The 115343-nt window shown below is 56.1% G+C and carries 100 protein-coding genes (1 of these 100 running past the window's edge); 18 read left to right on the forward strand and 82 right to left on the reverse strand.

What is annotated here, in order from left to right; translation table 11 throughout:
- Positions 1-137 precede the first annotated feature (137 nt).
- The gene (locus tag HNR64_RS06610; protein ID WP_204995751.1) at positions 138-422 is read left to right on the forward strand and encodes a YebG family protein; all 285 of its coding nucleotides are present in this window, start codon (positions 138-140) and stop codon (positions 420-422) included.
- 54 nt (positions 423-476) lie between these two features.
- On the opposite strand, the gene HNR64_RS06615 is transcribed toward HNR64_RS06610, so the two are convergent.
- Both HNR64_RS06615 and HNR64_RS06620 read right to left on the reverse strand, forming a co-directional pair.
- The gene (locus HNR64_RS06615) at positions 477-3572 is read right to left on the reverse strand and encodes an efflux RND transporter permease subunit (RefSeq protein WP_204995752.1); all 3096 of its coding nucleotides are present in this window, start codon (positions 3570-3572) and stop codon (positions 477-479) included.
- On the reverse strand, positions 3562-4671 hold the full coding sequence (locus HNR64_RS06620) for an efflux RND transporter periplasmic adaptor subunit (protein ID WP_204995753.1): 1110 nt from the start codon (positions 4669-4671) through the stop codon (positions 3562-3564). Before HNR64_RS06620 ends, HNR64_RS06615 begins: the two co-directional genes overlap by 11 nt.
- A gap of 110 nt (positions 4672-4781) precedes the next feature.
- Here HNR64_RS06620 and HNR64_RS17455 point away from each other — a divergent pair, with 110 nt between their 5' ends.
- On the forward strand, positions 4782-5399 hold the full coding sequence (locus HNR64_RS17455; RefSeq protein WP_204995754.1) for a TetR/AcrR family transcriptional regulator: 618 nt from the start codon (positions 4782-4784) through the stop codon (positions 5397-5399).
- On the opposite strand, the gene HNR64_RS06630 is transcribed toward HNR64_RS17455, so the two are convergent.
- The 20 genes from HNR64_RS06630 to leuC form a co-directional block, all read right to left on the reverse strand.
- Positions 5387-5917 carry a mechanosensitive ion channel domain-containing protein gene (locus tag HNR64_RS06630; protein ID WP_204995755.1) on the reverse strand — a complete coding sequence of 177 codons (531 nt, stop codon included), beginning with the start codon at positions 5915-5917 and terminating at the stop codon, positions 5387-5389. The two genes, HNR64_RS17455 and HNR64_RS06630, sit on opposite strands and share 13 nt — an antisense overlap.
- 14 nt (positions 5918-5931) lie before the next feature.
- Positions 5932-7881 carry a transglutaminaseTgpA domain-containing protein gene (locus HNR64_RS06635; RefSeq protein WP_204995756.1) on the reverse strand — a complete coding sequence of 650 codons (1950 nt, stop codon included), beginning with the start codon at positions 7879-7881 and terminating at the stop codon, positions 5932-5934.
- A complete protein-coding gene (locus HNR64_RS06640; RefSeq protein ID WP_204995757.1) occupies positions 7878-8846 on the reverse strand; it encodes a DUF58 domain-containing protein in 969 nt (322 codons plus the stop codon). Before HNR64_RS06640 ends, HNR64_RS06635 begins: the two co-directional genes overlap by 4 nt.
- Before the next feature lie 2 nt (positions 8847-8848).
- Positions 8849-9775, reverse strand: a complete 927-nt coding sequence (locus tag HNR64_RS06645; protein WP_204995758.1) for an AAA family ATPase — start codon at positions 9773-9775, stop codon at positions 8849-8851.
- Positions 9765-10976, reverse strand: coding sequence for an O-succinylhomoserine sulfhydrylase (locus HNR64_RS06650; protein WP_204995759.1), 1212 nt, complete (start codon positions 10974-10976; stop codon positions 9765-9767). The genes HNR64_RS06645 and HNR64_RS06650 overlap by 11 nt, the downstream gene beginning before the upstream one ends.
- A gap of 12 nt (positions 10977-10988) precedes the next feature.
- The gene (purF, locus tag HNR64_RS06655; protein ID WP_204995760.1) at positions 10989-12509 is read right to left on the reverse strand and encodes an amidophosphoribosyltransferase; all 1521 of its coding nucleotides are present in this window, start codon (positions 12507-12509) and stop codon (positions 10989-10991) included.
- A 33-nt stretch (positions 12510-12542) separates the two neighbouring features.
- Entirely contained in the window at positions 12543-13064 is a 522-nt protein-coding gene (locus HNR64_RS06660) for a CvpA family protein (protein WP_051171142.1), read from the reverse strand.
- Between the two features lie 66 nt (positions 13065-13130).
- The gene (locus tag HNR64_RS06665) at positions 13131-13700 is read right to left on the reverse strand and encodes an SPOR domain-containing protein (RefSeq protein ID WP_204995761.1); all 570 of its coding nucleotides are present in this window, start codon (positions 13698-13700) and stop codon (positions 13131-13133) included.
- A gap of 92 nt (positions 13701-13792) precedes the next feature.
- The gene (folC, locus tag HNR64_RS06670) at positions 13793-15085 is read right to left on the reverse strand and encodes a bifunctional tetrahydrofolate synthase/dihydrofolate synthase (protein WP_204995762.1); all 1293 of its coding nucleotides are present in this window, start codon (positions 15083-15085) and stop codon (positions 13793-13795) included.
- 15 nt (positions 15086-15100) lie between these two features.
- Complete coding sequence (accD, locus tag HNR64_RS06675) at positions 15101-15973, reverse strand: acetyl-CoA carboxylase, carboxyltransferase subunit beta (protein ID WP_027873910.1); 873 nt, start codon at positions 15971-15973, stop codon at positions 15101-15103.
- A 50-nt stretch (positions 15974-16023) separates the two neighbouring features.
- A complete protein-coding gene (trpA, locus tag HNR64_RS06680) occupies positions 16024-16845 on the reverse strand; it encodes a tryptophan synthase subunit alpha (RefSeq protein WP_204995763.1) in 822 nt (273 codons plus the stop codon).
- Positions 16846-16857: 12 nt separating this feature from the next.
- Entirely contained in the window at positions 16858-18081 is a 1224-nt protein-coding gene (gene trpB, locus HNR64_RS06685) for a tryptophan synthase subunit beta (RefSeq protein ID WP_204995764.1), read from the reverse strand.
- Positions 18082-18717 carry a phosphoribosylanthranilate isomerase gene (locus HNR64_RS06690; protein ID WP_204995765.1) on the reverse strand — a complete coding sequence of 212 codons (636 nt, stop codon included), beginning with the start codon at positions 18715-18717 and terminating at the stop codon, positions 18082-18084.
- Between the two features lie 43 nt (positions 18718-18760).
- Complete coding sequence (truA, locus tag HNR64_RS06695) at positions 18761-19648, reverse strand: tRNA pseudouridine(38-40) synthase TruA (RefSeq protein WP_239547683.1); 888 nt, start codon at positions 19646-19648, stop codon at positions 18761-18763.
- Positions 19649-19650: 2 nt separating this feature from the next.
- A complete protein-coding gene (locus tag HNR64_RS06700; protein ID WP_204995766.1) occupies positions 19651-22776 on the reverse strand; it encodes a FimV/HubP family polar landmark protein in 3126 nt (1041 codons plus the stop codon).
- A 148-nt stretch (positions 22777-22924) separates the two neighbouring features.
- Positions 22925-23890, reverse strand: coding sequence for an Asd/ArgC dimerization domain-containing protein (locus tag HNR64_RS06705; RefSeq protein WP_204995767.1), 966 nt, complete (start codon positions 23888-23890; stop codon positions 22925-22927).
- Positions 23890-25005, reverse strand: a complete 1116-nt coding sequence (gene asd / locus HNR64_RS06710; RefSeq protein ID WP_204995768.1) for an aspartate-semialdehyde dehydrogenase — start codon at positions 25003-25005, stop codon at positions 23890-23892. Before asd ends, HNR64_RS06705 begins: the two co-directional genes overlap by 1 nt.
- Positions 25006-25091: 86 nt before the next feature.
- The gene (gene leuB, locus HNR64_RS06715; RefSeq protein ID WP_204996041.1) at positions 25092-26159 is read right to left on the reverse strand and encodes a 3-isopropylmalate dehydrogenase; all 1068 of its coding nucleotides are present in this window, start codon (positions 26157-26159) and stop codon (positions 25092-25094) included.
- A gap of 63 nt (positions 26160-26222) precedes the next feature.
- Positions 26223-26873: a 3-isopropylmalate dehydratase small subunit gene (gene leuD / locus HNR64_RS06720; protein ID WP_204995769.1), complete on the reverse strand. Its 651-nt coding sequence runs from the start codon at positions 26871-26873 to the stop codon at positions 26223-26225.
- A gap of 10 nt (positions 26874-26883) precedes the next feature.
- A complete protein-coding gene (gene leuC, locus HNR64_RS06725; RefSeq protein ID WP_204995770.1) occupies positions 26884-28305 on the reverse strand; it encodes a 3-isopropylmalate dehydratase large subunit in 1422 nt (473 codons plus the stop codon).
- A 115-nt stretch (positions 28306-28420) separates the two neighbouring features.
- Between leuC and HNR64_RS06730 the strand changes: the two genes are divergently transcribed.
- Positions 28421-29305: a LysR family transcriptional regulator gene (locus HNR64_RS06730; RefSeq protein ID WP_204996042.1), complete on the forward strand. Its 885-nt coding sequence runs from the start codon at positions 28421-28423 to the stop codon at positions 29303-29305.
- Here HNR64_RS06730 and HNR64_RS06735 read toward each other — a convergent pair.
- From HNR64_RS06735 to HNR64_RS06755, 5 genes are all read right to left on the reverse strand, one after another.
- On the reverse strand, positions 29287-29931 hold the full coding sequence (locus HNR64_RS06735; protein WP_204995771.1) for a nucleotidyltransferase family protein: 645 nt from the start codon (positions 29929-29931) through the stop codon (positions 29287-29289). The genes HNR64_RS06730 and HNR64_RS06735 overlap by 19 nt on opposite strands.
- Positions 29931-30887 (reverse strand): XdhC family protein, encoded by a 957-nt coding sequence (locus HNR64_RS06740; protein ID WP_239547684.1) that lies wholly within the window; start codon positions 30885-30887, stop codon positions 29931-29933. Before HNR64_RS06740 ends, HNR64_RS06735 begins: the two co-directional genes overlap by 1 nt.
- Positions 30888-31002: 115 nt before the next feature.
- The gene (locus HNR64_RS06745) at positions 31003-33603 is read right to left on the reverse strand and encodes a TonB-dependent receptor (RefSeq protein WP_204995772.1); all 2601 of its coding nucleotides are present in this window, start codon (positions 33601-33603) and stop codon (positions 31003-31005) included.
- Positions 33604-33843: 240 nt separating this feature from the next.
- Positions 33844-36216: a TonB-dependent receptor gene (locus HNR64_RS06750; protein ID WP_204995773.1), complete on the reverse strand. Its 2373-nt coding sequence runs from the start codon at positions 36214-36216 to the stop codon at positions 33844-33846.
- A gap of 152 nt (positions 36217-36368) precedes the next feature.
- Positions 36369-36827 (reverse strand): NAD(P)H-dependent oxidoreductase, encoded by a 459-nt coding sequence (locus HNR64_RS06755; protein ID WP_239547685.1) that lies wholly within the window; start codon positions 36825-36827, stop codon positions 36369-36371.
- Positions 36828-36942: 115 nt separating this feature from the next.
- On the opposite strand from HNR64_RS06755, the gene HNR64_RS06760 reads away from it, so the two are divergent.
- A complete protein-coding gene (locus tag HNR64_RS06760; RefSeq protein WP_204995775.1) occupies positions 36943-37383 on the forward strand; it encodes a VOC family protein in 441 nt (146 codons plus the stop codon).
- Between the two features lie 3 nt (positions 37384-37386).
- Here the strand turns inward: HNR64_RS06760 and HNR64_RS06765 are convergent, their stop codons facing one another.
- From HNR64_RS06765 to ttcA, 22 genes are all read right to left on the reverse strand, one after another.
- Positions 37387-37992: a transglycosylase SLT domain-containing protein gene (locus HNR64_RS06765; protein ID WP_027873927.1), complete on the reverse strand. Its 606-nt coding sequence runs from the start codon at positions 37990-37992 to the stop codon at positions 37387-37389.
- Positions 37992-40013, reverse strand: a complete 2022-nt coding sequence (ligA, locus tag HNR64_RS06770; protein WP_204995776.1) for an NAD-dependent DNA ligase LigA — start codon at positions 40011-40013, stop codon at positions 37992-37994. The genes HNR64_RS06765 and ligA overlap by 1 nt, the downstream gene beginning before the upstream one ends.
- A 22-nt stretch (positions 40014-40035) precedes the next feature.
- A complete protein-coding gene (gene zipA / locus HNR64_RS06775) occupies positions 40036-40947 on the reverse strand; it encodes a cell division protein ZipA (RefSeq protein ID WP_204995777.1) in 912 nt (303 codons plus the stop codon).
- A gap of 109 nt (positions 40948-41056) precedes the next feature.
- Positions 41057-44557 (reverse strand): chromosome segregation protein SMC, encoded by a 3501-nt coding sequence (gene smc / locus HNR64_RS06780; protein ID WP_204995778.1) that lies wholly within the window; start codon positions 44555-44557, stop codon positions 41057-41059.
- A gap of 125 nt (positions 44558-44682) precedes the next feature.
- Entirely contained in the window at positions 44683-45900 is a 1218-nt protein-coding gene (ccmI, locus tag HNR64_RS06785; RefSeq protein ID WP_204995779.1) for a c-type cytochrome biogenesis protein CcmI, read from the reverse strand.
- Positions 45897-46385, reverse strand: a complete 489-nt coding sequence (locus tag HNR64_RS06790; RefSeq protein WP_204995780.1) for a cytochrome c-type biogenesis protein — start codon at positions 46383-46385, stop codon at positions 45897-45899. Before HNR64_RS06790 ends, ccmI begins: the two co-directional genes overlap by 4 nt.
- Positions 46382-46930: a DsbE family thiol:disulfide interchange protein gene (locus HNR64_RS06795; RefSeq protein WP_204995781.1), complete on the reverse strand. Its 549-nt coding sequence runs from the start codon at positions 46928-46930 to the stop codon at positions 46382-46384. The genes HNR64_RS06790 and HNR64_RS06795 overlap by 4 nt, the downstream gene beginning before the upstream one ends.
- Positions 46927-48891 (reverse strand): heme lyase CcmF/NrfE family subunit, encoded by a 1965-nt coding sequence (locus HNR64_RS06800; protein WP_204995782.1) that lies wholly within the window; start codon positions 48889-48891, stop codon positions 46927-46929. The genes HNR64_RS06795 and HNR64_RS06800 overlap by 4 nt, the downstream gene beginning before the upstream one ends.
- Positions 48888-49361: a cytochrome c maturation protein CcmE gene (ccmE, locus tag HNR64_RS06805; RefSeq protein WP_204996043.1), complete on the reverse strand. Its 474-nt coding sequence runs from the start codon at positions 49359-49361 to the stop codon at positions 48888-48890. Before ccmE ends, HNR64_RS06800 begins: the two co-directional genes overlap by 4 nt.
- 27 nt (positions 49362-49388) lie before the next feature.
- Positions 49389-49574, reverse strand: a complete 186-nt coding sequence (gene ccmD, locus HNR64_RS06810) for a heme exporter protein CcmD (protein WP_204995783.1) — start codon at positions 49572-49574, stop codon at positions 49389-49391.
- A 12-nt stretch (positions 49575-49586) separates the two neighbouring features.
- The gene (locus tag HNR64_RS06815) at positions 49587-50330 is read right to left on the reverse strand and encodes a heme ABC transporter permease (protein ID WP_204995784.1); all 744 of its coding nucleotides are present in this window, start codon (positions 50328-50330) and stop codon (positions 49587-49589) included.
- A 30-nt stretch (positions 50331-50360) separates the two neighbouring features.
- Positions 50361-51038: a heme exporter protein CcmB gene (gene ccmB, locus HNR64_RS06820; protein WP_204996045.1), complete on the reverse strand. Its 678-nt coding sequence runs from the start codon at positions 51036-51038 to the stop codon at positions 50361-50363.
- Between the two features lie 5 nt (positions 51039-51043).
- A complete protein-coding gene (gene ccmA / locus HNR64_RS06825) occupies positions 51044-51682 on the reverse strand; it encodes a cytochrome c biogenesis heme-transporting ATPase CcmA (protein WP_338061825.1) in 639 nt (212 codons plus the stop codon).
- A 164-nt stretch (positions 51683-51846) separates the two neighbouring features.
- Positions 51847-52653 carry an Hpt domain-containing protein gene (locus tag HNR64_RS06830; RefSeq protein ID WP_204995785.1) on the reverse strand — a complete coding sequence of 269 codons (807 nt, stop codon included), beginning with the start codon at positions 52651-52653 and terminating at the stop codon, positions 51847-51849.
- 137 nt (positions 52654-52790) lie between these two features.
- Positions 52791-53171, reverse strand: a complete 381-nt coding sequence (locus HNR64_RS06835; protein ID WP_204996046.1) for a response regulator — start codon at positions 53169-53171, stop codon at positions 52791-52793.
- 79 nt (positions 53172-53250) lie between these two features.
- A complete protein-coding gene (locus HNR64_RS06840) occupies positions 53251-54078 on the reverse strand; it encodes a MinD/ParA family ATP-binding protein (RefSeq protein WP_204995786.1) in 828 nt (275 codons plus the stop codon).
- Positions 54075-54632, reverse strand: coding sequence for a hypothetical protein (locus tag HNR64_RS06845; RefSeq protein WP_204995787.1), 558 nt, complete (start codon positions 54630-54632; stop codon positions 54075-54077). The genes HNR64_RS06840 and HNR64_RS06845 overlap by 4 nt, the downstream gene beginning before the upstream one ends.
- 3 nt (positions 54633-54635) lie before the next feature.
- A complete protein-coding gene (gene fliN / locus HNR64_RS17345; RefSeq protein ID WP_204995788.1) occupies positions 54636-55025 on the reverse strand; it encodes a flagellar motor switch protein FliN in 390 nt (129 codons plus the stop codon).
- A gap of 18 nt (positions 55026-55043) precedes the next feature.
- Positions 55044-55997, reverse strand: a complete 954-nt coding sequence (gene fliM, locus HNR64_RS06855) for a flagellar motor switch protein FliM (protein WP_204995789.1) — start codon at positions 55995-55997, stop codon at positions 55044-55046.
- A gap of 59 nt (positions 55998-56056) precedes the next feature.
- The gene (locus tag HNR64_RS06860) at positions 56057-56389 is read right to left on the reverse strand and encodes an Hpt domain-containing protein (RefSeq protein ID WP_204995790.1); all 333 of its coding nucleotides are present in this window, start codon (positions 56387-56389) and stop codon (positions 56057-56059) included.
- A 29-nt stretch (positions 56390-56418) separates the two neighbouring features.
- On the reverse strand, positions 56419-57699 hold the full coding sequence (locus HNR64_RS06865) for a FliG C-terminal domain-containing protein (RefSeq protein WP_204995791.1): 1281 nt from the start codon (positions 57697-57699) through the stop codon (positions 56419-56421).
- 176 nt (positions 57700-57875) lie between these two features.
- On the reverse strand, positions 57876-58748 hold the full coding sequence (gene ttcA / locus HNR64_RS06870) for a tRNA 2-thiocytidine(32) synthetase TtcA (protein WP_204996047.1): 873 nt from the start codon (positions 58746-58748) through the stop codon (positions 57876-57878).
- Between the two features lie 336 nt (positions 58749-59084).
- On the opposite strand from ttcA, the gene HNR64_RS06875 reads away from it, so the two are divergent.
- On the forward strand, positions 59085-60065 hold the full coding sequence (locus HNR64_RS06875) for a malate dehydrogenase (RefSeq protein WP_204995792.1): 981 nt from the start codon (positions 59085-59087) through the stop codon (positions 60063-60065).
- A 93-nt stretch (positions 60066-60158) separates the two neighbouring features.
- Positions 60159-60812, forward strand: coding sequence for an NAD(P)H-binding protein (locus tag HNR64_RS06880; protein ID WP_204995793.1), 654 nt, complete (start codon positions 60159-60161; stop codon positions 60810-60812).
- 5 nt (positions 60813-60817) lie between these two features.
- Here HNR64_RS06880 and rpoS read toward each other — a convergent pair whose 3' ends face one another.
- The 11 genes from rpoS to HNR64_RS06935 form a co-directional block, all read right to left on the reverse strand.
- Positions 60818-61795, reverse strand: a complete 978-nt coding sequence (gene rpoS, locus HNR64_RS06885; protein ID WP_204995794.1) for an RNA polymerase sigma factor RpoS — start codon at positions 61793-61795, stop codon at positions 60818-60820.
- A gap of 65 nt (positions 61796-61860) precedes the next feature.
- Positions 61861-62631, reverse strand: a complete 771-nt coding sequence (locus tag HNR64_RS06890; protein WP_338061826.1) for a peptidoglycan DD-metalloendopeptidase family protein — start codon at positions 62629-62631, stop codon at positions 61861-61863.
- Positions 62632-62803: 172 nt separating this feature from the next.
- Complete coding sequence (locus HNR64_RS06895) at positions 62804-63709, reverse strand: DUF368 domain-containing protein (RefSeq protein ID WP_204995796.1); 906 nt, start codon at positions 63707-63709, stop codon at positions 62804-62806.
- Between the two features lie 31 nt (positions 63710-63740).
- On the reverse strand, positions 63741-64379 hold the full coding sequence (locus HNR64_RS06900; protein WP_204996048.1) for a protein-L-isoaspartate(D-aspartate) O-methyltransferase: 639 nt from the start codon (positions 64377-64379) through the stop codon (positions 63741-63743).
- A 56-nt stretch (positions 64380-64435) separates the two neighbouring features.
- On the reverse strand, positions 64436-65458 hold the full coding sequence (truD, locus tag HNR64_RS06905; RefSeq protein ID WP_204995797.1) for a tRNA pseudouridine(13) synthase TruD: 1023 nt from the start codon (positions 65456-65458) through the stop codon (positions 64436-64438).
- Entirely contained in the window at positions 65448-65942 is a 495-nt protein-coding gene (gene ispF, locus HNR64_RS06910; RefSeq protein WP_239547686.1) for a 2-C-methyl-D-erythritol 2,4-cyclodiphosphate synthase, read from the reverse strand. Before ispF ends, truD begins: the two co-directional genes overlap by 11 nt.
- A complete protein-coding gene (ispD, locus tag HNR64_RS06915) occupies positions 65942-66652 on the reverse strand; it encodes a 2-C-methyl-D-erythritol 4-phosphate cytidylyltransferase (protein WP_204995798.1) in 711 nt (236 codons plus the stop codon). The genes ispF and ispD overlap by 1 nt, the downstream gene beginning before the upstream one ends.
- Entirely contained in the window at positions 66649-66933 is a 285-nt protein-coding gene (gene ftsB / locus HNR64_RS06920) for a cell division protein FtsB (protein WP_027875024.1), read from the reverse strand. The genes ispD and ftsB overlap by 4 nt, the downstream gene beginning before the upstream one ends.
- Before the next feature lie 62 nt (positions 66934-66995).
- The gene (eno, locus tag HNR64_RS06925) at positions 66996-68279 is read right to left on the reverse strand and encodes a phosphopyruvate hydratase (RefSeq protein WP_204995799.1); all 1284 of its coding nucleotides are present in this window, start codon (positions 68277-68279) and stop codon (positions 66996-66998) included.
- A gap of 71 nt (positions 68280-68350) precedes the next feature.
- Positions 68351-69202, reverse strand: coding sequence for a 3-deoxy-8-phosphooctulonate synthase (gene kdsA, locus HNR64_RS06930; RefSeq protein WP_204995800.1), 852 nt, complete (start codon positions 69200-69202; stop codon positions 68351-68353).
- Between the two features lie 72 nt (positions 69203-69274).
- Positions 69275-70900, reverse strand: a complete 1626-nt coding sequence (locus HNR64_RS06935; RefSeq protein ID WP_204995801.1) for a CTP synthase — start codon at positions 70898-70900, stop codon at positions 69275-69277.
- A gap of 188 nt (positions 70901-71088) precedes the next feature.
- Between HNR64_RS06935 and suhB the strand changes: the two genes are divergently transcribed.
- Positions 71089-71892, forward strand: coding sequence for an inositol-1-monophosphatase (suhB, locus tag HNR64_RS06940; protein WP_204995802.1), 804 nt, complete (start codon positions 71089-71091; stop codon positions 71890-71892).
- A 76-nt stretch (positions 71893-71968) separates the two neighbouring features.
- On the opposite strand, the gene secF is transcribed toward suhB, so the two are convergent.
- Genes secF through purL form a run of 3 tightly spaced genes read right to left on the reverse strand, consistent with a single transcriptional unit; the run spans position 71969 to position 78723 of the window.
- Positions 71969-72892 carry a protein translocase subunit SecF gene (gene secF / locus HNR64_RS06945; protein WP_204995803.1) on the reverse strand — a complete coding sequence of 308 codons (924 nt, stop codon included), beginning with the start codon at positions 72890-72892 and terminating at the stop codon, positions 71969-71971.
- 10 nt (positions 72893-72902) lie between these two features.
- The gene (gene secD, locus HNR64_RS06950) at positions 72903-74777 is read right to left on the reverse strand and encodes a protein translocase subunit SecD (protein WP_204995804.1); all 1875 of its coding nucleotides are present in this window, start codon (positions 74775-74777) and stop codon (positions 72903-72905) included.
- 58 nt (positions 74778-74835) lie between these two features.
- Positions 74836-78723: a phosphoribosylformylglycinamidine synthase gene (gene purL / locus HNR64_RS06955; RefSeq protein ID WP_204995805.1), complete on the reverse strand. Its 3888-nt coding sequence runs from the start codon at positions 78721-78723 to the stop codon at positions 74836-74838.
- 131 nt (positions 78724-78854) lie between these two features.
- Here purL and mltF point away from each other — a divergent pair, with 131 nt between their 5' ends.
- Entirely contained in the window at positions 78855-80306 is a 1452-nt protein-coding gene (gene mltF / locus HNR64_RS06960) for a membrane-bound lytic murein transglycosylase MltF (RefSeq protein ID WP_204995806.1), read from the forward strand.
- A gap of 3 nt (positions 80307-80309) precedes the next feature.
- Here mltF and HNR64_RS06965 read toward each other — a convergent pair whose 3' ends face one another.
- The 7 genes from HNR64_RS06965 to HNR64_RS06995 form a co-directional block, all read right to left on the reverse strand.
- Positions 80310-81344: a hypothetical protein gene (locus HNR64_RS06965; protein WP_204995807.1), complete on the reverse strand. Its 1035-nt coding sequence runs from the start codon at positions 81342-81344 to the stop codon at positions 80310-80312.
- Positions 81345-81358: 14 nt separating this feature from the next.
- Entirely contained in the window at positions 81359-82474 is a 1116-nt protein-coding gene (locus HNR64_RS06970) for an esterase/lipase family protein (RefSeq protein ID WP_204995808.1), read from the reverse strand.
- A gap of 282 nt (positions 82475-82756) precedes the next feature.
- Entirely contained in the window at positions 82757-83521 is a 765-nt protein-coding gene (locus tag HNR64_RS06975; protein WP_204995809.1) for a crotonase/enoyl-CoA hydratase family protein, read from the reverse strand.
- A 47-nt stretch (positions 83522-83568) separates the two neighbouring features.
- The gene (locus tag HNR64_RS06980; protein ID WP_204995810.1) at positions 83569-84351 is read right to left on the reverse strand and encodes an enoyl-CoA hydratase/isomerase family protein; all 783 of its coding nucleotides are present in this window, start codon (positions 84349-84351) and stop codon (positions 83569-83571) included.
- A gap of 49 nt (positions 84352-84400) precedes the next feature.
- Positions 84401-85426, reverse strand: a complete 1026-nt coding sequence (locus tag HNR64_RS06985) for a phosphotransferase family protein (protein WP_204995811.1) — start codon at positions 85424-85426, stop codon at positions 84401-84403.
- Between the two features lie 12 nt (positions 85427-85438).
- A complete protein-coding gene (locus tag HNR64_RS06990; RefSeq protein WP_204995812.1) occupies positions 85439-86668 on the reverse strand; it encodes an acyl-CoA dehydrogenase family protein in 1230 nt (409 codons plus the stop codon).
- A 45-nt stretch (positions 86669-86713) separates the two neighbouring features.
- Entirely contained in the window at positions 86714-87373 is a 660-nt protein-coding gene (locus HNR64_RS06995; RefSeq protein WP_204995813.1) for a histidine phosphatase family protein, read from the reverse strand.
- A 106-nt stretch (positions 87374-87479) separates the two neighbouring features.
- Between HNR64_RS06995 and HNR64_RS07000 the strand changes: the two genes are divergently transcribed.
- A complete protein-coding gene (locus HNR64_RS07000) occupies positions 87480-88415 on the forward strand; it encodes a LysR family transcriptional regulator (protein ID WP_204995814.1) in 936 nt (311 codons plus the stop codon).
- On the opposite strand, the gene HNR64_RS07005 is transcribed toward HNR64_RS07000, so the two are convergent.
- Positions 88412-90559 carry a 3-hydroxyacyl-CoA dehydrogenase NAD-binding domain-containing protein gene (locus HNR64_RS07005; protein ID WP_204995815.1) on the reverse strand — a complete coding sequence of 716 codons (2148 nt, stop codon included), beginning with the start codon at positions 90557-90559 and terminating at the stop codon, positions 88412-88414. The two genes, HNR64_RS07000 and HNR64_RS07005, sit on opposite strands and share 4 nt — an antisense overlap.
- 46 nt (positions 90560-90605) lie before the next feature.
- Positions 90606-91814, reverse strand: a complete 1209-nt coding sequence (locus HNR64_RS07010; protein WP_027875006.1) for an acetyl-CoA C-acetyltransferase — start codon at positions 91812-91814, stop codon at positions 90606-90608.
- Between the two features lie 154 nt (positions 91815-91968).
- Between HNR64_RS07010 and HNR64_RS07015 the strand changes: the two genes are divergently transcribed.
- Entirely contained in the window at positions 91969-93012 is a 1044-nt protein-coding gene (locus HNR64_RS07015; protein WP_204995816.1) for an AraC family transcriptional regulator ligand-binding domain-containing protein, read from the forward strand.
- An 83-nt stretch (positions 93013-93095) separates the two neighbouring features.
- Positions 93096-94646 (forward strand): long-chain-fatty-acid--CoA ligase, encoded by a 1551-nt coding sequence (locus HNR64_RS07020; protein ID WP_204995817.1) that lies wholly within the window; start codon positions 93096-93098, stop codon positions 94644-94646.
- A gap of 80 nt (positions 94647-94726) precedes the next feature.
- Here the strand turns inward: HNR64_RS07020 and HNR64_RS07025 are convergent, their stop codons facing one another.
- The 6 genes from HNR64_RS07025 to HNR64_RS07050 form a co-directional block, all read right to left on the reverse strand.
- On the reverse strand, positions 94727-95164 hold the full coding sequence (locus tag HNR64_RS07025) for a YtoQ family protein (RefSeq protein WP_027875003.1): 438 nt from the start codon (positions 95162-95164) through the stop codon (positions 94727-94729).
- A 119-nt stretch (positions 95165-95283) separates the two neighbouring features.
- Positions 95284-95859 carry a YdeI/OmpD-associated family protein gene (locus tag HNR64_RS07030; RefSeq protein WP_204995818.1) on the reverse strand — a complete coding sequence of 192 codons (576 nt, stop codon included), beginning with the start codon at positions 95857-95859 and terminating at the stop codon, positions 95284-95286.
- A gap of 1290 nt (positions 95860-97149) precedes the next feature.
- The gene (locus tag HNR64_RS07035; protein WP_204995819.1) at positions 97150-97335 is read right to left on the reverse strand and encodes a hypothetical protein; all 186 of its coding nucleotides are present in this window, start codon (positions 97333-97335) and stop codon (positions 97150-97152) included.
- A gap of 63 nt (positions 97336-97398) precedes the next feature.
- Positions 97399-97803 carry a nuclear transport factor 2 family protein gene (locus HNR64_RS07040; protein WP_204995820.1) on the reverse strand — a complete coding sequence of 135 codons (405 nt, stop codon included), beginning with the start codon at positions 97801-97803 and terminating at the stop codon, positions 97399-97401.
- 55 nt (positions 97804-97858) lie between these two features.
- Positions 97859-100102, reverse strand: coding sequence for a TonB-dependent receptor (locus tag HNR64_RS07045; protein WP_204995821.1), 2244 nt, complete (start codon positions 100100-100102; stop codon positions 97859-97861).
- 60 nt (positions 100103-100162) lie between these two features.
- The gene (locus HNR64_RS07050; RefSeq protein WP_204995822.1) at positions 100163-102334 is read right to left on the reverse strand and encodes a TonB-dependent receptor; all 2172 of its coding nucleotides are present in this window, start codon (positions 102332-102334) and stop codon (positions 100163-100165) included.
- Positions 102335-102483: 149 nt separating this feature from the next.
- Here HNR64_RS07050 and HNR64_RS07055 point away from each other — a divergent pair, with 149 nt between their 5' ends.
- Positions 102484-103515: a YheT family hydrolase gene (locus HNR64_RS07055; RefSeq protein ID WP_204995823.1), complete on the forward strand. Its 1032-nt coding sequence runs from the start codon at positions 102484-102486 to the stop codon at positions 103513-103515.
- Here the strand turns inward: HNR64_RS07055 and HNR64_RS07060 are convergent.
- Positions 103512-104375 (reverse strand): HpcH/HpaI aldolase/citrate lyase family protein, encoded by an 864-nt coding sequence (locus tag HNR64_RS07060; RefSeq protein WP_204995824.1) that lies wholly within the window; start codon positions 104373-104375, stop codon positions 103512-103514. The genes HNR64_RS07055 and HNR64_RS07060 overlap by 4 nt on opposite strands.
- Before the next feature lie 144 nt (positions 104376-104519).
- Here HNR64_RS07060 and HNR64_RS07065 point away from each other — a divergent pair, with 144 nt between their 5' ends.
- The 6 genes from HNR64_RS07065 to HNR64_RS07090 all read left to right on the forward strand — a co-directional run bounded on the left by HNR64_RS07065 (position 104520) and on the right by HNR64_RS07090 (position 112258).
- On the forward strand, positions 104520-105749 hold the full coding sequence (locus HNR64_RS07065; RefSeq protein ID WP_204995825.1) for an imelysin family protein: 1230 nt from the start codon (positions 104520-104522) through the stop codon (positions 105747-105749).
- On the forward strand, positions 105703-106980 hold the full coding sequence (locus HNR64_RS07070; protein ID WP_204995826.1) for a di-heme oxidoredictase family protein: 1278 nt from the start codon (positions 105703-105705) through the stop codon (positions 106978-106980). The genes HNR64_RS07065 and HNR64_RS07070 overlap by 47 nt, the downstream gene beginning before the upstream one ends.
- Positions 106981-108099, forward strand: coding sequence for an imelysin family protein (locus HNR64_RS07075; RefSeq protein ID WP_204995827.1), 1119 nt, complete (start codon positions 106981-106983; stop codon positions 108097-108099).
- Position 108100: 1 nt separating this feature from the next.
- Positions 108101-109222, forward strand: coding sequence for a DUF1513 domain-containing protein (locus HNR64_RS07080; protein WP_204995828.1), 1122 nt, complete (start codon positions 108101-108103; stop codon positions 109220-109222).
- Between the two features lie 13 nt (positions 109223-109235).
- On the forward strand, positions 109236-110630 hold the full coding sequence (locus tag HNR64_RS07085; RefSeq protein ID WP_204995829.1) for a multicopper oxidase family protein: 1395 nt from the start codon (positions 109236-109238) through the stop codon (positions 110628-110630).
- An 86-nt stretch (positions 110631-110716) separates the two neighbouring features.
- Positions 110717-112258, forward strand: coding sequence for a GGDEF domain-containing protein (locus HNR64_RS07090; RefSeq protein ID WP_204995830.1), 1542 nt, complete (start codon positions 110717-110719; stop codon positions 112256-112258).
- Between the two features lie 88 nt (positions 112259-112346).
- Here the strand turns inward: HNR64_RS07090 and HNR64_RS07095 are convergent, their stop codons facing one another.
- From HNR64_RS07095 to HNR64_RS07105, 3 genes are all read right to left on the reverse strand, one after another.
- Positions 112347-114050: a WS/DGAT/MGAT family O-acyltransferase gene (locus tag HNR64_RS07095; RefSeq protein WP_204995831.1), complete on the reverse strand. Its 1704-nt coding sequence runs from the start codon at positions 114048-114050 to the stop codon at positions 112347-112349.
- Between the two features lie 181 nt (positions 114051-114231).
- Positions 114232-115185 (reverse strand): oxygen-dependent tRNA uridine(34) hydroxylase TrhO, encoded by a 954-nt coding sequence (trhO, locus tag HNR64_RS07100; protein ID WP_204995832.1) that lies wholly within the window; start codon positions 115183-115185, stop codon positions 114232-114234.
- Position 115186: 1 nt separating this feature from the next.
- Positions 115187-115343, reverse strand: the final stretch of a protein-coding gene (locus HNR64_RS07105; protein ID WP_204995833.1) for a BolA family protein. Its footprint extends 170 nt past the window's final position; the window shows 157 of its 327 coding nt (coding positions 171-327); its start codon lies off the right edge, out of view — the gene reads right to left on this strand; the stop codon is at positions 115187-115189.

A 115343-nucleotide genomic window follows, 5' to 3' on the forward strand; every position in this document is an offset into this window, starting at 1 on the left:
GCTGTTGCAACTGAACCGGTGACTTACGAGAACGTCGTTGTGAGGAAGGCTAAGGAGGAATAAATGAGAGGTGGAGCTAAATGGATACCCCTTATACATATACAGTTATAAAAAATCACTACAGCAAGAGGTGAACCATGGCGGTTGTAGCCAAGTGGATGTGCGACAGGGACAACACGATGTTTGACAGCAAAAAAGACGCGGACGCTTACGACAAAATGCTCGAGCTCGCCGAGCAATTTACCGCGCTACTACAGCGTGAAGTTCCCGGTGTAGACGATGCCAAAGCGGAGAATTTCGGTATTTTACTCGCCAAAAATAAGGATGCACTCGTTCAGGCCTGCAAGGGCAAAGTCGAAGCCTTAGAGACCTTGTCGCAAGAACAGGACAACAACGTTCACGCATTGGCCCAAGGTCAGTGAAAAAAGCCTAGCGGCTGCCATCAATACAGCCGCTACCCCTCTCCTTCGCACACACTAAAGCGGCGCTGACAGCTGTTCTTTAGGCTCGGCTTTCAATTCATCCTCAGCCAAGCCGGGGAAGTATTTCATCAAGTAAGGACGACGCAGTACCAGAAAGCTGGTGGGTACGAAGACCAGCGAAAGAATAGTGGTCAACACCGTGCCGCCAGCAAGCACCACCGCAAAGGGTGGCCAAAATGTTCCCTCAGCGATCAACAGCGGGACGAGTCCGGCGACCGTGGTAATTGTCGTCGAGGAAATGTGACGCGTACACTCAGAAACGGTTTCAACAATCTCTGCGCGATTGCCCGCCATCGCCAGCGGCGATGCCTTTAGCTCCGTGAGAATAACAATCGCCGCGTTAACCGCCAGCCCCATCAGCCCCATCAGACCGATGATCGCGGTAAAACCGAAGGGATAACCCGCCAACCACAGACTAAAAATACCCAGTCCCGCCGACTGAAAGGCCACTGCAAACACCAGTGCCGACAGGCGGAAAGAATTGAAAGCCATTACCACGGTCACGATCAGCAACACCAAAATGATGCCAACGCTGCTCATCAGCTTACCAACGGCCCGGTTGCGACCCTCGGCCTCTCCGCCGATCTCCAGCTCGTAGCCCACTGGAACGATAAAGTCGTGCTCATCCAGGGACTGGCGCACCGCCGCTAACACCACCGCTGGCAGTACGCCGTCGCGAACATAGATTTCAACCTTGTTCATTCGCCGACCATCGCGCCGGGTGATCTGGGCTTGCGCGGGACGCAGTTCTGCGCTGGAAATCGCCGACAATGGCCGCGACCCCGTCGGTAAAATAAGGGGGAAGGACAGGAAACGGTCGACACTGGTTTCCTTCACACCCGCCCCTGACACCCTAACCGGCAGCTGCTCACTGCCATCGAGTAAACTGCTGCTAATAACACCATCGACACTTGCCGCGAGCAGTTGTGAAACATCTCGCAGCCCAACCTGACTGCGCTGCGCCTCGCTCTCTTCCACGTCCAGCCACAATTTCGGCACCACTTCGCCGAGAGAGTCTCGCACGTGCACAACATCATCGAGGTCTAGCGCAATACGCCTCACCTCATCGCCAAGGCGTTTTAGCTGTGCAATATCGCTGCCGTATATACGCAGCTCAACCGGGGCAATGGTTGGCGGCCCCTGGCCCAAACGCCGAACAATTGTCTGATACTCGGGAAAGGCCTGGTCCAGCTCATCTTGCAGCACTGAAACAAGACGGTTTGCATTGGTTGGGTCACTAACCGTTGTCATCGCCTGCGCGTAATTTGGCGTGCCGTCGCGATTATCCAGCAGGTTGTAGTAAAACGAAGGAGCACTGCGCCCAACAAACCAATGCAGGGCCTCAATCTCACTGTGGCTATTGATCCACTCGGACATCCGCTCAGTGGCGCGCTGGGTTTCGCGTATGCCGGTACCTGCCGGTAAATACACCTCGATATCAATCATGTCTCGATCCGAGGGCGGGAAGAATTGCTCGGGCAGGGTTTTCAACACCATAAAGCCAATAAGCGGGAGCACGCAGCACAGCAATGCCACGCGTCGCGGCCACATCAGCGCACGACTGAGAAATGCTCGAAACCAGCGGTTGATGGCCGACGACGACATTCCCGGCGCCTGCTCGGCAGACAGCCAGCGCCCGGCGATAGGCGCGATGATAAAGAGTGAAATAATCCAGCTACCGAACAGCGCAAAAATCACCGAGTTCGCCAAGGGCCCAATAAATTCGCCAGCGGAGCCCGGCATCATGGCTATCGGCATAAAGGTCAGCATGGTCGTTAGCGTGGAGCCCAGCAGCGGTACCCACAAATGTTTAAATGCCTTAACCGATGCCGCAACCGCCGAATAGCCGGATTCGCGATAGCGACGCACCATATCAGCGACAACAATGGCGTTGTCGACCATGATGCCCAGTGCCACGATTAAGCCCGTTACCGACATCTGGTGAATGGGCAAACCGCTGATATTCATGCAGGCCAGCGCGTATAGCATGGTCAGCGGTAGCGACAAAGCGACGATTACCGCCGAGCGCCAGCCCAGGGTAAATAGCAAAATGGAGAAGATAAACAAAAAGCCCAAGGCGATATTGCTGACTAACTCGCTGAGCCTCGCACTGGTATAGCGCTCCTGGGAAAACAACTCTTCAACAACAATTTCATCGGGGAGATTCTTGGTGAATTCCTGCAACTCGTGGCGAAGATCCTCGGCCCACAAATCCCCGCGCACGGTTGGCAGCATTCGCACTGCAATGGCGATACTCCGCTCGCCATCAATAATCGCCAGCTCGCTGGGCACCACCGGCTCACCGCGATAGACCCTGGCAATATCTTGCAACTGCAACGAGCCACCATCAGCCAGGGTCAACAGCGGTGTGCGACGAATGCGCTCGATCTGATCGAAGCCACCCAGTAGCTCCATGGACAGACGTTGCTTATCGCTCACTAACTCACCGGCGGCCGTTTTTGCATCGCTATTGCCCAATAGCGCGGCAATTGCGGGCACGTCTAGACCCACAGCGCCGGCCTTGATCACGTCCACCTTAACCTGAACTTCCTCGGCCGGTGCCCCCCACAACTTAACAATATCGGTACCGTGAAGATTGCGCAGATGGCTGGCCAATTCTTCTGCGTAGCGCCCCATCCGCAGTAAATCCGCCTGCCCTTCCCCCTGCCAGCGAAGGCTACCAATCCAGGTAAAGGCGTAGTTGCGCTCATGATCCAACTGCGGTGGCGCCGCATCAGCGGGCAGATTTTTCGCTGCCTTTTCCAGCTTGTCGCGAACTTCAGACCACAGGCGGTCGGTATCGTCGGGCTTTACTTCATCGGCAAATTCAATACTGATCGCGGCAACCCCGGATTTGGCCGTGGAGTCCAGGTGGTTGATCTCCGGGATGCTGCGCAGCTCGGTTTCTATCGGCTCGACAATCAGTGTTTCAACTCGTTCGGCACTGGCCCCGGGCAGGCTCGACAACACAATTCCGTGACGATTGCCAAAACGCGGATCTTCCAGCCTGGGCAGACTGGCCACCGCCGCCAAACCGGCGACGAGGACCAACGCAACGCCGAGGGCAATGTAGCGCGGATTATTCAGCATCGACACTCTCCTCGCCCTGCCACAGGGTGACCTTTTGCCCCGGCGCTAAGCGGTGCGTGCCGGCCTCAACAAGCTGGTCGCCATTGTTAAGTTCAGCTTGCACATAGACGCGCCCGCGGTATTGGTACAGAGGCTGCACCGAACGTTTGCGCAGGTGGAATTCACCCTTGTCATCTTGGCTCACCTGATAGACCGCCCATGTACCGCGCACATCACCCAGCAGTGCACTCATCGGCAGCCAGAATCCCGCGCTTTTGCGCACGACCGGCAAAATCAAATGCACGGTCTCGCCATCAACGAGCGGGGTGTCGTCCACCAACTTCACGCGAATGCTGCGAGTCTGCGTTCGCCAATCCAGGTTTCGCGACACCGACAACAGCTTTACCGCCCACAGTTGAGAGCCCCGCCTGATCTGCATCTCCTGGCCGAGAACCAGGTCCCTGCCGAGCTGGTCGGAAACCCCAAAGACGGCTTCGTTATTGCCCGTTTCAACCAGCTGCATAACCGCCTGGCCCGGGCCAACGACCACTCCCTCTTCAATTTGAAGTGAGGCAATCTCGCCGTCAAAAGGAGCCAGTAGCCGCGATTTTTGCAAGCGTAGCTTTACGCCCCGCAATTTTTCTTCCACTTGATTCAGCTGCGCGCTGGTCGCCCTTTGACGGCTATTGATATCGTCCATCTGCCCAGCGGACACATACCCTTTTTCCGACAGAGCGGTGAATCGCTCCAAGTCCCGTTTAATCTGCTGCAAGCGTGCCTGAACTTCTAAGCGAGCAGCCCTCAGCTCGCCCTGCTCGATACGCAGCGCCTCGGTATCGAGTTCGGCCAATACCTCGCCGCGCATTACTGGCTGGCCATTTTCGACGTGTAAGGTCACCACCCGCCCGGCAAATTCAAAGCCAATATCCGCACGCTGACTACCCACAACGCGCCCGGCAAATAATCGCTGTACCTGGTAACTGTCTTGGCGTTCCACCACCACCGTTTTCACCGGATGCGTGTTCGCCATCGTGCAATCCGCCGCCAACATCAGCGATACGCCCATCAACAACGGCAGTAATACACTGGTCAGGCGGCAGGGAAAGTTCGGATATAACATAGGGCGGAACTCTAATTAGACTCGGTAGTCTAGAATATAGGGAAATCAGACTGGACTGTCTAGTCCATTTTGGTTACGGTATTTCAACAATCTAAAGTAAGGCCTAAGAAGTGAGTCAAGAGAAAAATCGCGGTCGCAGTAAGAGCGAGGAAAAACGCCGCTTAATCATTGATGCGGCAGGCGACCTATTTATGGAGCAAGGCTATGAAAATGCCAGCATGGACGGTATCGCCAAGCTCGCGGGCGTCTCTAAGCAGACGCTCTACAGCCATTTTGGCGGCAAAGAGCAACTATTTAGCGCCGCGATTGAATGCAAATGCGAGGAGTACCAACTCGACTCCAGCCTGAGCAACACCGACAACAACTACCGAGACAGCCTGCAGGAATTTTGCGAGCAGCTTGCCCGCCTACTGGTAAGCCCTGAGGCCTTGCAGGTTTTCCGTGTATGTGTGGCAGAGGCTGACCGCACAGAGGTCGGCAACTTGTTTTGGCAGGCAGGCCCTGAAAGAATCCGCAATCAACTGCACGTTTTTCTGAATAAACAATGTCAGTTGGGCAATTTGGTTATTCCCAATATCGACCAAGCCTGTAGCCAATTGATTGCCATGCTCCACGGTGAGGCTCACGCCTGCGCCCTACTCGGCATGCCCTGCGATGAAAGCAATAGAGACCTGTCGAATTACAGCCGCGCCTGCGTTGATATGTTTCTCTGCCGCTACGAGGCCTGATCGTCCTCTTTCAATGCCTTAGGCGGCGCTACCCACCCCGGCGGTAATTTAATCACCGGCTTCTGCAATAGCGCGCTATTCGGGTAGGTGATCGTGCCACCGTCGTCGCGCCGAATCAGCACATGGAACGAGGCAATTTCCACTATCTCGCCGGAAATATCTTCATCGGCATCAACCACCTTTACTCGGTCGCCAACCCGGTACGGGAAGGCAAAGAAGATAATCACCCCCGCCGTTAAATGACTCAGAATCGACCACTGAGCAAACAGGGCAATACCAATTACTGCGAGCACAGAACTGAGGAAGATATACACCTGGTGATACCCCAGGCCCAGCACGAAACATGCCGCCAATATAGAGAGAAGCACCATAGAAAAGTTGAGTAGCTTGCGCAGCGCAAACACTCGGCGGCTCGCTATCGAGCGCCGCTCAGCAAAATCGTCCACCAGTCGATTAAGGGCTCTATTGAAATAAATAAGGGCCACAACCACAGCAATGGCCAACAGTGCCTTAAGCATTTGCTATTTCCTTCTCACTGAGTTTTTTTCGGGCGCTTTAATGCCCGCAACTGGGATAACGCGTCACTGTCTCGGCGGTACTGACAGCGCTCAAAGGCGCTGCTAAACGCGGCAAACCACGGCGCCCACTCCGGTGCTTGCTCACCGACCCGCCGAGAAAAAGCAGCAACCGTTTCCCCTGGCTCACGCCGCAGGCCCGTTCGCCGAGCCAGTCGCCGACACGCCGTATGATAATAACGCAATGCCGGCTCGCGGCGAGACGCACGCCAGGCGGGTTTGAACATCATTAATGCCACAAGTGCCATCGGCAATGCACCAAATATCAATAAACCCACCAACATCCGCTTAACACTGATCCCTCCCATCAGCGACGACAGCACACCACTCTGACGCTCGCTATCGTAATTCAGCACCCAATTTGCCCATGCGTAGTTCACGCTATCCAAGTACAGCCGTATATCCCGCGCCCAGTCAAAGCGTCGCAAAGACAGCGGTGATTTACCGAGAAAGCCCTGTTGCGCACTCAGCATAGAATCTGCACCCAATGCCACACGATCCGGCGCGACTGTCGATGTTGGATCAATTCGCTGCCAGCCTCGCGCTGGTAACCATACTTCGGCCCAGGCGTGGGCATCACTCTGGTGAACCAATAAATAGTTGTCGGTGGTATTGACCTCGCCACCTTGATAGCCCACTACCAGCCTTGATGGCACACCGGCGGCGCGCATCAAGAATACAAAGCTGCCGGCGTAATGCTCGCAAAAGCCCTGCCGGCTCTCAAAAAGGAACTCGTCGACATTGTCCCGCCCCAATAACGCCGGCTTGAGCGTATAGTCAAACGGGCTATCCCTAAAATACCGCAGCGCGGCAGCGACGCGATCAGCAGGGTCCGGGTATTGTCGCGCCCACTGCAAGGCCAGTTCCCGCGCTCTTGGGCTATCGTTCCCGGGCAGTCGCAGGTTTCGCTGCAATACACGATTGCTGGCCTCGGTTCGCGGTTGCGTCAGCACAGAATCCACCACATACTGAAGGCGCCCGGTCAGCGGCGCTTTTGGCAACCACTGATAGGCGCCAGCGTATCGAATATCATCCCGGTTTACCCGCGCGACCGGCAAGCTGTAAAGCCACTCATGAGCCCCCGGCTCCAGCGTGACCACGTAGCGCTGTCTCTCCCCTTGTAAAGGCGGTGGTGGTGGCGTTGTCAGTCGCCCCATGCGGTTGACCGTCCACCGCTGGGAATCGTAATTTTCAAGCACCAATCCGCGCCAATAGCGCTGCGACGGGGGAGGTAATTGGCCGCCTTCAAAGCGCACACGAAAGGCTAATGCAGCGTTTTGACTCAGCTCCGCAATATCCCCAAAACGCAGCTCATCCGACATACCGGTCTGGGCCTTTGCGCTAGGCAAAGGCATGGACCACAGCGGGCCAATGCGCGGAAATACCAAAAACAGGAAGAGCATTAGCGGTAAGGCCTGGATCAACATCAGCGCTGAAAGGCGCACACTCGCGGCAATAGCAGGCTTTTCTCGATACAACATTTGCTGGGCAGCAAGTATCGCCAGCAGTTGTAAAACGGCAACGGGCACCGCGTTGATCTGCTGCTCGAAAAGAAAGCGGCAGGCAACCACGAAATAGCACAGCAGCAGTACCAACCAGTGATCGCGGCGCTGTTTCAGCTCCAGGACTTTGAGAATGACGGCCAGCACCAGTGTTGCCACCATTGGCTCTAGCGCTAACCACTGGCGATATTGCAAGTAAATGCCCGCGACAGAGAACACCACCAAGCCCACTTTCACCAGTGCCGACGGAAAGCTCCAAGCCGCTGTCACAATGCGCCAATACCACCACGCCACCGCGCCCCAGACCAAGACCATCCAAATCGGTATGGTTGGCGCCAAGGGCGCAATCGCGGCGAGCTGCGCCAGCAACAGCCACATAACAGCGGGGGCAGAAGTTCTGGTCACCGGCCTGCCTCTGCGGGATAAATGGCCAGTTCGCGCAACACCGCAGCGAGATGGGCAGGCCCCTGGCCCGCCGAAATATCCGCGGTCGGTAAATGAAGGGAAAACGGTAACTCTCGGCGGTCACATTCCAGCGCCCAGGCACACAGCGTGCTCAACCGATCCTCCACCGCCAATTCGGGCAAACTCTCCCAATCCAACGATAGGTCATCGGCCCTGCTCTCTTCGTAGCGCTTGCTAAACAAGCCCTGTCCTTTGGCATATGCCTTCCAAAAAATACGTCGCGGCGATTCACCCGGCTGGTATCGTTCGAAACCGCTGAACTCGTCGCTGTCACTGCGCATATCGAACACCTCTCCGTGCCCATCACCGCGCGCGCTGCTGATGAGTGGCCGCAGCGCTCTCGGGCGCGGGTACACCAAGCAGTGCCAGTCCAGAGCCGGCATTGCCCAGCAACGAATCACGCCCAATGGGTAATCAGAGCGAACTTGTATGCGGCCGGGATAGAGCCTCCCACGGCGCGGTGCCGGACAGGGCACCCTAATTTCAACGCCCTCGCCTTTGGCTAACTCGCTCACCTGCTTGCGTTGCTGGGGGAAACCAACCTGCAACTGGAAGCGCGGGCGTTGCTGGCTGTTGATATGAACGTGAAAATGCGCGGTATCACCAGCGAAAACCGGTTCACAGGCACCCGCCCGAATCTGCAAACCCGACAGATTGGTGTAGGTGTGCAGAATCACCACTAAGAACAAGCTGAACAGCAGGAATGCCAGCGCAAAAATAAGGTTGTTTTGGTAGTTAATGGCCAGCAGTAGCAAGCCCGACAGCATCAGTAAAAAACCGAGACCTGCTGAGGATGGGAAAATGAAGATCTTATTCTGACTCAGTACCCACGCGTTGCGCCGGGGGTTTCGCTTATCCAGCCACGCCTCGAAGCGTCGCTGAATTGCCGAGCGCAATGCTGACATGGCTAGGCCAGTACCGATACCTGCGCGAGCATCTTTGCAACCAGCTCGGCGCCATCGGCATTGCTATCTGCTGCAGGCTGCAAACGGTGCGCCGCCACCGGCTCTAACACAGCCTGCACATCGTCGGGCAGCAGGTAGTCCCGACCCTCGAGCAAGGCCCACGCCTTGGCACACTGCAGCAGGGCGAGACCAGCGCGCGTCGAGAGACCAAAGGCTATTTCGGCATCCTGACGGCTAAAAGCGATGAGGCGCTGAATGTAGCTGACGACGCTACTGCGCACCTCCACTTGTTTTACCAATTCCTGCAAACGCTGTATTTGCGCGTCATCGAGGCAACTTGGGAGCGTCGTCAGCATCTCTCTAGGGTCACCGCCCTCCAGTAGCTGTCTCTCGGAGCGCTCGTCGGGATAGCCGAGAGAAATACGCATTAAGAAGCGGTCAAGCTGGGACTCGGGCAGCGGAAAAGTGCCCGACTGAAACCAGGGGTTCTGCGTTGCAATAACGAAAAAGGGTTTCGGCAACGAGCGCGTTTCCCCTTCAGTGGTCACCCTGCCCTCTGCCATCGCTTCCAACAGCGCACTCTGGGTTTTAGGGCTCGCCCGGTTGATCTCATCAACGAGCAAAAACTGGGTGAATACCGGGCCGGGGTGGAAGTGAAAGGCGTTACTATTGCGGTCAAATACCGACACGCCAAGAATGTCCGACGGCAGCATGTCACTGGTAAATTGCACTCTGCGGTAAGCCAAACCGGTCACCGCCGCAAAGGCCTGAGAGAGCGTCGTTTTACCGACACCAGGCAAATCCTCGACCAGCAAGTGTCCGCCGGCAAGCAAACAACACATTGCCTGCTGTATCTGCCGATCCTTACCCAGCAGAACGTTTCCAATCTCTGCGCGCGCGGCGCTCAGCTGTTCCAGATCAGACGGCATCTAGCCCTCTCTGCAAATCGGCCTTGAGATCGGTAAGCTCTTCCAGGCCCACGGCAAGCCGGATCAAATTGTCACTGATGCCGCTCTCGGCGCGCTGCGCGTCACTGAGACGGCCATGAGTGGTGGTCGCTGGATGAACAATCGTGGTCTTTGCATCACCCAAATTGGCGGTGATTGACACCAAACGGGTAGCATCGATAAAGCGCCAGGCGGCATCGCGCTGCCCTCTCACGGTGAAAGACAATACACCACCAAAGGCTTTTTGTTGCTGCGCTGCAAGTTTGTGCCCTGGGTGCGAGGGCAAACCGGCATAATAGACCGTTTCAATCTTATCTTGCTGCGCTAACCATTGCGCCAATGCCAGCGCACTCGCACTGTGCGCCATCATACGCAGACGCAATGTTTCCAGGCCTTTTAAAAATACCCAGGCATTGAAAGGGCTCATTGTCGGGCCGGCGGTGCGGATAAACCCGAGGATCTCATCCATATGTTCGCGGCGCCCAACCACAGCGCCACCTACGCAACGTCCCTGGCCATCGAGATATTTGGTCGCCGAATGCACAACGATATCTGCGCCCAGGGCCAAGGGCTGCTGTAGCGCAGGGGTGCAGAAACAGTTGTCGACCACCAGCAAACTGTCGCTCGCTTTTGCAAGCGCTGCCATCGCCGCAATATCGGCGACTTCGGCCAAGGGGTTGGAGGGCGACTCCAGAAACAACAGGCGAGTCTGTGGGCGAATCGCATCGCGCCACGCGTCCATATCCAGCGGCGAAACAAAGCTGGTTTCAACGCCAAGCTTGGCCATGTACTTGCTCAGCAAGTTGGTAGTGGTGCCAAACACACTGCGCGAGCAAACGATGTGATCGCCGGCTTTTAACAGTGCGATACAGGTGCTGAGAATCGCTGCCATGCCCGACGAGGTCGCCACAGCCGCCTCACCACCTTCTAGCGCGGCAATACGCTCTTCAAATGTGCGAACGGTGGGATTGGTATAGCGGGAGTAGACATTGCCTGGCTGCTCACCGGAAAAGCGCGCAGCGGCTTCCGCCGCAGAGGCAAACACATAGCTGGACGTGGTAAAAATAGGCTCGGCGTGCTCACCTTCAACGGTGCGGCGCTGCCCCGCCCTGACAGCCAGGGTGTCCAACTCGCACTCAGCGAGCACATCGAGGCGCTGCTGTTGGTAATCCGCTTCTGTCATAGTTGGCGCTCCCTACGACACATCGTTGTGTAAGCCTACCAGGGCACCATCGCCCACCGCCGCGTTACGCGCAGTTTGCTTACTGTCGTTGCGATCGGCAGCCAATTTATCCAGATAGGCCTGGTCGACATCACCCGTGACGTAATTGCCGTCGAATACTGCGCAGTCAAAGGCGTCGATGTTGGGGTTGCCCTCTGCGGAACACTCCACTAGGTCATCCAGGTCTTGATACAACAGCCAGTCCGCCCCTATCTCCTTTTCGATCTCCTCAACGCTGCGGTCATTGGCGATCAGCTCCTGCGCCGATGGCATGTCGATACCGTAAACATTGGGGTAACGAACCGGTGGCGCTGCCGAGGCAAAATACACCTTGCGCGCACCCGCATCTCTGGCCATTTCAATAATTTGCTGGCAGGTGGTACCACGCACAATGGAGTCGTCTACCAGCATCACGTTCTTGCCTTTGAATTCCAGGCCAATGGCGTTGAGCTTCTGTTTAACCGACTTCTTGCGCGCGCTCTGGCCCGGCATGATGAACGTACGACCGATATAGCGGTTCTTCACCAAGCCTTCACGGAATTTAACGCCGAGAACCGAGGCCATGGATTGGGCAGCAATACGGCTGGAGTCTGGAATGGGTACGACAACATCAATATCGTGATCCGGGCGCTCGCGCAGAACCTTCTCAGCCAGGCGCTCACCCTGACGAAGGCGCGACTTGTACACCGATACGCCATCCATGATCGAGTCAGGTCGGGCAAAGTATACGTGCTCAAAGATACAGGGGCGGCAATGCGTCTCTGTCGCGCATTGGCGAACGGTGATCTCACCCGCATGACTTATGTAGACGGCTTCGCCGGGCGCAACATCGGCCACCAGCTGAAAACCCAGGGCATCCAGAGCCACGCTTTCCGACGCGAGCATGTACTCCTTGCCCTGTGCGGTTTCACGCACGCCGTAAACCAGGGGGCGAATGCCGTTGGGGTCGCGAAAGCCAACAACGCCGTAGTTTGCGATCATTGCCACTACCGCATAGCCACCACGGCAGCGTTTATGTACGCCCGCGACCGCAGCAAAAATATCGTCGTCGCTGGGCACCAGTTTGCCCAATTTTTGCAGCTCGTGAGCAAAGACATTAAGCAAAACCTCCGAGTCTGACTCCGTATTCAAGTGGCGGAGGTCCGACTGGAATAACTCTTGCGACAGTTGCTCAGAGTTGGTCAGGTTACCGTTGTGGGCCAGGCTAATGCCGTAGGGTGAATTCACGTAAAACGGCTGTGCCAGCGCCGGGCTTGAACTGCCCGCTGTTGGGTAGCGCACATGGGCAATCCCCATAGTGCCCACCAGGCGCTGCATATGCCGCGTGTGGAAAACATCTCGCACTAGGCCATTGCCCTTGCGCTGGTTCAAGCGGCCATCCTGGCAAGTAACGATGCCCGCAGCGTCCTGGCCACGATGCTGGAGTACAGTCAGGGCATCATAGAGATCCTGATTGACGTTGCGTTTGGCGACGATGCCAGCGATACCACACATGCAGCCTTACCTCGTTGTTGCATATTGGTTAAATTAGCGGTGAGCATCCCACAATGAGGACACCCAGCCGACGAGATCGTGAAAACTTTGTTCAGACCAGTCTCTCATCAATAGAAACTCAGGAATCAGTGTCGACTCCTGCCACCATTGGTCGTTTTCAATGCCGGTGAGTAATGACGGCAGTAGCACCAGGGCCGCAAGCACCACAATCATTCCTCTGGTGGTGCCAAAAATCATGCCCAACAGCCGATCGGTGCCGCTCAAACCACTGCGTTTAACGACTTCGGCAATCAGGTGAGTCGCCAGGCTCCCCAGTACAAGCGCCCCCGTGAACAACAGTACGTAAGCGAGAATATCGCGCAGGTACGGCTTATCGACCAGAGGTGCCAACACCTCGACCATTTGCATGTGGAATGCAACGGCAATAAAAAAGGCGACCGCCCATGACACAAGGGATAGCGCCTCGCGGACAAAGCCGCGCAGTAAGCTGATCAGTGAAGAAACAATGACGACAGCAAGGATGGCCCAATCAGCCCAATTAAAGCTCGTCAGCACCGCGTGCGACTCCAGCGACCCGTGAAGGGGCGAATTCTACCAAGCTGTGCAGCCCAGCCCAAGCGTTTATCCTTCAAAGCGGCTGAGTATCGACTTCAGCGAGAAGCGGCGGTTGATTTCCGCTTGCAAGGCCTCGGCGCGCTCACGACTCAGAGCCGGCCCGACAAGCACTCGATAAAGCGTTCTATCGCCGCGCTTCAAGGGCTCGCTGTAAGCTTTATAGCCGCCCTTGCGCAGGCGCTGCACAAGATTGTCAGCGTTACTTTGCTGGCCAAAACTGCCACATTGAATCACCCAGGCAACAGGCAAGCCGCGTGCTTCCTTACTGGGTTCAGCGGGCGGTGTTTTGCTAACGGTTGGCGCGGCTGGTTTGGCAGCCGATGCAGTTGGTGCTGGTCGGCTATCGGTCGCTACTTTCTTTTTAGTTACTTCGTTTTGCGATACCGGCGGTCGCTCTGGCAGCGCCGCTGCCGCTTTTACACCATCGCCACTGTAGCGACCATCGCTGGGCTCGAGCACTTGCTGCGGCTCAACGATCGGCGCCAACGCCGAGGGGATATCTTTGGGCTTCTGGGGCTCTTGGACTTCGGGGGCCTCAATGCGCGGCGCCGGCGGGATTTGTGTACTGCGATCCAATTTGTACTCGGCGGGCCCCGTAAAGAGTAGCGACCAAAGTATCACGCCACCACAAAGCAAAACCAAAGTTCCAACTAATCGCTGTCTCATCATTAGTGCAAAGTCTCAACAAAAGCGGTAGCAGGCATCGCTTGCATAACCGCCGAAACGGTAAAGAACGAGCCGAATACGACCAAACAGTCCCTGTCACACAGCGTCGCCCGAATAGCAGGTAAGGCGCTGGCAACATCACCAACAGTGTGTACTGCAGCGCTATCAACACCTTCATTTAACAAGTGACGCGCCAACACAGCTGGCGCCATCGCCCGCGCTATGCCAGGTAATTCCGGCAAGTACCACTGATCAATATAGGGGCTTAGCTCCCTCAAGCTCCCCGCTATTTTTTTATCTTCCATCACCGCCAGCACGGCTGTGCACTTGCCACCGTTGGGCATGTCGGCCAACTGCTTGGCCAAGCGCGACAGGGCCGCTGGGTTGTGGGCAACATCGAGCAGCAAACCATGCTCACGCAAGGGCAGCACTTCCCCGCGGGCAGCGATGTGAACCTGCGCTAAGCCCTCTCGAATCGCCGTTTCACTGACCGGTAGTTCAAACAGACAAACAGCTTGCAGGACTGCTGCCGCGTTGTCCAACATCACCGGCGGTAGCGGTAGCGATCGCAGCAAGCGCTCAGAGCCATCTCGTCGCTGCCCCCGCCAATGCCAGCAATCTGCGGCCTCTTCGAAGAAAAACTCACTGCCCCGAGCGTAGAGCGGCGCATTAAGTTGCTGCGCAATATCGACGACCGCCGCACTGCTGCGCGGATCACCGAAGATCAGCGGTGTGTTCTCCCTGGCAATGCCGGCTTTCTCGCGAGCGATGGTTTCTCTGTCATTACCCAGCCATGCTTCGTGGTCGAGATCCACGGAACTGATCAAAGCGAGATCGGCATCGACAATGTTGACGGCGTCCAAGCGCCCTCCTAAGCCGACTTCAAGAATCAGGACATCCAGCTGAGCGTCGGAGAAAAGCTGCAGCGCAGCCAGGGTGCCAAATTCGAAAAAGCTCAGCGACAATGAGCCGCTAGCCCGGTCGACCTTGTCGAAAGCTCGCACAAGAGCGGCATCTGCCACCTCTTCACCATCAATACGAACCCGCTCGTTATAGCGCAGTAAATGCGGTGAGGTATAGGCCCCCACCCGGTAACCCTCTGCCTCCAATATTGCCGACAACAATGCCACACAGGAGCCTTTGCCGTTGGTACCGGCAACGGTGATCACGGGCATGGTGAGCGCAAGATTCATTTGCTGAAAGACCGCTGAAACGCGGTCTAGGCCGAGGTCAATCTGGCGAGGGTGCTGCGCCTCCATCCATTGCAACCAATCTTGCAATTGCACAAACCGCATGGGGCGCTTACCTGTTTAGTTTTGGTAGAAGGTGAGGTTACCCAGCACTCTGGCAAGGGTGTCGCGCATATCTGCACGACGAACAATCATATCGATGGCGCCATGTTCCAGCAAAAACTCGCTGCGCTGGAAGCCCGGCGGGAGTTTTTGACGAATGGTCTGCTCGATGATGTTCGGCCCAGCAAACCCGGCGCGAGCGCCCGGCTCTGCCACATTGATGTCGCCAAGCAGTGCCAAACTGGCAGAAACACCGCCATAAATTGGATCGGTCATTACCGAGATATAGGGCACGCCATTTTGCTTGAGGCGCTCAAGTACGGCACTGGTCTTCGCCATTTGCATCAAAGAAATCAGTGCTTCCTGCATGCGCGCTCCGCCAGATGCGGAAAAGCACACCAATGGACGACGCTCTTGCAGGGCGATGTTCGCAGCCTGAGTGAACTTCTCCCCCACTGCCGAGCCCATCGAACCACCGTGGAAATTAAACTCGAAGGCCACCGTCACAACAGGTACGTCCTTCACTGTGCCTTTATAGGCAATAAGAGCGTCTTTTTCGCCCGTGCTTTTCTGTGCCGCGGCGAGGCGGTCTTTGTACTTTTTCTTGTCTTTGAACTTCAGGCGGTCAACGGGCTCGATGCCGCTGAGAATTTCTTCGCGACCCTGCTCGTCCAAAAACAGCGCGATCCGGCGTCGGGCGCCAATGCGCATATGGTGGTCGCACTTCGGGCATACATCCTGATTTTCTTCAAGCTCAGGCCGGTATAACACCGCCTCACACTTTACACACTTCTTCCACAACCCTTCTGGAACAACACCGCCCGACTTCCGCTTTTCCGAAGGATCTGAACGGCGCACCCCTGAGGGCAGAATTTTATCAACCCAGCTCATTGTTATTTCCTGTCTGTTATCGTGCTTTTAGTTTTTACTGTGGCACCGCTTCAAACGTCGGCTACCGCATCTATGGCTTTGCGAATATCGGCGATCAGTGACACCGCCTCCGCTATTTGTTTGTCAGTATCTGCAGCGTTATCCCATTTGGCAAGACGGTCCACCAGCGCACTACCAACCACAACGCCCTCACACAAGGGCGCAATCGCCGACGCAGACTCACCGTCTTTAATACCGAAACCAACGGTTACCGGCAGATCGCTATGCTGGCGAATAAGCTGCATTTGCTCACGCACGCTGTCTATGTCTAAGTGACCCGCACCAGTGACGCCCTTTAAGGACACGCAGTACAGGTAGCCACTCGCCAAAGCGGCCACTTTCGCAACGCGCTGATCGCTACTCGTTGGCGCCAGCAAAAAGATGTTATCCATACCAGCGTCACGCAACAACTGACTGGTTTCTCCGGCTTCCTCCGGCGGCATGTCAACGGTGAGCAGCCCGTCAACGCCTGCCTGCTTGGCGCGCTCGGCAAACTGTGAGTAACCCATGTGCTCAACCGGATTGGTGTAGCCCATCAACACCACGGGGGTGTCCGCGTTGGTTTGGCGAAACGCCGCCACCATGTCCAATACTTGGGAGAGCGACACATGGTGTTCCAACGCGCGCTCGTGAGCCAGCTGAATGGTAGGCCCCTCAGCCATGGGGTCTGAAAATGGTACCCCCAGCTCAATAATGTCTGCACCGCTGTCGACCAGCGCATGCATCAGCGAGACCGAATGTTGCGGCGCAGGATCACCCGCAACAATATACGGTACCAGGGCTTTAGCACCGCGCTCGGCAAGTTGTTCAAATACTTTCGCTAGACGACTCAATGTCCTTCCCCGTCAATCAATTCCAATGCCGTCAATGCCGGCTACCGTATGAATATCCTTATCTCCGCGCCCGGATAAGTTCACCACAATGCTTTGATCTGGGCGCATTGTTGCGGCCAGCTTCTCCGCGTAAGCGATGGCGTGGCTGGACTCCAGTGCCGGCATAATACCTTCAACTAAGGTGAGCTTACGGAAGGCATCGAGCGCTTCATCGTCGTTAATTGCCACATAATTAACGCGGCCAATGTCTTTCAACCATGAGTGCTCAGGGCCAACACCGGGGTAATCCAAGCCGGCAGATACTGAGTGCGTATGAATAATCTGTCCGGCCTCATCCTGCATCAAGTAGGTGCGGTTGCCGTGTAATACCCCCGGAGTGCCATCGCTGAGCGGCGCCGCGTGCTCACCGGTGGCAACGCCGTGCCCACCCGCTTCTACGCCGTACATCGCCACGGTTTTATCATCGAGGAAGGGGTGGAACAAGCCAATGGCATTCGACCCACCGCCGACACAGGCCACCAGGGCGTCGGGCAGTTTGCCGGTCTGCTCGAGGTGTTGCTCACGCGCTTCGCGACCAATGACCGATTGAAAGTCGCGCACCAGCATCGGATAAGGGTGCGGGCCGGCCGCCGTACCGATAATGTAAAACGTATCATCTACATTAGTAACCCAGTCGCGCATCGCTTCGTTCATCGCGTCTTTAAGCGTGCGTGAACCCGATTTAACCGAGATCACTTCGGCACCAAGTAACTTCATGCGATACACGTTCAGCGCCTGACGACGAATATCCTCTTCGCCCATAAATACCTGGCATTCCATGCCCAGACGGGCCGCAACGGTAGCCGAGGCGACACCGTGCTGGCCGGCGCCAGTTTCCGCAATCACGCGCTTTTTGCCCATGTACTTGGCAAGCAGGGCCTGACCGATGGTGTTGTTAACTTTGTGAGCCCCGGTGTGGTTTAGGTCCTCACGTTTCAGGTAGATCTGCGCCCCGCCGACTTCACGAGACCAGCGCTCAGCGTGATACAGCGGTGATGGTCGACCTACATAATAGGCAAGATCGCGATCGAACTCCGCCCGAAACTCAGGGTCCTGGCTCAAGCGCTGGTAATTCTCAGCAAGTTCATCCAAGGCAAAAATCAGCGTCTCCGACACAAAACGGCCACCATAAGGGCCGAAATGCCCCTCCGCATTGGGGAACTGGCTAAAATCAACGTGCTCTTGCTGCTTACTCACTCAATACTCCCGTCGGTCTGCTTCTGCGACCGCTTGAAAAAACTGCCGAATACGCTCGGCGCACTTAACACCGGGCGCACTTTCCACTCCGCCACTGACATCCACCGCCCAAGGACGACAACTTGCAATCGCCGCGCCGACGTTTTCACTGTTCAAGCCACCGGCTAACAGCAGCGGAAACGCCCTTTGCGTTGGAATCTTTTGCCAGTCGAAGACCTCGCCTGTGCCGCCTGGAACGCCCGGCTTATAGCTGTCGAGCAGAATGGCTCGGGCGCCGCTGTAACTTGCGGCAACACCACTCACGTCCATCCCTTCTCGCATTCGCAGTGCGCGCATATAAGGGTGTCCCAGCGATTCACAGAATGCCGGCGACTCATTGCCATGGAACTGCACAAGGTCGAGTGGACACACTGCCAAGGTGTCTCGCAACACCTCAATCGGTGCGTCGACAAACAAGCCAACGCTGGTAACAAAGGCGGGCAATTGCGCAATGATGTCAGCAGCCTGTTCAGGGCTCACTGACCGTGGACTCTTTTCATAAAAAACAAAGCCCAGCGCGTCTGCACCGGCGTTAACAGCGGCTTGCGCGTCTTCAAGCCGGCGAATGCCACAAATTTTTACGCGGGTTCGAAACACTCAGATTCAGCCAAGCTATTAAAGGCTGGAAATACTAGCAAATTTACGGCCTGTCTGCCGCAAATTCAGCACCGAATGAGCGGATAAATTCCGGCCCTGGCGATAGTTGAGGGAGGTCAAACTCGGAAGGGTAATTCACATCTACAAGATACAGGCCGTGGGGTTTAGCCGTAACGCCCCCTTGACTGCGATCTCGACTGGCAAGCACCTCTGCGGTCCAGCCAACGGGCTGCGCCCCACTCCCCACCGCCACCAAGACGCCGGCGATATTGCGCACCATGTGGTGAAGAAAGGCATTGCCCTGAATATCTATCACAACGTAACGGCCGTGGCGGCTTACGTTGACGTAATGGATATTGCGCATCGGGCTGTGAGACTGGCAGGACGCCGCGCGAAAAGCGCTAAAGTCCTGTTCACCCACCAACACTTGCGCCTCTCGATGCATCAACGCTTCGTCTAATGGCACATCGATATGAGTAACGCCGCCCACCAAGTGCGCGGAGCGCCGCAATTGATTCAGAATTACATAGCGATAACGGCGTGCAGTTGCGGAGAAACGGGCATGAAAATCACCGGCGACAGGGCGCACCCAACGCACAGCGATATCAGTGGGAAGCAAGGCATTACATCCCGCGTGCCACGCCTTAACACTGCGCCCCACCGGGGCATCGAAATGAACGACTTGGTGACTGGCATGAACGCCCGCATCGGTCCTACCCGCGCAAATCACGGTTACCGGGCTAGCCGCAACGGAAGACAGGGCCGACTCCAACGCGTCTTGAATGGTTGCAACCTTTGGCTTGTCCTGGCTCTGCCAACCCCGATAAGCGCCACCTTGATATTCCAGCGCCATGGCTATGCGCGTTCCTTCAGGTAGCGTTTCGGTATCGGCGCGCTCGAATGCTTGCGGCTCGAAACTAGGGGTGCTCAATGTTACTTCAACTGCTCCATTAATGCCTGGGCTGCCGCTTTCTGTTCGTCGCTACCCGCCTCCAGCACTTCATTAATAATATCCCGGGCACCGTCTTCGTCGCCCATGTCGATAAACGCGCGGGCGAGATCCAGCTTGTTCGCAATATCATCACTGTCTGACAACTCAGGCATGTCCTCCTCGGCCGAATCAGCAGAGAATTCATCAAAAACCAAATCATCTAAATTCAGCGCACCGACCTCGTCGTCGGCATCACCCTGAGCTTCGTCGAGCGCCACGCCATCGGTTGACGTTAGCAGCTCCTGATCAGCATCGGCATCGGCGGCATCGACCACGGTTTCAATGGCCTGGTCCTCGGTGTCTGCCCCGGCATCCTCAGCCAGCGACAAACCCTCTACCTCGGCATCCAGGTCCGCCAATGCGGCGTCGAGATCATCCAATTCAGACAATTCCTCTGCCGCCGCCTCCGGCTGGGGCTCGCTGTCGTCAGTGCTCAACATTGACTCACCGAGGTCACTGTCTTCTAGACTAAAGTCAAAGTCGCTGAGGTCTGCACCAAGGTCATTACCTTCTGCAACCGTGTCGCTCTCTACAACGGCATCATCGCCAACGGATAATTCGCCCAGGTCTAGATCAGCGTCACCGAGCTCCTCCAGGGCTTCAAAGCTACCGTCGTCCAGCTCCAGGTCGCTGCCTTCTGTCGACAAAGCATCCAATTCCAACTCGTCATCACGACCATCGACGTCGAGGCTATCATCGGAAGCAAAATCAAAGTCCTCAAGCCCTTCCAAAACCGGCTCGTCAGCTGCCGTTTCGCTGCCGGTGCTGGAATCATCGTCCAGAGAAAGCGCCTCAGCACCCGCCGCCGAAATCGGGTCAGCTTCCGGCATCGGCGTAGCGTCCACCTCTTCGTCTATGGCCTCGCTGCGATCATCTTCGTGCTGATCTTCTCCGTCCAGAAAGGCCAACTCTTCATCCAGGTTATCGAGAGATTCAAGCTCTTCGGACGCCGCAGACGACGGCTCATCACTTAACCAACCGCTAACACCCTCGATAGCAGACATCGACTCTTTAACGCGCGCCAGCGCATCGGCATCGCCGTGCGTTTCTAGCTGCTGATAGGCCTCAAGGAAGGCCTCCCGGTCGCGCGTATCCAGATAGATATCAAGCAACTTAACACGCAGCTCGGTGTTTTCCGGCTCATTGGCGATAGCACTCTTCAGTAAGCTCGCCGCCTGATCGTAACGACCATAAGCCACATAAATTTCAGCCTCTGAAATCGCGTCGCCGGTCTGCGGCTGAACCGCCTCTTCCACCGACTCTTCCGCTGATTCGCTGCTGGGCTGCTCCGAGAAGTCATCGTTTAAACTGTCGAAATCGAAATCACCGGCAATTTCTTCGGCCGCGGCGTCAGCTTCAGCGCTCGGCTCATCAAGCTCATCGACAGGCGCTATTTCGTCAGCCGAGGGCGCATCCAGATTATTGAGCGCACCGGCATCGGCAAGTGGTGGTTCGATTTGTGGCTCTGCATCATCGTTGGCGCCAGCTCGGCGACGCACCAATAATAGAAGCAGTAGCAATACACCCAGTCCTGCAGCGGCGTATTGGTATAGCGGCACTAAGTACCACGGCGTCTCTACCGGCGCTGGCGAGCGCTCCTGCTCGCTAGACATTGGTGGCACGGACTCTGCGGCTTCGCTCGCTACGTCGGCGGCATCAGCGGCAGGTTCGGCGTCACCACCCTCTTCATTCGCATTCGGGGCAGTCGCATTCAGGGCATTGCGCGCCGCCGCCGTAATCTCAGCCTCGCGCTCTTCCAAAGCACGCTGGTCTTCCTCGAGGCTGGCTTCTACCTCGGCAATTTCCGCTGAGATGGCGTTAGCTTCCTCCGTCGCATCAGCAGAGTTGGCCGCCAGGCCAGCCTGCAGCGCGGCCAACTCGCGGTTTTTGAGTGCGATCAACTTTTGCAAGGTATCAACTTGCTTCTCCATTTCTCGCACACGGCTCGCCATGGAGGCATTCTCAAGCTGTACTTGTTCGAGCACTTCTTGCTCTTCGCTCAGTCGGCGACGCAGCTCATCAACCTCTTCACTTGACGCGGTGTCACCCGCACTGCCAATACTAAAGCGCACATCATCACTGGTCGCGGAATCAACCGGTGCTTGTTCTGCCTTTTTTGTTGCGTCGAGTTGAGGTGCCTTTTGCTCGGACGCGGCACCCGCGTCTACGGAAACCGCACTGGAAGTCCGGCGTTGTCGCCAATCTTTCGCTTGCTGCCTAATTGTCTGAAGCGCTGTTTCATGATCGAGCGCGTTAATCTCATCCTCACTGGGGATCTCGAGAACATAACCCGACTTAACGCGGTTGATATTATTACCAATGAAGGCTTCAGGATTTTTGCGCAGCAGCGCGATCATGGTTTGTTCGGTTGTTACAAAGGCGCTGGGGCGAAGCTTTGCCGCCACCTGCCACATCGTATCGTGATGTTGCACGCGGTATTGCCCGTCTTGATCACTCGACGGCAGATCGGTCTTTTTTTCCAGCGGCCGCGGCTGCAGGGACTTTGCAGAATCATCCTGAACTGACGACACTGGAACCGGTGGCGCCACGCTAACGCTGCCGCGCGAGCCGCCGGGCTCCCGCTCAGCGACCGGGGAAGACGGCTGCGCCGGTGAGGGTGAGACATTGGACACCGGCACCCGTGCAGCTTGTGTGGGAGCGAGATCAGATTCAAAAACGGGCAAATCCAACAGCACCGTGTATTCACGGAGCATGCGACCGTTTGGCCAGCGAACTTCAATAATGAAATCTAAATAGGGTTCAACAACGGGCTGGGTTGTGGTGACAATAATTCGGCCGCGGCCGTTTTCACCCACCTCGACAATAAAATCCAAACTATTGAGAAATTGTGTGCGATCAATGCCTGCATTGTCGAAAGCCGACGCGTCAGCAAGATCAACGCGCAACTGAGCAGCCTCCAAACCCTCGGCCTCGCGCAGTGGAATAAAGGCTTTAAACGGCTGGTTCAGGGAGGACGCCAGGGCGATGTCCCCTACCCCGAGGGCGCTCACAAAACCACTTTGAATGGCGCCCACCAATACTGCTACACGGGCCAGACTCTTGCTCATATTTCCACCGTCTCGTTGCTGCACCGCGTCTGTCGATCCCGAAACGAGGCGCAGCGCGGCGTGAATATCGAATAGCTTCGCAGTGTGGACCGCAAACTACAGGCGTTGTTATCTAGAATTATTCTTCGATAGTAAGCGTAAATATTAGCTATGTGTCGGTTTTTATCAAGATTTTAAGCGCTTCAATAATGTTAAGTGCGGCACCTTTACGCAAATTGTCTGCCACAATCGTTGCGCGCAAAACACGTTCGTCGCGACGATCGACAGCCCACTCAGCAATATCTATCGTTTCACTGCCCTGTAGACCCGCTGGACTCGCCAGTGCTTCCGCGTTGCCATCACGCAAACGAAACACATCGCTTGCCAGCAGCTGCTCACGCCATTGCGCGGCGGCCACGGCGTCACCAAACTCCGCTCGCAGCAGCGTGCAATGGCCGTAAAACACCGGCGCCAACATAGCCTGACAGTGAACCTGCGCGAATTCACCCCGCCCCTGTGTTAGCAGGGTAGCCAGATTATGCTCAATATCTGCACTATTATCGGCAGTTAGCGGCAAAACATTAAAGGCAATCTGTGCTGGCAGCTGACTGGACTCAAGCGACTGCGCATTCAGCAGGCGCGCCGTTTCTGCCGCGAGGGTCTCAACACCATTGCTGCCTGCACTCGATACGGGTTGCGCGACCGCCAGGTCGATGCGCTGGGGCGTTGGCAGCTGCGCAAGCAATGCGTACACATGGCTACTCACCGCGTCGGCAATCGCGACACTTTTTTCCCCTTCAGCCAACTCGCTGCCTGCACAAAATACGGGCACGTCACCGCGCTGAGACAACACATTAGCGGCATCAACGACCACGCAGCCTGCACTCTCTGCGGCATCAACTAACTGCGGCAAGGGTTCACCAGGCATAAATACCGCAACGTCCACAGCACTAAAATCCGCCTCATCCAGAGGTCGAAAATCCAGCGGACGCCCACGATACATTGCCGGCTCAGCGTCATAAGCGGCAGCGCTGTATAGCCGCAGCGTTGTTGGCGCAGCCTCCCACTCACTGAGCGCTTCCAGGAGGTGCTTTCCCTCCAGGCTATCGGCGGCAAAAATGGCGTAGTGGGTCATTAGGCAATATCACCTCGGATAATGCGCAACATCCGGCGCAAGGGCTCAGCAGCGCCCCACAGCAATTGGTCGCCAACCGTGAAAGCCGAGAGGTATTGCTCGCCCATATTCAGTTTTCGCAAACGACCAACGGGTACGCCCAATGTACCGGTCACTGCCGTTGGGGTTAGCCGCTCAAGTGTTGCATTGCGCTCGTTGGGAACCACATCCACCCAGTCATTGGCACTGGCAAGGATGGATTCAATGTCACCCATCGGTACATTTTTGTTCAACTTGATGGTTAGTGCCTGGCTGTGACAGCGCATTGCACCAACGCGCACACAGTTGCCGTCAATCGCAATCGGCGAGTCGTCGCGACCCAGAATTTTGTTTGTCTCAGCTTGCCCTTTCCATTCTTCACGGCTTTGACCGTTCTCAAGCTGGGTGTCAATCCAAGGCAACAGACTGCCGGCCAGCGCATGACCAAATTCCTGTGTTGGGAAAGCATCACCGCGCATTGCCTCGGCCACCTTGCGATCAATATCCAGGATATTGCTGCGTGCATCAGCCAATTCCGGCGCCACCGCGTCGCGAATACTCCCCATTTGTGAGATCAGCTCACGCATATTTTTGGCACCAGCGCCACTAGCCGCCTGGTAGGTTTGCGCACTCACCCACTCAACCATGCCCTCGCGGAACAGACCGCCAACGGCCATCAGCATCAAACTTACGGTGCAGTTGCCGCCGATGTAGTTTTTAACGCCGCGCTGCAGGCCCTGTTTAACCACATCGAGGTTAACCGGATCCAGTACGATGATGGCATCATCGCTCATGCGCAGTGACGATGCCGCATCAATCCAGTAACCCTGCCAACCGCTGGCGCGCAGATCGGCGAATACCGCCTTCGTGTAATCACCACCCTGACAGGAAATAATCGCGTCCATGGCGGCGAGTTCAGTAATGTCGTGCGCATCCTTCAACGGCGCGATATCGCGACCGATGTCCGGGCCCTGCCCACCGACATTTGAGGTGGTAAAAAATTGTGGCTCGATACCATCAAAGTCGTTTTCTTCAAGCATGCGACCCATCAATACTGAGCCCACCATGCCTCTCCAACCAACAAAACCTACTTTCATTACTCATTCCTCCTTTACTGCATGGCGACCAACCCATTCACAGGCCGGCGCCCCATTAGCCGCCGCAGGCGGCCAACGACGAGTGTTTACACTTCCGATAAAGCAGCCAAAACGGCATCGCCCATCTGCGCGGTACCCACCTTCTGGCAACCCTCAGAGTAGATATCCGCGGTACGCAGCCCTTTATCCAACACACGGCTTACTGCGTCTTCGATGCATTGCGCAGCATTAGGCTCAGACAGGGAGTAGCGCAACATCATTGCCACCGAAAGAATGGTCGCCAGTGGATTCGCGATACCTTGCCCGGCAATGTCGGGCGCGCTGCCGTGGCAGGGCTCATACATGCCGCGGCCATTCACATCTAGTGACGCCGAAGGCAGCATGCCAATTGATCCGGTCAACATCGCTGCAGCGTCAGAGAGAATATCGCCAAACATATTGCCGGTAACGACAACGTCAAATTGCTTCGGCGCGCGCACCAACTGCATGGCGGCGTTATCCACGTACATATGGCTGAGCTCGACATCCGGATAGTCTTTGGCCATCTCGTCGACGACTTCGCGCCACAGCATGGTCACTTCCAGCACGTTGGCTTTGTCCACACTGCACAGACGCCCACCGCGTTTTTGCGCCAACTCAAAGGCCACTTTGGCGATCCGGCGGATTTGCGATTCGTTGTAAACGTAGGTGTTGTAACCTTCGCGTTCACCATTGTCGAGCTCGCGAATGCCGCGTGGCTGACCGAAGTAAATACCGCCCGTCAACTCACGTACAATCAGTATATCCAAGCCGGCAACCAGATCTGGCTTCAGCGAAGACGCATCGGCTAACTGCGGATAAAGAATGGCGGGACGCAAATTGCCAAACAAATCCAAGCGCTTGCGAATCTCTAGCAGGCCACCCTTTTCTGGGCGCTCTGCGGGGGGCAACTGATCCCACTTAGGCCCGCCGACAGCCCCCAGCAAAATAGCGTCAGCTGCCTGGCATTTCTCGAAGGTTTCATCCGGCAGTGCCGTGCCCACCGCGTCGATAGCGGCGCCGCCAAGCAGCGCATCGTCTAGCGACAAATTAAGTTGGTGAGAGTGATTGATCGCTTCCAAGACCTTGCGGGCCTCGGCCATAATTTCCGGACCGATACCATCGCCGGCCAACATCAATACTTTGCGAGCAGTTTTTTCAGACACGTTTCTATTCCCGTATGTAGTTTGTCAGTATGTTTACGCGCGATGCTCGCGGAACAACCAAGGCGATTTTTGCTGCCAGTTTTTTTCAAAGTCGCGGATAGCATCGGCATCCTGCAGGGTTAAGCCGATATCATCCAGACCATTGATCAGGCAGTGCTTGCGAAAGGCATCAACGTCGAAGGTTATGACGTCACCTGCTGGCGTGGTAATCGTCTGCGCGGGCAGGTCAACCAATAAGCGATAGCCCTCTGAGCTGTACATCTCATTGAACAAATTATCGACAACATCCGCTGGCAGCACTATCGGCAAGATGCCATTTTTAAAGCAGTTGTTAAAAAAGATATCGGCAAAACTCGGCGCAATAACGCAACGAAAGCCGTAATCCTCCAATGCCCAGGGGGCGTGCTCGCGGCTTGAACCGCAACCAAAATTTTCCCTCGCTAACAACACTGAAGCGCCCTGGTAACGCGCGTGATTGAGCGGAAAATCCGGGTTGATTGGGCGCTGGCTGCAGTCTTCGCCCGGACGTCCTTCGTCCAGGTAACGCAGCTCATCGAACAAATTTGGCCCAAAGCCACTGCGCTTAATCGACTTCAGGAACTGCTTGGGAATGATCATATCCGTGTCGACATTCGCGCGATCCATTGGCGCCGCGAGTCCGTCTAATTGGGTAAACGCTTTCATTGTTTGCTCCTTATATCCACTCGCGCACGTCGACGAAATGCCCTGCAATAGCCGCTGCTGCCGCCATCGCCGGACTCACCAAATGCGTTCGACCACCAAAGCCCTGACGTCCCTCAAAATTTCGGTTAGACGTTGAGGCACAGTGCTCACCCGCTCCGAGCTTATCGGCGTTCATTGCCAAACACATAGAGCAGCCTGGCTCACGCCACTGCAGCCCCGCCTCAGTAAAGATTTTATCCAGCCCCTCTGCTTCGGCTTGTTTTTTCACCAGGCCTGAACCGGGAACAACCAGCGCTTCTTTCAAACTCTCGGCCACTTTTTTGCCTTTCACTACCGCAGCGGCCTCGCGAAGATCTTCAATACGAGAGTTGGTGCAGGAACCAATAAACACCCGGTCGAGGGTGATATCGGTAATGGCTTGCCCCGCGCTAAGCCCCATATACGTCAGCGCACGCTCACAAGCACTCCGCTGCACAGGGTCACTAAAGTCATTGGGAGCGGGGACTACCGCACCGACTGCCGCCACCATCTCCGGGCTGGTCCCCCAGGTCACTTGTGGCTCGATACTGCTGCCGTCAAGCTCAACCACCGCATCAAAATGAGCATCGGGATCACTGTGCAGTGTTTGCCAGTAACTTACCGCCTGCTCCCACTCTTGCTCATTGGGGGCAAACGGCCGACCTTTCACATAATCGATGGTCGTTTCGTCCACGGCAACCATACCCACACGCGCACCCGCCTCTATGGCCATATTACAAATGGTCATGCGGCCTTCCATCGACATATCGCGGATCACTTGCCCGCCAAATTCAATGGCATATCCTGTGCCGCCTGCGGTGCCGATTTTTCCAATTACGGCAAGGACGACATCTTTGGCGGTAACACCGACGCCGAGCTTGCCGTCGATGCGCACCAACATGTTTTTGCTCTTCTTCTGGATCAGGCACTGGGTCGCCAATACATGCTCGACCTCAGAGGTGCCAATACCGTGGGCCAGCGCGCCCAGCGCGCCGTGGGTTGCGGTATGCGAGTCACCGCAGACCACTGTCATACCCGGCAGCGTTGCCCCCTGCTCTGGACCGACAACATGAACAATCCCCTGCCGCTCATCGTTGATCGAGAACTCCGTGATCCCGAACTCATCACAGTTATCATCAAGTGTTTGAACCTGGATACGCGATATTTCATCTTGGATACCGCTCACACCCGCACTGCGCTCAGCGAGGACCGTGGGCACATTGTGATCCGGTGTTGCGATATTCGCACTCACGCGCCAGGGCTGACGCCCGGCAAGCCTAAGGCCTTCAAATGCTTGCGGCGATGTCACCTCGTGGACAAGCTGGCGATCAATATAGATCAAGGCCGTACCGTCATCGCGCTCTTTTACCAGATGCGCGGCCCATAATTTGTCGTAAAGCGTTTGTGAAGCCATGAATGATCCCCCAGTCTCCTCTCATTGCAGGCAATTTTACGCAGCCACATAAAATAAAACAAATTCATATTTTTTATTATTTCAATTCCAAAAAGGAATGAATAAACTTACTTCCATGGACACACAATCACTACAAGCGTTTCTATGTGTTGCCGAATGCAGCTCATTCTCAGGCGCGGCGGAACAGCTCCACCTCACCCAACCCGCAATCAGCAAGCGTATTGCCACACTGGAAAAGCAGCTCAATGCCAGGCTATTTGACCGCATTGGCCGGCATATTCACCTTACTGAAGCTGGTCGCGCACTGCTGCCGGAAGCGCAGCGCATTCTCCAAGACATCCGCGAAGCCCGCCGACGCATCGACGACCTTCGCGGCAGCGTATCGGGCCGCCTGTCGATGGGCATCAGCCACCACATTGGGCTACACCGCCTGCCGCCGGTATTGCGGGAATTCAGCCAACGATACCCAGATGTCCAGCTGGATATCGACTTTATGGATTCAGAGCAGGCCCACCACCGCATCCTCCACGGCGAGATGGACTTGGCAGTGATCACCCTATCTCCAAGCCAGGAGGAACATTTGAGCTTCCTGCCGGTGTGGCAAGACCAACTCACCGTGGCGGTCGCCAACGACCACCCTCTGAGTGACGCCGGTGTGGTAACCGCCGAAATGTTGAGCCAACACACCGCCCTGCCACCCGGGCTGAACACCTATACTGGGCAAATTATCAAACGTCTTTTCGATGAGGCCGGGCTGGAAATGAATATTGGTATGTCCACCAACTACCTTGAGACCATCAAGGTCATGGTGAGCATCGGTTTAGGTTGGAGCATCCTGCCGCAAACCCTTCTGGACGACAGTGTTACCGCCCTGGAACTGAAGAACATGCAACTGAGTCGCACCTTAGGCTGCGTACACCATCGCAACCGCAGTCTGTCGAATGCATCGCGCGCCTTCATAGACCTTTTACCAAATATTGATCACGGCGGCGTGAAGTGAGGAGCCAACGCCAGCAATTGCTCTGGCGTATCCACGTCGCTGTAAATACCCGGGTCACTGACGTCGATAAACCGACGCGTCGACGCTGGATCTTGGATTACTCCCTTCCCGCCCTGCTCGCCCATTACCGCACATAGCGCCGGCCAATATTTTCTACCAAAGGCCACCGGGTGACCGACCCGCCCCTGACAGCGTGGCACGACAATATCCTCCGCAGAGGCAGCGTTAATAAGCTGAGAAATCGTGGTAATTCGCAGCAGCGGCAAATCTGCCGGCATGATTAATACCGCCTCAGGCAAGCTCGGCGGCAACGCGTGAGAGCGCAACTGCTCTTCGGTGCAGCCGAAGTGCTGCAACAACGCGCGCATACCCTCGGCCAAGGAGAAGCCCATGCCTTCTTCCGCTCGGCGTGCATAGAAACACAGCGCATCGAGCTTTGCCGCAACGTTATTGTGGCGGTCGGACTCACTCAACACGGCGAAAGCCTGCGCTCCCGCCTTGCCAGCCCGCCGGATTAAGGCAGGCAGCATCTCACCACCTTTGGGAAGCGGCGTGAATCGCTTGTCCTGTTCGCCAAAGCGACGACTGCGGCCAGCGGCTAACAACAATAACGGCAACACCGCCATTACACAGCCCGTTTACCACTGCGCAACTGGGTTAACTCTGCCATGACCGCCACAGCGATCTCCATCGCCGACTTACTGCCAATGGGCAAACCTACCGGAGCGTGAAGGCGATCAATTTGCTCGGCACTTAAGTCGAGCTGAAGCAGGCGTTGGCGGCGCTTTTCAGACGTTCGCAATGAACCCAAGGCGCCGACGTAGTAGCAGTTTTCGCACAAGGCCTGCATCAAGGCCATATCGTCGATACGCGGGTCGTGGGTTAGGGTAATGACGATGCTATGCGCATCTGCGGCATGTTCTGCCACCACGTCATCGGGCATGCCTGGCAACACCGTAACCGCAGGCAAGGACCAGCGCTGTCGCCGGTCATCGCGCGGGTCACACACGAGCACGCGATAATCCATCGCCAAGGCAAGCTCCGCAATGCAGCGAGCCAGCTCGTTAGCCCCAACCAGTAATAGCTGAAAGCGGGGGCCAAAATCCTGCTGCAAGGTCGTCTCGCTAAGGCTCAACGCCTGGCATTGTTCCAAGCCTTGCAGAGACCAATCCCCGCTTTGCAAATCAACCTGCCTACGCATCGCCCTGCGCTCATCCAAGGCGAGCAAAAGGCGGCGAATATCTGCTAAGTGGCTGGCGGTAAGCGGCTCGATGAAAATTTTCATGCGGCCGCCACAAGGCAGCCCAAAGCGCTCGTTCTCCTCTGGGCTGACACCATATTCCAGCAACTCACAGTGAGTGGCGGCGAGTTGCCCGGATGCCAGCTTCTCCAGGAGATCATCCTCTATACACCCACCGGACAGCGAACCTGTTAACGCGCCGTCAGCGGCCAAAAACGCCATCGCCCCGAGCGGCCTGGGCGACGCGCCAAATGTCGCTGCAATCGTACATAGCCAGCCGCCCTGCCCCTCGTCAACGGCGCTCGCCGCAGCAGCCAAAACCAGTTGATCGGTATTTTTCAAATGCCATCCCCAGATTTATACAACCCTAAACATCCCCAACATTATGAAACCAGCCATTTAAAAAAGGCAAAAAAAACGCCGCATAAAGCGGCGTTTATAGCGTACTACCGACGGATCAATACCAGCGGTAAGTACCCTGAATGGCAAAGCTACGTGGCGGCTCAACGAAACCGTAGTGGCCCGTGCTACCGAAGATGCTGTTCGCCAGCGGCGTGTCGTTGGAGTAAGAAATTACCGTTTCATCGGTTAAGTTCTTAGCCAGTAACGCCACTTCCCATCCAGCAGATACATCTGACAACCCCAGACGCAGGTTAGTCTTCACGTAGGCATCCTGCTCCTGGCTCGGGTCGAGGTTTTGCGACGAGTTGTAGTCACCGGTGAAGACGAAGTCCGCACCACCGCGGAATTCGATATCACTGGTCAGCATCGTGGTGTATACAAAGGTCAAGTTACCAGAGTAATCAGCTACGTACTGGTTGGTCTTACCTTTGTAATCACAATAAGCAATCCCTTCAGCAGTCACCGTATCTGGCGTCTGTCCTTGATAGCACTGACCGTTTTCATAGTCGGTAAATTCAAAGTCAAGGAAGGCCAGGGCACCGGTCATCATCAGGTTTTCAGTTAATGCGATACGGCCATCAAGCTCGATACCCATGGTCGTCGCAGCACCGGCATTACCCACATTGAAGCCGAGCGTACCATCAAAGATACTTACCTGAAGGTCGTCGTACTCAGTGTAAAATGCCGCGATGTTCAACTCAGCAGCGCCATCCAGCAGCGTTGTTTTCGCACCGATTTCCAAGCTCGTCGCCTGCTCTTCTTCATACTCAAAGCTACCAACAAGAACCACTGGATCGCCGTTATCTAAGTTCTGTAGCGGACGAATCTGATTGGTTGCCGGAGACGCATTGGAGCGCGCATCGTAACCACCTGATTTGTAACCACGCGACAATGTACCGTAGAGCATCGCGTCATCGTTCACATCGTACTGCAGGTTCAACGACGGCGAGATATTTTCCTCGGTACGTGAGCCACTCAAGTCGTGACGCTCAGCGGAGAAGTTCTTCGCCACAACGGTGTCGATCTCACCCTCATCTGGGCGCTCACCCGTCGCACGGTTAACGAAGTCTAACTTACGGCTACCATCTTTAGTCTCATGCGAATACCGCAGCCCTATGGTTGCTCGGAACAAGTCTGTAACGTTCCACGTTGTTTGCAGGAAAGCCGAGAACAGCTCTGTCTCTGTAGTGAAGTAACGGGGGGTGCCCAAGTCGCGAATTGCATCCCCTGCATCACCGAAACCACCCAAATCCAGCGCGTTAAGCAAACCGGCGTCAGCTGCGGGCTGCAAAAGTGCCTCAAGGGGGGTTCCAGCGAAAAGGCCCAAAGCCACATTATCCAGAGGGCCGCCTTCAATATCACCCGGTGGGCGTTCACCGCGAGCACCCGCTTCTTGAATATCCGCAGCATTCAACAGCCCGGGCAGGATATCACTGTCTACACGGATGCTATCAAAGAACTCAAGCTCACTCTTTTGATAGAAACCACCGGCGATAAATTCAAAGGTTTCACCGACAGGCGATACCCAACGAAATTCCTGGCTGAACTGGTCGTAGTTTTCTTCAGCGCCCACACTGAATACTGGCGCGCCAGTGAAGTCACAGTCACACAGCTCTTCGGTATCGTACCCCAGCAAACCAGTAATGAAAGTGAACTGGTGGCCTTCGCGATAATAATCAACGTTCAGCGTGATGTTCTGCGTGTCGTTGTAGCTGTAGTCACCGTTCGACGAACGCTTAAAGTCCTGTTTGTTGTTCAGTACAGAAGAGTCCGCATCAACAGAGGCCAATACAATGGGGCCGGCTGCAACTTCAGTGAAGTCAAGAATCTCGGCGTAGGTGCGGCCGTTGAACGAGCCTGTGCTTGAGGTTGACGGCTGATCATTGATGATTTCGATCTGGCGGCCATCAACATCAAACTTACCTACTTCCAATTTCAAGGCTGCAACCAAGTTTTCCGTCGCATCCCATTCAAAGATTGCCCGAATGGTCCCCTCGTCGCGCGTTGGCTCGTCGCGATTCAAGGTCAGGTTTTCCATGTGACCGTCGATATCGCGCTTACGGATCGCAAGACGCGCACCCACGGTATCCGTTAACGGACCAGACAATACCAAATCGATAATTTGCTCGTTGAAGTCGGGCTCGTATGTCGCCGACACAGAGCCTTCAAACTCTTGTCCGGGACGCGCTGAAATCAAGCTTAGCGCACCAGCAATACTGTTTTTACCAAACAGGATATTTTGCGGGCCACGCAAAACTTCGACGCGGGCCAGGTCAAGAAAAGGTGCGCGCGTCAGCTGCGCACGACCGTAGCTGACACCGTCAAAATACATACCCACGGACTGTTCAAAACCCGGGTTGATGCCCGAGCCGATACCGCGAATGTAGATGTTCGTACCGATCCCCGTCTCTGACATTGTCAGGTTGGGTACATATGCTTGCAGGTCTTCAACTTTGGCGATACCCGCCTCAGCCATTTTGTCGCCGCTCACAGCGTTCACGGATACCGGAACATCCTGCAAGCTTTCTGCCCGCAGTGTTGCAGTAACAATAACTTCTTCCAAAGCGGGCGCTGCAAACAGCGGTGTTGCTGCTACAGAAACCGCCGCTGCCAGCGCCGAGCGCCGAAATCGTGCTAATGATTTATTCAAGGTCATATGACCTCCAGATGCCTTGTTTTATTATGACTGACCCCACTGGCGCGAATGCTCCAGTAATGTCCCCTCCAGGATTCCCGCGTCGCATTGCTGCGCGCAAGGTAATGTGATCGCCGACAACATATACGAAATAAGGTGTCTTCGCAATGTCATGAAAGCTTATCGTTGTAGAGCATATAGCTCAAGGCTAAAAGCAAAGGCGCCGCTATACTGCGGCGCCTTTGCGTAGCCAGCCTGTGCTTACCAGCGCCAGCTTGCTTGAACTGCTACGCTGCGTGGCCTTTCAATAAACGCATAATGGTTAACGCTGCCGAAGCTGCTGTTCGCCAAGGGCGTGTCATTGGAATACGACACCACCTCTTCGTCAGTCAGGTTTTTACCAACCAGCGCCAACTCCCAACCGTCCTTCACATCGGCGATCGCCAGGCGCATATTCACTTTCACGTAGCCATCTTGCTCTTGGCTAGGATCGAGGTTTTGCGACGAGTTGTAGTCATCGGTAAAGACAAAGTCAGTGGCCGCTCGAAACTCCATGGCGTCGCCGAAGCTATGCGTGTAGTTGAATGCCAAGTTGCCTGAGTAGTCTGCGACGTATTGGTTAGTCTTGCCCTTGTAGTCACAGAAGGCGACGCCATTCACCACAGAATCTGGAGTTTGTCCTTGGAAACACTGACCGTTTTCGAACTCAGTGAATTCAAAATCAAGGAAGGCGATCGCTGCACTCATCACCAGTTCATCGGTAAGCGCAATACGGCCATCGAATTCAATACCCTGAGTTTCAGCCTTACCAGCATTGCCGACATTAAAGCCGAGGGTACCATCGAAGATACTCACCTGGAGATCGTCGTACTCAGTCATGAACACGGCAACGTTCAGCTCAGCACGCCCGTCCCAAAAACTGCTCTTGGCGCCAATTTCTAAGCTGGTTGCTTCCTCTTCGTCGTATTCAAAGGAGCCAATGATGACGCTGCCCGCAGCGTTGGGAGCAGCGCTTGGCGATGCGTTTGAGCGTGCATCAAAGCCGCCGGACTTGTAGCCGCGGCTCGCCGTTGCGTACACCATTACCTCATCGGTCGCATCAAACTGAACATTGATCGACGGGGCGAGCTGGTCAGTGTCTTGAGTGTCTTCCAAGTCATGCCGTTCAATTTTGAAAACCCCCGCTAGAACACCGTCCACCGTACCCAGTGGCCGTTCGTTGCCCTGCAGGTCAGCAACTGTCAGGCTACGCGAGCCGTCTTTTTCCTCTTCAGAATAACGCAGACCAAAGTTGGCGCGTAAGCGATCTGTAACATTCCAGGTGGTCTGCCAGAACACTGACCACAATTCAGCGTCTGAGCTGAAGTAGCGTGGTGTTGTGGTATTGGCAATGGAGTTACCCGCCGCTTGCGAGCCTGTTCTCAATGCTACTGCAGTGGGGATAATCGCACTATCAATCACAATGCTGTCATAGAAATCGAGCTTGCTGGTCTGATAGTACAGGCCACCAATATGCTCAAAGGTTTCCCCTACCGGTGAGGCCCAGCGAATTTCTTGGCTGTACTGCTCATAGTCCTCGCTGAACGGAATGCTAAACACATTGGCGCCAGTGAAGTCACAGTCACAGAGCTCATCAAACTCGTACTCCAATGCCGCGGTAATGAAAGTCAGCGTGCCTTCACCCAGCGCATAGTCAACGTTCAAGGTAAAATTACGCGTCCGGTTATTGCTGTAGTCCCCATTCGAGGAGCGCTTGTAATCCAATCCGGTATTCAGCACCGAGGGATCCGCACCAAACTGCGCTACAAGAATTTGACTGTAGCTCGCGCCACCAAAGGCCGGATTCGTTGAGGGCTGGTCGTTCACAATTTCAATTTGGCGACCGTCAACATTGAATTTACCCAACTCGAATTTCAACATCGCCGTCAGGTCTGCACTCGCCTCCCAGTCCAAAATTGCGCGGAAAGTACTCTCATCACGAGCTGGCTCATCGCGGTTCAGGGTGAGATTTTCAATGTAGCCGTCCATCGAGCGTTTGCGCATCGCGATGCGCGCGCCCAAGGTGTCGGTAAGTGGGCCCGACAAAATAAAGTCGACAATTTGTTCTTCGTGATCCGGCTCGTACAACACCGATAGCGAACCTTCCTGCTCGTCTCCTGGTCGCGCAGAAATCAGGCTCAGTGCGCCAGCGATACTGTTCTTTCCATAAAGAATATTTTGTGGACCACGCAGTACCTCGACGCGGGCCAAATCTAAAAAGGGTGCCCGTGTTAACTGGGCTCGGCTATATGAAACGCCATCAAAATACATACCGACGGACTGTTCAAAGCCGGGGTTGATCCCAGACCCGATCCCCCGAATATAGATGTTTGTGCCAATGCCTGTCTCCGACATTGACAGGTTGGGTACATAGGCCTGCAGGTCTTCGATTTTGTCGATACCGGCTTCCTGCATTTTTTCACCACTGACCGCGTTCACCGACACCGGCACGTCTTGCAGACTCTCGGTTCGCAGGGTTGCGGTTACCAAGACCTCTTCAAGAGCTGGGGCGGCAATCGCTGACGACAGTGGACTTAACCCTGCTGTCATTGCCGCCGAAGCCAAACCAATGGAGCACACACGCATTATCTTCATGAACAGACTCTCCTAGGAGCTACTTATTGTATTAAACATAACCTTACGCACTTTTTGTCGCGCACGATCATGTCCCGATGAAGTCTATATAGTCGAATATAGCTGTCTAATGTGGGATTTACCTATTCGTTAGCGTGAATAGTAGTAGTTTTTTAATAAATACCCATCTCCAGTCCGGCTACCATCGCTTCCGCAAGCTCTTCTAGCGCCGCAAAGTCTTCAGCTTGCGGTGGCCCTTTACAGATAATCGCCTCGGTGACCGGCTTCAATACCATGCCTTTAGCAATGCGCTGAAGCGCTCGCACTGCACCTTCGCCATCATTGCCGGTGCACAAGTACGCCGCGTAGGGAAGAATCAGTTCGCGCGCGCAGGCGGGGTAAAAACTTCGATCCAAAAAATCCTTCAATGCGCCAGGAAGCTGACCAAAATTTTCAGGGAAGACCAACAACAGCGCTTCAGCCCATATTACATCTCGACTACCCGCCTCGCTCGCGCGAAGCAGGCGCACGCTAGCGCCGGCTGCCTCAGCACAACGCGCTGCCGCATAGGCGAGTCGTAAATTTCTACCCGACTGACTGTGATACACAATAAGTAAATTGCTTTTAGCCACACTTACTCCGCCTGATATTTTGTTGGTACTGTGTTCACTCGGCTCTGCCCCTAGCGGTAAGATAACGCAGCACAGCCATTGCCATCCATAGACCACCAACAAGAAGCCAGAATTTATGAAGTATCTACATACCATGGTGCGGGTCGCCGACCTTGAGGCGTCAATGCATTTCTATTGCAACCTACTGGGCCTGACAGAAGTGGCGCGCTATGACAGCGAGCAAGGGCGCTTCACGCTGGTTTACCTGAGTGCAAGCGCAGATAAAGAACAAGCAGAAAGGGACAAATGCCCCACGCTGGAGCTGACCTATAATTGGGACCCAGAGAAGTATGATGGAGGACGTAATTTCGGCCACTTGGCGTACCAGGTAGACGATATTTATGCCTTGTGTAAAAAGCTGCAAGACGGCGGGGTCGTCATTAACCGACCTCCTCGCGATGGCCATATGGCCTTCGTGCGATCGCCAGACAATATTTCCATTGAGCTTCTGCAAGCAGGTGAGGCGCTGCCTCCGGCAGAGCCTTGGCAGTCCATGCCCAATACCGGCGAGTGGTAGACCTTAGAAAAGACCGAAGAACCAACCGCCTTTTTTAAGGTCCTCTTCGCAACGCGCCAACTGCGCAGCATAGCTGCGCGAGCGCGCCGACACTTTGCCGGCAACACGCTGTAACCAGGGCTTGCCGGCGAAGGTCCGGCGTTTAAAACCGCCGTGGCCCTCATGGTAAGCCAGATACAAAGAATAGGTATCGGTGTTGGCGATGCCATTGGTGCGTCGGCTCACGTTGTTGTACCAGCCGATGAAGTCTATGGCATCCTCAAAGTCATCGCGATCGGCGCCCCAATTGCCCGACTTATCCTTGTACCAATCCCAGGTTGCATCTTTAGCCTGAGGATAGCCGTAGGCGTCAGACATACGCCCTGCAGGAATAAAGCCCAACCAGTATTTGCGTGGCGGCTTGGCGTCAGCCACGAAACGCGATTCCTGATACATAATCGACATCATCACTGGAATGGGCGAGTCCCAGCGTTTAGACGCCTCGCTGGCATCGTCATACCAGTCGTCTTTTTCGCGAAAAATCGCGCAAATATCACCGGGGTTACGCGGGGGCGCCGTCGTACACGCCGTCGATAGCAGCAGTGCGAGAACCAAGAAAACATAGCGCATCAAAGCTTCTCCCGGTCGAACAGTGCCAGCAGCTCGGCCTCGTTAATTATTGAAATCCCCAGTTCCTCTGCCTTGCGCAGCTTGGAGCCGGCATTCGCCCCGGCGGCCAAACAGTCAGTTTTTGAGGACACGCTGCCCGCCACTTTCGCCCCCAAGGTCTGCAACTTTTCCTTGGCCTGACTACGCGTCATCGATTCTAAGTTACCCGTTAACACCCAAGTCTGCCCGGCAAGCGGCTGGTCGGTATCGCTGCGCGAAACCACCTCGGGCCAACTAACACCACAGTCGCGAAGTTGGCGAATCACCGCGCGGTTGTGATCACTCGCAAAAAAGCTATGTATATGACTCGCCACGATCGGGCCCACATCAGCAACCTCCAAGAGCGATTCTTCAGAGGCCTCGGCCAGAGCGTCTAGTGTTTGAAAGTGCTGGGCTAAATTCAGCGCCGTGGCCTCGCCCACTTCGCGAATACCCAGCGCATACAAGAATCGTGCAAAGCTGGTATCTTTTGAGGCAGTCAGCGCCGCCAATAAATTCTCCGCCGACTTCTTACCCATACGCTCTAGCTCGACGAGCTGATCGAGAGACAGTTTGTACAGGTCTGCCATGGTCTCGATCAACCCGGCATCCACCAGCTGTTCTACTAACTTATCGCCGAGGCCATCGATATCCATCGCTTTACGACTGGCAAAGTGCTTAATCGCTTCTTTGCGCTGAGCTGCGCACACCAGCCCTCCCGAGCAGCGCAACACCGCCTCACCGGGCGCCCGCTCGAGCTCGCTGTCACAAACAGGGCAACACGCCGGCACCGCGATGTCTCTAACGCTGGCTTCTCTGCGCGCCAATACCACCTGCACGATTTGAGGAATAACATCACCGGCGCGGCGCACAACCACCGTGTCGCCAATTTTTACGCCGAGACGATCAATTTCATCAAAGTTATGCAACGTGGCATTGCTCACCGTTACGCCGCCCACAAATACTGGCTCCAATTTTGCTACCGGGGTTACCGCACCCGTTCTGCCCACCTGAAATTCCACATCGCGGAGAACGGTAGTTTCTTCCTGCGCTGGAAATTTGTGTGCAATCGCCCAGCGCGGCGCCCGTGAAACAAAGCCCAGTTTTTGCTGCAGCGCGACGTCGTCTACTTTGAAAACAATGCCGTCGATGTCGTAACTCAGGCTGTCCCGGCGAGACAACAAGCGATGGTAGTAATCCACACAGGCGTCTACGCCCTCAACAACCGCCATTTCAGCATTGACGCGGAACCCCCAGTCGGCCAATCGCGCCAGCGCGTCACTGTGGCGCTCAAACCACGAGTCACCGGCAACAGCAACGCCGTAGCAGCACATTTCCAACGGCCGCTTGGCGGTGATTCGGCTGTCGAGCTGCCGCAAACTGCCCGCTGCCGCATTGCGTGGATTAACAAAGGTTTTGCTGCCCTGCTCCCGAGCCTCATTATTGAGCTTTTCAAAGCCCGCTCGGGGCATATAAATTTCGCCGCGCACTTCCAGCTCAGAGGGCCAACCCTCGCCTTTCAATTTCAGGGGTATAGACTGAATCGTTCTGACATTTTCACTGATATCTTCGCCTGTTTGGCCATCGCCACGGGTCGCTCCCCGAACCAGCACGCCGTCGACATATAACAGGCTAACGGCGATACCATCGAGCTTTGGTTCACAGACATAGCCGAGCAGATGCTCGCTTTCTAAGCGACCGCGAATACGCGCATCGAAATCCCGCAGTTCCTGCTCTGAAAAAGCGTTGTCGAGCGACAGCATTGGCGTTTCATGACGCACCTGGCTGAAAGCCGCCAGCGGTGCTCCCCCCACCCTGCGCGTTGGTGAGTCGTCGCTACGCCACTCCGGATATTGCTCTTCCAGCTCCTGGAGTTCGCGGAACAAGCGGTCATACTCCGCGTCGGGAATACTGGGTTCGTCGAGCACATAGTAGCGGTGACTGTGCTCGTGAAGCTGCTCGCGCAGGCTTTCCAAGCGTGCGCGGGAAGAGGCATCGGACATTGATAAGACCGTAGTAGCGAAATTACATCAGGGTGAGTTGGCGGCGTTCAAAATCGCGAATGATCTGCCGGTAGTGCTCCAACGTTTGTTTCGTCGCCACACTGTGGGTTTGGTCTCGCAATTCACCACCGAGGTTTTTTACCAAACAACGCGCGGTTTCCAACATGGCATCGAAGGCTTGCATGCTATCTTCGGGGCCCGGCATATTCATAAAGAAAACCACCCCCGGGGTGGAGAAACCGTCGATTGCATCCAGGTCAAAATTACCTGGCTCGACCAAATTCGCAACGCTGAACTGCTCGGCACCACTGCCGTCGGCCTTCTCAAAACGGTGGAAAATATTCATGCGTCCATAGCGCAGGTCGCAGGCCAACAACACCTGCAACAAATCGGCCCCGGCATAGGGTTTACCCTCATCGGCAACAACATTCAGTACGATGAGTTCCTGGGGCTCACTCGCCGCCGGTTTTTCAGACTGACGGGGAGCAGGCTCGCGCTCTACCCGTCGCGGCGCAGACACTGCCTCGTCAGTAAATGCCTCGTCCGGTTCGATAGCGGGCTCAGCTGTCGATGCCTTGCCCAGTGCTGGCTCTGAATCAGGCTCCACCGGCGTCTCGGCCACAGGGTCCTGTGTGGTTTCAGGTGCGGAATAATCACGCATCAACACGTCATCATCATCGTGGGACGCCTGCGGCCTATGCTTTTGGCTGGCGTCGCGCTGGTGCAAACTCGGCGCCTCGCGAACCGCAACGACCCTTGCCTCACCCGGTAGCTCGGGATTAATCAGCTCTTCTTCAGCTTCGCGGCGCTTTTTCGAGGCGAGCCGCAGCGTGTCTTTACGCTCATTGCGCATCCGGCGAAAACCGTCTAACAAAACGGCTATCGCCAACAATGCCCCTATGATAATCAACCAATCTCTTACGCTGAGATCCATTATTCGGCCCTTATCTGCCTGTTATACGGCCCGCTCAACACACTCGACGCGGACTTCGTCCTGTTCGAGTCGCAATTGGCGATATTGTTCCACGCGGGCACCGAAATATCTAGGAAGCGATCATCTCTGCCGCTTTCTCCAAATCCACCGACACAAGGCGTGAGACACCCGGCTCATGCATGGTGACCCCCATTAGCTGGTCGGCCATTTCCATCGCGATTTTATTGTGACTGATGTAGATAAACTGCACGTCGCGGGACATCTCTTTCACCATGCGAGAGTAACGGCCAACGTTGGCGTCATCCAGCGGCGCGTCAACCTCATCCAACATACAAAATGGCGCAGGGTTAAGCTGAAAGATTGAGAATACCAAGGCAATTGCCGTGAGCGCCTTTTCCCCGCCGGAGAGCAGGTGAATGGTCGCATTGCGCTTACCCGGAGGCCTCGCCATGATAGAAATACCGGTATCCAGCAGGTCGTCGCCGGTCATTTCCAGATAGGCGCTACCGCCGCCGAACACTTTCGGGAACAGCTCCTGCAAGCCGTTGTTCACCCGGTCAAAGGTTTCTTTAAAGCGGTTGCGCGTTTCTTTGTCGATACGGCGAATGGCATTTTCAAGCGTTTCCAACGCGCCCTCTAAATCGGCGTTCTGTGCATCCAGATAATTTTTGCGCTCTGACTGTTGCTTGTATTCCTCTATCGCCGCCAGGTTAATCGGCCCCAGGCGGGCAATGCGTCGACCCACAGCCTCTAACTGCTCTTGCCAGGAGGCTTCGCTTGCCTCATCGGGCAAGCTTTCAAGAACGGACTGAAGGTCAAATTGTGCCTCTTGAAGTTGGTCCTGCAGACCTTTGCGCCGTACCTGCAAGCCCTGATTCTCAACCCGGGCGCCCTCGAGCTTACTGGCGACTTGTTGCAGGCGCTGCTCGATGTCGTGCCGTCTTTGCTCGTGCTGACGAAGCTTCTGATCTACCTCTTCCAATGCGCGACGCGCCGCGCTGAGCTCTTCTTCAACAAGCAGGCGCTGCTCAAGGCGGGCCTCTAAATCCAGCTTCAAATCATCGATTGGCGAGTCATTGTCGTCCAGATTCTCTCTGAGCTGTTCTTTGCGCTCGCGCAATTGCTCTAATTGTTCCTCTGTGCGGGCAATATTTTGCAGGGCAGCATCGCGCTGGGTTTGCAGCGACTGATAGCGCATCGCGAGCTGATGGGCGTGATCCTTGCTCTGCCGCGCTTTTTGACGAACGGCATCGAGCTGCGAGCGGTTGTTGTCGCGCTCACTAAGCAGTTGTTCGCGACGCCCCGAGTCTTGCTCCATCGCCTCAATGGCATCCTGCAAGGTCATGCGTGCATCGGCCAGCGATTCCTGCTCCATCTCAAACTGGTTGCGCAACTCGTGAATATCACTGTCCAGCCGCTGGCGGCGCTGGCTCTGCTGTTCGCTCTTTGCCTGCTGAGCACTTAACTGCGCCCGCAATTCACTCTGCTGCCGGCTGTGTTGCTGAAGCTCGCGCTGCACCGTTTCGCGATCGGCCTCCAGCTGCTTCAGCTGCTCCCGGCTTGCATCCAGCTGTTCGGTAAGCGCCGCTAGCGCCGCTTCGCCCTCATCTATCGCTGCTTTGAGTTCTTGTAATTCTTCCTGGCGCTGTAATACGCCGCCTTGCGCCGTGTCTCCGCGCCGAACGCGAAGCCAATCTCTCCCCAGCCACAAGCCCTCCGGGGTCACCAGTGACTCACCCGCAGTAAGGCTCGTTCGACGCGCCAGGGCGTCCGCCAAAGTGTCAGCCGTTTTCACATTCGCTAACACACCTTGCAACGCCGGCGAGCCGGAAACCATCGCGGCTAGGCTATCTGCCTGCACGCCGACATCGCCATTTTGCGCCTGTTCAACAACGCAGAGCTGGCCCTCTTGAAGCTCTGACAACAGGCATTGAACACCCTCCAGGCTGTCGATACACAGCGACTGCAGCTGCTCGCCAAGGACTGTTTCGACGGCGGTCTGCCAGCGCTCTTCCACTTGCAAGGCCTCGGCGACAATAGGCTTATCTGCCAAGCCATGTTGCTGCAACAATTCAGAAAGGGCTTTGTCACCCTGCCCTAAGGCCGCCTGCTGTAATGCTTCAAGAGATGCCATCCGCCCACGTAAACGCTGCATTTCACTGCGTTGGCGGTCCACCTCATCACTGGTTTCACGAATGCGCTCACGACATTGGCTAATTGACGGTTGCAGCTGGTCGTGGCGTTCCTGCAAGGCCTCGCCTTCGAGCTCAAGGGCCATTGCTTGTTCCTGCAATAACTCCAGGTCACCGTCGTCACCTTCAGTCAGCCCGGCGCGCTCTCCTTCGGCTTTCTGAATACGCTCCTGCAGGCGCTGCATGCTCAGCTCTAAATGCTGAATGCGAGACTGCTCCACTTCAGCCCGTTGACGCGGCCCCGCCGCATTCTGGTTGAATTCGTCCCAGCGCTGCTGCCATGACTGCATCGCATCTTCTGCTGCCAACAGGGACTCCGAGGCACTCTCCTCTTCTGCCTGGCTGATTTCCAGCTCAGGTTCGATGCCCGCCAGCTCCTCTTCCCACAGCTGAATTTTACTGCGGTCCCCGTCCAGCAGACCGGCCGTCTCCTGAATATTGATTTCGAGCCGCTGCAGGTCAGCGTCCAATTGGCTGCGGCGCTCTTGCTGATGCTGGATACTCTGTTCTACGCGGGCGATATCGGCGCCAATACTGTAAAAGCGCCCCTGCACCTCATTGAAGGTATCATTGAGCTGAGTGTGCTCGTCGCGCGACTGCTCAATGGCGGTGCCCAGCGATACTTGTTCGGTGACAACCGCTTCCCGGTCCAGCTCCAGTTCGCGTATCACCGCCTCTTTCTCGCCGACCTGGCCATCCAGCGCCTTCCACTGCAACACCTGCAGTTGCGCTCGCAACAGACGCTCTTCTTTTTTGTATTCGGTGTATTTTTCAGCGGCGGCGGCCTGGCGCTGCAAGTGCTGTAGTTGTCGTTCTAACTCGTCGCGTAAATCTGTTAAACGTTCCAGATTCTCATGCGTTCTGCGCATGCGGTTTTCGGTCTCGCGGCGGCGCTCCTTGTACTTTGAGATACCGGCCGCCTCTTCGATAAACACCCGCAGTTCTTCTGGTTTCGATTCGATCAAGCGCGAAATCATGCCCTGCTCAATAATGGCATAACTGCGCGGCCCAAGACCGGTGCCAAGAAAGATGTCGGTGATGTCCCGGCGCCGACACTTAGTGCCATTCAGGTAGTATTCTGAGGCGCCTTCGCGAGTGACTTTGCGTCGAATGGCAATTTCGTTATAGCGGGCATATTCGCCGCCTAACTTTCCCGCCGTGTTGTCAAACACAAGTTCGATAGAGGCTTGGCCAACGGGCTTGCGGTTAACCGACCCGTTGAAGATGACGTCCGTCATCGATTCGCCGCGCAAATTTTTCGCCGAGCTCTCCCCCATGACCCAGCGCACCGCGTCGATAATATTGGATTTTCCGCAGCCATTTGGACCAACAACCGCAGACAGGTTGCTGGGAAAATGGGCTGTGGTGGGGTCGACAAAAGACTTAAAACCCGCCAGTTTGATACTTTTCAGACGCATAAAAACCGTAACCAAGCTTTGTGCCTATCCCTTTGTTGTTATCCGCAGAATGCCTGCGTTGGGATAGGACCAGATGTATGCAAAGCGCGATTATAGCCCGAGAACCGGGCAACATCAGTAGAAATTCAACGTGTCGCGGGCTGTAGCTGATCAATAAGCAGACTGACCGGCTGCGACGTGGCGTCACCATTCAACGTGGCGGCTGCCGACACCCAGTCACCGGGGCTGCGCATCGCCACCCCTTTGACACTAATGTGGGCGGAAACGCGCAGCGAATCAAAATCACTGAGGGTCGCCCCCTGGCGAATTACGTCACTGTCGATCACATACACCGTCAGCGGAAAGGCCGCCGTGCCAGCGCGCACTGGAAGCCGCACTGCGGCAACCGGCATAGGCGAGCCACTGGGCTCTCTCACAACCACAAACAGCACGCCATTAGGGAAGTCACCCAGCGCCGGCGCAATATCCACATTCAGCTGCAAGCCCTCAATAGACCCGGCTTCAATCGCCAGACGCTTCGCTTCGTTTAAGCCAGCGGCGATGACCATCGCCTCGCCCGTTTGCGGATCGAGCCCCATCTGAAGACGCTGCCAGTACGTGATCGCATTGAGATAGTCACCGGCAGCAAAGGCGTCTATACCGAGCACGCCCAGAGCCGTGCCCTGCTGGGGATTCACCGCCAGTGAGCGCTCAAGCAGGCTGCGTGTCTGCGCATCGATCACGCGGTTAGCCGATAAATAGCGCGCCTGGGCCAGCTGGGCGAGAATATCGGCATCCTGGGGAAATAAATCAAGCAGGCGCTCGTAGTACTTCGCCGCCTCCGCGTAATTACCCTGCTGGCGGCGTATTGATGCCATCGTCATCAATAACTCCGCGTTCTCAGGCCGGCGAACTAAAATATCATCGACCAGCGCCTCGAACCGATGTAGATCATCTTCGCTGGGCTGGTCGGCGGCAAATAACTGCTGCTGAACGTCGAGAAGCCGATAATCCAGCCGATAACCAAGATAGTCGTACAACGGTAGGGCAAGCGCGGGAAGCAATAGCAATGACAGCCAAAGCACCGGCCCGCGCGAAATGCCAGCGCGAACCGAAAACTCTGCATTCTCTTCCAGCAACTGCTTGTCCAGCTCAGCGTTGAGCTCAGCCATTTGCTCCTCGCTGATCAAACCCATCTCACGGTCGTTGAGTAGCTCACGCTGTCGCTGGCGATAAAAATCGCGCTGCGCCTGACGGTGCTGTGCTTTATCGTCACCGATCACCCGGTGCGAACGAAACGCCAGCAAGCACAGGCCCATGGCTAGCGCCAATAGCAAGATGACACCGAGTACAAGTGGGCTCATGAATTGCCCCCAGAGCGTTCAGAAGGCTTTTCTTCGTCGCTGAGCAACGAGTCGAGCGCAGCGCGGTCGTGATCATCGAGTGGCTGAATCGGCACGCGGCGGGTTCGCCGCGACGCCATCAGCGCCCAGATTGCCAAGCCACCGAGCAACAAGCCCACCGGCAACAACCAGAGAACCGCCGTCGCGGCATTAAACCGCGGCCGATACAGAATGAAGTCGCCGTAGCGATCAACCATGTATTGGGTAATTTCAATGTCTGACTTGCCGGCCATGATCATGGCGTGTAACTGCCGACGAAGATCCTGAGAGATTGCCGAATCGGAACCAGACAAATTTTGGTTTTGACACTTTGGGCAGCGCAGCTCTTCGATAAAGGCGTTGTAGCGCTGGCGCTGCAAATCGGTATCGAACTGGTAGGTTTCAATCACCGCCCAGGACGGCAACGCCAAAAGCAGCAGTGCGAGGAGCAACACGCGGTGGTTCACGGCGACGCCTCCTCCAGTGAGCTGAGCATGGGCGCGAACTGCTCATCCCAGACTTTTTGATCCAGTGCGCCCTGATAACGGAAGCGCACAATGCCCTCGGCGTCGACGAGGTAGGTTTCCGGTGCACCGGTCACCCCCAAATCCAAACCTAAAGTGCCCTGCTCATCAAATACCGTTGCAAAGTAGGGGTCGCCTTTTTCCGCCAACCACTTCAGGGCGGGCTCGCGTCGATCCTTGTAGTCAACGCCCAAAATTGGCACGCCGCGCTCCGCTAATTCCACCAGGAAGGGGTGCTCGTAATGACAGGTCGGGCACCACGTTGCCCATACGTTGACCAGCAACCACTGCTTGGGAAGCTCTGCCCGGCTGAGCGACTCACCTTGCAGGGTTGGCAAAGAGAACTCCGGAAAGGGCTTATTGAGCAATGCCGATGGCAGCGCTGTGGGGCTGTAGTCGCCGGTTTGCACTCGGCGCTGCACGCCGAAGAAAATGGCCACCAGCACTAAAAAGATAATCAGCGGCAAAAATAGTTTAATCCTGCTCACGCTTTCCCCCTCGAACCACCAGTAATTTTTCCCCGGTAGCGCTTATCGCAAATCGCTAACAAACCACCCAACGCCATGAGGATGCCCCCCAACCAGATCCAACGCACAAAGGGTTTAATATGTATTCTGACCGCCCAAGCGCGCTCGGCAACAGGCTCGCCAAGCGCGATGTACACATCGCGCAGCACGCCGGCATCGATCGCCGCCTCGGTCATCACCTGCGATGCGCGGGCGTGATAGCGGCGTTTCTCAGGTGTTAACTGCGCCAGTAACGTGTCACCGTCATACAAACTAAAACGCCCCTGCTGGCCCTGATAGTTAGGGCCGTTAATGGCCTGGAGGTCGTCGAAAACAACCCGATAGCCAAAGGCGGTTTCGGTACTCTCCCCCACATTCATACGCAGGTCGCGTTCGTCTTGAAAGCTGGTCACCATACCCACGCCGATAAGGGCCAAGGCCAGCCCGAGGTGGGCCACAAGCATGCCGTAGTAAGACGGTGTCAGGCGTCGCAAACCCGAAACAAAACTTGACGCATTGCGGGTCTTATCGCGCAAATTAATCAGCGTCGTCGCAACAATCCATACAAATAGCAAGGCCCCGGCACTGGCAGCGAAATGAAATTCGCCGCCGTACAACCACGGCACCGCTACTCCCAACAGCATTGAGGCCAGCAATGCCGCAAGCATCGCACTCATCCAGCGCTGGGTATTGCTGCGTTTCCACTGCGTACTCGGCCCAATGCCGACCAACAGCGCGAGCAAGCACGTAATAGGTACAAACAAGGCATTGAAATAAGGCGGCCCCACCGAGTATTTACCCAGGCCGGCAAAATCCATAATAAGGGGGAACAGCGTGCCAAGTAGCACGGTCAATGCGGCAACCACCAACAAAATATTGTTAGCCAGCAGCAGCGCTTCTCGCGATAACAACTCGAATGGCTTGGCACTATGTTGCGACGGCGCTTTTAAGGCATACAGCGTTAACGAGCCGCCAACCACGACAACGAGAAAAGCCAGAATAAACATTCCTCGGGTGGGGTCTGCCGCAAAGGCGTGCACCGACGTTAGCACCCCAGAGCGGACCAGGAAGGTGCCGAGCAAACTCAACGAGAAGGCAAAAATCGCCAGTAACAGCGTCCAGGACTTAAAAATGCCCCGTTTCTCTGTGACCGCTAAGGAGTGGATCAACGCGGTGCCTACCAGCCAAGGCATGAAAGAGGCATTTTCGACCGGATCCCAAAACCACCAGCCACCCCAGCCAAGTTCGTAGTAGGCCCACCAGCTACCCAGTGTGATACCAATGGTTAAGAACAACCACGCGATATTAGTCCAGGGTCGTGACCACCGCGCCCAGCTGGCATCCATACGCCCGCTGAGCAAGGCTGCGATGGCAAAGGCGAACGCCACGGAAAAGCCCACATAGCCGATGTAGAGCATCGGCGGGTGAATGACCATGCCAGGGTCTTGCAGCAGGGGGTTGAGGTCTTGGCCATCTGCAGGTGTATTCAGAAGGTTGCGCGCAAACGGGTTCGAGGTAAACAGGGCAAAGCCGAAGAAGCCAATGGCAACCATGCCCATGACCGACAGCACTCTCGCCAAAATATCCAAGGGGAGTTGCTTGGAAAACACCGCCACGGCAACGGTCCAAAGGGTCAGAATCTCCAACCACAATAACAAGGAGCCCTCGTGCCCACCCCACAGCGCACTGAATTTATACGCGACGGGCAATTGAGAGTTGGACTGCAGCGCCACAATATTGACGGAGAAATCATCGCTGAGAAAAGCGTAAAACAGGGCGCTTATGGCCAGCGTGGTGAACAGACACTGCCCCCACGCCAGGGTCGCGCCGGCAGCCATTGCGCGCCGGTCTCCACGCCAAACACCCAACATGGGAACAACCGCTAATAACAGCGCAAAAGCAAAACCAAGAATGAGCGAGAAGTGCCCCAGTTCAATAATCACGAGCCGTTGTACTCCTTGCCTGCTGTCGCCTCCTCGGCACGTGACTGCGCAGATTTTTCCAGGGCCTCGCTGACTTCCGGCGGCATATAATTTTCGTCGTGTTTGGCCAGCACTTCATCCGCGTAAAACACCCCGTCTTCAGCAAGCCGACCGGTAACCACCACGCCTTCGCCCTCGGCGAAGAGATCAGGCAAGATTCCTTCATAGGCCACCGCTACGCTGGCACTGTAATCCGTCACGCGAAAGCGAACTTTCAGGCTGTCAGTGGCACGCTCCACGGAGCCCTCTTCCACCATCCCGCCAGCGCGAATCTTTTTGTCGACCGGCGCTTTGCCCGCGACAATATCGGCAGGTGGGTAAAACAGGTTAATGTTCTCTCGCAAGGCGTAACCCAAGAACGCCGCCGCTGCCGCACTGGCAAGTAAAATAAACACGACGATTCCAAGGCGCTGTTTACGCAGGGGGTGCATGGCCATTACAGCCTCCGTAGCATTAATTTAAAACTGATTTTCAGCCCGACGACGGCGGGCCGCCGCTGCCGCTAGCGCTCGCGCATTGCGACCGCGACGCCGCGATTCAAATACCAGAGCGCACAACACGATCGCGCTGGTGGTAAAACTGAACCACACGTAAGGGCCGTGACCATCCATTTGCCAAAGCTGTTGAAGATTTGCAAATACCACTACTACCTCCCCTTACTTGTCACTCACCAACGCTTGCACCCAACGGGTATTTTTCTCTCGCTCAATAATCTCGGCGCGAACGAACAGCAACAGTACCCAGCCAAAAAACAGATACATGCCACTGAGCGTGGCCATCAACGGGCGCAACATCGTCGGGTGAATCGTTGATTCACCGACGAACTTGATGCTGGCAGGCTGATGCAAGCTGTACCACCACTCCACAGACCAGTAGATGATTGGGATGTTCACCGCGCCAACAATTGCCAGCACCGCGCAAGCGCGCGCAGCGGCGTCGCGGTTTTCAAAGGCTTGATGCAGAGCAATCAAACCCAGATACAGGAAAAACAGAATCAATACGGACGTGATGCGGGCATCCCACACCCACCATGTTCCCCAGGTGGGTTTTCCCCACACCGCGCCGGTCAACAGCGCAAGAAACGTTAGCGCCGCGCCAATCGGCGCCGCCGATTTCATGACGATGGCCGCCAGCTTCATACGCCATATCAAATGTACTGCAGCCGCGGTTGCCATCAGCATATAGCCGCCCATCGCAACGGCGGCGGCGGGAACATGGATGTAGATAATGCGGAAACTATTACCCTGCTTAAAATCAGCGGGTACAAAAGCGAGCCCCCACACACAGCCCCCAACAAGCAGTAGCAAGGCGGGAATCGCCAACCAAGGCAACAGGCGCCCGCTAAATTGGTAAAACCAGCGTGGGGAGCCCCATTTGTGAAACCATTGCCAATTTGCCAAAGCCAGTCTTTCCTTAATTCAAACCAATACTTACTGATCCACGCTAATGCGCAGGGCGCCCCCAATAGCCAGCGGCGCCAACGCGAGGGCCGCCATCAGCAGCGCCGCCAACACCGCCAGCGGCGGCAGATATGCCATGCCATCAATGGCGCTTTTCACCGCTGCACTGCCAAAAATCAACACCGGAATATACAGGGGTAAGACAATCAACGACAGCAATAGTCCCCCCTTGCGCAAGCCAACCGTCAAGGCGGCGCCAATCGCACCGATAAAACTCAATACCGCCGTGCCAAGCAGCAGGCTAACCATCAATACGGCAAGCCCCTCTGAGGGCAACTGCAGGATGGTTGCCAACAAGGGCGACAACAGGCTCAGCGGCAAACCACTGACCAGCCAGTGACCGAAGGTCTTCGCCAGCACCAGGGGGTACAGCGGTAGCGGGCTCAACAAGAGCTGCTCCAGGGTCGCGTCGTCGTAGTCTCCGCGGAACAGGCCATCTGTTGCCATCATTGACGCCAGCAAGGCCACCACCCAGATAATGCCCGGTGCTAACACGGCCAATTGCTGACGCTCGGGGCCGATACCCAGTGGGAACAAGCTGCAAACCATCAAGAAAAACAGCAGAGGGTTGCTCCACTCGCTACCGCGTCGCAGCGCAGCCTGCAAGTCGCGTCGCAACACGGCAAACATTACCGCACCAGTGCCCATTGGGATCACGACCCCCCCCCCAGTTCTATACGGCGCAATGGACGGGGCAAGGACAGCGGGTGGTGAGTGGTTAACAACACCATTCCCCCGTTGTCGGCAAAGTCGCAGATCCACTGCTCTATTTCCGCAACACCGCGCTGATCTATCGCAGTGAAAGGCTCATCCAATAACCAGAGCTGGGCCGGGCAGCAAAAAAGTCGCGCCAGATTTACACGTCGCTGTTGACCCGCAGACAAGCTGTAACAGGGCTGCTGAATAAATTCCCCCAGCCCCACTTTAGTCAGGGCGCGATGCAAGTCGGCGTCGGCAACCTGCTGCCCTCGCACCGCACAACTCCAACGCAGGTTTTCCAGGGCGGTCAGCTGCGCTTTGATACCGCTGCCGTGTCCCAGGTACAAACTGTGCTGCCGAAAGTCTTCGCGCCGGGTGATCAAATTCTCACCCCGCCAGTAAATGTCGCCCTCGTAACGCGAAGACAAACCGGCGAGAATCTTTAGCAACGTAGTCTTGCCACTGCCATTGGGGCCGGCCAGTTGCACAACGTCTCCAGCGCTAACAGACAGCGACAAGCCCGCAAACAATACGCGTTCATCTCGCTCGCTGTATAGGTTGTGTAACTTGAGGTCTGGTGGCGACAAACTCACTCTCGCTGCTCAAGGCCACCGCATTGCGGCAGTCCGATTTAAAACGCGGCTAAGTATATACGAAATAACATCGAAATCCTCGCCCGGAATCTGGCGCGGCAATTTGTCGCAGCGGCAACAGCTTCGCTGACAGGCCGATAAGAGCACCCACTTCGCGGTGATGATTACTGACCGCCGGATTGGTGGCGTTGTAGCCAGCGCTCCATATCCTGGGTCACTAGGTCGAGGTAGGCTAACGCCTTATTCAGTTTGTCGCCCTCACTCTCAGCCCGGAACCCCATCAAGCGATTGCGCACCCAGGCCAATTCGCTGACGAGGTCACTGATTTGCGGCTCGCTGACACGCGCCGCCGCGGGTGCCGATTTCAATTCCTTGTCTACCACCGAAGTCGCTGGGCTATACAGGCTATCCAGCAAGGTGTTCAATTTTGCATCGGATTGCGGCGCGCGACCGGAAGTGGCCGCAGGCCGTGTATTCACTGCCGATGACCGCCCTCCTGCTGCCGCGTCGAAAAACACATCCAGTAAGGCATCGCCACTGCGCGGCGCTGGCCCCTCTTGCTTCGTTTTCGACTCGTCAACAGCCTGCCCTGCCGCCTTCAGCAGGCGTTCTCTCAGCTCATCCGGAATGCGATTGACAGTTTGGTGGTTGATCAACCGGCTCAACATCACTTCTATCGCGCTTGTCGCGCCGACAATCAATGACACCAGGCTCGGGCTAAGGGCAATTCGCCGCGTTCTGAGCCTATCCATCACGCGTTCACTTAAACGCGCACACTCGGTTAGCTCGACCAGCTCCAGGACGGCAGCGCCGCCATAGAGGGTGTGAAAGCCGCGGTGGATATCATCCAGTATTCGCTGGCCATCATAGCCGTACTGCAGCTCTTCCAGCTGCGCAAACAAGCCCTTAACAATATCCTCGGCTTCCGCCAAAAATATCGCCAGGATACCTTCGTGTTCGTTTGCGTCCACAGTATGCACTCTATTGTTATTGATCTCAGGCCAGCTGGATCAGCGAATCCGGATTCGTAATAGCTGGCAATTATGCGCAAAGTCTTGCAGTAACACTGTTGGCCCGGTCACAAAGGGCCGATTTTGTAATCAAATGGTCATGTTTTCGACGTATTCGTGCAAAACAGCTCACGAATTTTGTTTTCCAGCATTGCCGCCGTAAACGGCTTAACGATATAGGCATCCACCCCAGCCTGCGCGGCGGCGAGGATTTTTTCCCGCTGCGCATCAGCGGTGACGATCATCACCGGTATATGCCTCAAGGCACTATCGGCGCGAATAACCCGCAGCAGCTCCAGCCCTCCCATTTCAGGCATCAACAGATCGGTAATCACTAAGTCAAAGTGTTGGTTGTGAAGCATGGGCAATGCCACGCTGCCATCATCAGCTTCACTAATGCGCGCATAACCCAGATCATTGAGCAGATTGCGCATCACACGACGCATGGTGGCGAAATCCTCGACCACCAGAATTCTGATATCGCGCAAGGACGACGCCCCTGGGGCGGGCGAGTCGCTACCGACATCACTGCTGGCAAAAGGATCGGGGGAGCGCTCATCACTCATGCGGCGCCTCCATTCCAGCGGGCTGCTGAATCAGGTTCTCCAGAAAAAACGCAAGCTGCCCAGACGGCTTGCGCGGCAAGGGCCAGTCGCTTACCCGCATCGCCAAGTCTCGGAACGCCCGTGAGGCCGTTGCACTCGGGGCATAATCGACCACTGGCCGCTGCTTTTTCACCGCCTCTCTGAGCGCCGGATCAAAAGGAATGCTGCCGCTGTAGATGAGACTGACGCTTAGAAATTGCTCGCAGACACCTGCCAGCTTTTGCACTAAGCCGCGCCCCTCATCTTCGTCGCCAACCATGTTGGCCAGAATGCGGAAGCGTTGGCGCCCGAAATCGCGATTCAGTAATTTGATCAGCGCATAGGCATCGGTCAGCGACGAGGGCTCATTACAGACCACCACCAGCACCTCCTGACAGGCGTTGGTAAAGGTTAAAACGGTGTCGGTGATCCCCGCTGCCGTGTCGACGATCAATACATCCAACTGCGCAGCCAAATCACTGAACGCCCGGATCACGCCAGCATGCTGCAACTCACTCAAACGAGTCAGCTGCCTGGCACCGGAAGACGCCGGGATAATGCGCACACCAGAGGGGCCGCTAATCATTGCTTCTTCCAGTGAGCATTCGCCACTAAGGACCTGCTCAATAGTCCGCGGGGCCGACAGCGACAACAAAACATCGACATTTGCCAAGCCAAAGTCGGCGTCGAGAATAGCCACACGCTTACCCTGGTGCGCCAGCGCCACAGCGGTATTGATGGCGACATTGGTTTTTCCTACCCCGCCTTTGCCGCCGCTTACCCCAATAACCTGAACCGTCATAAAGCTCCTCTCCCAGTAAGGGAGTTTTGCGGGTATCGATAGCTACCAAAATAGCGGTGCCGGGTATCGAGGTATCGCAATCCGATTTGGGCCAGCTCGCGTCTAAGCAGCCGCTGATGAAGCGTGGGACAATCAACAAATACCAGGCCGCTGGCACTCGACCACGCTTCCCGGTACGCCTCATACACGGGATTTACGCGCATGGTGCCGAGTAAACCGCCCAACCATAGCCCAAAGAAAATCAACGCGCTGGGCAGAGCGTAGCGAATCACTGCCTGCATCGCCCCGGAGAGCTCGCGGCTATATGGCCAGAGTACGGTAACCACCACCGCTGACATGACGGCGGCCCAGACTGCACCACGCCAGCTGAGCCCGGGAATATCGCTCAGCTGCAGCTCATTAAGATGTGGCAACGACGCTGCCGGAGAACGCGCCCCGTCCCTCGCCCACAGTCGCAGGCGCCAGTGCGAACCCTGCTCACACTGCATCTGCGCCCAACATTCCAGTGCAGACAGTGAGGCTGCATCGGGAATAACAAATACCAGTTTATTCATAAGCTATCGCAGCGACTGCAAACGTTCGGTGGCACTCACAACCTCGGTCAGCCGAATACCGAGTTTGTCATCAACCACCACCACCTCTCCCCGCGCAATCAGTCGACCATTGACGAGGACATCCAGCGGTTCACCTGCTTGGCGGTCCAACTCCACCACCGCGCCCTGCTGAAGTTGCAACAGGTCGCGAATGGCCATGTCACTGCCACCCACCTCCAGCGTGACGCGGACGGGAATGTCCATCACCATATCGAGGTCCGGCGCCGCCGCTGTGCGCTCTCGAAGCCGGGCCTGCCCCAGCAGGTCAGACGCTCCAGACGACTCTCCCTCTTCCGCTTCTATTTGCTGACGCAGCATCTCACGCTCTCGCCGCAGGTTTTCTGGCTCTGTCATTGCCTCACTCCTTAAACGCTATGTGCGCCCTTTTATTTTTAACGCCAACTGTCCCTTGCTCATACCGACACTGGCCTTGAGTAGCGATACGCCGGATGCGCGAATTTCGGCTTGCTGACAACTCCCCAAGCTCAGCACATCCCCCACTTTTAAATTGGCGACCTGCCCCAGTGTCATCGCCTTATCTGCCAACACGCAGCGGGTAGGCAGTGGCGTATCCAGCACGGCGCGCTGCATGGCGCCTTGCCACTGCGGGTCGGGTGCCCGGCTCTGCGCCAACTCACTCTGAGAGAGACTCTCTCGCAAGGGCTCGAGCATTGCCAGAGGAAAACACATATGCAGCTCGCCACCGCCACCGCCCTCGGCATCCAATTGAAAACGGCAAACCACAACGGTGTCCGCCGCGCCAACGATATTGGCCAGCGAGGGATTCAACTCGGTGCCCATCGGCTTACACTGCAGTGCGGCAACAGGCTTGCACGCTTCTTCAAAGTCAGCGTGAGCGCGGCTGAGGAGCTTGCCGATCAGCCGCCGCTCGGAGGGGCTAAAATCGCGACCATCCGGCACACCCTGGGCCTCACTGCCGCCGAAGTAGATTTCCACTAAGCGAAAGACCAAGCGCGCATCAAAGACCATCATCGCCGTACCCAGTAGCGGCTCTACGCGCATTAAATTCATACTTGAGGGGATATACAGCGAATGAAGATATTCCGCGTAGGGCGAGAATTGTAGCTCCAGCAGGCTGACATCGACGTCCTGCCCCAGCACGTCGAGCAAACTACTGCGAAAATGTTCGGCAAAGCGCTTACTCAGTTGCTCTAAACCCGGCAGACGACGTGCCTTCGGTTGCTGCCGACTGGCCAGATCAAACTGGGCATAGCTGGGCTTGGGCTCGATGCCCGGAACCGCTGGCTCGTCCTTCACGGCGGCCAGTAGCGCGTCTATCTCTGCTTGAGAAAGCAAATCCTTCATTGCTGCCCCTGCACCCTCGGCCACCACCAGCCTGTGTTAGTCAAAAAAATGACGCGCACTTAACAACGCTCCCTGAGTACCCGAAGTGTTATTGCCAAATGTTCCTCAACACGCCGAAGCGCCAGGTTTGCCGCCGCGGAATCTGTGTCCTTTGCAGCACCCTCCAGGCACTTGCACTCCTCAGCCAAAGCCAATGCAGCCATCCCTAATGCCCCCCCTTTTAAGGTGTGCGCAATGCGTCGTAGCCGCTCAAAGTCGCTGGCGGCGAAGGCGTCTTGCGCATCAGCGATACGCTGCTGACAATCGCGCTCAAAACTCGCGACCAACACACCGATATCACTGCCCATAACCCGCCGAAGTTCGTCGTATTGTTGCTGGTCAATTGTTGTCATAGCTATCCCTGCAAAAGCCAATAAGCTAGTTAGTTTCCAAGTGATAATTTGCGACTGTCGAGCACGATCTCGCCAACACCTGCCAGCCGTTTAGCGGCGGCAACAAGCTCCTGTTTGGCGAGCTCTACTTCGCCGTTAGAGGGCTCCCCAAGCAGACGCTCTTCAGGGTGCTGACTCTGCAACGCGTTTTGCAATGCCGCACGTAATTCACCGGTGGCGCCTTCAAGCGCACGCAGCGCGGTCTGCGGGTTGAGCTGAGATACCAGATTTTTCATATCGGCCTCCGTCAAGCGCTGCAACTGATCAAACCCAAACATCTGGTCTTCAACACGCTCGGCCAGGCCTGGGCGATGCTCCCTCAAGCCCTCCAATAACGCACTTTCATCGGCAACATCCAGCTCATTAAGCAGCGCGGCTGCCAGGCTTTCCCCGGTTAAACGGCGACCACTGTGGCCACGCGCGTTCAAGTATTCTTCAATCAACCAATCCAATTCCGCCAACGCAGCGGTCGACAGGGACTGCAGCGACGCCAAACGGCTGAGTAACTCCCTGCGTCGCTGGGGGTCAAAACAGGTAATAACGGCCGCCCCCTGCGCCGGCTCCAAACAGGCGATCAGCACGGCCTGTATTTGCGGATGCTCCCTGCGAAGCATGTCCGCTATGGTATCTGCCGCCAACCACTTCAATTTAGCAATCTGCTGCGACTGCCCCTGCAGTGCCAGGTTGCTTTTCACTAGGGCCGCCCGCTCTTCACCGAGGGCCTCCTCAAGCAAATCGCGAATATCTTCTGCCTGGCTGGGCCGCACCAGGGAAAACTGCAGCATATCGTCGTTAAAGCGTGCCAGTAATTGCGCTAGCTGCCCGGCATCCGGCGTTGCCAGGGTGGCCATATAGCCGGTCAATGCTTGAATTCGTTCCGGGCTGAATTCACGCATCACGCTTGCGGCAACTTTCGCCTCCAGGGCCATTAGCACCATGGCGGCTTGCTCGGGGGAGCACTGTGAGGTTTGCCCGTCCAGCCAGTGATCAATCACCGCCGCGACACGCGCTGGTTCATCCTCAGCGGTGGTGCGCAGCAAACGCAAATGAACACCGTAGTCGACCCGTTTATGTTTTTTGACTCGGGGTTTGGTCGCTGGCTGCGACATAAGCTGTATAAATAGCGCAACGGCGAGGCTTGCGCCGCCGGACAACAGACTCACACTGAGCCACTCCGCCTGCCTGAGCAGCGCCGCGACCGCTGCGCCGCCGAGCAATGCGACCAGCAGGAAAAACTGGAATGTAATCAGCACGCGCGGGGCTATTGCCATTGGCTAGCCCCTCCACTAACAGTCATTTTTTTGACAGCGCTGATTTTCAAAGCCACTCAAACCCGTTTCGTCAAATTATTGACAGTAGCACCCGCGCATATACATTGGTTATCAATGACTTACGCGACTAGTTACTGCCTACACTGACTGTAATGCAGGTTTTAGGCCAGCTGAGCTTACAGCCGCACTTCGACAAAAGGCAGGGACTGAGGGCCACCCGCATCAATGCTCTGGGCGGCGTCAAAGGGGTGAGCCTCACGCTCGGCAGAGCGGTCAATATTGAGGCTGGCAAAGTCAAACAAGTCGCGATCTGCGAGCTGTGAGGGAGCAATGTTTTGCATTGCTGAGAAAATTTTCTCTATACGGCTACCATCCTGCTTTTCCCACTCCAGAAGCATCTTGCGGATATTTTGGCGCTGCAGATTTTCTTGCGAACCACAGAGGTTGCAGGGAATGATGGGGAACGCTTTATAGGCTGAAAAGCGTTCGATATCCGCCTCCCGGCAATACGCCAGCGGACGAATAATGACGTTGCGCTTGTCGTCAGACAGCAGCTTTGGCGGCATCGCAGCCATCCTGGAGCCATAGAACATATTTAAAAACAGCGTCTGTACGATATCGTCTTTGTGGTGTCCGAGTGCGATTTTCGTGGCGCCAATTTGCTCGGCAAAGCCGTATAGTGTTCCCCGCCGGAGTCGCGAACACAACCCACAGGTGGTCTTGCCCTCGGGGATTTTCTCTTTGACGATTGAGTAGGTGTCTTTGTTAACAATGTAGTACTCGATACCCAGCGTCTCGAGGTATTCGGGAAGAACATGCTCAGGGAAACCCGGCTGCTTCTGGTCCATATTCACCGCGATCAACTCGAAGGAGACCGGTGCGCTCTTTTGCAGGTTCATCAGGATATCGAGCATGGTGTAACTGTCTTTACCACCGGACAGGCAAACCATTACCCGGTCGCCCTCTTCGATCATCTGAAAATCCTCTATCGCCTGCCCGGTGTGGCGGCGAAGGCGCTTCTGCAACTTGTTAAATTCCAGCTTAGACATTGCCGGCGTCGCAGAACTCGGGGTTTCAGAAGCGGAAAACATAGCTATTGCCTGTGTATCGGTGAACGAAGACGAGCGGCGCATTATATAGAGTTGGCTAAATATCAGCCACAAAGGCTTGAAAAATTCCCCTTCCGGCGTTGGAAACGCCGCTGCGACTGGTAATCTTTGCCTTAGGTGTCTATTATTAGCGCGCCAAAATCTTCTGGCATGAGGTGTTATTTTTACACGGCCAGACCCCGGCACGGGTGCATGCCGGATTGTGTAATCCACGTCCGGTCGCACCCGCTCACAACCGGCTTAAGACCAGATCACTTACCAGAAAGGGAACGCTCCATGAAACAACCCGTTCGTGTCACCGTTACCGGTGCAGCAGGCCAGATTGGCTATGCACTGCTTTTCCGTATCGCTTCCGGCGCTATGCTGGGCGACGATCAGCCCGTCATTCTGCAACTGCTGGACATCACTCCTGCTCTGGACGCGCTGGAAGGCGTAAAAATGGAGCTTGAAGACTGTGCCTTCCCACTGCTGAGCGGTGTTGTCTGCACTGACGACCCCAATGTTGGCTTCAAAGACAGCGATTACGCCCTGCTTGTTGGCGCTCGCCCACGTGGCCCCGGCATGGAGCGCAAGGATCTGCTGGAAGCAAATGCCGCGATCTTCTCTGTTCAGGGTAAAGCGATCGACGAAAATGCCAGCAAAGATATCAAAGTACTGGTAGTCGGCAACCCTGCCAACACCAACGCTCTGATCACTCAGCGCAATGCGCCTTCTATCAACCCGCGCAACTTCACTGCAATGACTCGCCTGGACCACAACCGCGCGATGACGCAGATTGCTCAGAAAACCGGCAAAACCGTTAACGACGTAACGAACATGACCATCTGGGGCAACCACTCTGCCACTCAGTACCCGGATCTGTTCAACGCAAAAGTTGCGGGTGAAACGGCCTCTGACCTGGTTGATCAAGAATGGCTGGAGAACGACTTCATCCCAACGGTTCAGCAGCGTGGCGCAGCCATCATCAAGGCACGCGGTGCGTCTTCTGCAGCGTCAGCAGCCAATGCGGCTATCGACCACATGCGCAGCTGGGCACTGGGTACTGAAGGCGACGACTGGGTATCTATGGGCGTATACAGCGACGGTAGCTACGGCATTCAAGAAGGCCTGATCTACTCCTTCCCCTGCCGCTGCAAAGGCGGCGACTGGGAGATCGTTCAAGGCGTTGACGTCAACGATTTCAGCCGTGCGAAAATGCAGGCGACTGAGCAAGAGTTGGCTGAAGAGCGCGACGGCGTTAAGCACTTGCTGCCCTAAGGCATCGTGCCAGGCAGTAAAGAAAAAGGCGGCCTTCAGGCCGCCTTTTTTGTAAGCGCGTAAATGGAACCAGCCATCAACGGGGACATATCAATGAATAAAACCGCAGTGGTACTCGGTGGCACAGGCCTGGTTGGCAGTGCGTTGCTGGAACTCTTGGTTCACAGCCCAGCATTCTCTAACGTGCGCTGCATCAGTCGCCGGGCTCCCCACCTCGACCATCCCAAATTAACGCATTGTCACGCTGATTTTGAGCAATTGGAAAATTACGCAGAGGCGTTTCAAGGCGACTGTCTATTTTCCTGCCTGGGGACAACGCGCAAGCAGGCGGGCTCACTGGCCGCTCAGCGTCGCGTCGACGTGGATTATCAGCTTCGCGCCGCTCAAATAGCCGCCCAACAGGGCGTGCCACACTATTTGCTTGTATCAGCCATGGGCGCGAATGCGGATAGTCTTAGCGCCTACATGCAAATGAAGGGCGAGTTAGAGGACGCGGTCATTGCGCTTAACTTCGCAAGCACCAGCATATTTCAACCGTCGCTGCTAACAGGTGCTCGCGACCAACGCCGCTGGGCAGAATCACTCTCCGCCCCGCTTATGGAAGCCGCCTGCCACCTTCCGGGCTTAAAAAACTACCGGCCGATTTCAGGCACACAACTGGCACAAGCGATGCTGGAGCGCAGCCTGGAATACACTCAAGGCCTCAAGCGCTACCGCCTGGGGGAGTGTTTTCCAAAGTCAGAGTAGCCCCCTCAGTCGGGCTCGTCGGCAAACAGCGCACTTGCGCTAAGGCCATTGCTTTCAAACATGCCCCGTAGGCTTTTTAAGGCCTCAACCTGGATCTGCCGAACCCGCTCGCGGGTCAAGCCGATCTCACGCCCGACCTCTTCCAGTGTTGCCGCCTCGTGGCCGCGCAACCCAAATCGCCTTACCACCACTTCTCTTTGCTTATCGCTCAGCTCATCGAGCCAGTGGTCAATGCTGTCGGAGAGGTCATCATTTTGCAGAATTTGACTGGGGTTTAGCGCGTTGTGGTCAGCGATTGTATCCAGCAGCACTTGATCTGAGTCCTGCGCCAGGGGCACATCCACCGACGCCACACGCTCTTTTAGCCCACACAGGCGCTTGGCCTCGGCAACAGGGCGATTCAGCTCCCTTGCCATTTCTTCCGGCGAGGGCATGTGATCCAGCTTTTGGCTCAGCTCGCGCTCCGCACGCAAATAACTGTTGAGCTCTTTTACCACGTGTATCGGCAAACGAATCGTGCGGGTCTGATTCATAATCGCCCGCTCAATAGTTTGGCGAATCCACCAGGTGGCATAGGTAGAAAAACGAAAGCCGCGCTCAGGGTCAAACTTCTCAACGGCGCGAATAAGCCCCAAATTTCCCTCTTCCACCAAGTCGAGCAAAGTAAGGCCTCGATTTAGATAGCGGCGGGCAATTTTCACCACCAAGCGCAGGTTACTCTCTATCATGCGCTTGCGACCGGCCTCATCGCCTTTGCGAGCCAGGCGCGAGTAATAGACTTCTTCATCGGCAGTGAGTAACGGCGAGTAGCCGATTTCGTTGAGGTATAGCTGAGTAACATCTAACTCAGCGCTGTGGCGCTTACTGCGTTTTAAGCGACTGATGCCTTTTTCAGTTGTGGATTCTTGTTGTTTTTCTATATCCGTATCTGCCACGCCCTTAACAGGCCGCGACGCTTTTCCGTTCGATTCATATACCCGCATCGTCGAATCCTTATGCAAGATTGTTATTGTTTCGACTTGGGTGACGCCCTCTTGCTCCTCCTACTCTAACGCCGCGGAAGCAGCTTCAAGGGATCAACCGGTTTTCCGTCAATTCGAACTTCAAAATGCAATTTCGCCGAGTTCGTACCACTATCGCCAAGTTCAGCGATCGTTTGCCCAGCGTTAACGCTCTCTCCCTCTTTTACCAGCAAGCGCCGATTGTGACCGTAGGCACTTAAGTAGCGCTCTGAGTGTTTCAATATAAGCAGGTTGCCGTAACCGACCAGGCCACTGCCTGCATAAACGACAACACCACTCTTCGATGCCCTTACAGGCTCACCCATTTTACCTTTGATATCAATACCCTTGTGGGCCTGCCCGGTCGCAACAAACCCTCGCGTAAGCGGCCCCTTTACCGGCCAGCGCCATGACTCCTTCGCGGCGCTACGCGGCGGCGACGGCTTTTTCGCAATGGTCTTTTTTTGAGGCTTTACGGTTGGCGTAGGGGTTTTTACTGAGGGTGAAGAAACGGATTTCCCCGCGATTTTTTTCGGCGCGGACGGCGCAGCATAACGCTCTTTCAACATGATCGCCTGGCCGGGGAAGATGGTGTACGGCGCTCGAATGTTGTTAGCGTTCGCTAACCGTTTAACGTCGAAGCCGTAACGCCATGCGATTGAAAAAAGGGTGTCACCACGGCTGACAATATAATAGGGCGGCGGTTTTTCTGAGGGGTTGTATCGGTCAACTACCGGCGCAGCACGATGGGGAGCACTGCATGCGCCAAGCGCCAACAACAGCACAGCCACAAGCAGCGTGTATCCTACCCTCTTCACTGACGCGGAACCTTCATAGCGAGCTTTCCAGTGGCAATTTGTCATTGGCAACGACTCATTGACCCTAAAGCGAACAAAAGATTCTTTTTATCCGCAGCAGGGTCAAGCGGGTTTTGATTATTATCAGTGATTTAAACGCCTCGGCTTATGTAAAAATAATCTTAAAAAAGTCTCAATTTCTACTGGCTACGCGTTCGAGCAAAAGGACAGTCGCGAAACCCACGGCCATCAGCAGCGCACACATCAACCACTGAGGGTCCGCCTGTTCAGCGTACTGCATGGGCAAGACATTATGCCAATCGACGCTGTGCTCATCGGTTAATAACCGCCCCGCTGAGGAAAGCTTCCACGGCCAGATCACTGCCAATGATCCCAGCAGAATCCCCGTCAGCGTAGCCAGCAACGAGCGCCGATGAGTGTGCATCAGGTAGCTAAGCAGGCGCACAAATAACATCAGGCCCGTGGCGCAACCCAACATGAACACCGCGATCATGCCAAGGTCCATCGACTTAATGGCATTGATAATGGGCTCATACATCCCCAGCAACAGCAGGATAAAACTGCCTGAAATTCCCGGCAAGATCATCGCGCATATCGCCACCGCACCCGCGCCATAAACGGTCAGCATATTCACCGGCACCTCAGCCGGGCGCAGCGCGGAGATGACCAGCGCGAAAACCAAGCCCAGTACAACAAAGCCAACAGGCTGACCCCGGCCGGGAATCTGTTGGTAGACAAACAATGCCGACGCGAGAATCAACCCGAAAAAGAAGGCTGCCAGCAATAGCGGATGAGTAGCCAGAGCCCAGGATATCGCCCGTGCCAGCGACAACACACTAATGGCGATTCCCAGCAATAAACTCAGCAGAAAACCGCCGTTAACGTACTGCCATGCCGCCGACGGACCACGCGTGAACAACAACTTGAGTGCCTGCAGGTTGCAGGCTTTCAAACTTTCAATCAGCTGGTCGTAAATACCGGTGATGAAGGCAACCGTTCCCCCCGAGACTCCCGGTACAATATCGGCAGCACCCATTGCCGCCCCGCGCAGCATCACGCCGGCGCTAAAGCCCTTCATACATCTTCCTTAATTGAATTTGGCAACACGTTTAGGCGACAACACCGCCCACCAGGGGCACGAACAACACCGGCTCAATGCATTGCTCTTCAATGCCGTCTTCGTGGCGGTCGTAAACATATAGACTCTGCGGTTTGCCCTGTTCACCGACGGGAATAACCAGCCTGCCGCCCACCGCGAGTTGTTCTAATAACTCAGCTGGCACCACCTCTGGCGCCGCCGCCGAGAGTATCGCATCGAAGGGCCCACGCTCAGGCCAGCCCATACCGCCGTCAGCATGGCGCAAATGCACATTGTGCAGGCCCAAATGGCGAAGGCGCTTACGCGCTTTCTCTTGCAAGGGACGGATACGCTCAACACTGAACACGCGCCCGACGTGTTGCGCCAGGATGGCTGTTTGATAGCCCGATCCTGTGCCCACTTCCAGCACGCGCTCACGCGGGCCATTGGCCAATAACAGCTCTGTCATACGGGCGACAATATAGGGCTGAGACAGGGTTTGCTGGAAGCCTATCGGCAGCGAACTGTCCTCATAGGCGCGGTGAGCCAGCGCTTCATCCAGGAAAATATGCCGCGGCGTGGCGCGAATGGTATCCAGAACTTTTTGATTGCTAATGCCCTGCGCTCGCAAACGCTCAATCAGTCGATCCCGGGTACGCTGGGACGTCATCCCAATACCTTGCAAGTTAATACTGCTCACCTTTGCTCTTCTCTGTTTTATGGCCTTCAGGCGTTAATAAATTCTCTCACAAGCGCTGTAGCGAAACAGCCACTGGGCAGTGAAAACTGCAACTGCAGCTGATCATCACTTAACCACTGCCAGCATAATTCCTTTGGAACAACCCGCAGACTGCGCCGCTCCATTTTCATGCCGTGGCGCAGTAAACCGTCGCACAGCGTTTTATGGGCAGCAAACACCGATTGTTCAATGGCGTCCACCTCGGCGGTAACACTGTGGCGCGCCACCTTGCCAAACAACGGGCCACTGGGGTGAATATCCCCCTCGGCGATGCGTTTTTCGATATCCTCATCCGGCTCAGCCACAAAAACACTGCCGCTGTCGCGCAAGCTATATAGCTCACCCTCTAAGGGCGATAGCCACGTTCCTGCCTGCAATCGTAATGCCAAAACCTCATTAAACAGGTAAGAGCGCGCCGAGGACAGGTAAATACTTCGCTGAAATCGCTGAGGTTTACTCTCTCCCTCAAACCAAGCGCGGCACTGCTCGATATTCGCACCCTCGTGGCCAAAGCGCTGTTCACCGAAATAGTTGGGGTAGCCGGCGCACAGTATCTTCAGACGGCGATCGATGTCATCGCGGTCACCAACCACCTCGCGCAGGCGAATCACAAAGCGATTGGCACGGTGACTGCCAGGGCGCAGTTTCTGCCGGTGCCGCCCCCAGCGCTGTACCTTCCAAAAACTGTCGCCCGATAGCTCAGCAATATCGTCCCAGTCTCGCCCCTGCTTACCCGGCAGATGAACGCAGAACCATTGCCGAGTTAAGGCATGTCGGTCCTTCAATCCACTATAGGTAACGGCTTTGAGGGAAACACCGGCTAGGTCAGCGATACGGCGGGCAACATACTCGGTGTTATTGCCACGCTTCTCCACCCACAGCCAATCGAATTCACCATCGAGGCTAAATTCAACATCAAACTGTTCTTCGACTTCAAAATCCTCGGGCACGCTGCGCAGGCGTCCGCGCGCCTGAGGAGCGCCGAGATAGGTGGGCCAGTCAGGCAGCATTGGTATCGCGCTCAAGCAATACAACAGCGTCAACGGCAATGCCCTCTTCCCGGCCCACGAAGCCAAGTTTTTCAGTCGTGGTTGCCTTCACGCTAATATCAGCCAGCGCCACATTCAGGACGCTCGCAAGGCGCTGACGCATAACGGGGATGTGCGGGGCGAGCTTTGGCGACTGGGCAGCGATGGTAATGTCGGCATTTCCCAGTACATAGCCTTTCTGCTTTATCAGCGCGTAACAATGCGATAACAGCTCAGCACTATCGGCGCCCTTGTATGCCGCATCGGAGTCGGGAAAATGCTGACCAATATCGCCCAGTGCCAAGGCACCGAGCAACGCATCGCAGAGCGCGTGAATGGCAACATCACCGTCGGAATGCGCCTCCAGCCCTTGGTGGTGATCGAGCCGAATACCGCACAAAACAATGTGATCCCCGCTGCCAAAGCGATGAACATCGTAGCCGTGACCAATACGCACACCACTCATCACCGCACTCCTTCGCGCGACTGCGCCTGCAAATAGAATTCCGCCAATGCTAAATCCTCGGGATAGGTCACCTTGATATTCGCGGCACTGCCTGCCACCAGCTGTACGCTGCCGCCACAGTGTTCAATCGCAGACGCTTCGTCGGTTACCGTCAAGCGGTGCTCTCGGCAGTAGCGCAGCGAGGACACCAGTTCTCCATAGCGAAATACCTGCGGCGTTAGCGCGCGCCACAAACCGCTGCGGTCCAGGGTTTCTTCAACCTCATTGGCTTGGCCCGCACGTTTTACGGTATCGACAATCGGCGCCGCCAACAGGCCACCGCGCTGCTGAGAAAGCGTAGCCTGAATCAGCGCCGACAAATCGGCCGACGTCAGGCAGGGCCGCGCGGCATCGTGCACCAACACCCAATCTGCATCACTGGCCTCACCGCGCAGCGTCAGCAGTGCCATCTCCACAGAGTCAGCACGTTCACTGCCGCCAACGACGGCCCGAACCCGGGGGTGATGGCTTAAGGGTAGAGACGAAAACTGCTCGTCACTGGGGTGGAGAGCAAACAACACGGCTGATATTTGAGGTTCAGCCAGCAGGGCTGATGCACTGTGTTCGATAACCGTGCGACCAGCGAGAGGCATGTACTGCTTGGGACGCTCACTGGCAAAACGGCTGCCTCGGCCGGCCGCTGGAATAATGGCCCACAAACGCTGTGTCACGGTGAGTCTTCTATGATGAGATAAAACGTTTCGTCCTCGCGAATCAGCCCCATATCATTCCGGGCTCTCTCCTCGATGCTATCGAGGTTATTCTTGAGGCTATGTACCTCGCCCAGCAGCCGATCATTGCGCTGCCGAAGCGCAGTATTGTGTTGCTGTTGATCGCCAATTTCCCGCCGCAGACTAACAATCTGTTCCCAACTGCCGCTGCCATTCCACAGGCGCAATTGCAGCGCAAGCAGTAATACCAGTAGCAGTAGCAGCAATCGGCGGCGGGTCATTGCTTATCCTTTGTCGGTGCTCAGAGACCACGTTTGCCTCTGAGCACACGTACACAGTGCGATCAGGCGCGGAACTCATCGCGACCGCGATAGGCTGCGCCGAGTTCTGCTTCAATACGAAGCAAGCGGTTGTACTTAGCAACGCGGTCAGAGCGACACAGTGATCCGGTTTTGATCTGGCCAGCAGAGGTTGCAACCGCCAAATCGGCAATCGTGGTGTCTTCTGTCTCACCGCTGCGGTGAGAAATCACAGCCGTGTAACCGGCATCTTTTGCCATTTTGATTGCATCCAGTGTCTCGCTCAGCGAGCCGATTTGGTTGAATTTAATCAAAATTGAGTTGGCGATGTTGTTATCGATACCGCGCTTCAAGATGCTGGTATTGGTCACAAACAGGTCGTCGCCCACCAGTTGCACACGCTCACCGGTTAGCTCAGTCAGTGCGGCCCAGCCGTCCCAATCGCTTTCATCCATACCGTCTTCGATAGAAATAATGGGGTAGCGCTGAGACAAGCCGTCCAGATAGGCGGCAAAGCCGGCGGCATCAAACTCTTTACCTTCGCCGCTAAGCTTGTACTTACCGTCTTTGTAAAATTCAGAGGCCGCGCAATCCAGCGCCAGAGTCACGTCTTCGCCAAGGGTGTAACCGGCGTTAGAAACCGCCTCTGCAATCACTTCCAGAGCCGCTTCGTTCGAGGGCAAGTTGGGAGCAAAACCGCCTTCATCACCCACAGCGGTGCTGAGACCACGGCCGGCAAGCACCTTTTTCAATGCATGGAAGATTTCAGCGCCAATGCGCAGGGCTTCCGCAAACGTCGGCGCTGCAACGGGCTGAATCATGAATTCCTGAATGTCGACGTTGTTATCCGCGTGCTCGCCGCCATTCAAAATGTTCATCATCGGCACCGGCATGGTGTACTGGCCTTCCGTACCGTTAATTTGTGCAATGCGTTGGTAAAGCGGAATACCTTTCTCTGCCGCAACCGCCTTTGCAGCCGCCAGAGAGACTGCCAAAATCGCGTTGGCGCCAAACTTCGCTTTGTTCTCGGTACCGTCGGCGTCGATCATCGCTTTGTCGATCGCACGCTGATCTTCGGCATCCATCCCCATCAACAGATCGCGAATATCGGTATTGATATTCGCGACGGCTTTGGTCACACCCTTACCCAGGTAACGCGACTTATCGCCGTCACGCAGTTCGAGGGCTTCACGTGATCCCGTCGATGCACCAGAGGGCGCACAGGCACTACCTACTGCCCCAGAGGCCAACACAACGTCTGCCTCCACGGTGGGGTTACCGCGAGAATCCAGTACCTCGTATGCCTTAATATCGACGATTTCTGCCATGGGGTGATCTCCTTCCTATAAGTCGTATCGCGACGCCGAGCGTCGTTATTGTTTTAAAAAATGAATAGGGTTTAGCGAATGTCCAGCGCCGGCAATGACTTCACAAGATCATCGACTGCTTTCATTTGCTGTAAAAACGGTTTCAGTGCAGACAGCGGTAGCGCGCTGGGGCCATCGCATAACGCTTGATCCGGATTCGGGTGGGCCTCCAGAAACAGCCCAGCCAGCCCCTGGCTCATCCCCGCCCGACCCAGCTCCGCAACCTGGTGACGGCGACCACCGGAGGCCGCGCCCATCGGGTCGCGACACTGCAGGGCGTGGGTAACGTCAAAAATTAACGGCGCGCCGCCACTGACTTCACGCATGGTGCGAAAACCCAGCATATCGACAACCAGATTGTCATAGCCAAAATTACTGCCGCGCTCGCACAGCATGACTTTTTCGTTGCCACATTCCGCAAATTTCTCGACGATATTCTTCATTTGCGCGGGGCTCAGGAACTGCGGCTTTTTGATATTAATCACCGCATCGGTTGCCGCCATCGCCGCAACCAAATCAGTTTGCCGGGCGAGAAAGGCTGGCAGCTGAATAACATCGCAAACCTTAGCCACCGGCGCTGCCTGGTGAATTTCGTGAATGTCGGTGATCACCGGCACATTAAAGCTGCGCTTGATCTCTTCAAAGATTTTTAAACCTTCATCCATACCGGGGCCGCGGTAAGAATGAATGGAAGATCGATTGGCTTTATCGAAAGACGCCTTGAAAACATAGGGAATACCCAGCTCGGCGCACACCTCCACGTAGGCCTCCGCCACGCGCATGGCCAGGTCTCGCGACTCCAGTACATTCATACCACCGAAAAGCACGAAGGGCAGATCATTGCCCACATCCAAGCCAGCAACGTTGAGATGTTTATCCTGCATAGGGAACTCCGCTTGCAAGGCGGCGCGCATCCCGCACCACCATGTTTTTAGTTAGGGGCGCGGGCGCGATCATTACGCCTGCTGGTGCTTCAGGGCAGCACGCACGAAACCGGTGAACAACGGGTGACCGTCGCGCGGTGTCGAGGTAAATTCCGGGTGGAACTGGCAGGCGACAAACCAGGGGTGGTCCGCCACTTCAACCACTTCGACCAAGCTCTTATCGGCCGACCAGCCACCAATGCGCAGGCCATTATCCTGCAGAGCCTGAACGTAATTATTATTCACCTCATAGCGGTGGCGATGACGCTCGGTAATTTGCGCGGCGCCGTATATCTCCTTCGCCAACGAGCCGTCGCTGAGGTGGCACATCTGAGCACCCAAGCGCATGGTTCCCCCCAGGTCGGATTCAGCGTCGCGCTGCTCCGTTTCGCCTTCAGAGGTTACCCATTCGGTGATCAGACCAACAACCGGGTTGGCGCCATCTTCAACGAATTCACTGCTGTTGGCATCGCTGATACCCAGGACATTGCGCGCGAATTCAATAACGGCAACTTGCATACCCAGGCAGATGCCCAAGTAGGGAATGTTATTTTCGCGGGCGTACTGAACAGTGCGAATTTTACCTTCGACGCCGCGATTACCAAATCCACCCGGTACAAGAATACCGTCGACATCCTTCAGCGCATCAACACCTTCGGTCTCGATGGTTTCGGAGTCGATATAGCGCACATTGACCTTGGTGCGCGTGTGAATACCGGCGTGCTTCAGAGCCTCGTTCAGCGACTTATACGCGTCGAGCAGCTCCATATACTTGCCCACCATCGCGATGGTCAGGCTCTGATCCTGATGCAAGTCACCGTCGATAACGCTATCCCACTCCGACAGGTCGGCCTGAGGGCAATCGAGGCCAAAGCGCTCAACCACTAAGTCATCTAGGCCTTCCGCAGACAGCAACGAGGGAATACGGTAGATGGAATCCACATCGCGCAAAGGAATAACCGCGCGCGACTCCACATTGGTAAACAGAGCAATCTTGTGACGGCTGCTGAGGTCGATTTCGTGATCTGAGCGGCAAAGCAATACGTCTGGCTGCAGACCAATAGAGCGCAATTCCTTCACCGAGTGTTGAGTTGGCTTGGTTTTGGTCTCACCGGCTGTCGCAATATAAGGCACCAGCGTCAGGTGCATCAGCATCGCGCGCTTGGCCCCCAGCTCTATTTTCAGCTGACGAGCTGCTTCGAAGAACGGCAGGCCTTCAATATCACCAACGGTGCCGCCTATTTCGACAATGGCGACATCTGCATCACCAGCACCCGCAATGACGCGGCGCTTGATCTCGTCGGTAACATGGGGGATCACCTGCACCGTGCCACCCAGGTAGTCGCCGCGGCGCTCCTTGCGCAATACGGTTTCGTAAACGCGGCCGGTGGTGAAATTATTACGCTTGTTCATTTTTGCACGAACAAAACGCTCGTAGTGGCCAAGATCCAAATCGGTCTCTGCGCCATCTTCAGTTACGAACACCTCGCCGTGTTGAAACGGGCTCATGGTGCCTGGATCCACGTTGATGTAGGGGTCCAATTTCAGCAGGGTTACTTTCAGCCCACGCGCTTCGAGAATCGCCCCGAGCGATGCAGAGGCAATACCTTTGCCAAGAGAAGAAACAACGCCGCCAGTGACGAAGATGAAACGCGCCATGTGATGCCTATATATCGAGCTAGTAAGGGTGCAGGACTCAAAAAAGCGATGCTTTAAAGGCCCCTATATGATGGGCGCTCAGTTTAACAGCATGGATCGACCTAGACAATGAAATTAGGCCTCTGAGCCAGGCGTATGCTCTGTTATACTGCCCGGCTAATTGCTTGCACATTCAAGGTCTTAGTTCTATGCAACCCATGTTGAATATCGCCCTGCGCGCCGCGCGCAAGGCCGGTGATCTGGTCGCCCGCGCCGCCGAGCAGATTGACCGCCTGAAAATTGAATCAAAGGGCGAGAATGATTTTGTTACCGAAATCGACCGCAAGGCCGAACAGGAAATCATCTACCACCTCCAAAAAGCCTACCCCGAGCACCGCTTTCTCGGTGAAGAGAGCGGCGAAACCGGTAACCCCGACAGCGATTATTTGTGGATTATCGACCCCATCGATGGCACCACGAACTTCGTGCGCGGCATCCCGCACTACTGCATCTCGATCGCCTGCCTTCATCAAGGGCAGATTGAGCACGCCGTTGTCCTGGACCCGATCCGCCGCGAAGAATTTACCGCCAGCCGTGGCCGCGGCGCCCAATTAAATGGTCGTCGAGTCCGCGTGACAATGGCCGCCAGCCTGGAAGGCACCCTGATCGGTACCGGTATTCCATTTAAGTCGCGCAGTGAACAGCATATCGCTGCTTACATGAAGAGCCTGGAAGCCGTCGCGCGCGAAACCGCGGGAATCCGCCGCGCGGGTTCAGCTGCTCTCGACCTGGCCTATGTTGCTGCGGGTCGCCTGGATGGCTTCTGGGAAATCGGCCTGAGCAAGTGGGATATTGCTGCTGGCGTGCTGTTGGTTCGCGAGGCCGGTGGTCTGATTAGCGACTTCCAAGGCGGTGGCAACTACCTGGAGAGCGGCAACATCGTGGCCGCCAATCCGAAGTGTCTAAAAGGCTTGCTACAGGCAGTAAAGCCACCGCTTGAGCACATTCGCTAGTCGCTACCAGCTATTGTAAAAACCAAAAAGGGCGCTAACTGCGCCCTTTTTATTTGCCGTAAATACCGCAATATTGCTACGGCAGTTCGTCCAGCTCGGCGCCCTCTTTCTCCGGCACCACCAAATCCTCTGGACTGATCTTCATTGCCACCAACAAGCTCGCAACAATAAATACCGACGAATAGGTACCCACACCCACACCGACCAGCAATGCCAGTGCAAAGCTATGGATCATTTCACCTCCCACCAGCGCCAGAGCCACCAGCACCATCAAGGTGGTACCCGAGGTCACCAACGTACGGCCAAGCGTATCGGTAAGCGAGATATTGACGATATCCACCGGGGAGTATCCGCGCATACCGCGCAGGTTCTCGCGAATCCGGTCGGCAACAACAATGGAGTCATTCAAGGAATAACCAATAACCGCCAGTACGGCCGCCAAGACCGTTAAGTCGAAATCCCAACCGACCAGCGAAAACACGCCCAAGGTGATGACCACATCGTGCGCCAATGCCAATACGGCGCCAAAGGCAAACTTCATCTGGAAGCGCATTGCCACGTAAATCAGCACCACAATCAGCGCCAGCAATACTGCCAGGCCACCTTGTTCACGCAGCTCTTCACCGACTTGTGGGCCAACAAACTCAATACGGCGCAGCTCCACATCATACGGGCTGTCCGCGCGCAGCGCCGACAACACTTGCTCGCCCAGCGTGGGGCTCAAGCCCTGGGGCAGTCGCACAAGCACATCGGTATCTGAGCCAAAATTGACAACGATGGCACTCTCAAAGCCATTGGTTTCCAGCGTATTGCGCACCTCTTGCAAGGGCACCGATTCCTCATAGATCACTTCGATCAATGTACCGCCGGTGAAGTCCAAACCGAAGTTCAGCCCCTTCACGGCAATCAACAATATGGAGGCAAGCACGGCCGCCAACGAGAATGCCGCCGCCACTTTGCGGGCACTCATAAAACGGATAAATTTCTTTTCCTCTGACATGGGCCCTTCCTTATATTGCCAGTTTGCTGACACGGCGGCGGCCGTAGATCAGATTCACAATTGCACGCGTTCCCATGATCGCCGTGAACATCGACGTCACGATGCCCAGTGACAGGGTTACGGCAAAGCCGCGCACTGGGCCAGTGCCCACCGCATAGAGGATCACCGCCACCAGCAGGGTGGTAATATTGGCGTCCATGATTGTGACGAAGGCTCGGCCGTAGCCCGCATTAATGGCGTGCTGCGGCGATGCCCCTTCGGCAATTTCCTCGCGTATTCGCGAGAAGATCAACACATTGGCATCCACCGCCATACCCACGGTAAGGACGATACCCGCAATACCCGGCAGGGTTAGCGTTGCGCCCAGCAGCGACATGGCGCCAACAAGCAACACGATATTAAAGGCCAGCGCCACCACGGCGATAATGCCGAACACGCGGTAGTAAACCAGCATGAACAGCGCTACCGCAGCGAGACCGATCTGCACCGACAACAGGCCTTTAGAGATATTCTCTGCCCCGAGTGATGGACCTACCGTTCGCTCTTCAACAAAATCGATCGGTGCGGCCAGGGCGCCTGCGCGGAGTAACAGCGCCAATTCAGTAGCCTCACCAGGCGCATCGAGGCCAGTAATACGGAACTGGACGCCCAGCGCATCGCGAATGGTTGCCAGAGAAATGATTTTTTTCTCGTCGTAGGGAACACGAACAACCTGCTCTTCCCCGGCGGCATTGGTTTCATAACGCGTGCGGCTCTTGCGCTCAATAAACAGCACACCCAAACGGCGGTTGATATTGTGGCGGGTAACACGGTGCATCAATGCGCCGCCCTCGCTGTCCAGGGTAATGCTTACCTGAGGCATGCCGTTTTCATCGAAGCTGGCTTGGGCGTTGGCAACACGCTCACCGGTGATCACCACTTCGCGCTCCAACCAGGCGTTGGGCTCACCGCGACCGGGGTTGCGGAAATTAAATTGTTCCCGATCAGAGGGCTCGGCGTCGTAGCGCGCCTCAAGCCGGAACTCCAGGTTCGCCGTTTTACCCAAAATTCGCTTGGCTTCTGCGGTATCCTGAATACCGGGTAATTCCACAACAATGCGGTTGCGCCCCTGGCGCTGAACCAAGGGCTCTGATACACCCAATTCATTGACGCGGTTGCGCAGCGTGGTCAGGTTTTGACCCACGGCGTAGTCTTCAATCTCTTTGCGTTTGGTTTCAGAAAGCAGCGCCTCGAGATAAAACGCCTCCTCCCCTTCCGGGGCTGAAACGCGCTGGGCGGTAAGCTCGGTATATTCCTTGCGAATCACACTTAAGGCTTTGTCGCGATTCTCTTCACTGCTGAATTTACCGCGAATAATGCCCTGCTCACCCAAACGCACAAAGCCGCGAATACGCTCTTCACGCAGCTTCTTTTTAATGCCGGTGCTGTAATGCTCCAGACGGGTAGCAATGGCGGCGTCGGTGTCGACTTCAAGCAAAAAGTGCACACCACCACTGAGGTCAAGCCCCAGCTTCATTGCACCGGCCCCGAGTCCGCTCAGCCAGTCAGGCGTGTTTGAGGCCATATTGAGGGCGACCACATAGCCATCACCCAAGGCGCGCTGAATTAATTTCTGCGCGTGGAGCTGGTCGTCAGCATGGCGGAGCCGCACCAAACCACTTTTGCCAGTGGTATCGGCTTCAGCGCCAAAATGGTCGATATCGGCCGCCGTCAACGCCGCCGTGATTTTATCGATTTCCCGGGCAGAAATTTGCGTACCGCTGCTTTCACCAGAGATCTGTACCGCAGGGTCTGGCCGGTACAAATTCGGCGAGGCATACAGCAAACCAATCCCCAGAACCGCCACGATAAGCAGGTTCTTCCACAGGGGGTATTTATTGAGCATTGTTATCCACCAAAACCACCGCAACGGCGGTATCCATTTTTATAAATTTGATCGCCGGCTAGTCAACCCACACCCGCGCATTGCGGAACATACGCATCCAACCGCTATCTTCACCCTGATCTGCAGGTGCCCAGCTGTTGGTAACGCTGCGGAATACGCGCTCCGGATGCGGCATCATAATGGTGACACGGCCGTCATTGGAGCTCACGCCGGTAATACCCTGGGGCGAACCATTGGGGTTCGCCGGATACTGCTCGGTAAGCTCACCAGCGTTATTCACGTAGCGCAGTGCGACATTCCCCGACGACGCCATCGCCTGAAGCTGCTCAGCTTTCGCAAACTCAGCACGGCCCTCGCCGTGCGCCACCGCTACCGGCAAGCGCGAACCGGCCATACCGCTTAACAATATGGAGGGCGAATCGGGAATTTCAACCATCGCCACGCGCGCCTCAAACTGTTCTGAGCGGTTGCGCACAAAATGCGGCCAGTGCTCAGCGCCCGGAATCAGCGAGTGCAAATTCGACATCATCTGACAGCCGTTACACACGCCCAGCGCGAAGCTGTCCTGGCGGTTGAAAAACTGTTGGAACACATCCCGCGCGCGGGCATTGAACAAAATGCTCTTCGCCCAGCCTTCGCCCGCACCCAGCACATCGCCGTAGGAGAAACCGCCACAGGCCGCCAAGCCTTTAAATTCGGCAAGGTCGAGGCGACCGCTGAGAATATCACTCATGTGAACATCGACGGCGGCAAAGCCTGCGCGGTCAAAGGCCGCGGCCATTTCCATTTGGCCATTGACGCCCTGCTCACGCAGCACCGCCAGCTTGGGCCGCTCACCCCGTTGAATATAGGGCGCAGCGATGTCTTGCTGAGGATCGAAACTCAGATCGACAAATAAGCCGGTGTCGTCCTCGCGCAAGGCGTCAAATTCCTGCTCGGCGCACTCGGGGTTATCGCGCAGGGCCTGCATACGGTAGCTCAACTCCGCCCAGCGACGGTGCAGCGCCAACCGGTCTGCCAGCAGAATCTCGTCGCCGTTTAGCGACACCTTAATCTGGCTGCCCAGAACAGGCACACCGATATTCTGAACCAAATCACTGAGGCCGTAATCGGCAAACAGCGCCATCACCGCCGCCAAATCACTGCGGCGCACTTGGATCACGGCGCCCGCTTCTTCGGCAAACAGCTCAGCTTGCGGCGTCGCAGAACCTTGCAGCGCAATATCCAAACCGCAGTGTCCGGCGAAGGCCATTTCCAACAGGGTAATCAGCAAGCCGCCATCAGAGCGATCGTGGTAAGCCAGAATATGGCCTGATTCCAACAAGGCCTGGGTGGCATTGAAGAAGGCTTTCAACAGTGCGGGATCATCGATATCCGGCGCATCATTGCCCAGCTCGCCGCAAACTTGCGCCAGGCAAGACCCGGCCATGCGGCGTTGCCCGGCGCCCAGATCAATGGCCAGCAGCACGCTGTCCTGCTTGGCATCCAGGACCGGCGTCACCGTCTTGCGCACGTCGACCACCGGTGCAAAAGCGGAAATTACCAGCGACATCGGCGCGGTAACGGCCTTGTCTTCACCGTCGTCCTGCCATGCGGTGCGCATCGACATACTGTCTTTACCCACGGGGATAGTCAGCCCCAAGGCTGGGCAAAACTCCATACCAACCGCTTGCACTGTGTCGTACAGGCGCGCGTCCTCGTCGCCGTGACCCGCTGCGCACATCCAGTTTGCTGACAGCTTGATATCCGACAACTGGGCAATGCGCGTCGCCGCAATATTGGTGATCGCTTCCGCCACCGCCATGCGACCCGATGCCGGCGCATTCACCAGGGCCAACGGCGTGCGCTCGCCCATCGACATCGCCTCACCCGCGGTGCTGTCGTAACTCACCGTGGTCACCGCGCAGTCGGCCACAGGCACCTGCCAGGGGCCAACCATTTGGTCTCGATGAACCATGCCGGTAACCGAGCGGTCACCGATGGTAATCAGGAAGTTCTTGCTGGCAATCGCTGGTAAGCACAGCAGGCGGTCCAGCGACTCTTCAACACTCAGCGCACAGTCGAATGCGGGCTGAACCACGTCACTGCGCTGCGCTTCGCGGTGCATTTTCGGGGGTTTGCCGAACAGTACCGACATCGGCAAATCAACGGGATTGTTATCAAAGTGACGGTCGCCGACGCGCAGTGTTTTCTCTTCGGTCGATTCGCCCACTACCGCATACGGGGCGCGTTCGCGCTCGCAAATGCTTTCGAAGGTCGCCAGGTTTTCCGGCGCAATGGCAATAACATAGCGCTCCTGAGACTCGTTACACCAAATCTCCAATGGCGACATACCCGGCTCGTCATTGGGGACTTCGCGCAGCTCAAAATTACCGCCGCAGCCTCCGTCTTTCACCAGCTCAGGGAAAGCGTTGGACAGGCCGCCAGCGCCCACATCGTGAATAAAGGCGATGGGGTTATTCTCGCCAAGTGCCCAGCAGCGGTCGATCACCTCCTGGCAACGACGCTCTATTTCGGGGTTTTGACGCTGCACGGAAGCGAAGTCCAGATCGGCACTGGAGGAGCCAGAACTCATCGACGAGGCCGCACCACCGCCCAGGCCAATCAACATTGCCGGGCCACCCAGGGCGATCAGCTTGTAACCGGCCGGGAATTCGTCTTTGACGACATGCTCGGCCTTAATATTGCCGTATCCGCCCGCCAACATAATCGGCTTGTGATAGCCGCGGCGCTCTTCGCCCTCGGCGGTAACAATATTCTGCTCGTAGCTGCGGAAATAGCCACACAAATTAGGGCGGCCAAATTCATTATTGAATGCCGAGCCACCAATTGGGCCCTCAATCATAATATCCAGGGCCGAGACAATGCGCTCTGGCTTGCCGTAATCCTGCTCCCACGCCTGCTCAAAGCCGGGCACCTGCAAGTTAGACACGGTAAAACCAGTCAGGCCGACTTTGGGCTTGGAGCCACGACCCACCGCGCCCTCATCGCGAATCTCGCCGCCCGCACCGGTGCCGGCACCGGAGAACGGCGCAATCGCCGTGGGGTGATTGTGCGTTTCCACCTTCATTAGCAGGTGAATATCTTCGTGGTGGAATTGGTACTCCGCCGTTACTGGGTCGGGATAAAAACGCCCACCGGGGCTACCCACCACAACCGCGGCATTATCCGAATAGGCACTGAGTACATTCTCGCCGCCTAATTGGTTGGTGTTTTTGATCATCGCGAACAGCGACTTGTCTTGCGGCTTGCCGTCAATCGTCCAACTCGCGTTGAAAATTTTGTGACGGCAGTGCTCAGAGTTGGCCTGCGCGAACATCATCAATTCAACATCGCTGGGGTTGCGCTGCAGTTCTTTGAAGCTATCGACCAAGTAGTCAATCTCATCCTCGGCCAACGCCAGGCCCAGCTCGGCATTCGCCGCCACCAGAGCCTCGCGCCCACCGGCAAGCACGTCTACGCGCTGCATCGGTTTGGGGGAATGCTGACTAAACAATTGCGCGGCGGCGGGCACCGAGTCTAAAACCACTTCCACCATCCGGTCGTGAATAGCCGCCGCCACCGTCGCGCGCTGACTTTCACTAAGCGGTTGCGCACTTTCCAGCCGGTAAAGAACACCTCGCTCCAGGCGGCGTAGCGTCGTCAAGCCGCTGATATGAGCAATATCACTGGCCTTGCTCGACCAGGGCGATATCGTGCCCGGACGCGGCACAACAAAAAACTCACTGCCGCTTAATTCAGCCGGCGCCGCGCCTGAGCCGGGCCCATACTGCAGCAATTGCTCGAGTATTGTCTGCTGTTCATGACTGAGTTCACCCTCCACGTCGGCCAAGTGCACAAACTGCGCACTGAGCGCCTGTAGCTCCGGAATCGCGGTGCGCAGGGTGGTCAGCAGTTTTTCAATACGGAATTCAGAAAGCGCCGCAGCGCCGGGAACGATCAGCATGCAGGTCTAGAACCTCGGTCGACGGGAATAAAGGCCGACATTGTACAGGAATCGCAAGGGAAAATTCAGGCTTATGGTGTGAACTCTGCAAGCCCGATACAATGATTAAATAATTCTGCGGAGCACAGCGATTGAGGAACACAAAAAACAGTCATTCGTGGCCCTTTCGACGCCTGGGCGTCTGGCTGCTACTGCTGTTTTGCGGCGCGTGCTCTCCCCCGCAAGATGCCCTGGACACCATCCGCGAGGAAGGCGTTTTGCGCGTATTGACCCGCAACGGCCCAACCACCTACTACGAAAGCCAGGGCAACCCCAGCGGTTTTGAATACCATTTAGTTAAAGATTTCGCCGACTACCTGAATGTCGAGCTGGAAATGATCCCGGTGGTCAGCCTGGACGAGCTATTTGAAAACCTCCACGAAGGTCGCGCCAACCTTGCCGCGGCTGGACTCAGCATTACCCCGGAGCGCAGCGCCGCACTGCAATTCGGCCCCAGCTACATGAGCGTAAAACAGCTATTTATCTACAACCGCACGCTTACCGACAAGCCCGCCGATTACGCCGCCCTGCCCGACTTGCGCATTCGCGTGCTGGGTAACAGCTCACACGCCGAAGTGCTGCGGGAATTGCGCGAGCAGTACCCGTCATTAACGTGGAGCGAAAGCCGCGACCAGGAAACCATCGACCTACTTGAGCAACTGCAGCAAGGTGAGATTGATATCACCATGGTCGACGCCAACGAATTTCACGCAAACCGGGCCTTCTACCCCGATTTCCGAATCGCCATGAGCGCGGGCAAACCGGGCAAGCTGGCCTGGGCACTTAGCAAGAATGCAGACAACACCGCCCTCCAGCAAGCGCTTGAAACATTCTTTGAAGAGATCAAGGCAAACGGCGAGCTGGACCGGCTGATCGATCGCTTTTTTACCTTTAATGAACGCCAGTCGTTTATTCGCACGCAGACCTTCCTCAAGATGAAAGAGCAGCGCCTACCCAGCTATAAAGGCCTGATCGAGCAGGTCGCCATAGAATACGATATGGACTGGCGCTTTCTCGCGGCCATCAGCTACCAGGAATCCTTCTGGAACCCCAAAGCAAAATCACCAACCGGGGTGAGGGGCATGATGATGCTCACCCGCCCCACGGCCAAAGAGTTGGGCGTGGACAATCGCCTGGACCCTCTGCAGAGCCTGCGCGGCGGCGCACGCTACTACAAAAAACTGTATACCCGTCTGCCCAGCGGCATCGAGCCGCCGGACCGCAGCTGGTTTGCGCTGGCAGCCTACAACATTGGCCTGGGCCACCTGGAAGATGCCCGCATTCTCACCGAAAAAAGCGGCGGTAATCCGAACCTGTGGAGCGATGTAAAAGAAACCCTGCCGCTACTGCGACAGCGAAAGTGGTACAAACAAACCCGCTATGGCTATGCCCGGGGCGATGAGCCGGTGCGTTATGTGGAGAATATACGCCGCTATTATTCACTGCTGACCTGGGACGAACTGAATCGCTACCGCGTGCCGCCGCCACGTATTGTTTCGGACTACTTACCCAGCGGCCTCAACCGCGGCCTTGAGGCGCTGTAAACGTCACTCACGCCCGATGCGACGCTCTCGAGCGTAGCGAAAAAAACCGCCCTGTTCTTCACGTGCTATGGCAGCAGCATTTTCACCAAACATTCGCTCACGCAGCGCCGCTAGTTCGGCCTCTTTGGCCTCACCACGGTATTGCGAAACAAGCGCCTCGCGTTCACGCATGTATAGTTCACCCTGCTGCCAGCGCTCGTCGCGACGCTGATCCAACGCTTGCCATCGGTCCAGTGCTGCATCATCCATACCCATTACCTGCCTAAGCTGTCGCAAGGTTTGCCGGCGGCGCTCGGCAGGCTGCCGACGAAGATCTGACTGCACGGTTTCCAGCTCAACAATACGATTGAGCAACTCGGTGCGCCGCGAAGCCAACAGCGCTTCAGCGTCATCGCCAAACTGCTCGCGCAAACTCTCGACAAACTGCTCCGCCGAACCCCGCGCCCCCAGCGCTGGCTGACTACCCAATTCGGAAAGGGCATCTGAAATTTTTTGATTGCGCAGCTCAGCGGCCCATATCTGCTCGGCATCAGCACCGAAGGCAGCGTAACGCTGCCCCCACAAAGCCTCGCGCCGCTCTGCAGCGGACATCGCCTGCAAGGCCTGACGCTCGATAGCCAACCATTCGTTGTAGCTCATAAGACTGAAGTACTTCGCCAGCAGTGCCTCGGCATGCTCAGGGAATAGTTGCCGTAAAAACCCCGCTATGCGCTGCTGCCAATCCTCTGGATAGCGTTGTTTTAAATAGGCGATCAACTGTTCAATCACTCGCAGCTGCGCATGCTTTACCTCAATAACCGGGGCAAAACGCTGTTGCATATCCTCAACGAACGCGGCTTCTTGCTCGCTCTCTGACGGTGCTTTACGAACAAGCTGGGGCGCTGCCGGCCCTTGCAGGTCCGCTAGGTCAGCAGCATTCGTTAACACGGGCTCGTCGCCTGACGGCAGCAACAGGCCCGCACCAATGAGTAACAGCCCTGCCGCGACAATAACGGCGGAGCCACGAGGGCTCCGCCAAAACGACTTCGATTCCGACATCTTGAAACTCCGAATTAATAGCCGTTATCAGCAATAAAATCGGTAATGGCTGCGTAAAACTCCATCTCATCAAAGGTGTCGGGTGGCACGCCTATTACGTCCACGTGATCTTGATTTATCTTCCAGGCGTGCGAGGTCATTTGCGTGCTATTCGGGGCATTCAGGTCAGCCACATAGCCGGTGTTAGTCTGCGTCCAAACGTAGTCAAGGCAGCCATAGCACTCCCAATACTCAAGCCGATAGCCCATTTGCTGAGAGTTGATGCCGACCAATCCATCGTCGTCATGGTCACTGGCATTGCCGTCGCCGGTCCCTAATGCGCCGTCGCCATTGGCATCATAACTGGCATAGCCATCGCCATCGATCTCGGTCCACAGCTCTTTCAGCAGGTACAGAGCGGGGTTCATATTGCCGTTATCCTGCCCGGTCAAAAAACTCCGCGAGCGCTCGATATTCTCGCTACCTGCGGGGTAGTTTTGATTGAAAGCATAGGTGCCAGTGACAACGCCATCATTGGGGTCAAAGTCATGGTTTACCAGCTGTTTCAGCGCTGCGATTGCATCGTTGCCACCCTGGTAAATAGTGTTGCCAAAATATTCCGCCAGCGTTTCCAGGACCGACTGAACACCCGGCTGCAAATTCAGCACATACTGTGCAATCGGCGATCCGCGATGCGGCGAAGAAATACTGATGCCATATTTAACCACTTTATAACCGCGGTTTTCTCGCAATAAGCGGGCCGCCTTGCGCAGGTCCAAGCCTCCCTGAGAGTGGCCAATAATATTCACGTAACTGTGTCCCGAACTGGCCAGATAGCCCTCAATATCCTGGTACAGCTCATAACCTCGCTGCTCAGAGCTCGCAAAGGGCGTTACCGAGGCAACAAAAGATTCCTGTCCCGAATTAATATCGTGATTACAGTAGTACTCCCCCCACTGGCAGGTATCGAGAACAAAAACCCCGTAATCGTCGCCCCAGTAGTCGTAGCCAAGAATATCGTCAAAACCCGCCATACCGTGAGCAAAGACAATTGGATAGGCCGTTTTATTGGCGTCCCTTGCATGCGTTGGTAAAGCGACCAGAACGAGTAAAAGAGCCGAACACAAGGCCCGGCGGTTGAATACCTTCATGCTGCTTTCTCCATTTTTTATTATGTTCACTCGCCACTGAGGCAAGCGCTCAATACGGCGCCGTTATGGCCTATTCAGCCGACGCCAACAGGCATGAGTAAGACGCGGCGACAAGTAATCGCCGAAAACATTACCGAAAAGTAACATAGCAGCAAATTATCATTGAGCAAGTGCGGTGAGAAAAATTGTGCTGTTGAACACAATTTGTACCGTCCACCCGGTCTAATTTCAGCGATAAAAAAACCCGGCGCTGGGCCGGGTTTTTAGCGTACTCGTACTGACCTAGTGCCCCCGCCATTTGGGTGGGCGCTTTTCGGCGAAGGCAGTCGCGCCTTCAATAGCATCTTTGCTGGCAAAGACCGGCAAGGCGATCTCATTTTGTTTTTTGAACATGTCTTCCGAGGACCACTCTTCCGACTCGTTCATAATCTGCTTACTGGCCAGTACCGCCATCGGCCCGTTGGCAGCAATTTTATCGGCTAACTCACGCGCCGTAGCCAGCGCCGTCCCCGCCTCTACCACGCGGTTTATCAGGCCAAGGTCATAGGCTCGCTGAGCGTCGATGGCATCGCCGGTCAGGGCCAACTCCATCGCCACCCGGCGAGGAATTTGCCGTGGCAGCTTTAACAAGCCACCCGCCCCGGCAACCAGACCGCGCTTCACCTCGGGAATACCAAACTTGGCGTTACCGGCGCTCACGATCATGTCGCAGCTAATCGCCAGCTCAAAACCGCCCGCCAACGCGAAGCCCTCGACAGCGGCAATAAGCGGCTTGCGCGGCGGCGCTTCAACAAGCCCGGCAAAGCCGCGGCCTTCAATAATGGGCAGCTCGCCGGTGACAAAGGCTTTCAGGTCCATACCGGAACAAAAGGTTCCCTCCGCGCCGGTGAGTATCGCAGCGCGAATCTCATCGTTGCTGTCCAGCTCTTCCATCGCGGCCGCGATCCCTTTGGCAACGGCCAAATTGACCGAGTTTTTTGCCTCAGGGCGGTTGATGGTGATCAGCATCACCCCATCTTCAACCGCAACGATAACTTCATTGGCCATAATCCACTCCCTTTCTATCGTTATTATGTGCACGCATGCCGTGCTTGCTACTTACCTTTGAATACCGGCTGGCGCTTTTCCAAAAAGGCGCCGATGGCCTCCGCCGCATCTTCACTGCCAAGGCAGGTGTTTTGCGAGCGCGCTTCCGACATAAAGGTTTGCTGAAAACTCTGCGCCGCCGCGCCGCGCAACAGTGCCTTTGTCTCGCGCAGTGCAATCGGCGCTCGCTCGGCCAGCGCTGCCGCCCACGACTGTGCGTCGCTCAAAACCTTGTCGGCGGTCGCCAGCTTGTTCACCAAACCGAGCTCCAGGCACTGGGCCGCATCCAGTCGCCCGCCTTCAGCAATAAAAGCAAAGGCGCGCTGATAGCCCATGCCGCGCAATAAATTCCAGCTGGCACCGCCGTCGGGCACCAGGCCAATATTGGTAAATGCCATCACCATGCTGCCGCTGTCGGCCATCACCGACAGGTCACAGTGCATGGCCAGCGCCGCGCCAATGCCAGCCATTACGCCGGGCACTGCCGCAATAACGGTCTGCTCCATTGAGGCGATCATGGTGAAAATAGGCAGGTACTCATCGAGCAGCTGCCGCTCGACACTCTGACCGGGGCCCGGGCCTTCAGACAAATCTGCACCCGAGGAAAACCCGCGCCCTTGAGCGCCAAGCACCACCACGCGTATGGCGCTGTTCTGGCTGACTTCTTGTAACGCTGCCAGCAAATCACTGCGCATTTCACGGGTGAAGGCATTGAGCGAGTCGGGGCGATTTAGAAGGATGGTGGCTACCGCCCCCTCGCTACTCAACATTACGGTTTGTCGGTCTGTCATGAATCTCTCCTGATAGGGCTGGGGTCGCCATCGTTGCGACCCACGGCACTCACGCTCCCTGCTCTACCACCTGAACGCCCATTTGCGCCAGGGGGGCAGTCATACCACCAAGCTGTTTTGCCTTGTCGTTGGAGGCATTGCCGTCGAGGGCGCGTTTATAAACACCCTGCAAAATGGCACTGAGGCGAAAGAATGAAAAGGCCAGGTAGAATACCCAATCATCAATGGCACTGATACCGCGGCGCTCACAGTAGCGGCGCACATAGTCTTTTTCGCTGGGAATACCCAGTGCTTCGCGGTCCACATCCCCCAAGCCGGGAATTGCGGCACTGCCAGGCAGGCGCCACTGCATGCACTGGTAGGCGAGGTCTGCATAGGGGTGGCCCAGGGTCGATAGCTCCCAATCCAGCAGCGCGATAATATCGGTGCCACCCTTGGCGAACATCATGTTGTCCAACCGGAAATCGCCGTGCACCAAACACACCTGGCCGTCATCCTCGGGCAAATTCGCCTCCAGATAACTGATGAGTGTTTCCACCGGCTCCAGGCGCTGGGTTTCACTGGCCCGATACTGCTTGGTCCAGCGGTCCAGTTGCCGGGCAAAATAGTTGCCGGGCTTGCCGTAGCCGGATAACCCCACAGCCTCGACATCGACATTGTGCAAATCGGCGAGGAGCTGATTCATATTGTCGTACATCGCGCTGCGGCGCTCAGGGTCGAGCTCCGGCAGTGCGGCGTTCCAGTAAATATCGCCGTCGAGATAGTCCATCAAATAAAACATGGAGCCAATCACCTGCTCATCCTCGCAGAGAATGCGCATGGTCGGCACAGGCACCTTGCTGCCGGCCAGCGCCGACATCACGGTAAACTCGCGATCCACGGCGTGTGCAGATTTAAGCAGCTTCCCCGGCGGCTTGCGGCGCAGCACATAGGCACCACTTGCCGCATCTATGCGGTAGGTGGGGTTGGACTGCCCACCGGGAAATTTTTCTGCGGTAAGTGGCCCGGAAAACCCATCGATGGATGTTTCCAGATAGGCGCATAGCGCGTCGGTATCGAGATCAAAAGCTGCCATATTCCCTCCTTTTTATGCCTCACCGCTAAAGCGGTTGATAATCTGCTTGCCCAGCGCCATTTGGTGTACCTGATCCGGGCCGTCAGCCTGGCGGCACCAGCGCGCATAGTTAAAGGCCTCTGCCATCATATAGTCTTCGGTAAAGCCACCCGCACCGTGCAATTGCATGCAGCGATCGATCACCGTTTGCACCAGCAAGGGCACCGTGGTTTTCGTTGCGGCAATCATATCCACCGTGGCCATGGGGCCCTGCTCGTCGATCAGCTTGCAGGTTTTTAAAATTAGCAGGCGCGCCATTTCTATTTCAGAGAAGCTGCGCGAAATATCCTCGCGAACCGACTGATGGCGGCTCAGCGTGCGGCCAAAGGTGGTTCGCGATACCGCGCGCTGACAGGCGAGCTCCAGGGAGCGCTGGGCGGCGCCGATCAACCGCATACAGTGGTGCATACGCCCGGGTGCTAAACGTCCCTGGGCAATCTCAAAGCCGCGCCCCTCACCCAGCAACACATTCTCCAGGGGCACGCGCACATCAGTAAAGCGCATCTCGGCGTGGCCAACCGGCGCATCATCGTAACCGAAGGTTGTCAGCGGGCGAATAATCTCCATACCCGGCGTGCCTTTGGGCACCAGCACTTGTGTCTGCTGCTTGTGTCGGCTGGGGTTATCGGGGTCAGATTTACCCATCACAATAAAAATTTGGGTACGCTCGTTCATCGCCCCGGTAATAAACCACTTGCGACCATTGAGCACCCATTCGTCGCCGTCTTTTTCGATGCGCAGCTCAATATTGGTCGCATCACTGGACGCCACCTGCGGCTCCGTCATGGCGTAGGACGAACGAATATCCCCTGCCAACAGCGGCGTTAACCAGCGCTCGCGCTGCGCATCCGTGGCATATTTCATCAACACTTCCATATTGCCGGTGTCCGGCGCGCTGCAGTTAAAGACTTCTGCCGCCCACAGCACCCGCCCCATTTCCTCACACAGGGGGGCGTAGTCCAAAAAGCTCAGGCCGCCGCACTCGCTGTATTGGCCGTACTCTTCCGGCACAAACAAATTCCATAGCCCGGCCGCCTTGGCCTTGGCTTTTAGCTCGTCCATCAGTGGCATCGGCGCATAGCGATTACTGGCCTCGGCCAGCTGCTCGGCGTAGGCCTTCTCGTTCGGGTAGATATGCGCGTCCATAAAGTCTTTTAAACGCGCCAGCAGATCTTGCGCTTTAGCAGAGGGTCGTAAATCCATCATATTCTCCTTGGGCCGCAGCCCTGGCCAATGCGGTGTAGGTAATTAGGTATAGGTAATTAAGTGGCGGTCCTGCGGGCGCTCCAAATGGGGAACGCCATTGAAGCTGTTTAGCTGGAAGCTGCCCGCCTTGCAGAAGTACTGACTGATGCCGGTATTTTTCGCCTGCAAATTCAACTGGATCATGGTGTTTACATCCAAGGTGAGCACCTCGCGCAATATCGCACTGCTCGCCCCACCGGAGGTCACTACCAATACGCGGCCGCGCTGGCTGCCAATTTCCGTCATGGTGTCTCGCACCCGCTGTTCAAACTGTTGCCAGCTTTCGCTGACGCCCGCTATTTCATCCCGGCTCCATGCCAGCAGTGCGCGGCGCAGTAAGCGGTAAAAATCGCGGGCGTCGTTCAGGTCGATGTCTTCGTCGAGGCTAGGTAAATACGCATCAACCAAGGAGTGGAAGTCATATTCGTTTAACCCCGGCAATACGGTGGCCTCGGGTGTCGTGGCCAACACATCCTTCACGCCAGCCAGCGTTTCGCGGTGGCGGCGCATACTGCCGGTATAGACCGCGTCAAAATGCAGGTCGCGGCCGTGGCAGTATTCACCCAGCAAACGCGACTGCTCCCAGCCAACTTCGGTTAAGCGGTCGTAGTCATCGGTGCCAAAGGCTGCCTGACCATGCCGCACGACATACACTTCGCTCATATCGCCTCCTGAACATCTACACGGAGTCTACCCAGCCGATTATAATTAAAGAAATTTATTTTTCTTATCGGTTATCATCACCGAAACTTATAGCAAGGTGAGCGATATGAACCTCTCTCGCATCGACCTAAACTTATTTATCGTCTTTGATGCCATCTACACCCACCACAGCCTCACGCGTGCAGCGGGTGTTTTGCATGTCACCCAGCCCGCCGTTAGCAATGCACTCACGCGACTGCGCAACACCCTCGACGACCCATTGTTCGTGCGCAGCCCGCAGGGCATGAGCCCAACGCCGCTGGCTCGGCAGTTGATCACGCCGATCCGCGACGCCTTGCAGGGCCTGGAACAGTGCGTACAAACCCGCCAGCAATTCGATGCCGCAACGGCAAAACAAACGCTGCGCCTGCATACCACCGAGCAGGCCGAAATCTTCCTACTCCCTCGCCTGTTGGAGCGGCTGGCCAAACACGCGCCCGGCATCAACCTGGAAGTGGAATTTATGCGCCGACGGGAAATCCCACTGGCACTGGCGGCAGGCGAACTGCAGCTCGCGATTGACGCGCCGCTGATCAACCACAGCGAACTGGTATCGAAACCCCTTCGTCGCGACCACTACGTTTGCGTGATGCGCCGCGACCATCCGCTGGCCAAACGCGAGCTGAGTCTGGAGGACTTTCTGGCCGCGCGTCATATTCACATCTCCAGTCGCAGCCGCGGCTCCGGACATATCGATCTGGCGCTGCGCAGCCTTGGCCACCAACGGCGTATCGCCCTGCGCCTGCAACACTACTCCAGCCTGCCAACCCTGCTGGCGCGCAGCGATGACCTTGCCGCCATTCCCCAGAGCCTGGCCCAACTCGGCCCCTGGCACAGCAAGCCCCTGCCCTTCGACTGCGCCGCCTTGGAATTGCATATGTTCTGGCACAAAAATGCCGACCACGAACCCAGCATTAACTGGCTGCGGGAACAGCTTGTGCAGTGTTGCGAAGAATTAGAGAAAGAGCTGCCGGAGAACACCGGCAGCTCATCGTCGGCTTAGGCGAAGGTCTCGCCTTTTTCAGCCTTATCGAGCAGGACTTGCGGTGCAGCGAAACGCTCGCCGTAGCGGCTTTCCAGCTCGGCCAAACGCGTGGCAAAGGCTTTCAAGCCGTAGGTGTTTACGTACTGCAGAACACCCCCGGTGTGAGGCGGGAAACCAATGCCCATAATCGAGCCGATATTGGCATCCGCCACTTGGTTCACCACGTTTTCTTCGTAGCAGCGCAGCGACTCAACAATCTGCCTAAACAGCAAACGGTCTTTAATGTCGTTTACAGGCAGGTCCACCTCGGGCTTGTGGTAGAGCGAGTAAAGCTCCGACCACAACTGCTTTTCGCCACCCTCGGGGTAGTCGTAGTAACCGCCGCCATGGGCGCGGCCGCCACGGCCGTATTCATTCAGCATTTTGCTGGCAATGCGGTAGCTGGCCGTTTCTCCGGCAAACTTGTCGCCGAGGCGCTCGTCCAGTTCGCGATTCGTTTCGCTCACCTTCACCGCCAATTGCTGGCTCACTTCGTCTTGCACGGCAAGCGGGCCAACCGGCATACCCACAGCGCGACCCAGGTTTTCGATCAATACCGGATCGACACCTTCTTCAATGAGTTGCGCCCCTTCCTCGATATAGGTAGCGAATACGCGCGAGGTAAAGAAGCCACGCGAGTCGTTGACCACAATCGGCGTTTTGCGAATCTGCTGAGCGTAGTCAAACGCGCGCGCCAGGGTTTCATCAGAGGTCTGCTCACCGGTAATAATTTCCACCAGTGGCATCTTGTCGACGGGCGAGAAGAAGTGAATACCGATGAAGTTCTCCGGGCGTTTTGCCGGCTCTGCCAGCAGGGTAATAGGCAGGGTTGAGGTGTTTGAGCCCCACACGCCGTTTTCAGCCAGCTTGCCCTGCAACTCTTCTGTGATCTTATGTTTGAGATCAACGTTCTCAAACACCGCCTCAATAATCAGGTCGCAGCCTTCGAGCAGGTCGGCATTATCAGTAGGGGTAATCAAGCCCAGCACTGATGCTTTTTTCTCTTCGGTCATGCGTCCACGGGCAACACGCTTGGTCAGCAGTGTATCGCTGTAAGCCTTACCCTTATCCGCTGCATCCTGGCTGATATCTTTAAGGATGACTTCAATGCCAGCCATCGCCGACACATAGGCGATCCCCTGCCCCATCATACCGGCGCCGAGAATACCGACTTTCTGCACAGCAGTTTTCTCGATGCCTGCCGGACGACTGCCGCCGCCGTTCACCTGATTCATTTGCAGGAAGAAGCTCATCAGGTTCTTGGCAACTGGCGTGGTCACCAAGCCAACAAAAACCCGCGCCTCAATTTCCATTGCGGTGTCGAAGTCGACACGCAGAGCATCGGCAATCACGTCCAAAATCTTAACGGGCGCTGGCACCAAGCCCCGCGTTTTTTGGAACAGCATGGGGTTGGCACCCTGCAACATTTGGGTGATCTTGGGGTTCTTGGCGTTGCCACCAGGAATTTTAAAGCCCTTCACATCCCAGGGGTTCATCGCCTCTGGGTTGGCTTTGATCCACGCCTTGGCTTTGCTGATCATGCTTGGTACATCGTCAGCCAGCTCTTCAACCAAACCGGCTTCCAGTGCTTTCTTGGCATTAAAGCGGGTGCCTTCCAGCAGCGGCATAATGGCGCGTTCAACACCGAATTTATTCACCATGCGCACAATACCGCCACCGCCAGGCAGCAGACCCAAGCTCACTTCCGGCAGACCCACTTGCACGGCCTTGCTGTCGAGTGCAACGCGGTGGTGACAGGCCAGGCAAATCTCGTAACCGCCGCCGAGCGCCGCACCGTTAATGGCCGCAACCACTGGGCGACCCAGTTTCTCCATGCGGCGCAGCATACCTTTGATCTTGAGGTTCATCTCAAACATCTCTGCCTCGCCCTCACCGGGCTTCAGGCTGAGCATGCTTTTGATATCACCGCCAGCAAAGAAACTGCTTTTTGCAGATGTGAGCACCACACCGGCAATGGATTCGCGCTCCGCTTCCAAGCGGTCAATGGTCTCGCCCATCAGCGCTACATATTCGTCGTTCATCGCATTGACCGGACCGCTCATGTCCATAGTCACCGTTACGATGTTGTCGCTATCTTTTTCGTAGTTGAATGTTCCAGTCATCGGACTTACCTATTCTGTTAAATCTGAAAAATGCAGGGCTGCGCGCTTACACTCGCTCAACAATCGTTGCGATACCCATACCGCCGCCCACACACAAGGTCACCAAGCCAAAGCGTTGTTGGCGACGCTCCAGTTCATCCAGTACTGTGCTGATCAGCATGGCACCGGTCGCGCCCAGGGGGTGACCCATTGCAATGGCGCCACCGTTTACATTGATCTTTTCCCAGGGGGCTTGCGTGTCTTTTTGGAAACGCATCGCCACTGACGCAAACGCTTCGTTGATTTCAAACAGGTCGATCTGATCGATCGTCATACCGGCTTTTTCCAGTACCTTAAATGTGGCGGGGCCAGGGCCCGTCAACATAATGGTGGGCTCGGTTCCGGTAACCGCTGTCGCCACTACGCGGCCGCGGGGTTTCAGCCCCAGTTTTGCGCCCGCCGCTTCGCTGCCGATCAATACTGCGGCGGCGCCGTCGACAATACCTGAGGAGTTACCTGCATGGTGAACGTGATTAATACGCGCAACGTGGGGGTATTTGCTCAAGGCAATATCGTCAAAGCCCATGCCGCCGAGCATCTCAAAAGAGGGCTTCAGTTTGCTCAGGCTTTCTACGGTGGTGCCCGGCTTGATAAAGTCGTCGCGCTGCAAGATGACCATGCCGTTGCCGTCTTTCACGGGAATCACCGAGCCGTCAAAGTAACCGGCCTCGCGGGCCGCCGCTGCGCGCTCTTGTGAGCGAACCGCAAAGGCGTCAACGTCTTCGCGGCTAAAGCCTTCCATTGTCGCAATCAAGTCTGCGCCCACACCTTGGGGAACAAACGCGGTATCTGATGCGGTTTGCGGGTCTTCACCCCAGGCGCCGCCGTTAGCCCCCATGGGCACGCGCGACATGCTTTCCACCCCACCGGCAACCACCAGTTCTTCCCAGCCCGAGGCAATCTTCATCGCCGCCAGGTTTACAGCCTCAAGGCCAGATGCGCAGAAGCGGTCCAGCTGAACACCGGCCACTGACTCATCCCAGCCCGCCTTCATCACCGCGGTTTTCGCAATACAGGAACCCTGCTCACCCACTGGCGTTACACAGCCCATGACTACGTCATCCACCAGGGCGGTATCTAAACCGTGGCGGTCACGCAGGCCGTTTAGCAGGCCAGCAAGAAGATCGACGGGCTTCACCTGACTCAGGGGCGAACCCATTTTGCCTTTGGCACGCGGTGTTCTTACCGCGTCGTAGATAAAAGCACTGTTGCTCATGATGGTTCTCTCACTTTGCATGAAAATCGTGCACCAAAGATTGGACGCGGGGGGCCGCCTGAACAATGATCTGCTGTGACAGACGATAGACATTTTCTTACAGGTCGACGTAGACTGGCGCGCCAAGACAAAAGAATGACGGAGCGCCACAGTAGTGAGTGTCAGTGACCACCGCACGATTTCTGCCGCCTTTGTGCGGGCCATCGGTGCGCGCCAGCCCCTGTCGGCAAACCAACAATCGGCGCTGCTCGCCGAGTGCGACATACCTGACAGCGTGCTCACCAGCGACCGCGCCCGCGTGCGTCCAGTCCAATTCGCCCGCCTGCTTGAAGCGGTCACTCAACTCAGTGACGACGAGTCACTCGGCTACAACAAACACCCTCAGCGCCCCGGCACAATGGCGGCGCTAATGCGTTTTGCCCATAACAGCGATGACCTGCTTCAAGCCTTTGAGCGCCACATCGAACTGTTCAACCTCTTCGACTTTGGTTACAAGGTGAGCTTGCAGCAACGGGACAACTACGCCTTTTACCGTCTTGAGCCCGAAGCCGGCTATGAGCTTGCGCCGTGGACCTGCGAACAGCACATGATGATGCACCACCGCTATTTTTGCTGGTTGTGTGGCACGCGCCTGCCCCTACTAAGAGTCAACCTTCACTACCCACCACCGCGTCATCGCGACGAATACCACTACCTGTTTCACACTGAAACACGTTTTAACCAACCCCATGCCGACTTCGTATTTGCTCGTCGACTGCTGAGCCTGCCCGTGGTGCGCAGCAATACCGAGCTAGAGGATTACCTACAGCGGGTCCCCTACGAACTGCTGCATATGCCCGACCAGGAAGGCAGCTATACCGAGCAGATTCGCCGCTACCTGAAGAAGTCGCTGCCGCAGCTACCCAACTACGAACACATTGCCGAGGCACTTGGCATCGGCGCGCAAACACTGCGGCGACGACTCGCCCAGGAAGGCTGCGACTACCGCCAGCTCAAGCACGAATTACTGCGCGACCTCGCCATCGACTTACTCGCCGAACCTGAGCTGGATATCAAAAGTATTTCTTATCAACTCGGCTTTTCTGAGCCCAGCGCTTTTATCCGCTCTTTCAAAAAATGGACCGGCAGCAGCCCCGGCGAGTACCGGCGCAACAACACAATTAGCACCGAGCAAGACGCAGTCAAACCGCTGCCATAACAGGCTGGCAAAACGCGCTAAGGCGTTTTACATTGATAGCCGCGAGCAAAATAATACCGATAACACGCCAAGGAGCTCCGGCTATGAAGATTCACCAGTTCGTCGACTATCACGCGCGGGTGCGTGCTAGCAGCGACTGCATCATTTACCAAGACACCGTCCTCAGCTACGGCGACATTACCGAGCAATCTCACCGCATTGCTGCGGGGTTACTGGCGCGGGGCATTCAACCCGGCGACCGCATCGCCATCATGTGTCAAAACTGCCCGGACTTTCTCACCGTGCTGCTGGCCTGCAGCCGCATTGGCGCGGTGTTATGTGCGGTAAATTACCGCCTCGCCCCCGAAGAAATTCGCTACGTTGTGCAAGACAGCGAAGCAAAATTACTGATTGTTGCCGACGAGGAGCTGGCCACCTTGAGCGACGCTGTGCAACAGGCCCAGCCCGAGCTGAATATTCTGGCCAGCCACAACCAAAGCTGGACAGAGTGGCTGTCGTCGCTGAGTGATGCTGGCGAGGTCGACAACAGCAGCGACAGCTCGGCAGCGCTACTCCAGCTCTATACCAGCGGCACCACCGGCCGCCCCAAAGGGGTGGTGCTCAGCCAGCGAAACATCTTGTCGCTGTACTGCATGACCAGCGCGTCCTGGGAGGTTAAATCCGGGCCTGGCGGCCGCGATCTCGTTAGCGCGCCCAACTTCCATATCGGCGGTGCCGGCACACTGATCCTGCCGGTGTTATCCGGCGCCAGCGTGGTACTGCACAAGACCTTCGACCCCTTTAAAATCGCAGAAGACCTTGAGCGTTATAAAATTGAAAACACCTTTATGGTTCCGGCGATGATCATGGCGCTGATCCATATGGTGCCCGACCTGCGCCAACGCGACTTCAGTCACCTGCGGCAAATTGTGTACGGCGCCTCCCCCATCAACAGCGCACTATTACAAGCGGCGATGGAGGTATTCGACTGCAACTTCTATCAGGTATACGGCATGACCGAGACCTGCGGCGCTGTCGTGTCACTCTCTGCAGACGATCACCGCCGCGCAGCGAACGACGCCCCCGAACTGCTAGCCTCCTGCGGCCGACCCCAAGCGGGCGTTGACGTGAAAGTGGTCGACCGCAACGGCAACCCACTACCCAATGGCGAAACCGGCGAACTACTCATCCGCTGCGACGCCAACATGATGGAATACTACAACCGCCCCGACGCGACCGCCGAAACCCTGGCCGGCGGCTGGGTGCACACCGGCGACTCCGCAGTGATCGACGAGCACGGTTATATTTTCCTGCGAGACCGCATTAAAGACATGATTATTAGCGGCGGCGAAAATATCTATCCTATCGAGATCGAAAACGCCCTCAGCCAACACCCGGCCGTGGCCGATGTTGCCGTGGTGGGCATTCCCTGTGAAAACTTTGGTGAAACACCACTGGCCTGCGTGGTGCTGGCCGAGGGCAAGCAGCTAAACGAAGCGGAGATGATCGAGTTCTTACGCAATGACCTGGCTGGCTACAAAATTCCTCGCCAGCTCAAAGTGTTTGCCGAACTGCCGAGAAACCCAACCGGGAAAATTCTGAAAAAAGTGCTGCGCGAGCCCTACTGGGAAAATCAGGAACGGGCTATTAATTAAAGCGAGGCTTGAAATGAAGGTGAGCTGACGCAGTTACCCACCGCGACAGCTCAGCCTTTACCCCTCAAAACGCGAACAAACTACGACTCAGCAACAATGTAGGTCAACATCTCCACTACCTGCTCTGGTGTCGTCGCCCAGGCATACGCCGCGGCATCCACCTCTTTCAATGGGTGAATAATCTCCTCACCATGCAGCGTGATATAGGGCTTACCCTTCGCCGCGCAGTATCCCGCATCAAAGGCCGCGTTCCACTGCTTATACTTATCGCCAAAGCGGATTACCGCGATATCACATTGCTCGATCAGCGTGGATATCCGCATCGCATTCACCTTTGCCGACTTGTGATCGCGCCAAAAACTGTTCTCCTCCGCGCCCAACACATCACCCGCGGCATCACTGGCCTCATGATTCGTCACCGCCGATGAAAACGTAATACCACTGCCTTTGCAGCCAGCAATAATTTGCTCCCGCCAGTCTGTATGGATTTCGCCGGAAAGATAGACATTCAGTTTCATGTTAAAAGCCCTGGAGATCGTTTTAGAGAAATGAGGTGATACGCAAAAGAACAGCGAATGGTATCGGAATCGGGGCAGACCAGCCAAGCGCCATCAACAAACCACTGGCCGCCTTGCGCTTATTTCGGATTTTCCTCGTTTGCCAGCACGGTTAGGTATTTGGCAAAACGCCGCTGCTGCGTCTCCGGTTTTTTCGCACTCAGCAAACCGTAGGCAATCACAAAACGGCTCGCTTTATTCAGCGTATCAAAAAACGACTTCGCCGTCGGTTCGCCTTCAAGAGCCGCCAGAAAATCCTCTGGCACAACCATCTCACTCACCGCATAGGCATTTTCCCAACGTCCATCTGCCTGCGCTGCGCGAACATGTACCAGGCCCGGCTCCCGCATTCGACCCTCGTCGATCAAACGCTCCACATGCGCCCGGTTCCGCTGCGACCAACTGCTGCGCGCCTTGCGCGGCGAAATCCGCTGCAGATACGCCTGCTCATCAAGCGACTTCTTCACCCCGTCGATCCATCCCCAACACAAGGCTTCAACCACCACCTCATCCCAGGTCACACTAGCAACCGCCGACTGCTTCTTAAAAATCTTCACCCACAACCCACCCTCGCTGGCATGATTTGCTTCTAGCCAGGCAGCAAGTTGCTTTGGTGTTGGAAACGCTATGATTCGAGATGGGGCGACTTCTGGCATTTAATGAGGTTCCCTTAATTTTAACGCCCGCATTTTGGGGCGGCTGAAACACCGCGTAAGCCGTCCCAGTCCGTAGGGCGACAACCTGCATTTGTTAGAGACTTTATACGACATTATCAGTATAGTGCGGAGTTTTGGCTGTCCCCGCGCTTTTCAGCGGCTAACTGCGCGTGCTTGTTATGTGTGGTCTCAATTTCCACTGAAAGACCTAATGACCATATACAATAGCGATGGAAAGAAAATTATTCCGGCAATTAAGCCATAGCGCTCATTTTTTCTTGCTGCCCGATCCGCCATTTTCAACTCAGCTTCGCTATGGATATGACCGCAATGCAAGCAGATTTCACTCTCGCCAGGCAGACTCTTTCCACACTTTGTACAGCGCCTCCACTTTCGGACAATTCCACTATAAATTCCATCCATCACAGATTACACATAACAGCCTGTTTATGAAGCCAGTTCGGCCTCATAATAAATATTATCGGGCGGCCATCTATCACTCAGCAGCATCCGCCCAGTGAGCGCCTATCCCATTGCAGGGAAAGGACTATTTCTAAAATAAATCGACTCAAACCCCATTAACAGGGCCGACGACTCTGCAGTAAAGTCTGTTAAGCAGGCCGTGCCTTGTCTACAGAGGAAGTGGTGAGAAATTTAGGAAATTGACACACCGTTCCTTCGGTAGCGGGGCAGTACATCCATCACTGCGTTAAGCACTAAGATAAGTTTGCTAGATGCTTGAGGCAAGCATTTTCACCAAACGCTAACGTGGCATCCCCTCCCCCCTCAGCACTGTCGAGCACGACGGGAGATGTGCGGGAATTGTGCGAGGACTGTTTGAGCGCAGCGAGTTCCGCAGCGCCCGCGCAGCTCGCGTCGCGCGCAGGGGATCGGCGGCGACAGCCGACAACAGTGATGCGGGGTGCGCTTTTACTCGGCATTACATGCCTCGCCCTCCGGGTCGCCGACAAGCGGCGCTCAATGCAGAAAACGCATTGTTGTTGCCTACTTATTTTTCGCATAAAAATAAGTAGGTCGCCTAGGAAGGGCGAAACACGCAATATCAGCAATTGATACAAATTAGATTCCGTGAAAATACGAAGACCTGTGGCATGCTTGAAGCCCGAATCGCGGTTGAAACCGCTCCTACAGGCGCTACTTTCCAAAGCTGGGTTGGTCGCGGTCAGGCCCGCTCCACAGGTCGGGCAACACCGCCCTCCCCTCAATGCCGTCGCAGGGCATCAAAACGGAGCCAAGATAGATAAACAGGTATTGCGTGTATGGAGCCGCTTAGCTGCCCTCTTCCCCATCCCTCTCATAACGCTGCCGCCGAGCCCGATCCGGCGTAATGTGTATACGCATTTCCGCCTCACACTTGGGACATTCCCAACAGGTAAACCCCTCGGGGTTAATGGCATCCGGGTCATGAGGGTGACCACAGCGGGGACAAATAAAACCGGCAAGTTCTTCACGCATAGACTAGCTCAGCATCCTTACAAGCGATGAGTAATGAATAACGATGCTGCGCTGGAGTGGTCGCTATGCCATCTGCGCCATAACCGCATCGTAGTCCCAGTAGGCTTTCAACGAGGTGATTTTACCCTCGGCATTGGCGGTGTAGATCACCACCATGTCCACGATAATTTTCATATCGCCGGGCATGGTGTTTTCCATATGAACAACGTTGGCACATTCGTCGCCCGCGGGATGAGAGCTCAGGATGGTAAAATCGATACTGCCTGGGGCAATGATCATATCCCAAAACGCGGCGATCGCCTCCTTGCCTTTGTGCCCCTGCCCCGTTGGGTCGAGTGGGGAGACACCGACCGGGTCTTGTACGACGGCATCGTCGGCAAACAGTGACAGCCACGCCTCGCGGTTCCCCGCCGCCACGTATTCGCCCGATTTACGACTGGCTTCCAGCGCTAACTTTCCGTATGACATATTCACTCCCCCAAAAGCGCTGCCCTTGTGGGCAGCACCCACCTTTTTTAATAGTTTAAAAGCTCAGTTTTAGATCGAGGCCGTAACTTCTTGGCTCGCCAAAAATAGCGGAACGATACAGCCCCAGACTGATGGCATGGACTTTATATTCCTCGTCATCGAGGTTGCGCCCCCATACTGCGATTTCAAGATCACCCTCGCCCACCGCGATGTCTGACAGGGCCAGGCGCGCATTGACGATGCCGTAATCATCCATTTTGAAACCTTCCATATCGTCATTGAAGGCGGTGCCGTAGCGTTCATCGGTCCAAGCGTAGTCAACGGAAGCCGTTAGCATCGCGCCGCCTTGGATATTGCCGCCGCTTAGCGGGCGCTGATATTCAAGGCCAACGGTGTAGTTGTGCTCGGGCGCATAGGGCATCTCTGTGCGGTCGGCGACGTTTTTACCGAAGTCGGGGTTAGCCATGTTCTGACCGGGAATCGGGCTGGCAACGGTCTCGCGCTGATCCAGATATTCAATAAAGTCAGCGTCGGTGTAGCCGTAGGAAATTTGCAGGGTTAAACCGCGCGCCAGCACCGCCATCAGGTCCATTTCGAAACCGTCAATTTCGGCCTCGCCCACGTTGTAAACGTCGGTGAGGAAAATGGTGCTGTTGTCAGTAATTTGCTGGGTTTGCAGGTCTTCATACTCGGCGTGGAAAACCGCCGCGTTCAGGGTCATGCGGTTATCCAGCCAGCTCGACTTAATGCCAAGCTCGTAGGAGGTCATATTCTCTTCGTCGAAGGGTGGCTGAAAACCTTCCTCCGTGCTGCGAACGTTATAACCGCCGGCTTTATAGGCGGTAACAACTTTCGCAAAGGTACTCAGCTGATCGGTCCAAGCATAGTCCAGCGTGAGACTTGGATTAAAGTTGCTCCATTCGTCACTGCCCGACTGCTCACCATTGGAGAAGTAGATGGAGCTGTCCTTGGTCGCGGCACGCTTATCAACGGTGTAGCGTCCACCCAGCGTCACGTCCAAACGGTGCGCCAGTGCTTCGGGCGACCAAGTAACCTGTCCATAAACCGCTGAGGCCTCCGCTTCTGAGGCAATTTGGCGGTCCTCGTTCGGCTCATAGGAACCGGGCACCAGGCCGATACCGCGATTAAATTCCGCCTCGTAGGACTCTTCTTCAAAGTAGTAAAGGCCGGCCACATAGCGCCAGCTTTCACCGGCGTCGCCGACCAACTGAATTTCTTGCGAGAATTGATCTTGTTCAATGTCGACATTCGCTTCAAAGAACTTGTCACCCGCACCGTAGTCTTGGGTGATGCTCTCTTCCAATTCGCGATAACCGGTAATCGACTTCAACTGGCCAATGGCGGTGTCCCAGGTGACGGTCAGAGAGTGGCCGGAGATTTCCGTGCGACTGGGGTCGGCCTTGCGCCACCAGGAAGCCTTACTCTGGCGACCCTCACTAGCGGGCGAATCCAGTTGGAACAGGGTCGATAATACCGGGTCGAGAGTTACCGTTTTTTGATAGTAGTGTTGCGGGCCTTCAATTTCTGAAAAGTCGTAGGCGTAGTCAACGGTAATGCTGTCGCTAACATCCCAACGCAGGGCTACACGGCCGGCCTCTTTGCGTTCTTCACCAAAGTTACCGCCCTCGCCGGTATTTTCTACCCAGCCATCGTGCCCGGATTTAAGGTAGCTGAGTTTGCCCGCAACGGGCCCGATTTTGCCTGACTCTATTTTGGTGAGTGACTGCCAAAAGCCGCGGTTGCCCGCACCGACTTTTTGACTAAACCCAAACTCGTCGCTGGGTTTGGCGGTAATCAAGTTGATGGCGCCACCGGTGGTGTTGCGTCCATAGAGCGTACCCTGGGGGCCACGCAGCACTTCAATGCGCTCCAGGTCGGCGACATCGCTACTTAAACCGACGCTGCGAGCGACATACACGCCATCAATATACACCCCTACTGCAGGGTCTTGAGTCGTTTGACTGTCGTTATTACCCACGCCGCGCATAAACACCACCAACGAGCTACGGCTGTTAGGGAAAGGGGTAATAGTGACGTTAGGGGCTAACCCTGCAACATCGGCGAGATCGGTAATGCCGAATCGTTCCAAGCGCTCATTGGAAAACGCCAGCAGCGATATCGGCGTGTCTTGCAGTGAGCTTTCTCTTTTTTCCGCTGTGACTAGGATTTCTTCTAATGCGAGACCATCCGCCTGGGCGCCTGTAATCAGGCTATAACCCAGCGCAAGTGGCAGCAATGAACGAGCGCCTGAGAACGGCATTATGATTTTTCTAAACATATATTCCCCAAACAAAATCGCCGCCATTGCTGGCGGCGCTTGGACAAGCAACTGTGTAACTTAGAAGCTAAGTTTTACATCGACACCGTAGCTTTTTGGCTCGCCGAAGTAGGCCGACTGATACGCTCCCAAACTGATGGAGTGAACTTTATACTCCTCGTCGTCGAGGTTACGTCCCCAGAAGGCAACTTCCAGCTCGGTGGAACCGATAGACATACCTGACAGCGCAACGCGACCGTTGACGACGCCATAGTCATCCAGGAAATAGCCTTCGATATCGTCGTTAAAGGCGGTGCCATAACGCTCATCAGTCCAGCTGTAGTCCAGCGATGCGGTCAGCATTGAGGTGTTGGCGCCAGTGCCTACCGCGCGCTGATACTCCAGACCAATAGTGTAATTGTGCTCTGGTGCGTAGGGCATTTCCGCTTGGTCAGCAATGTTTTGGCCCTGGGTCGGCGCGCCATTACGCTGATCGATATACTCAACAAAGTCTGCATCGGTATAACCGTAGGACAGCTGCATGGTTAAACCAGGCACCAGCACAGCCATCACATCCAATTCCAGACCATCGATTTCAGCTTCACCCACGTTGTAAACGTCGGTGAGGAAGATGGTGGCATTGTTGGTCACCTGCTGAAGCTGCATATCTTCATATTCGGCGTGGAATACCGAGGCATTGGCGGTGATGCGATTGTTCAGCCAGCTCGACTTCATACCCAGCTCGAAAGAGGTCATGTTCTCTTCGTCGAAGGGTGGCTGGAAGCCTGCTTCGGTACTGCGCACATTGTAGCCACCCGCTTTGTAGGCAGTAACAACTTTGGCGAAGGTGCTGAGGTCATCGCTCCAGGCGTAATCCAGAGTCAGGCTTGGGTTAAAGTTGCTCCACTCATCGCTGCCCGACTGCTCGCCGCCAACAAAGTACACGCTGCTGTCTTTGGTGGCCGAGCGCTTATCCACGGTGTAGCGACCGCCAAGAGTAACGTCTAAGCGCTGCTCCAGCGCTTCAGGCGACCAGGTAATCTGTCCGTAAGCTGCATAGGCCTTGGCGTCAGACTTAATGGTGCGGTCTTCCACGGGGAAAATTGCGAAGGTAGGCGGTACTGGTGCAGTGTCAAACTCTTCTTCCAGGCCGTCTTCTTCGAAGTAGTACAGGCCCGCCACGTAGCGAATATTCGCTCCGGCATCACCAACCAGCTGGAACTCTTGCGAGAACTGGTCCTGGTCGATATCCACGCTTACAGCAAAGCCGGGCGCACCGCCGCCGTAGTTCTGTTCAATGCTCTCTTCCAGTTCACGGTAGCCGGTGATCGACTTCAGGGTACCGACAGCGGTGTCCCAGGTGACGGTCAGGCTGTGGCCTGAAATATCGGTATTACTGGGTTTAACGCCGCCAGACCACGAGCCTGTTTCCGAGCGCTGATCACTGGCATTGGGGTACAAACCGGGTACAAAAGACTCGGTAGGCTGGTAGTACTGCTGAGGGCCTTCGATTTCTGAGAAGTCGTAGGCGTAGTCAACGGTGACGTTTTCGCTGGCGTCCCAGCGCACGGCGACACGGCCGGCTTTTTTGTCTTCGGCACCGAAGTTGTCACCACTGCCGGTGTTCTTCACCCAGCCGTCGTGGGCCGATTCCATGTAGGTGAATTTACCGGCGAATTGACCAACCTTGCCGCTTTCAATTTTGGTGAGCGACTGCCAGTAGTCGCGGTTGCCCACACTGACTTTCTGGCTAACGCCGAATTCGTCAGCGGGTTTTGCAGTAATCAGGTTAATGGCACCACCTGTGGTATTGCGGCCGTACAGTGTGCCTTGCGGGCCACGCAGTACTTCGATGCGCTCCAGGTCGGCAACATCGCTGCCCAAGCCGATGCTGCGCGCCACATACACGCCATCAATATAGATACCAACAGCGGCATCCTGGGTGGTTTGGCTGTCGTTGTTACCCACGCCGCGCATGAAAATAACCAGGGAACTGCGGCTGTTGGGGAACGGTGTAATGGTGACGTTTGGTGCTAAACCGGCGACGTCGGCCAGATCGGTAATGCCGAAGCGGTCCAAGCGCTCATTAGAAAATGCCAGTAGCGAGATGGGGGTATCCTGAAGCGAGCTCTCGCGTTTCTCTGCGGTTACCAATACCTCCTCAAGTGCAAGGTCATTAGCAATGGCGCCTGTCGACATTAGCCCGCAGATTGCGGTTGCCAGAAGGGAACGGCGGCCAAGAATTTTTGTCATGAGTATCTCCCGTGTCATACTGCTTTATTATTTATTGGAAACACAGAGTGTGCGTCCATGCGCTACACCAGTAGCCGCCTATAGTCGCAGCTCCAAACCAGCACGGCCTATCGTCCATTCGGCTTAGCAAAAATCGAGTAGTTTCAACAATGTCGCACACCAGTGAATTTGCCCCACCCTCGCTACTGCAGAACCCCCACGTGCAATCGCTGCTGGCCTCGACGGCACCGCGTAAAATACGGCTCATACCCAAAGTTCGCCAACTGCGACGCGCCAGCAAGTCGGTGATTCTCGATTGCGGGAATGGTAGTCAGCTACTGGGCGAATACAGCCGCCAGCAGCAGGGCCGCAGTCGCGGGTTAATCACGCTGATTCACGGCTGGGAAGGCAGCTCCCGGTCGACCTATTTGCTCTCTGCCGCCAGTGCCTTCTACCGCGCTGGCTATGATGTGTTTCGATTGAATCTTCGCGACCACGGCCCCAGCCACCATTTAAACCGAGAGCTTTTCAATTCAACCCTGCTTGAAGAAGTGCTGGGCGCATTGCGCGCCATACAGGCCAACTACCCTCACGACTGGCAGTTTCTCGCCGGCTTTTCACTGGGCGGAAACTTTGCCCTGCGACTAGCTGCCGCAGCCACCGAGGCGGGCATTCACATTCACCAAACCATTGCGATATGCCCCGTTGTCGACCCGGTAAAAACCATGGCGGCCATTGAGCAGGGCTGGTGGGTGTACGAGCAATATTTTGTGCGCAAGTGGAAGCGCTCGCTGAAAAAGAAACTGGCGCTCTACCCCGAGCTGAACTTTTCTGAGCAACTGCACGGCATGAAACGGCTGAGGGACTTTAACGATTATTTTGTCCCCAACCACACGCCGTTTAACGAACCCGACGAGTATTTTCGCGCCTACGCCTTAAGCGCAGACTTGCTGAGCACACTGAGCAACCCCGCCCATATTATTGCCGCCCAGGACGACCCAATGATTATTGCCGAGGACTTTGAACGGCTGCGTGGCGTCAACGGGTTGAGTATCGAAACGCCGCGCTACGGCGGGCATTGTGGCTTTGTAAAAAACTGGCGACTGGACAGCTGGGTAGACGAGCGAATGCTGGAAATCATTCAGCTGCGAAAGCAGCAGCCTCGCCAGGCTGCCAGCACCGAAGCCGCAACAATGACCTAACGCGCCGCCAGCGCGTCACCAATGGCAAGGATTCGCAGCGCTTCGTCAACATGCAGCGACTCCACCAGGCGGCCATCGACAACAACCACGCCCAACCCCTGGGCCTCGGCTTCTACCCAGGCTTGGTGAATTTTTTTCGCTTGCGCTAATTGTTGCTCGGACGGGCCAAAGGTTTGGTTAGCCGCGGCAATCTGTTTCGGGTGGATCAGCGTTTTGCCATCGAAGCCCAATTGCACGCCCTGCTCACAGGCTTGCACAAAGCCCGCCTCATCGTCGAGATTGAGGTGCACGCCATCGAGCACATCCAAACCGTGGGCGCGCGCCGCCAGCACGCATTGGCTAAGCGATGCCTGCAGGCCCAACCGGTCCGGAGTGTGCGGTACGCGAAGCTCCTTGGCCAGGTCCGAGGTGCCCATCACGATGGCCTCAAGCCGCGAATGGCTGCCCGCTATTTCGTCGATGGCCAATACGCCTCTGGGCGTTTCTGCCATTGCCCAAAGCTTGAGCGTCTCTGGCGCTTGCTCCTGAACAAGTAGCTGCACTACGGCCTGCACTTCGGCGGCGGATTCCACTTTCGGCAAGCACAGGGCAGAGATCGGCGCGTGAGCAAAGGCGGCTATTTCTTCTCTGCCCCAGGGCGTATCAAAGCCGTTAACGCGCACCACCAATTCACGGTGACCGTAGCCACCTTCGGCGAGCGCATCCAGAATGTGTTGGCGGGCCTGTAACTTTTGCGACGGGGCAACGGCATCTTCAAGATCGAGGATCAATACATCGGCGTCGAGGCTTCGCGCCTTTTCCAGGGCACGGGTATTCGCGCCAGGCATGTATAACACTGATCGACGGGGAAGGTACGCCATTGAGGTCACTCCGCAAAAAAACGCCAAGTCTAGCATAGGGCTGAACCGGCGGATCGCTCGGATCAGAGGAATTACAATTGCGAATCATTTTCAATTAGCGCAAAATATCCCGCTGCTTTACCGTCGCCAACTTGAGGACTCTTCATGACTAAGTATGTGCTAACACTGCTCTTGCTGTGCCAGTTTGGCGTTGCGCAAGCCGCGCCGGACAACCGCCGCGCTATCGTGACGCACTACACCAATTTGGCACACGCGGTGTTCGACGATGCAAAAACGACAGCGCAAACGTTGTTGAGTCGTGTTGAGGCCCTGCTCGCCGAGCCATCAGAAAAAACCTTAATGGCGGCGCGCCAGGCTTGGATCGCCGCGCGCATCCCCTACCAGCAAAGTGAGGCCTTTCGCTTTGGCAACCCAGTGGTTGACGACTGGGAGGGGCAGCTCAATAGCTGGCCGCTGGATGAAGGCTTGATCGATTACGTGGACCAAAGCTACGCCGCGAGCCTGGGCAATATCGCCGCCGACATGAATATCATCGCCAACCCCACTATTACGCTGGGCGGCGGCGCGATAGACGCCACCACGATCACCCCGGCGTTATTACAGGACCTACATGAACTGGCCGGCAATGCCGCCAACGTGACCAGCGGCTACCACGCAATTGAATTCCTGCTTTGGGGCCAAGACCTCAACGGCCATCAAGCCGGTGCGGGCGAGCGCCCCTACACCGACTTCAGTAAGGGTGAAGCCTGTACAAACGGGCACTGCGAGCGCCGCGGTCAATATTTGCTGGCCGCGACACAATTGCTCGTTAGCGACCTCGCCTACATGACCCAGCAATGGGCCGCCGAGGGCGACAACTATCGGCGTGAATTACTGTCTCTGCCCAGCGAACAGGCGCTGGCGCGCATCTTCTACGGCATTGGCTCACTGAGTTTGGGCGAGCTTGGTGGCGAGCGTATCAAGGTGGCCCTGGAAGCCAATTCAACCGAAGATGAGCACGACTGCTTTAGCGACAACACGCACTGGTCCCACTACTACAATGGCCTGGGCATCAGCAATGTGTATAAAGGCGAGTACCAGCGCATAGATGGCAGCTGGGTTCGCGGCCCCTCGCTAAGCCAAGCGGTTGCCGCATCGTCAGCGCAGGCTGACAAAGCATTAACGGCCGCCCTGAACACCACCATGGCGCGCCTGCAATTGCTAACGCAAGTGGCCGAACACCCGGAGCGCCCACAAAAATTCGATATGCTGATCGCCCCAGGCAATGCGCAGGGTCGCAACTTGCTGGGCAGTATTCTGCAAGCGCTGACAAACCAAACCCGCGCCATTGAAGACGCCGCGGCAAGCCTCGGCATCAACCCCAACGCGATTTGACGCCTTGCCTCGCAACCGTTTTTTCACCCTTGTCGCCCTGGCACTGATACCACTATCGAGCTGGGGCACATCAGTCCTTGAGCGACCGGCGCCTGAACTGAGTCCACAGCAACAACTTGACTGGGCCGTCGGCCGCAGCTTTGCCCACCGCCCGTGGGTGTCGTCACCGGCAACCACAACCGCACGCGATGGCCTCGGCCCGCTATTTAATGCGCGAAGCTGCGCCGGCTGCCACCCAGGCAACGGCCAGGGCCAACTTCCCACAAAGGGTCTAGGAACGGTACTGAGGCTGCCGAAAGACAGCCTGTTTGGCAGCCAACTGCAAGACCGCGCCCTGCCCGGTTTCACAGCGGAAGGCCGAATTGCCTGGCGAGTATCCAGCCATGCGCCCCGCCCCCACCAGCAATACCTTATCGCCGAGTATCGGCAGCTTTCAGCCTCGGCACGCTTGGCCCCCATGCTGATCGGTTTGGGCAAACTCGACGCCATTGATCGTGCCCAGATCCTGGCCTGGGAAGATGTCGATGACCGCGACAATGACAGTGTTTCCGGCCGAGCGGCCACACTGGATAACGGGCAGCTTGGCCGCTTTGGCTGGAAAGCTTCCCAAGCCTCGCTGCGCGAGCAAATTGCCCAGGCCTTTGCTGAGGACATGGGCATCGACAGTGCAATACGTCGCGCCACCCGCTGCGACCAAATTAGCGCGGCCGCTTCTGAGAACGACAGAATGGCTGCCCGCGCCCGCTGTGAGCGCGCCTCTGGCGCCGACCAGCCCGATGGCAGCGAGATCAGCCCGAAGATTCTCGGCGCGGTTGAACACTACATTGCCAATTTAGCGATCCCCGGCAGCAGGGCTGACCACCATGGCCCCGCCGCCAGAACCTTTGCCGAAATCGGTTGCGCAAGCTGCCACCGTCCAACATTCGCCACCGCCAGCGGCACGATTTATCCCTACAGCGATTTGCTGCTTCACGATATGGGCGACGGCCTGAATGACGGCGTCGCCGAGGGCGCAGCGCGCCCCGAAGAATGGCGCACTGCGCCACTGTGGGGGCTTGGCATCCGCAGCGCAGAGGCGGACAATACCCGACTGCTCCACGACGGCCGCGCGAACAGTATTCGCGAGGCGATTGCCTGGCACGGCGGCGAAGCCCGCGCCGCGAGGCAGCGTTTCAACGCCTTATCGCAAGCACAGCAGGCCCGTCTACTCGAATTTTTAAAGGAACTGTAAATGTCTACCCCAGCGACCCTGATACAACACTGCCGGAAGTGGCTGTTGCTGCCCTGTTTCAGCCTGCTCGCTGCCTGCACCCCGCCCCCCGAACAACAGCTGCTTGAAGACACTGCGCAAACCAGCTTGCTGCCCGCTCACCGGGATTTTGCTCTGGCGGCAAAGCAGCTTTCTCAGGCCACCCAGGCATTTTGTAAATCGCCTGACGACGCGGGGCTACAAGCAACCCGAGAACATTGGCGACACAGCGCGGTAGCGTGGTCGGGGCTGCAAGTAAAAAGCTTCGGCCCCCTGATGGAAGACAATCTAAGTTGGCAAATCCAGTTTTGGCCAGATCGTAAAAACCTGGTCGCTCGCAAGCTCGAGGGGCTGATCGCCGAGCATGCGGACGCCACCTCCTTCACTGCCAGCACGATCGCCGACGCGAGCGTAGTGGTACAAGGCTTGAGTGCGCTGGAGTATTTACTGTTCGATGAAAAAGCAGCTCAGCTTGATCGTTATCAAACCGCCCCGTTGCGTTGTCAGGTGCTGAGCGCTATCGCCGAGCATCAGAAAACGTTAAGCAAAACACTGCACGAAGCCTGGCTTCCCGATCACGGAAACTACCTTGGCACCTTTGCGCAGCCCGGCCCTAAAAACCCGGTTTATCCCGATCGCCAACAGGCCATTGCGGCGCTCTTGGAGTCACTGGTTGCCGGTGCCGAATTGATAAAACGCGATAAGCTTGAGCGGCCTCTGGGCTTTGCCAACAGCCGGGGCCTAAGCCAGGTGTACCTGCTTGAGTGGTGGCGTAGCCGCTTCTCTCGCGAAGCCATTATCGGCAACCTCAATGCGTTGCAGCGCCTTTATCTGGCCGATGAACTATACGGGATCGACGACTATCTGCGGCAGCACCAGCACAGTGAGCTGGCAGAGCAAATTACCAGCACCTTTGAAAAAACCATTGTCGCTGCACAGGCCGTTGAGGGTGACCTTTTCTCGGCTGCGACTGATCCAGCGCAAAAACCTCAGTTGCTCGCACTTTATACTGAGGTACAGCACTTACTCGACTTGCTAAAAAATGCCCTGCCGGATGCTCTGGGTATCACCCTGAGTTTTAACGGCGCCGACGGAGACTAGTATGCAACGCCGCACCCTGATCGCTGGTGCGCTGGGTTTACCCGTGGCTGCAGCACTTTGGCAGTTCACATCCGCCCCAGCGCAGGCCAACTACAGCCCGGTGTGCAGCGCGGCAAACAATGCCGAGGGCCAGCCAATACTGGGGGCAATGCACGGTGATCACTGGGCTTTTACACTGCCGGGTGACGAACGTGGCCACGATAGCTGTGTACACAATGAGCGAGCAGAAGCGCTGTTTTTTGCGCGTCGCCCCGGCACCCACATTTATGTTGTCGACCTGAAAACCGGCAAGCTTCGCCATAAAATCAACGCCGCCGAGGGCTACCATTTTTACGGTCACGGCTGTGTAAGCGGCGATGGCCGCTACCTTTACACCACAGAAAACCACGTTGCGGATAACGGTCGCGGCGTTATTGGCGTCTACGATTGCTACGACCAGTATCGATTAATCAGCCACATGGATTGCGGCGGCATCGGCCCTCACGAACTCGCCTTAATGCCTGATGGCAAGCACATTGTGGTGGCGGTGGGCGGCATTAAAACGCTGCCAGCGAGTGGTCGTAAAACCCTCAACCCCGGAGCGCTTGAACCCGGTTTGAGCTACCTGAATTTGGCGGAGCAGCGCGTCGTCGCATTCATCCCCTCCCCCGACGCCCAACTGAGCTTGCGCCATTTGGATGTCAATACCAACGGCGATGTTGTGGTGGGCGGTCAATATCAGGGAACGACACCCTCCGCCAAGCCACTCATCTATCACCATCGGCTGGGTGGTGAGATGCTTGCACTGGATATCAATACCGAGCTGGCCATGCGCAACGACTATGTCGCCAGCGTCGCCACCGACGATCAGCAAAATGTGCTTTGCAGCTTCCCCCGCGACAATCAACTGGGGTTGTGGTCAATACCCCAGCGCCGGCTGCTGCACAGCTGGCGCTTGCGGGATTGCGCTGGCGCCGTGTATGACGCCGCCAACAAACAGTTCATTGTAAGCAGCAGCTCCGGGCAGCTAATGGCTGCCCGCGCCGGTGAAGACCAGCTGTCACCACTGGCCTACCTACCGGGCCTGCGCTGGGACAATCATTTAAGCCTGATCCCACCACATCTGGCCAATACCCTCGGCTAGCCACAGAGACGCTATGAAACGACGCCAATTTGTTAAACACGGTTTGAGCGGCGCAGCACTGACTTGCCTGCCGCGTTTTAGTCTGGCGATGGCCACGCCGCCAGGCGGCGACAGTGACAATAGCGAGCGCTACGATTACGTGCTGCGCGCAGAGCGAGGTAGCGCGACCTTAGTACCTGGCAAACAGAGCGAGATACTGGGCTTTAACGGACAATTCCCCGCACCGACCATTCGTGTTCGCCAGGGTGAGCGGCTGCGCCTGCGCTTCGAAAACCACCTGGATGAAGCCAGCACCATTCACTGGCATGGCATTCGCATTGACAACGCGATGGATGGCGTACCAGTGCTGAGTCAGGCGCCTGTTCAGCCCGGTGAGAGCTTCCTCTACGATTTTGTTTGCCCCGACGCGGGCACCTTTTGGTATCACCCCCATATCAACTCCATTCGCCAACTCGGCATGGGAATGGTTGGGGTATTAATCGTGGAAGAGCGGGAACCGCAACCCTACCATGAGGTGATTATCGGCCTGAAAGATTGGCGGCTGGATAAAAACGGCGACTACCTGCCGCTCTCCATTCCCAGAGAGGCCTTCCGCGATGGCACACTCGGCACCGTCAACACGGTGAATGGCCGCCAGCAACCCACCATTGATATTCCCGCCAACCAGGCCACGCGCCTGCGCGTGCTGAATATGGACAACACGCGGGTATACCGGCCGCGCCTGGAAGGAAATTCGCCGCGCATTCTCGCCCTGGATGGCAGCCCCGTAATCCCTCACCGCCCCTTTGAAGTAACCCCACTGGGTGCGGGCATGCGTATGGATCTCGGTTTTGTCGCCCCGAAGCCCGGTAGAGAATTTGTTCTCTACGATCAAAAAGGCCGCTTTGGCATCGAGCTGTGTCGCCTGCGCACGGTAGACAGTGAACCGCCAACACCGCCGGCAAACACCGTGACGAGTTTGCCGCCCAACCCGATTGCAATACCCAATCTTGAACAGGCCGAATTACTGCGCTTTGTCTTTGAGTGGCAGGGCGCGCTGTCGCCGCTTGACCAGGATGGGAAGGCCGACCACAGCTTTTGGCTGATTAACCGTCGCGCCTGGGGTTCGCACGGCCACCATAGCCTTCCCGAACCACTGGCGACACTGAGCCTTGGCAAAAGCTATATCGCCGAGCTGCACAACGCCACGCCGCATGCTCACCCTATTCATCTACACGGGTTGATTTTTACTGTATTGTCTTCTAATAAACGTAAGGTAAAGCCCTATCAGAGTGACACCATACTGCTGGAGAAGAACGAACGCGCCCGCATCGCCTTCGTTGCCGACAACCCCGGCCGCTGGATGTTTCACTGTCACGTGATTGAACACATGAAAACGGGTTTAATGGGTTATATTACTGTGACGTAAATTGTAAGGAGCACTATTGAGAGTTAGCCACCAACGCGGCACTGAGATATCCTTTGCGCACTTGGACACGGACATCCAGTAATCTCATGACGCTTACCCGAAAAGCCACTCTGATTATCGCTAGCACCATGCTGTTTACCATTTTTTCTGGTTTGCTGGCACGTGAGCTAATACTTAATCCCCATCTGAAGAAAATCGAGAACGCTGCCGACCTGCGTGACGTAGATCGTTTTGAGAAAGCGGTTAAGCGCTACCGCGACAATTTAGAGGGACGAGTAAGCCGAATCTACTCCGCCGCAGGACTACTCCAAAGCCTTGAAGCTCAACTCGATTGGTCACCGATCATTTTGCAACTTGCCCACATAGGTGGCTACGGTGAACTCGACTACTTTATTCTGGCTGATGAAGCCGGCAAAAATCGAATTGTGAAAGCAGGGGAAATAGCAGAGAAAACCCGCCGACTCCCTAGCAATAAAACCCAGACGGAAATATTACAGAAAGCACTTTCGCGACTCGATAAAGAAGACCGCACACGAACATCAGGGTTGATGCTAAGCGAGGATGATGGCCCCTTGGTTTACGCTGCAGGTAAGGCCAACTGGAGCACGGATAAACTGCCGTCGATATATATTGCGGTGCGCCGTATCGATGATGCACTGATCGCATCGCTGGGTGAACGGCTCGGCCTCACCGTGAATGCCATGACTCACGATGAGAGCATCAAGCAACGCGAGCACTATGGCGTCGGGCTGGGCCAGCGCAGTGAAGATGACACCTTGTACTCCCTGCTCAGGAACGACGCCGGCGACGTCATCGTACACATGCGCTTCAAAACAGCGCCGCGCGCCTTTGACGACGAAATTTTCAGCCCGACCATCGTCGCGGCCCTGACCATAGCAACGCTATCTTGGGCGGTGGTTATCGTGCTTATGAAACGTGCCGTTATCTACCCCATTGAAAACCTCGCCCAGACCATGCGACGAATACGGCAATCGAGTAACTATCAGCAAAAACTCAATTACAAACACAATGACGAGCTCGGCAAACTGGTCGATGAGTACAATGAGCTCCTTGAACATGTCGCCAACCACACCAGCAAGCTCGAAGCCTACTCTTACAAAGATGCCCTCACCGGCATTGGCAATCGCCGCCTTTTTCAAGAGCGCCTGGACTACCTGTGGAAGCTGGCATCGCGCCGTCAGCTTAGCCTGAGCGCCATTGTTTTCGACCTGGATTACTTCAAACAGTACAACGACCGCTACGGCCACGACGGCGGCGACCATGTATTGCGTCAGTTTTCCGGCTTACTGAAAAAACGCTTCACCCGAGAAACCGATGTGATTGCCCGCACGGGTGGGGAAGAATTTATTGTTCTGCTGTTCGATGTGTCCAAGGCCAATGCCTTGAAGTTGGCAAATAGGCTCGTAGGCGATTTACGCTTATTAGCCATCCCCCACGAAGCCTCGCCGCAATCAGGAGTCGTCTCGGTTAGCGCTGGGGTTGCGTCGTTTACCCCAATCAAAGATAACAGCCCCGACGAGCTGATTAGAAAAGCCGACGAAGCACTTTATGAGGCAAAGGCGGCGGGACGGGATCAGGTGTCTATCAGCCCTGATTCACGCGCTTGACCGCATTACGCCATCTTTCGCGCAAAAGAATTCGGACATAAAAAAACGGGGGCTTCAACGCCCCCGTTTTTCGTTCGCGCCGCTGTTGTTATTTACCCGACTCTGCACTCAGGCTAACAACATTACTCGCCGCGCCGCTGCTCACTTCAGCTTCGGGCTTAAGTATCGACTCAACAGGCTCCGCTGCGCCACTGCTCGCGCGACTGCGCTTGGCTGTGGTCGCCGACTTGGTTGAGCTGGCTTTGGTGGATGCCGCACGTGCCTTTTTAACCGGGGCCTTAGCAACAGCACCGCTGCCGGCTTTCTTCACGGCTTTTTTGGCAGGCGCTTTCTTCCGCGCTTTGGGCTTCTTGGCCTCCGCTTCCTGCTTGCTGATATCCGCCTTCACCGCATCCAGCAGTTCCTGGAAGGCTTTCTCGACACATTCGCGGTAGAAAGCAGGGTCCGGCATGCTGTCGCGATCGCCCAGAATCGACATGGTCACGACACCGGATGAGCTAAATACCAAGTGGAATAGCCCTACGCCCGGTGTGAGCAGGCCCAGCCCGTAATAGCGCACCATCTGCGCACCCGCGGAATACAGTGGGAACGGAGGCCCTGCTACATTTGACACCACGGAGCTGATACCCAGAGGCAAGTGCTGCGTCAGTTCGTTATTGACGTAAGTATTGACGATGGGCCGTGTCATTGCAGGCGGCATCACGCCGGCCAAGCGCAGCACATCAACCAGGGGCGAGTTTTCTCCGAAGGTCTTGGCGTCCTGGCTGCTTTGATAAATGGCTTTCAAGCGTGCCAGCGGGTCATCCAGCTCGGTGTGCACTTCAACGAACACCGATCCGACCTGGTTATTCTCATCAGACACGCCGCGGCGCGTGCGCATGTTCAGCGGGATGGACACCGCCAGGCTGTCCTCGGGTAATTCGTTGTGGTGCTGCAGGTATTTGCGCATCGCCCCGCCGACCACGGATAACACCACGTCGTTGATTTTGACGCCGCTATGGTTCTTCACAAGCTTGACGTCTTCCAGCGAGAACTCTGCTGCTTCAAACACGCGGTAGGGGCCAACAGGGGTGTTAAAGCGCGTGCGCGGCGAGGTGATAGACGGCATGGGAATACGCTTGCGCGCAACGCCCCAGGCCAGCTTGCCCAAATCCGCCAGGGTATTGGCGGCGCCGCCCAGCATTTTCACACTGTTTTTAAGCTGATTAACTGCCGTCGCCGTTCCCAGATACAGCGGGCTTGGCGCGATATCGACCATGACCGTTTCCGGGGCTTCCGGCACCGCTTCGGGGTCGGGCTCAAGATCGTGAATCACCGACATAATTGACGAGCCGCCAGCGCCATCAACCAGTGAGTGATGCATCTTGGTGTAGATGGCAAAGCCCCCTTTCGGCACACCAGGGATATTGTCCAGACCCTCGATAATATAGGCCTCCCAAAGCGGGCGCGACATATCGAGTGGACGGGCGTGTAGGCGAGCAATCAGGATACACAGCTGGCGCCAATCGCCGGGCTGGGGTAAGGCGAGATGGCGAATGTGAAACTCGACATCAAAATTGGCATCTTGCACCCAGTAGGGACGGTCAAGCTTACCCGGCACATTCACCAATCTGGAACGGAAAATTGAGTGTTTCTTTAAACGCCGCTCAAAGTTTGCGATCACACCCTTAAAGCGCACAAAACCACCCGGCGCCGTCGAGGGGTCATAAATACCCATTCCCCCAACGTGCTGTGGTGTATTGGGGTGTTCCAAATTGACAAACGCGGTATCGAGTACGCCTAACTGCTTCATCCTTTAAACCTCATGTTCCTGTATCCGTGCAACGGCCGATCAGTAAATTATAGTTTTGGGGCCACACTGCACACCTCTCCAGCCCAATGCACAGTTTGTTCCAACAGTGTAAAACTGAATGCTGCTCGGCGCTATAGCCTGATGGCCCAATACTGGTGACAGTTTGGGCCAGTGCCCGCTCCTAGCTCCGCCCATCCTTGGTGCGGCTGCGCTGACGCTCCGGCGGCGGAGCACCAACATGAGGCACGTTGCGTTGCCGCGCCAGTTCTATCTGCTTTTGGCGATCGCGAAAACGCTGCCGTTGCTCGTCAGTGAGCGTGTCATGGCACGCGGGGCAACTCACCCCCTCTTCATATTTATCGCTCTGCCGGTCGGCATCGGTAATGGGCCAGCGGCAACCGTGGCACAGTGCGTATTCACCCGGCTCCAGGCCTTGTTTCACGGATACTCTGTTATCAAATACAAAACACTCGCCCTGCCAAAGGCTATCGGGCTGGTCGACCTCCTCCAGGTATTTGAGAATGCCGCCCTCCAGGTGATAGACCTCTTCAAACCCTTCGCGTTTCATAAACGCTGAGGCCTTTTCACAACGAATGCCGCCGGTGCAAAACATGGCAACTTTCTTGTGTTTCTCGGGGTTGTAGTTCTGACGCACATATTCCGGGAATTGGCGGAAGCTCTCGGTTTTCGGGTCTACAGCCCCCTTAAAGGTGCCAATCTCCACTTCGTAGTCGTTGCGCGTATCGATCAGTACCACATCGGGGTCAGAAATTAAGGCGTTCCAATCTTTTGGCTTTACGTAGGTGCCCACGACTTCGTTCGGGTCGATGCCGTCGATCCCCATGGTAACGATTTCTTTCTTCAGCTTTACCTTCATACGGTAAAAGGGTTGGCTGCTATCGAAGGACTCTTTATGGCTGAGATCTGCCAACCTGGGGTCAGCTTTCAGATATGCCAATAGACTATCGATGGCCTCGCGGCTGCCTGCGACGGTACCGTTGATGCCCTCTTCGGCCAGCAGCAATGTGCCGCGAATATTCTGGGCAAGGCAATGGTCAAGCAATGGCTCTCTCAGTTCGTGAAAGTCTGGCAGGCTGACAAACTTATACAGCGCCGCTACAACAATGTTTGACATATCAGCCTTTGGCCTCCTTTTTACTGCCGCCGAGGCACTGCGGCGAATCGGGAACCGCTGCCGTTTTTTCCTGCCATTCCTCAGGGCTAAACAGGTGAAGGGCCAGCGCATGTACCGGTCCGGCTAATTCCTCGGCAAGTGCAGCGTAGACGGCCTGG

This window comes from Spongiibacter marinus (genome assembly GCF_016906995.1).
In the GTDB taxonomy this organism is placed as follows: domain Bacteria; phylum Pseudomonadota; class Gammaproteobacteria; order Pseudomonadales; family Spongiibacteraceae; genus Spongiibacter; species Spongiibacter marinus.

Coding starts and splice junctions, on each gene's coding strand:
- HNR64_RS07030 (WP_204995818.1), bottom strand. CDS start 95,859: ATGCCAGAAGTCGCCCCATCTCGAATCATAGCGTTTCCAACACCAAAG.
- ftsB (WP_027875024.1), bottom strand. CDS start 66,933: ATGACCCGCCGCCGATTGCTGCTACTGCTACTGGTATTACTGCTTGCG.
- HNR64_RS07095 (WP_204995831.1), bottom strand. CDS start 114,050: ATGAAGCAGTTAGGCGTACTCGATACCGCGTTTGTCAATTTGGAACAC.
- HNR64_RS06650 (WP_204995759.1), bottom strand. CDS start 10,976: ATGACAGAAGCGGATTACCAACAGCAGCGCCTCGATGTGCTCGCTGAG.
- HNR64_RS06735 (WP_204995771.1), bottom strand. CDS start 29,931: ATGGCGGTGTTGCCGTTATTGTTGTTAGCCGCTGGCCGCAGTCGTCGC.
- HNR64_RS06980 (WP_204995810.1), bottom strand. CDS start 84,351: ATGACAGACCGACAAACCGTAATGTTGAGTAGCGAGGGGGCGGTAGCC.
- ccmI (WP_204995779.1), bottom strand. CDS start 45,900: ATGAGCCCACTTGTACTCGGTGTCATCTTGCTATTGGCGCTAGCCATG.
- HNR64_RS06935 (WP_204995801.1), bottom strand. CDS start 70,900: ATGGCGCGTTTCATCTTCGTCACTGGCGGCGTTGTTTCTTCTCTTGGC.
- HNR64_RS06745 (WP_204995772.1), bottom strand. CDS start 33,603: ATGACCTTGAATAAATCATTAGCACGATTTCGGCGCTCGGCGCTGGCA.
- HNR64_RS07005 (WP_204995815.1), bottom strand. CDS start 90,559: ATGACTGGAACATTCAACTACGAAAAAGATAGCGACAACATCGTAACG.
- HNR64_RS07080 (WP_204995828.1), top strand. CDS start 108,101: ATGCAACGCCGCACCCTGATCGCTGGTGCGCTGGGTTTACCCGTGGCT.
- eno (WP_204995799.1), bottom strand. CDS start 68,279: ATGGCAGAAATCGTCGATATTAAGGCATACGAGGTACTGGATTCTCGC.
- HNR64_RS06845 (WP_204995787.1), bottom strand. CDS start 54,632: ATGAATAAACTGGTATTTGTTATTCCCGATGCAGCCTCACTGTCTGCA.
- HNR64_RS07040 (WP_204995820.1), bottom strand. CDS start 97,803: ATGTCATACGGAAAGTTAGCGCTGGAAGCCAGTCGTAAATCGGGCGAA.
- ispF (WP_239547686.1), bottom strand. CDS start 65,942: ATGAGTGGTGTGCGTATTGGTCACGGCTACGATGTTCATCGCTTTGGC.
- HNR64_RS06630 (WP_204995755.1), bottom strand. CDS start 5,917: ATGCTTAAGGCACTGTTGGCCATTGCTGTGGTTGTGGCCCTTATTTAT.
- HNR64_RS07050 (WP_204995822.1), bottom strand. CDS start 102,334: ATGACAAAAATTCTTGGCCGCCGTTCCCTTCTGGCAACCGCAATCTGC.
- leuD (WP_204995769.1), bottom strand. CDS start 26,873: ATGAAAGCGTTTACCCAATTAGACGGACTCGCGGCGCCAATGGATCGC.
- HNR64_RS07000 (WP_204995814.1), top strand. CDS start 87,480: ATGAACCTCTCTCGCATCGACCTAAACTTATTTATCGTCTTTGATGCC.
- HNR64_RS06840 (WP_204995786.1), bottom strand. CDS start 54,078: ATGACGGTTCAGGTTATTGGGGTAAGCGGCGGCAAAGGCGGGGTAGGA.
- HNR64_RS07085 (WP_204995829.1), top strand. CDS start 109,236: ATGAAACGACGCCAATTTGTTAAACACGGTTTGAGCGGCGCAGCACTG.
- HNR64_RS06975 (WP_204995809.1), bottom strand. CDS start 83,521: ATGGCCAATGAAGTTATCGTTGCGGTTGAAGATGGGGTGATGCTGATC.
- asd (WP_204995768.1), bottom strand. CDS start 25,005: ATGAAAGTAGGTTTTGTTGGTTGGAGAGGCATGGTGGGCTCAGTATTG.
- HNR64_RS06730 (WP_204996042.1), top strand. CDS start 28,421: ATGGACACACAATCACTACAAGCGTTTCTATGTGTTGCCGAATGCAGC.
- HNR64_RS07090 (WP_204995830.1), top strand. CDS start 110,717: ATGACGCTTACCCGAAAAGCCACTCTGATTATCGCTAGCACCATGCTG.
- ttcA (WP_204996047.1), bottom strand. CDS start 58,748: ATGTCTAAGCTGGAATTTAACAAGTTGCAGAAGCGCCTTCGCCGCCAC.
- HNR64_RS06615 (WP_204995752.1), bottom strand. CDS start 3,572: ATGCTGAATAATCCGCGCTACATTGCCCTCGGCGTTGCGTTGGTCCTC.
- leuB (WP_204996041.1), bottom strand. CDS start 26,159: ATGTTGGCCGGCGATGGTATCGGTCCGGAAATTATGGCCGAGGCCCGC.
- HNR64_RS06760 (WP_204995775.1), top strand. CDS start 36,943: ATGAAGTATCTACATACCATGGTGCGGGTCGCCGACCTTGAGGCGTCA.
- HNR64_RS06865 (WP_204995791.1), bottom strand. CDS start 57,699: ATGGCAATAGCCCCGCGCGTGCTGATTACATTCCAGTTTTTCCTGCTG.
- HNR64_RS07075 (WP_204995827.1), top strand. CDS start 106,981: ATGTCTACCCCAGCGACCCTGATACAACACTGCCGGAAGTGGCTGTTG.
- leuC (WP_204995770.1), bottom strand. CDS start 28,305: ATGGCTTCACAAACGCTTTACGACAAATTATGGGCCGCGCATCTGGTA.
- HNR64_RS06970 (WP_204995808.1), bottom strand. CDS start 82,474: ATGAAGGTATTCAACCGCCGGGCCTTGTGTTCGGCTCTTTTACTCGTT.
- HNR64_RS06700 (WP_204995766.1), bottom strand. CDS start 22,776: ATGAGCAAGAGTCTGGCCCGTGTAGCAGTATTGGTGGGCGCCATTCAA.
- HNR64_RS07060 (WP_204995824.1), bottom strand. CDS start 104,375: ATGGCGTACCTTCCCCGTCGATCAGTGTTATACATGCCTGGCGCGAAT.
- HNR64_RS07020 (WP_204995817.1), top strand. CDS start 93,096: ATGAAGATTCACCAGTTCGTCGACTATCACGCGCGGGTGCGTGCTAGC.
- kdsA (WP_204995800.1), bottom strand. CDS start 69,202: ATGCAGGATAAACATCTCAACGTTGCTGGCTTGGATGTGGGCAATGAT.
- truD (WP_204995797.1), bottom strand. CDS start 65,458: ATGCTGCCTGACTGGCCCACCTATCTCGGCGCTCCTCAGGCGCGCGGA.
- HNR64_RS07045 (WP_204995821.1), bottom strand. CDS start 100,102: ATGTTTAGAAAAATCATAATGCCGTTCTCAGGCGCTCGTTCATTGCTG.
- HNR64_RS06965 (WP_204995807.1), bottom strand. CDS start 81,344: ATGTCGGAATCGAAGTCGTTTTGGCGGAGCCCTCGTGGCTCCGCCGTT.
- suhB (WP_204995802.1), top strand. CDS start 71,089: ATGCAACCCATGTTGAATATCGCCCTGCGCGCCGCGCGCAAGGCCGGT.
- HNR64_RS07025 (WP_027875003.1), bottom strand. CDS start 95,164: ATGAAACTGAATGTCTATCTTTCCGGCGAAATCCATACAGACTGGCGG.
- HNR64_RS06985 (WP_204995811.1), bottom strand. CDS start 85,426: ATGGCAGCTTTTGATCTCGATACCGACGCGCTATGCGCCTATCTGGAA.
- HNR64_RS06990 (WP_204995812.1), bottom strand. CDS start 86,668: ATGGATTTACGACCCTCTGCTAAAGCGCAAGATCTGCTGGCGCGTTTA.
- HNR64_RS06610 (WP_204995751.1), top strand. CDS start 138: ATGGCGGTTGTAGCCAAGTGGATGTGCGACAGGGACAACACGATGTTT.
- HNR64_RS06900 (WP_204996048.1), bottom strand. CDS start 64,379: ATGACGTCCCAGCGTACCCGGGATCGACTGATTGAGCGTTTGCGAGCG.
- trhO (WP_204995832.1), bottom strand. CDS start 115,185: ATGTCAAACATTGTTGTAGCGGCGCTGTATAAGTTTGTCAGCCTGCCA.
- fliN (WP_204995788.1), bottom strand. CDS start 55,025: ATGACAGAGCCAGAAAACCTGCGGCGAGAGCGTGAGATGCTGCGTCAG.
- secD (WP_204995804.1), bottom strand. CDS start 74,777: ATGCTCAATAAATACCCCCTGTGGAAGAACCTGCTTATCGTGGCGGTT.
- accD (WP_027873910.1), bottom strand. CDS start 15,973: ATGAGCTGGGTTGATAAAATTCTGCCCTCAGGGGTGCGCCGTTCAGAT.
- HNR64_RS07010 (WP_027875006.1), bottom strand. CDS start 91,814: ATGAGCAACAGTGCTTTTATCTACGACGCGGTAAGAACACCGCGTGCC.
- folC (WP_204995762.1), bottom strand. CDS start 15,085: ATGCGGTTTGTGCAATTGCAAGATTGGTTGCAATGGATGGAGGCGCAG.
- HNR64_RS06895 (WP_204995796.1), bottom strand. CDS start 63,709: ATGAAGGGCTTTAGCGCCGGCGTGATGCTGCGCGGGGCGGCAATGGGT.
- secF (WP_204995803.1), bottom strand. CDS start 72,892: ATGTCAGAGGAAAAGAAATTTATCCGTTTTATGAGTGCCCGCAAAGTG.
- HNR64_RS06765 (WP_027873927.1), bottom strand. CDS start 37,992: ATGCGCTATGTTTTCTTGGTTCTCGCACTGCTGCTATCGACGGCGTGT.
- purL (WP_204995805.1), bottom strand. CDS start 78,723: ATGCTGATCGTTCCCGGCGCTGCGGCGCTTTCTGAATTCCGTATTGAA.
- HNR64_RS07035 (WP_204995819.1), bottom strand. CDS start 97,335: ATGCGTGAAGAACTTGCCGGTTTTATTTGTCCCCGCTGTGGTCACCCT.
- ccmB (WP_204996045.1), bottom strand. CDS start 51,038: ATGGGCACTGGTGCGGTAATGTTTGCCGTGTTGCGACGCGACTTGCAG.
- HNR64_RS06880 (WP_204995793.1), top strand. CDS start 60,159: ATGAATAAAACCGCAGTGGTACTCGGTGGCACAGGCCTGGTTGGCAGT.
- HNR64_RS06620 (WP_204995753.1), bottom strand. CDS start 4,671: ATGTTATATCCGAACTTTCCCTGCCGCCTGACCAGTGTATTACTGCCG.
- HNR64_RS07055 (WP_204995823.1), top strand. CDS start 102,484: ATGTCGCACACCAGTGAATTTGCCCCACCCTCGCTACTGCAGAACCCC.
- rpoS (WP_204995794.1), bottom strand. CDS start 61,795: ATGCGGGTATATGAATCGAACGGAAAAGCGTCGCGGCCTGTTAAGGGC.
- HNR64_RS06640 (WP_204995757.1), bottom strand. CDS start 8,846: ATGTCAGCATTGCGCTCGGCAATTCAGCGACGCTTCGAGGCGTGGCTG.
- HNR64_RS06995 (WP_204995813.1), bottom strand. CDS start 87,373: ATGAGCGAAGTGTATGTCGTGCGGCATGGTCAGGCAGCCTTTGGCACC.
- HNR64_RS06860 (WP_204995790.1), bottom strand. CDS start 56,389: ATGACAACAATTGACCAGCAACAATACGACGAACTTCGGCGGGTTATG.
- HNR64_RS06875 (WP_204995792.1), top strand. CDS start 59,085: ATGAAACAACCCGTTCGTGTCACCGTTACCGGTGCAGCAGGCCAGATT.
- ccmE (WP_204996043.1), bottom strand. CDS start 49,361: ATGCACCCCCTGCGTAAACAGCGCCTTGGAATCGTCGTGTTTATTTTA.
- HNR64_RS07065 (WP_204995825.1), top strand. CDS start 104,520: ATGACTAAGTATGTGCTAACACTGCTCTTGCTGTGCCAGTTTGGCGTT.
- HNR64_RS06705 (WP_204995767.1), bottom strand. CDS start 23,890: ATGACCCACTACGCCATTTTTGCCGCCGATAGCCTGGAGGGAAAGCAC.
- ligA (WP_204995776.1), bottom strand. CDS start 40,013: ATGTCCGATGCCTCTTCCCGCGCACGCTTGGAAAGCCTGCGCGAGCAG.
- HNR64_RS06645 (WP_204995758.1), bottom strand. CDS start 9,775: ATGCCGTCTGATCTGGAACAGCTGAGCGCCGCGCGCGCAGAGATTGGA.
- smc (WP_204995778.1), bottom strand. CDS start 44,557: ATGCGTCTGAAAAGTATCAAACTGGCGGGTTTTAAGTCTTTTGTCGAC.
- HNR64_RS06750 (WP_204995773.1), bottom strand. CDS start 36,216: ATGAAGATAATGCGTGTGTGCTCCATTGGTTTGGCTTCGGCGGCAATG.
- fliM (WP_204995789.1), bottom strand. CDS start 55,997: ATGAAGGATTTGCTTTCTCAAGCAGAGATAGACGCGCTACTGGCCGCC.
- zipA (WP_204995777.1), bottom strand. CDS start 40,947: ATGGATCTCAGCGTAAGAGATTGGTTGATTATCATAGGGGCATTGTTG.
- purF (WP_204995760.1), bottom strand. CDS start 12,509: ATGTGTGGTATCGCTGGCATCGTCGCCAAACGCAACGTCAATCAGGAT.